The sequence below is a fragment of the Mycoplana ramosa genome (genome assembly GCF_041930185.1).
Classification (GTDB): domain Bacteria; phylum Pseudomonadota; class Alphaproteobacteria; order Rhizobiales; family Rhizobiaceae; genus Mycoplana; species Mycoplana ramosa.
Window position 1 is genome coordinate 1 of record NZ_JBHEEW010000014.1, and the last position, 112,916, is coordinate 112,916.

General features: G+C 64.0%; 104 protein-coding genes, 1 other RNA gene and 1 pseudogene (1 of these 106 running past the window's edge). 55 read left to right on the forward strand and 51 right to left on the reverse strand.

Annotation, left to right across the window (positions count from 1 at the left end):
- Positions 1-29 precede the first annotated feature (29 nt).
- From JNC62_RS17030 to JNC62_RS17050, 5 genes are read right to left on the reverse strand one after another with little or no spacing between them, the layout of a single operon-like run.
- Positions 30-257, reverse strand: coding sequence for a hypothetical protein (locus JNC62_RS17030; RefSeq protein WP_374840205.1), 228 nt, complete (start codon positions 255-257; stop codon positions 30-32).
- A 10-nt stretch (positions 258-267) separates the two neighbouring features.
- A complete protein-coding gene (locus JNC62_RS17035; RefSeq protein ID WP_108002628.1) occupies positions 268-696 on the reverse strand; it encodes a DUF1178 family protein in 429 nt (142 codons plus the stop codon).
- Complete coding sequence (locus tag JNC62_RS17040) at positions 693-1,550, reverse strand: carbon-nitrogen hydrolase family protein (protein WP_374840206.1); 858 nt, start codon at positions 1,548-1,550, stop codon at positions 693-695. Before JNC62_RS17040 ends, JNC62_RS17035 begins: the two co-directional genes overlap by 4 nt.
- Positions 1,551-1,560: 10 nt before the next feature.
- Positions 1,561-1,815, reverse strand: a complete 255-nt coding sequence (gene grxC / locus JNC62_RS17045) for a glutaredoxin 3 (RefSeq protein ID WP_374840207.1) — start codon at positions 1,813-1,815, stop codon at positions 1,561-1,563.
- A gap of 37 nt (positions 1,816-1,852) precedes the next feature.
- Positions 1,853-2,605: a ComF family protein gene (locus tag JNC62_RS17050; protein ID WP_374840208.1), complete on the reverse strand. Its 753-nt coding sequence runs from the start codon at positions 2,603-2,605 to the stop codon at positions 1,853-1,855.
- A gap of 111 nt (positions 2,606-2,716) precedes the next feature.
- Here JNC62_RS17050 and JNC62_RS17055 point away from each other — a divergent pair, with 111 nt between their 5' ends.
- The gene (locus JNC62_RS17055) at positions 2,717-3,586 is read left to right on the forward strand and encodes a methyltransferase domain-containing protein (protein ID WP_374840345.1); all 870 of its coding nucleotides are present in this window, start codon (positions 2,717-2,719) and stop codon (positions 3,584-3,586) included.
- 28 nt (positions 3,587-3,614) lie between these two features.
- Here JNC62_RS17055 and JNC62_RS17060 read toward each other — a convergent pair whose 3' ends face one another.
- The 6 genes from JNC62_RS17060 to JNC62_RS17085 all read right to left on the reverse strand — a co-directional run bounded on the left by JNC62_RS17060 (position 3,615) and on the right by JNC62_RS17085 (position 7,802).
- Positions 3,615-3,785: a Flp family type IVb pilin gene (locus JNC62_RS17060; protein ID WP_374840209.1), complete on the reverse strand. Its 171-nt coding sequence runs from the start codon at positions 3,783-3,785 to the stop codon at positions 3,615-3,617.
- Between the two features lie 60 nt (positions 3,786-3,845).
- Entirely contained in the window at positions 3,846-4,169 is a 324-nt protein-coding gene (locus JNC62_RS17065) for a hypothetical protein (RefSeq protein ID WP_192251198.1), read from the reverse strand.
- Positions 4,170-4,374: 205 nt separating this feature from the next.
- Positions 4,375-4,791, reverse strand: a complete 417-nt coding sequence (gene mutT, locus JNC62_RS17070; protein ID WP_374840210.1) for an 8-oxo-dGTP diphosphatase MutT — start codon at positions 4,789-4,791, stop codon at positions 4,375-4,377.
- Positions 4,788-5,597: a GNAT family N-acetyltransferase gene (locus JNC62_RS17075; protein WP_374840211.1), complete on the reverse strand. Its 810-nt coding sequence runs from the start codon at positions 5,595-5,597 to the stop codon at positions 4,788-4,790. The genes mutT and JNC62_RS17075 overlap by 4 nt, the downstream gene beginning before the upstream one ends.
- Before the next feature lie 17 nt (positions 5,598-5,614).
- Positions 5,615-6,856, reverse strand: coding sequence for a bifunctional glutamate N-acetyltransferase/amino-acid acetyltransferase ArgJ (argJ, locus tag JNC62_RS17080; RefSeq protein ID WP_374840212.1), 1,242 nt, complete (start codon positions 6,854-6,856; stop codon positions 5,615-5,617).
- Between the two features lie 55 nt (positions 6,857-6,911).
- On the reverse strand, positions 6,912-7,802 hold the full coding sequence (locus JNC62_RS17085) for a peptidylprolyl isomerase (protein WP_374840213.1): 891 nt from the start codon (positions 7,800-7,802) through the stop codon (positions 6,912-6,914).
- 231 nt (positions 7,803-8,033) lie between these two features.
- Between JNC62_RS17085 and secA the strand changes: the two genes are divergently transcribed.
- Positions 8,034-10,754, forward strand: coding sequence for a preprotein translocase subunit SecA (gene secA / locus JNC62_RS17090; protein ID WP_374840214.1), 2,721 nt, complete (start codon positions 8,034-8,036; stop codon positions 10,752-10,754).
- Between the two features lie 53 nt (positions 10,755-10,807).
- Here secA and JNC62_RS17095 read toward each other — a convergent pair whose 3' ends face one another.
- Entirely contained in the window at positions 10,808-11,080 is a 273-nt protein-coding gene (locus tag JNC62_RS17095; RefSeq protein ID WP_374840215.1) for a hypothetical protein, read from the reverse strand.
- Positions 11,081-11,176: 96 nt separating this feature from the next.
- On the opposite strand from JNC62_RS17095, the gene JNC62_RS17100 reads away from it, so the two are divergent.
- Both JNC62_RS17100 and JNC62_RS17105 read left to right on the forward strand, forming a co-directional pair.
- Entirely contained in the window at positions 11,177-12,586 is a 1,410-nt protein-coding gene (locus JNC62_RS17100) for a lipopolysaccharide biosynthesis protein (protein ID WP_374840216.1), read from the forward strand.
- Positions 12,587-12,591: 5 nt separating this feature from the next.
- Positions 12,592-13,845 (forward strand): GNAT family N-acetyltransferase, encoded by a 1,254-nt coding sequence (locus JNC62_RS17105; RefSeq protein ID WP_374840217.1) that lies wholly within the window; start codon positions 12,592-12,594, stop codon positions 13,843-13,845.
- A gap of 57 nt (positions 13,846-13,902) precedes the next feature.
- Here JNC62_RS17105 and JNC62_RS17110 read toward each other — a convergent pair whose 3' ends face one another.
- The 6 genes from JNC62_RS17110 to JNC62_RS17135 all read right to left on the reverse strand — a co-directional run bounded on the left by JNC62_RS17110 (position 13,903) and on the right by JNC62_RS17135 (position 19,780).
- On the reverse strand, positions 13,903-14,685 hold the full coding sequence (locus JNC62_RS17110; RefSeq protein ID WP_374840218.1) for an ABC transporter permease: 783 nt from the start codon (positions 14,683-14,685) through the stop codon (positions 13,903-13,905).
- Between the two features lie 3 nt (positions 14,686-14,688).
- Complete coding sequence (locus JNC62_RS17115; RefSeq protein ID WP_374840219.1) at positions 14,689-15,867, reverse strand: ABC transporter permease; 1,179 nt, start codon at positions 15,865-15,867, stop codon at positions 14,689-14,691.
- Positions 15,864-16,943 carry an ABC transporter ATP-binding protein gene (locus JNC62_RS17120; RefSeq protein WP_374840220.1) on the reverse strand — a complete coding sequence of 360 codons (1,080 nt, stop codon included), beginning with the start codon at positions 16,941-16,943 and terminating at the stop codon, positions 15,864-15,866. Before JNC62_RS17120 ends, JNC62_RS17115 begins: the two co-directional genes overlap by 4 nt.
- Before the next feature lie 101 nt (positions 16,944-17,044).
- On the reverse strand, positions 17,045-18,085 hold the full coding sequence (locus JNC62_RS17125; RefSeq protein ID WP_374840346.1) for an ABC transporter substrate-binding protein: 1,041 nt from the start codon (positions 18,083-18,085) through the stop codon (positions 17,045-17,047).
- A 195-nt stretch (positions 18,086-18,280) separates the two neighbouring features.
- Complete coding sequence (locus JNC62_RS17130; RefSeq protein WP_374840221.1) at positions 18,281-19,021, reverse strand: SDR family NAD(P)-dependent oxidoreductase; 741 nt, start codon at positions 19,019-19,021, stop codon at positions 18,281-18,283.
- A 78-nt stretch (positions 19,022-19,099) separates the two neighbouring features.
- Entirely contained in the window at positions 19,100-19,780 is a 681-nt protein-coding gene (locus JNC62_RS17135) for a GntR family transcriptional regulator (protein WP_374840222.1), read from the reverse strand.
- A 207-nt stretch (positions 19,781-19,987) separates the two neighbouring features.
- On the opposite strand from JNC62_RS17135, the gene JNC62_RS17140 reads away from it, so the two are divergent.
- Positions 19,988-21,037, forward strand: coding sequence for a phosphotransferase (locus JNC62_RS17140; protein ID WP_374840223.1), 1,050 nt, complete (start codon positions 19,988-19,990; stop codon positions 21,035-21,037).
- Between the two features lie 3 nt (positions 21,038-21,040).
- Positions 21,041-22,357 carry an aspartate aminotransferase family protein gene (locus JNC62_RS17145; protein ID WP_374840224.1) on the forward strand — a complete coding sequence of 439 codons (1,317 nt, stop codon included), beginning with the start codon at positions 21,041-21,043 and terminating at the stop codon, positions 22,355-22,357.
- Between the two features lie 124 nt (positions 22,358-22,481).
- Here the strand turns inward: JNC62_RS17145 and JNC62_RS17150 are convergent, their stop codons facing one another.
- The 3 genes from JNC62_RS17150 to JNC62_RS17160 all read right to left on the reverse strand — a co-directional run bounded on the left by JNC62_RS17150 (position 22,482) and on the right by JNC62_RS17160 (position 26,442).
- A complete protein-coding gene (locus tag JNC62_RS17150) occupies positions 22,482-24,149 on the reverse strand; it encodes an AMP-binding protein (RefSeq protein ID WP_374840225.1) in 1,668 nt (555 codons plus the stop codon).
- 65 nt (positions 24,150-24,214) lie between these two features.
- Positions 24,215-24,481: a BON domain-containing protein gene (locus tag JNC62_RS17155; protein ID WP_374840226.1), complete on the reverse strand. Its 267-nt coding sequence runs from the start codon at positions 24,479-24,481 to the stop codon at positions 24,215-24,217.
- A 275-nt stretch (positions 24,482-24,756) separates the two neighbouring features.
- A complete protein-coding gene (locus JNC62_RS17160) occupies positions 24,757-26,442 on the reverse strand; it encodes a M10 family metallopeptidase C-terminal domain-containing protein (RefSeq protein ID WP_374840227.1) in 1,686 nt (561 codons plus the stop codon).
- Between the two features lie 326 nt (positions 26,443-26,768).
- Here JNC62_RS17160 and JNC62_RS17165 point away from each other — a divergent pair, with 326 nt between their 5' ends.
- From JNC62_RS17165 to JNC62_RS17215, 11 genes are all read left to right on the forward strand, one after another.
- The gene (locus JNC62_RS17165; RefSeq protein ID WP_374840228.1) at positions 26,769-28,088 is read left to right on the forward strand and encodes a nucleotide sugar dehydrogenase; all 1,320 of its coding nucleotides are present in this window, start codon (positions 26,769-26,771) and stop codon (positions 28,086-28,088) included.
- A 5-nt stretch (positions 28,089-28,093) separates the two neighbouring features.
- The gene (locus tag JNC62_RS17170) at positions 28,094-29,065 is read left to right on the forward strand and encodes an NAD-dependent epimerase/dehydratase family protein (RefSeq protein ID WP_374840347.1); all 972 of its coding nucleotides are present in this window, start codon (positions 28,094-28,096) and stop codon (positions 29,063-29,065) included.
- A gap of 252 nt (positions 29,066-29,317) precedes the next feature.
- Positions 29,318-29,935: a helix-turn-helix domain-containing protein gene (locus JNC62_RS17175; RefSeq protein ID WP_374840229.1), complete on the forward strand. Its 618-nt coding sequence runs from the start codon at positions 29,318-29,320 to the stop codon at positions 29,933-29,935.
- 47 nt (positions 29,936-29,982) lie between these two features.
- On the forward strand, positions 29,983-31,053 hold the full coding sequence (locus JNC62_RS17180; RefSeq protein WP_374840230.1) for an extracellular solute-binding protein: 1,071 nt from the start codon (positions 29,983-29,985) through the stop codon (positions 31,051-31,053).
- 158 nt (positions 31,054-31,211) lie between these two features.
- Positions 31,212-32,015, forward strand: coding sequence for an ABC transporter permease (locus JNC62_RS17185; protein ID WP_374840349.1), 804 nt, complete (start codon positions 31,212-31,214; stop codon positions 32,013-32,015).
- Positions 32,016-32,019: 4 nt separating this feature from the next.
- Complete coding sequence (locus JNC62_RS17190) at positions 32,020-32,805, forward strand: ABC transporter permease (protein WP_374840231.1); 786 nt, start codon at positions 32,020-32,022, stop codon at positions 32,803-32,805.
- Positions 32,806-32,807: 2 nt separating this feature from the next.
- A complete protein-coding gene (locus JNC62_RS17195; RefSeq protein ID WP_374840232.1) occupies positions 32,808-33,923 on the forward strand; it encodes an ABC transporter ATP-binding protein in 1,116 nt (371 codons plus the stop codon).
- A 26-nt stretch (positions 33,924-33,949) separates the two neighbouring features.
- The gene (locus JNC62_RS17200; RefSeq protein WP_374840233.1) at positions 33,950-35,335 is read left to right on the forward strand and encodes an NAD(P)/FAD-dependent oxidoreductase; all 1,386 of its coding nucleotides are present in this window, start codon (positions 33,950-33,952) and stop codon (positions 35,333-35,335) included.
- Between the two features lie 28 nt (positions 35,336-35,363).
- Positions 35,364-35,723 (forward strand): cupin domain-containing protein, encoded by a 360-nt coding sequence (locus tag JNC62_RS17205; protein ID WP_374840234.1) that lies wholly within the window; start codon positions 35,364-35,366, stop codon positions 35,721-35,723.
- Between the two features lie 31 nt (positions 35,724-35,754).
- Positions 35,755-37,752, forward strand: a complete 1,998-nt coding sequence (locus JNC62_RS17210; RefSeq protein ID WP_374840235.1) for an oxidoreductase — start codon at positions 35,755-35,757, stop codon at positions 37,750-37,752.
- Positions 37,753-38,047: 295 nt separating this feature from the next.
- Positions 38,048-38,755, forward strand: a complete 708-nt coding sequence (locus JNC62_RS17215) for a GGDEF domain-containing protein (RefSeq protein WP_374840236.1) — start codon at positions 38,048-38,050, stop codon at positions 38,753-38,755.
- Positions 38,756-38,801: 46 nt separating this feature from the next.
- On the opposite strand, the gene rfbD is transcribed toward JNC62_RS17215, so the two are convergent.
- The 9 genes from rfbD to JNC62_RS17260 form a co-directional block, all read right to left on the reverse strand.
- Positions 38,802-39,725, reverse strand: coding sequence for a dTDP-4-dehydrorhamnose reductase (rfbD, locus tag JNC62_RS17220; protein WP_374840237.1), 924 nt, complete (start codon positions 39,723-39,725; stop codon positions 38,802-38,804).
- Positions 39,722-40,807 carry a dTDP-glucose 4,6-dehydratase gene (rfbB, locus tag JNC62_RS17225; RefSeq protein ID WP_374840238.1) on the reverse strand — a complete coding sequence of 362 codons (1,086 nt, stop codon included), beginning with the start codon at positions 40,805-40,807 and terminating at the stop codon, positions 39,722-39,724. Before rfbB ends, rfbD begins: the two co-directional genes overlap by 4 nt.
- The gene (gene rfbC, locus JNC62_RS17230; protein ID WP_374840239.1) at positions 40,807-41,370 is read right to left on the reverse strand and encodes a dTDP-4-dehydrorhamnose 3,5-epimerase; all 564 of its coding nucleotides are present in this window, start codon (positions 41,368-41,370) and stop codon (positions 40,807-40,809) included. The genes rfbB and rfbC overlap by 1 nt, the downstream gene beginning before the upstream one ends.
- Positions 41,363-42,244, reverse strand: coding sequence for a glucose-1-phosphate thymidylyltransferase RfbA (rfbA, locus tag JNC62_RS17235; protein WP_374840240.1), 882 nt, complete (start codon positions 42,242-42,244; stop codon positions 41,363-41,365). The genes rfbC and rfbA overlap by 8 nt, the downstream gene beginning before the upstream one ends.
- A 79-nt stretch (positions 42,245-42,323) precedes the next feature.
- Entirely contained in the window at positions 42,324-43,478 is a 1,155-nt protein-coding gene (locus JNC62_RS17240) for a glycoside hydrolase (RefSeq protein WP_374840241.1), read from the reverse strand.
- Entirely contained in the window at positions 43,453-44,625 is a 1,173-nt protein-coding gene (locus JNC62_RS17245) for a galactoglucan pyruvyltransferase (protein WP_374840242.1), read from the reverse strand. Before JNC62_RS17245 ends, JNC62_RS17240 begins: the two co-directional genes overlap by 26 nt.
- Positions 44,626-44,670: 45 nt before the next feature.
- Positions 44,671-45,849 carry a polysaccharide pyruvyl transferase family protein gene (locus JNC62_RS17250; RefSeq protein ID WP_374840243.1) on the reverse strand — a complete coding sequence of 393 codons (1,179 nt, stop codon included), beginning with the start codon at positions 45,847-45,849 and terminating at the stop codon, positions 44,671-44,673.
- Positions 45,850-45,887: 38 nt separating this feature from the next.
- Positions 45,888-48,566 (reverse strand): glycosyltransferase, encoded by a 2,679-nt coding sequence (locus tag JNC62_RS17255; protein ID WP_374840244.1) that lies wholly within the window; start codon positions 48,564-48,566, stop codon positions 45,888-45,890.
- On the reverse strand, positions 48,553-49,731 hold the full coding sequence (locus JNC62_RS17260) for a DUF6212 domain-containing protein (protein ID WP_374840245.1): 1,179 nt from the start codon (positions 49,729-49,731) through the stop codon (positions 48,553-48,555). The genes JNC62_RS17255 and JNC62_RS17260 overlap by 14 nt, the downstream gene beginning before the upstream one ends.
- Between JNC62_RS17260 and JNC62_RS17265 the strand changes: the two are divergent.
- From JNC62_RS17265 to JNC62_RS17295, 7 genes and pseudogenes are all read left to right on the forward strand, one after another.
- A pseudogene (locus JNC62_RS17265) lies at positions 49,712-50,738 on the forward strand (glycosyltransferase); the annotation flags it as partial. The gene JNC62_RS17260 and the pseudogene JNC62_RS17265 overlap by 20 nt on opposite strands.
- Positions 50,735-51,574 (forward strand): class I SAM-dependent methyltransferase, encoded by an 840-nt coding sequence (locus tag JNC62_RS17270; protein ID WP_374840246.1) that lies wholly within the window; start codon positions 50,735-50,737, stop codon positions 51,572-51,574. The pseudogene JNC62_RS17265 and the gene JNC62_RS17270, both read left to right, overlap by 4 nt.
- Positions 51,571-52,821 (forward strand): glycosyltransferase family 4 protein, encoded by a 1,251-nt coding sequence (locus tag JNC62_RS17275; protein ID WP_374840247.1) that lies wholly within the window; start codon positions 51,571-51,573, stop codon positions 52,819-52,821. Before JNC62_RS17270 ends, JNC62_RS17275 begins: the two co-directional genes overlap by 4 nt.
- 8 nt (positions 52,822-52,829) lie before the next feature.
- Positions 52,830-53,561, forward strand: coding sequence for a hypothetical protein (locus JNC62_RS17280; protein ID WP_374840248.1), 732 nt, complete (start codon positions 52,830-52,832; stop codon positions 53,559-53,561).
- A gap of 17 nt (positions 53,562-53,578) precedes the next feature.
- Positions 53,579-55,801 carry a hypothetical protein gene (locus tag JNC62_RS17285; protein ID WP_374840249.1) on the forward strand — a complete coding sequence of 741 codons (2,223 nt, stop codon included), beginning with the start codon at positions 53,579-53,581 and terminating at the stop codon, positions 55,799-55,801.
- Positions 55,798-57,117: a glycosyltransferase family 4 protein gene (locus JNC62_RS17290; protein WP_374840250.1), complete on the forward strand. Its 1,320-nt coding sequence runs from the start codon at positions 55,798-55,800 to the stop codon at positions 57,115-57,117. The genes JNC62_RS17285 and JNC62_RS17290 overlap by 4 nt, the downstream gene beginning before the upstream one ends.
- A 108-nt stretch (positions 57,118-57,225) precedes the next feature.
- Complete coding sequence (locus tag JNC62_RS17295) at positions 57,226-58,113, forward strand: UTP--glucose-1-phosphate uridylyltransferase (protein WP_374840251.1); 888 nt, start codon at positions 57,226-57,228, stop codon at positions 58,111-58,113.
- 102 nt (positions 58,114-58,215) lie between these two features.
- On the opposite strand, the gene JNC62_RS17300 is transcribed toward JNC62_RS17295, so the two are convergent.
- From JNC62_RS17300 to JNC62_RS17310, 3 genes are all read right to left on the reverse strand, one after another.
- Positions 58,216-59,187, reverse strand: coding sequence for a hypothetical protein (locus JNC62_RS17300; protein WP_374840252.1), 972 nt, complete (start codon positions 59,185-59,187; stop codon positions 58,216-58,218).
- 345 nt (positions 59,188-59,532) lie between these two features.
- Positions 59,533-60,111: a YceI family protein gene (locus JNC62_RS17305; protein WP_374840253.1), complete on the reverse strand. Its 579-nt coding sequence runs from the start codon at positions 60,109-60,111 to the stop codon at positions 59,533-59,535.
- A gap of 65 nt (positions 60,112-60,176) precedes the next feature.
- A complete protein-coding gene (locus JNC62_RS17310; RefSeq protein ID WP_374840254.1) occupies positions 60,177-61,040 on the reverse strand; it encodes a hypothetical protein in 864 nt (287 codons plus the stop codon).
- 283 nt (positions 61,041-61,323) lie between these two features.
- On the opposite strand from JNC62_RS17310, the gene JNC62_RS17315 reads away from it, so the two are divergent.
- The 3 genes from JNC62_RS17315 (at position 61,324) to JNC62_RS17325 (ending at position 68,366) form a co-directional block, all read left to right on the forward strand.
- The gene (locus tag JNC62_RS17315) at positions 61,324-62,250 is read left to right on the forward strand and encodes a LysR family transcriptional regulator (protein WP_374840255.1); all 927 of its coding nucleotides are present in this window, start codon (positions 61,324-61,326) and stop codon (positions 62,248-62,250) included.
- 573 nt (positions 62,251-62,823) lie between these two features.
- Entirely contained in the window at positions 62,824-64,710 is a 1,887-nt protein-coding gene (locus tag JNC62_RS17320) for a glycosyltransferase (protein ID WP_374840256.1), read from the forward strand.
- 44 nt (positions 64,711-64,754) lie between these two features.
- Complete coding sequence (locus tag JNC62_RS17325; protein ID WP_374840257.1) at positions 64,755-68,366, forward strand: glycosyltransferase; 3,612 nt, start codon at positions 64,755-64,757, stop codon at positions 68,364-68,366.
- 68 nt (positions 68,367-68,434) lie between these two features.
- Here the strand turns inward: JNC62_RS17325 and JNC62_RS17330 are convergent, their stop codons facing one another.
- The 6 genes from JNC62_RS17330 to JNC62_RS17355 all read right to left on the reverse strand — a co-directional run bounded on the left by JNC62_RS17330 (position 68,435) and on the right by JNC62_RS17355 (position 74,647).
- Positions 68,435-68,566 carry a hypothetical protein gene (locus JNC62_RS17330; protein ID WP_374840258.1) on the reverse strand — a complete coding sequence of 44 codons (132 nt, stop codon included), beginning with the start codon at positions 68,564-68,566 and terminating at the stop codon, positions 68,435-68,437.
- Positions 68,560-68,988: a UTRA domain-containing protein gene (locus JNC62_RS17335; RefSeq protein ID WP_374840259.1), complete on the reverse strand. Its 429-nt coding sequence runs from the start codon at positions 68,986-68,988 to the stop codon at positions 68,560-68,562. The genes JNC62_RS17330 and JNC62_RS17335 overlap by 7 nt, the downstream gene beginning before the upstream one ends.
- A gap of 208 nt (positions 68,989-69,196) precedes the next feature.
- Positions 69,197-70,435: an aminotransferase class III-fold pyridoxal phosphate-dependent enzyme gene (locus JNC62_RS17340; RefSeq protein ID WP_374840260.1), complete on the reverse strand. Its 1,239-nt coding sequence runs from the start codon at positions 70,433-70,435 to the stop codon at positions 69,197-69,199.
- On the reverse strand, positions 70,435-72,576 hold the full coding sequence (locus JNC62_RS17345) for an ABC transporter permease (protein ID WP_374840261.1): 2,142 nt from the start codon (positions 72,574-72,576) through the stop codon (positions 70,435-70,437). The genes JNC62_RS17340 and JNC62_RS17345 overlap by 1 nt, the downstream gene beginning before the upstream one ends.
- Positions 72,576-73,682, reverse strand: coding sequence for an ABC transporter ATP-binding protein (locus tag JNC62_RS17350; protein WP_374840262.1), 1,107 nt, complete (start codon positions 73,680-73,682; stop codon positions 72,576-72,578). Before JNC62_RS17350 ends, JNC62_RS17345 begins: the two co-directional genes overlap by 1 nt.
- The gene (locus JNC62_RS17355) at positions 73,679-74,647 is read right to left on the reverse strand and encodes an extracellular solute-binding protein (protein ID WP_374840263.1); all 969 of its coding nucleotides are present in this window, start codon (positions 74,645-74,647) and stop codon (positions 73,679-73,681) included. The genes JNC62_RS17350 and JNC62_RS17355 overlap by 4 nt, the downstream gene beginning before the upstream one ends.
- 105 nt (positions 74,648-74,752) lie before the next feature.
- On the opposite strand from JNC62_RS17355, the gene JNC62_RS17360 reads away from it, so the two are divergent.
- Entirely contained in the window at positions 74,753-75,634 is an 882-nt protein-coding gene (locus JNC62_RS17360) for a LysR substrate-binding domain-containing protein (RefSeq protein ID WP_374840264.1), read from the forward strand.
- Between the two features lie 89 nt (positions 75,635-75,723).
- Here JNC62_RS17360 and JNC62_RS17365 read toward each other — a convergent pair whose 3' ends face one another.
- Positions 75,724-77,502 (reverse strand): hypothetical protein, encoded by a 1,779-nt coding sequence (locus JNC62_RS17365; protein WP_374840265.1) that lies wholly within the window; start codon positions 77,500-77,502, stop codon positions 75,724-75,726.
- 131 nt (positions 77,503-77,633) lie between these two features.
- Here JNC62_RS17365 and JNC62_RS17370 point away from each other — a divergent pair, with 131 nt between their 5' ends.
- Together JNC62_RS17370 and JNC62_RS17375 are read left to right on the forward strand one after the other, a co-directional pair.
- A complete protein-coding gene (locus tag JNC62_RS17370; protein WP_374840266.1) occupies positions 77,634-77,921 on the forward strand; it encodes a hypothetical protein in 288 nt (95 codons plus the stop codon).
- Positions 77,922-77,995: 74 nt separating this feature from the next.
- The gene (locus JNC62_RS17375; protein WP_374840267.1) at positions 77,996-78,349 is read left to right on the forward strand and encodes a hypothetical protein; all 354 of its coding nucleotides are present in this window, start codon (positions 77,996-77,998) and stop codon (positions 78,347-78,349) included.
- A gap of 66 nt (positions 78,350-78,415) precedes the next feature.
- Here the strand turns inward: JNC62_RS17375 and JNC62_RS17380 are convergent, their stop codons facing one another.
- Positions 78,416-79,063: a thermonuclease family protein gene (locus JNC62_RS17380; protein ID WP_374840268.1), complete on the reverse strand. Its 648-nt coding sequence runs from the start codon at positions 79,061-79,063 to the stop codon at positions 78,416-78,418.
- Positions 79,064-79,302: 239 nt separating this feature from the next.
- On the opposite strand from JNC62_RS17380, the gene JNC62_RS17385 reads away from it, so the two are divergent.
- Together JNC62_RS17385 and JNC62_RS17390 are read left to right on the forward strand one after the other, a co-directional pair.
- Positions 79,303-79,437 carry a hypothetical protein gene (locus JNC62_RS17385; protein ID WP_374840269.1) on the forward strand — a complete coding sequence of 45 codons (135 nt, stop codon included), beginning with the start codon at positions 79,303-79,305 and terminating at the stop codon, positions 79,435-79,437.
- Positions 79,438-79,787: 350 nt separating this feature from the next.
- The gene (locus JNC62_RS17390) at positions 79,788-80,120 is read left to right on the forward strand and encodes a hypothetical protein (protein WP_374840270.1); all 333 of its coding nucleotides are present in this window, start codon (positions 79,788-79,790) and stop codon (positions 80,118-80,120) included.
- Between the two features lie 44 nt (positions 80,121-80,164).
- Here the strand turns inward: JNC62_RS17390 and JNC62_RS17395 are convergent, their stop codons facing one another.
- Together JNC62_RS17395 and JNC62_RS17400 are read right to left on the reverse strand one after the other, a co-directional pair.
- Positions 80,165-80,503, reverse strand: a complete 339-nt coding sequence (locus JNC62_RS17395) for a hypothetical protein (protein ID WP_374840271.1) — start codon at positions 80,501-80,503, stop codon at positions 80,165-80,167.
- A gap of 441 nt (positions 80,504-80,944) precedes the next feature.
- On the reverse strand, positions 80,945-81,631 hold the full coding sequence (locus tag JNC62_RS17400) for a c-type cytochrome (protein WP_374840272.1): 687 nt from the start codon (positions 81,629-81,631) through the stop codon (positions 80,945-80,947).
- A 149-nt stretch (positions 81,632-81,780) separates the two neighbouring features.
- Between JNC62_RS17400 and JNC62_RS17405 the strand changes: the two genes are divergently transcribed.
- Both JNC62_RS17405 and JNC62_RS17410 read left to right on the forward strand, forming a co-directional pair.
- Positions 81,781-82,548, forward strand: a complete 768-nt coding sequence (locus JNC62_RS17405; RefSeq protein ID WP_374840273.1) for a 3-deoxy-manno-octulosonate cytidylyltransferase — start codon at positions 81,781-81,783, stop codon at positions 82,546-82,548.
- 11 nt (positions 82,549-82,559) lie between these two features.
- Complete coding sequence (locus JNC62_RS17410) at positions 82,560-83,414, forward strand: prephenate dehydratase (RefSeq protein ID WP_374840274.1); 855 nt, start codon at positions 82,560-82,562, stop codon at positions 83,412-83,414.
- Positions 83,415-83,450: 36 nt separating this feature from the next.
- Here the strand turns inward: JNC62_RS17410 and nudC are convergent, their stop codons facing one another.
- Both nudC and JNC62_RS17420 read right to left on the reverse strand, forming a co-directional pair.
- The gene (gene nudC, locus JNC62_RS17415; protein WP_374840275.1) at positions 83,451-84,425 is read right to left on the reverse strand and encodes an NAD(+) diphosphatase; all 975 of its coding nucleotides are present in this window, start codon (positions 84,423-84,425) and stop codon (positions 83,451-83,453) included.
- Positions 84,422-84,832, reverse strand: a complete 411-nt coding sequence (locus tag JNC62_RS17420; RefSeq protein WP_374840276.1) for an HIT domain-containing protein — start codon at positions 84,830-84,832, stop codon at positions 84,422-84,424. Before JNC62_RS17420 ends, nudC begins: the two co-directional genes overlap by 4 nt.
- Positions 84,833-84,950: 118 nt before the next feature.
- Between JNC62_RS17420 and ffs the strand changes: the two genes are divergently transcribed.
- The 5 genes from ffs to JNC62_RS17445 all read left to right on the forward strand — a co-directional run bounded on the left by ffs (position 84,951) and on the right by JNC62_RS17445 (position 89,439).
- Positions 84,951-85,048: signal recognition particle sRNA small type (gene ffs, locus JNC62_RS17425), an RNA gene on the forward strand.
- Positions 85,049-85,094: 46 nt separating this feature from the next.
- Positions 85,095-86,975 (forward strand): DNA polymerase III subunit gamma/tau, encoded by a 1,881-nt coding sequence (locus tag JNC62_RS17430; protein ID WP_374840277.1) that lies wholly within the window; start codon positions 85,095-85,097, stop codon positions 86,973-86,975.
- 34 nt (positions 86,976-87,009) lie between these two features.
- Positions 87,010-87,333 carry a YbaB/EbfC family nucleoid-associated protein gene (locus JNC62_RS17435; RefSeq protein ID WP_374840278.1) on the forward strand — a complete coding sequence of 108 codons (324 nt, stop codon included), beginning with the start codon at positions 87,010-87,012 and terminating at the stop codon, positions 87,331-87,333.
- A 217-nt stretch (positions 87,334-87,550) separates the two neighbouring features.
- Complete coding sequence (gene recR, locus JNC62_RS17440) at positions 87,551-88,156, forward strand: recombination mediator RecR (protein WP_310412267.1); 606 nt, start codon at positions 87,551-87,553, stop codon at positions 88,154-88,156.
- An 11-nt stretch (positions 88,157-88,167) separates the two neighbouring features.
- Positions 88,168-89,439: a lytic murein transglycosylase gene (locus tag JNC62_RS17445; protein ID WP_374840279.1), complete on the forward strand. Its 1,272-nt coding sequence runs from the start codon at positions 88,168-88,170 to the stop codon at positions 89,437-89,439.
- A 7-nt stretch (positions 89,440-89,446) separates the two neighbouring features.
- Here JNC62_RS17445 and JNC62_RS17450 read toward each other — a convergent pair whose 3' ends face one another.
- The 3 genes from JNC62_RS17450 to JNC62_RS17460 all read right to left on the reverse strand — a co-directional run bounded on the left by JNC62_RS17450 (position 89,447) and on the right by JNC62_RS17460 (position 91,980).
- A complete protein-coding gene (locus tag JNC62_RS17450) occupies positions 89,447-91,075 on the reverse strand; it encodes an MFS transporter (RefSeq protein WP_374840280.1) in 1,629 nt (542 codons plus the stop codon).
- 133 nt (positions 91,076-91,208) lie between these two features.
- A complete protein-coding gene (locus JNC62_RS17455) occupies positions 91,209-91,652 on the reverse strand; it encodes an SRPBCC family protein (protein WP_374840281.1) in 444 nt (147 codons plus the stop codon).
- On the reverse strand, positions 91,585-91,980 hold the full coding sequence (locus tag JNC62_RS17460) for an ArsR/SmtB family transcription factor (RefSeq protein WP_374840282.1): 396 nt from the start codon (positions 91,978-91,980) through the stop codon (positions 91,585-91,587). Before JNC62_RS17460 ends, JNC62_RS17455 begins: the two co-directional genes overlap by 68 nt.
- Before the next feature lie 340 nt (positions 91,981-92,320).
- Between JNC62_RS17460 and rimP the strand changes: the two genes are divergently transcribed.
- From rimP to truB, 6 genes are all read left to right on the forward strand, one after another.
- Complete coding sequence (gene rimP / locus JNC62_RS17465) at positions 92,321-92,905, forward strand: ribosome maturation factor RimP (RefSeq protein WP_374840283.1); 585 nt, start codon at positions 92,321-92,323, stop codon at positions 92,903-92,905.
- A 130-nt stretch (positions 92,906-93,035) separates the two neighbouring features.
- Positions 93,036-94,643 (forward strand): transcription termination factor NusA, encoded by a 1,608-nt coding sequence (gene nusA, locus JNC62_RS17470; protein WP_374840284.1) that lies wholly within the window; start codon positions 93,036-93,038, stop codon positions 94,641-94,643.
- 35 nt (positions 94,644-94,678) lie between these two features.
- A complete protein-coding gene (locus tag JNC62_RS17475; protein ID WP_374840285.1) occupies positions 94,679-95,347 on the forward strand; it encodes an RNA-binding protein in 669 nt (222 codons plus the stop codon).
- A gap of 101 nt (positions 95,348-95,448) precedes the next feature.
- Positions 95,449-98,064 (forward strand): translation initiation factor IF-2, encoded by a 2,616-nt coding sequence (gene infB, locus JNC62_RS17480; protein WP_374840286.1) that lies wholly within the window; start codon positions 95,449-95,451, stop codon positions 98,062-98,064.
- A 71-nt stretch (positions 98,065-98,135) separates the two neighbouring features.
- Positions 98,136-98,537 carry a 30S ribosome-binding factor RbfA gene (gene rbfA, locus JNC62_RS17485; RefSeq protein ID WP_374840287.1) on the forward strand — a complete coding sequence of 134 codons (402 nt, stop codon included), beginning with the start codon at positions 98,136-98,138 and terminating at the stop codon, positions 98,535-98,537.
- Positions 98,538-98,547: 10 nt separating this feature from the next.
- Positions 98,548-99,480, forward strand: coding sequence for a tRNA pseudouridine(55) synthase TruB (gene truB, locus JNC62_RS17490; protein ID WP_374840288.1), 933 nt, complete (start codon positions 98,548-98,550; stop codon positions 99,478-99,480).
- 45 nt (positions 99,481-99,525) lie between these two features.
- Here the strand turns inward: truB and gstA are convergent, their stop codons facing one another.
- Positions 99,526-100,134 carry a glutathione transferase GstA gene (gene gstA / locus JNC62_RS17495; RefSeq protein WP_374840289.1) on the reverse strand — a complete coding sequence of 203 codons (609 nt, stop codon included), beginning with the start codon at positions 100,132-100,134 and terminating at the stop codon, positions 99,526-99,528.
- Between the two features lie 219 nt (positions 100,135-100,353).
- Between gstA and JNC62_RS17500 the strand changes: the two genes are divergently transcribed.
- The 6 genes from JNC62_RS17500 to JNC62_RS17525 all read left to right on the forward strand — a co-directional run bounded on the left by JNC62_RS17500 (position 100,354) and on the right by JNC62_RS17525 (position 108,322).
- Positions 100,354-102,072 (forward strand): sensor histidine kinase, encoded by a 1,719-nt coding sequence (locus JNC62_RS17500; RefSeq protein ID WP_374840351.1) that lies wholly within the window; start codon positions 100,354-100,356, stop codon positions 102,070-102,072.
- Between the two features lie 183 nt (positions 102,073-102,255).
- The gene (gene rpsO / locus JNC62_RS17505) at positions 102,256-102,525 is read left to right on the forward strand and encodes a 30S ribosomal protein S15 (RefSeq protein WP_112600475.1); all 270 of its coding nucleotides are present in this window, start codon (positions 102,256-102,258) and stop codon (positions 102,523-102,525) included.
- 331 nt (positions 102,526-102,856) lie between these two features.
- On the forward strand, positions 102,857-105,001 hold the full coding sequence (gene pnp, locus JNC62_RS17510) for a polyribonucleotide nucleotidyltransferase (protein ID WP_374840290.1): 2,145 nt from the start codon (positions 102,857-102,859) through the stop codon (positions 104,999-105,001).
- A gap of 102 nt (positions 105,002-105,103) precedes the next feature.
- Complete coding sequence (locus JNC62_RS17515) at positions 105,104-106,120, forward strand: class I SAM-dependent methyltransferase (protein WP_374840291.1); 1,017 nt, start codon at positions 105,104-105,106, stop codon at positions 106,118-106,120.
- 123 nt (positions 106,121-106,243) lie between these two features.
- Entirely contained in the window at positions 106,244-107,407 is a 1,164-nt protein-coding gene (locus JNC62_RS17520) for a TMEM43 family protein (protein WP_374840292.1), read from the forward strand.
- 123 nt (positions 107,408-107,530) lie between these two features.
- Entirely contained in the window at positions 107,531-108,322 is a 792-nt protein-coding gene (locus JNC62_RS17525; RefSeq protein ID WP_374840293.1) for a YdcF family protein, read from the forward strand.
- 26 nt (positions 108,323-108,348) lie between these two features.
- On the opposite strand, the gene JNC62_RS17530 is transcribed toward JNC62_RS17525, so the two are convergent.
- A complete protein-coding gene (locus JNC62_RS17530) occupies positions 108,349-108,822 on the reverse strand; it encodes a hypothetical protein (protein WP_374840294.1) in 474 nt (157 codons plus the stop codon).
- Between the two features lie 153 nt (positions 108,823-108,975).
- Between JNC62_RS17530 and JNC62_RS17535 the strand changes: the two genes are divergently transcribed.
- Positions 108,976-109,611: a trimeric intracellular cation channel family protein gene (locus JNC62_RS17535; RefSeq protein WP_374840295.1), complete on the forward strand. Its 636-nt coding sequence runs from the start codon at positions 108,976-108,978 to the stop codon at positions 109,609-109,611.
- Positions 109,612-109,658: 47 nt separating this feature from the next.
- Here JNC62_RS17535 and irrA read toward each other — a convergent pair whose 3' ends face one another.
- Positions 109,659-110,081: an iron response transcriptional regulator IrrA gene (gene irrA / locus JNC62_RS17540; RefSeq protein WP_374840296.1), complete on the reverse strand. Its 423-nt coding sequence runs from the start codon at positions 110,079-110,081 to the stop codon at positions 109,659-109,661.
- A 315-nt stretch (positions 110,082-110,396) separates the two neighbouring features.
- On the opposite strand from irrA, the gene fabA reads away from it, so the two are divergent.
- The 3 genes in view from fabA to fabI are tightly spaced (at most 46 nt apart) and all read left to right on the forward strand, a layout consistent with a single transcriptional unit that may run on beyond the window.
- Positions 110,397-110,912 (forward strand): 3-hydroxyacyl-[acyl-carrier-protein] dehydratase FabA, encoded by a 516-nt coding sequence (gene fabA, locus JNC62_RS17545; RefSeq protein WP_374840297.1) that lies wholly within the window; start codon positions 110,397-110,399, stop codon positions 110,910-110,912.
- 46 nt (positions 110,913-110,958) lie between these two features.
- Positions 110,959-112,182: a beta-ketoacyl-ACP synthase I gene (fabB, locus tag JNC62_RS17550; protein ID WP_374840298.1), complete on the forward strand. Its 1,224-nt coding sequence runs from the start codon at positions 110,959-110,961 to the stop codon at positions 112,180-112,182.
- Positions 112,183-112,190: 8 nt separating this feature from the next.
- Positions 112,191-112,916, forward strand: partial view of an enoyl-ACP reductase FabI gene (gene fabI / locus JNC62_RS17555; RefSeq protein ID WP_374840299.1) — the 5' portion only. The gene runs 81 nt beyond the window's last position; only the first 726 of its 807 coding nucleotides appear in the window; the start codon lies at positions 112,191-112,193; the stop codon falls past the right edge of the window.

Consider the following 112,916-nt stretch of genomic DNA (forward strand, 5'->3'; position numbering starts at 1 on the left):
TTTCCGGGGCTTTAGCGCCAGTTCCCGCCTTATCCCAGATATTCCCGGTAATTCCGGTCCTTCGTGTCAAACAACAGAGGGCAGCCGGCCCTGTCCGACTGCGCTCGTCCGCCTGCCGGAAGTACTGGTGCCAGACTTTCAACGAAAGCACGCGCCAGAGCGACAGTGATGCGCAGGCGGAAGCCTTCGACGGCGGGACTGTCGTAGTCGTCGACGTGCAGGCCGAAATTGTACAGCGCGAGATGATGGCCCGCCATTCGCGGCTGCTCAGTTCTTGTCGTCTGGCAGGACCGGCAGCGGGGCGATCTCGACGCCCTCCTCGATCAGCGCGCGGGCCTCCTCGGCCGTCGCCTTACCGATCAGGCCGCGCTGTTCGGCCTCGCCGTAGTGAACCTTGCGCGCCTCTTCGGGGAAGCGGTCGCCCACGTCCTCGGCGTTCGCCTTGATCGCGGTCACGAGCTCGCGCAACTTGCCGATCATCTCCTGATTGTGGGCGTTCATCACGGCGTGCCGCCGCTCTTCCTTCTTGCGGGCGGTCGAAACCGACGGGGCCATCAGGCGTTTCGTCACCCGCGGCGAGCCGCAGGTGGGGCAGTTGACGAGGGAGCGCTCTTTCTGCCGGTCGAAATCGTCGGCCGAGCCGAACCAGCCCTCGAATTCGTGGGCATTGTCACAGACGAGGTCGTAGCGGATCACGCGGCAACGCCTCCCTTCGCCGGCAGCGCCACCTCTTCCACCGTGAACGTGCGTCCGTTCCTGAGGTTGGGGATCCGGTCATGCGCGGCCCTGACCGCCCCGACGTCGACGTCGGCGACAATCACCGCCTCCCCCGTGCCGCCGGCCATGGCCAGCACCCTGCCCCACGAATCGACGATGATCGAATGGCCGAAGGTCTCGCGCCCGTCTTCATGCACCCCGGCCTGGGCGGCGGCGATGATTAAGACGCCGTTCTCAATCGCGCGGGCCCGGATCAGCGTCTCCCAGTGCGCCTCGCCGGTCTGCCGGGTGAAGGCGGCCGGAACGGAGATGATCTGCGCACCGGCCTGGGCTTCGGCCTTGAAAAGCTCGGGGAAGCGCACGTCGTAGCAGATGGCAAAGCCGAGCTTCGCGAAGGGCAAGTGCGCCACCTTGGCGACGTTCCCGGGCGTGTAGGCCGCGCTCTCGCGCCAGCTCTCGCCGTTGTCGAGGTCGACGTCGAACATGTGGATCTTGTCGTAGCTGCAGACGCGGGCGCCGTTCGGCGCAAACAGGAAACCGCGGTTGGCAAGCTTGCCATCGGCAAGCGCGATCGCCGTCGAGCCGACATGCAGGTAGATGCCGAGCTCAGCCGCAAGGCCGGCCGCCGTGCGGACGATCAGGTCATCGTCCTCGCCCTTGAGGATCGCCTGCAGCCCCGCCCGGTCCTTCTGCACCGCGCCGGTCATCTCGGGGGTCTGCACGTAGACGGCGCCGGCGGCCGCGGCCTGGCGCACCAGCCTGGCCATGGTTTCGGCGTTGGCCTTCGGGTCGATCCCGGAACACATCTGGACGGCGGCGATCTTCACGGTCATCGAGACCTCCTCAGGCAGCCAGCAGCGGATCGAGCTTGCCGGCACGCTCCAACGCGTGCAGATCGTCGCAGCCGCCGACATGGGCCCCATCGATGAAGATCTGCGGGAAGGTCTTGCGGCCGGACCGGTCGATCATCTCCTGCCGGATTTCCGGAGCATTGGTCGCGTCATACTCGCGATAGGCGACCCCCTTCGTTTCGAGCAGTTTCTTGGCCGCGGCGCAGTAGCCGCAAAATTGCCGCGTGTAGATATCGACCGATGCCATGCCTGCAATTTCTCCATACGAACGGTTTTCCGTTCCTTCATATATGGTTGCCGAGGGCCCTTGCAAAGGTCAAAACGCCGACCTCCGCGGCGCCGCCGCGCCTGAGCGCGCGGGTTGCGGCCGATACGGTCGCTCCGGTCGTGTAGACGTCGTCGACGAGAAGGACACGCTTGCCGAACAGCGCTTCCTTGCCGAACGGTGTCACCGCAAACGCACCCTGAACATTGTCCTGCCGCGCCGCCGCACTCAGTCCGATCTGCTGCCTCGTGCGACGCGTCCGCCGCAGCGCGCCAATGACGAGCGGCTTGCCGGTCTGACGGGCGATGGCGCGCGCAAGCTCGCCCGACTGATTGAACTTGCGCATGAAAAGGCGGTAACTATGGAGCGGCACCGGCACGATCAGGTCGCTTGCCTCGATCAGCCCGTCGCCGGCCCGCACCATCCAGGCCGCCATCATCGGCGCAAGCTCCGTGCGGTCGCGATATTTCAAGCCGTGCACCAGCGTGCGCGCCAGTCCGTCATGCACCACCGCCGATCGGAGGCGGGCAAAGGGGGGCGGGTTGGCGATCGCCTCGGCGCTCAAAATTTCCGAACCAAGGTCCTGCGAGAAGGGCATGCCGAGGACCTCGCAATACGGCCGCTCGATGAAGCGCAAGGCGGACCAGCAACGGCCGCAGATGCCGGCATGCCGGCCGACGAGCACCTGGCAGCCGGGGCAGGTCGGCGGGTAGACGAAATCAACCAATGCCAGGGCCGCCCTGCGACCGCCGCTCGCGGCCATCGAGCGCATTTTGGCGAACCCGGTTTGCGTCACGTGATTGACATTCCTATTTCCATGTCGCCTTTGCATGACAAGATGAGCGCCGGCGCGAACGTCGGCCCCGAAGACAGGAATTGTCCATTGGAAGCGATCTTCGATCAAGCCCTGGTTGAGACGAACAGGCTGCGCACGCTTCGGATGCCGCAGGCGGATTTCCTGCTCAAGGTGGCGGCCGACGAGTTGGCCGAGCGGCTCGGCGTCATCGAACGTCGCTTTGACGAAGCGGTGGAAATCCACGGCTACCACGGCATCGTCGCCGACGCTTTGCAGCGAACGGGAAAGATCGGGCATTTCACGCGGATCGAGACCGCCCCTGCTTTCGCTAAAGCCGGCGATGTCTTCATGGCGGCCCCGCTCGAGCACCTGCCGCTGGAGGCTGCATCGATCAATCTTGCCGTCTCACCGTTGTCGCTGCATCTCACAAACGACACGCCCGGGGTCTTCGTGCAGATCCGTCGGGCGCTCAAGCCCGACGGGCTCTTCCTCGCCGCCATCCCCGGCGCCGACACCCTTCAGGAACTGCGCGACGTGCTGTTGCAGGTCGAGATCGAGCGCACCGGCGGCGCCAGCCCGCGCGTGATTCCGTTTGCCGATATTCGCGATGTCGGCGCCCTGCTCCAGCGCGCGGGCTTCGCGTTGCCCGTTACGGACAAGGAGACCTATACCGTCCGCTACGATTCGATTTTTCCGCTGATGCGCGACCTGCGCGCCATGGGGATGGCGAACCCGCTCGTCGCCCGCAGCCGCAAGCCCTTGTCGCAGGCCTTCTTCATGCGGGCGGCCGAACTCTATGCCGAGCGCTATTCGGATCCGGACGGCCGGATTCGCGCGACGTTCACGGTCATCTACGCCTCCGGCTGGGCGCCGCATGAAAGCCAGCAAAAGCCGCTCAAGCCCGGATCGGCAAAAGCAAGGCTGGCCGATGCGCTCAAGGCGAAGCCGCTCGATTAGACAGCGCCAGGAACGGTTGCGGGTTGCCTTAAACCGCGCCCTTCACACTCTCTTCCACCGTCAGGAAGACGTTGGCCAGATTGTCGCTGAGCGCCAGCAATCCGCCGATCAGGCCCAGGGAAACAAGAGCAGCGATGAGGCCGTATTCGATCGCGGTCGTACCGCTTCGATCCAGCATGAGAGATATGAACATGCGCATTGCGACCTCGCCTCCGTTGGCACCATTGAGCTTGGCGGGAATGCGACAGGTCGAACGCGTTCAGCAGCCGCTTGAGACGCCGTTTCCATCGACAATACAGACCGCGCCGGGCATTTCCTGCAACACGCTCCGGCGAACCGTGTAGCGCTTGCCTTCACCGCGTTTCGGCACCGATCCGGTGGAGATCATGTCGAACTCGTCCGGCGTTTGCGCCATGATGCGCGTATTCGTCTTGGACGATAGGACCGGCGTCAGGACCAGCGCAAGCGCGATCGCCGCCGTACCGAACAAGAGCGCAAGGTTGAGCACACCGGTGCGACCGTTTCCGGACACCGTCGTCAGTTCCTTGTCTTGAACTGCTTGCCAGAATTCGTCGTCCCGCATTTCCGTAACTTTCGATGGACCTTCATACTGACGCAAGCTCCGCGGTCGGAAGCCCGGACAACGGACTGCAACCTGCGCCGGTTCAAAAGTGCCACGACGCCCCACGCCCAACGGCACGGCAACGCAACAGCAAGCCCATTATTTGGACGACGGAGATAAACGATGGATTAACGAAGGCAGAGAAAGATCCCGTCGTGACGCGATATCACAACAAATCCATCAGATAGGGGATCAACGGCTCGTCGGCCGGCGGCATCGGATAGTCCCGCAGCATCTTCGGCTTGACCCATTTCAGCGCCTGTCCCTCACGGCCGTGCGCCGTGCCCTCGTAGCGCCGGCAGACATAGAGCGGCATCAGCAGGTGGAAATCGTCATAGGCATGGCTCGCAAACGTCAGGGGCGCCAGGCACGCGACCTTCGTCGTGATCCCGAGCTCCTCATGCAACTCGCGGATCAGCGTCTCCTCCGGCGTTTCGCCCGGCTCGACCTTGCCGCCTGGAAACTCCCACAGGCCGGCGAGCGCCTTTCCCTCCGGCCGCTGCGCCAGGAGAATACGCCCATCCGCGTCGATCAGCGCACAGGCGGCAACGAGGACGACTTTGCGGGGGGCTGATGGCGTCATGGCTTTTCCGGCCCACGGTAGATGTAGCGATAGACTTCGCGGAAGCCTGCCTGGCGATAGAGCGTCAGCGCGCTCGCGTTGTCGACTTCGGCCTGCACCCAGGCCCGCTTGGCGCCGCGCAGCCGGGCCCAGCGCATGGAGGAATGCAAAATGGTCGTGCCGAGGCCGCGTCCGCGAAGTTCCGCTGCAACGGCGAGCTGGAGAATTCCGGCCAGATCGTTGTCCTGAACCGTCAGCGAGACCGCGCACGGGCCGAAACCCGGCTCCTCGAAGATGAACAGCCCCGCCTCCGGCTTGATCGCACTGACGATCTCGGTGAGGCCGGGCTTGAGCGCCGGGTCCTCGCCGGCAACGCGGATGCGGGCATCGACGAAGCGGCCGACGTCGCGGCTCGGTACGTGTTCCACGCCGTCGGCACTCTCAGCCGTTACGGTCTCGGTGAGATCCACCATCATGACCGCCGTCTCGTTCACACGCGTCCACCGGGCCTCATCCATGAAAGCCACCAGCGCAGGCGGTGCAAGCGGGGTCTGGCGAACAAGCAGTGGCCGCCCGTAATCGGAAAAGCGCTTGCCGGCCTTGTCCAGCCGAACGGCGATATCGCGCGTGTCGGACGGATCGAGCGGGTTGACGGAATTCAACCGCTTGGACGGATGGCCGGCGGTCAGGCGGATGAGCCAGCTGCCGTCGTACTGGGTAGACGCGGCCGGCCAGGCACGAAAGCCGACGGCTTCGAGCCGGCGCACGCTTGCCAGGTCAACCATGGCGTTCTGCTCCCTGATGCGAGCGAGGTCAGGATCGGTCATGTTGGCCACCCCGACCATCAGCTGCGATAGTCGCCATTGATCTCGACATATTCCTTGGTGAGATCGCAGGTCCACACGGTCGCCCTGCCGGAACCGAGGCCAATGTCGACACGGACGGCGATGTCCTGTTCCTTCATGACGGCGGATGCCGCCTGTTCCGAATAGTTCGGATCCCGCTCGCCGTCGACGGCCACGCGCACGTCGCCAAACCAGATCGCGAGGCGATCGCGGTCGGCCATCTCCCCGGACTTGCCCACGGCCATCACCACCCGCCCCCAGTTGGCGTCTTCGCCGGCAACGGCCGTCTTGACCAGCGGCGAATTGGCTATAGACAATGCAATGCGCTTGGCCGCGGCGTCGTTCTCGGCGCCCTCGACCGTGACCGCCACCATTTTGCGCGCGCCTTCGCCGTCGCGCACCACCTGCAGGGCGAGATCTTTCAACAGGTCGTTCAACGCCGCCCGGAACTCGGCGAGCGCCGCGTCTGCCGCGCCCGTTATCGCCGGCTGACCGTCGGCTGCGGCCGCCCCGGTGGCAAACAGCATCAGAGTGTCGGAGGTGGACGTGTCGCTGTCGACCGTCACCGAGTTGAAGGTCGGGCCGACGCCTTCGGAAAGAAGCGTCTGCAGCACGGCCGCCGGGATATCAGCATCCGTCACCACAAAGGAGAGCATCGTCGCCATGTCCGGCGCGATCATGCCCGCCCCCTTGGCAATGCCATTGATGCGAACAGGTACGCCGCCAATCCGGGCCGTGCGCGTGGCGACCTTCGGATAGGTATCCGTGGTCATGATCGCCTTTGCCGCCTCGAGCCAGAAATCCTCCTTGGCCGAGACCGCAAGTTCATCCAGCACGCCGGAAAATTTCGTGGCGTCGAGCGGTTCGCCGATCACGCCGGTGGAGGCGAGGAACACCTCGCCCCCGGCGCACCCAACGGCCTTGGCGGCAGCCGCCGCCGTCATCGCCGTGGCTTCACGCCCCTTGCGCCCGGTGAACGCATTTGCGTTGCCGGAATTGACGACCACTGCGCGAGCCTTGCCGCCCGAAAGGTTTTCCTTGCAGAAGTCCACGGGTGCCGATGGACACTTGGACGTCGTGAAAACGCCGGCCGCGGCAGCCGGCGAATCGAACACCATCATCAGCACATCGGTGCGCCCCTTGTACTTGATGCCGGCGGCGGCGGTTGCCATGCGCACGCCACGGACCGGCGGCATATCGGCGTAGGATTTCGGGGCAAGCGGCGAGACGGTAGCGGACATGGCATTTCCCGTAAGCAGTGGAAGGCCCGCCATAGTTGGCGGGCCAGTATAAAGATCAGTTCTTTTTCGGCTCCGCGGCCGGCTCGCTCTCCGCACCGGCCTGCGGCTTGTTGATCTCGTCGTAGGTCTTCTTCAGCTCCGGATCCTCGATTTCGACGGCCGCCGAGGCCTTTGCCGTCTCGATAAGCGCGATGTACTTGTCGCGCATGACCATCTGGCGAACCTGCGGCTCGACCTGCTCCAGCGTCGGCGGGGCCTGCTCGCGCTTGTCCTCGACGAGGATGACGTGGAAGCCGAATTGCGTCTTGACCGGGGTCTTCGTGTAGGCGCCCTTTTCGAGCGCGAAGGCGGCCGCCTCGAATTCGGGCACCATGCGGCCCTTGGTGAAATAGCCGAGGTCACCGCCTTCGGACGCGGCATCGGTCGACTTTTCCTTGGCCAGATCGGCGAAGTTCTTGCCAGCGTCGAGGGCGACGATGATCTCCTTCGCTTCCTCTTCGGTCTTGACCAGGATGTGGCGCGCGCGCACTTCTTCCTGCGGCTCGACCGCGGCGATCTCCTTATCGTAGCGGGCCTTCACCTCTTCCGGTGTTATCGCGTCGACAACGTGCTTCTTGAAATAGGCGTTGTGCAGTTCGCGCTCGGTCAGATAGGCGACACGCTGCTTGAACGTCGTGTCGTTTTCCAGCCCTTCTTTCGCCGCGTCGGCGGCGAGCAGCTTGACGTCGATCAGGGCCGAAAGCGCTGCAACCGTTTTCTGCTCGGGCGGCAGGTTTGCGAGTTGCGGGTCGAGGCCGGCCGTGGCGAGATCGACCTCGGACTGGCGGATTTCGACCCCACCGACCTTGGCGACGACCGGATCGGGCTTGTCCTCGGCAAAGGCCGCGCCGTGGGCAGCGGCGATCGCGATGAGCGCGACGGCTGCAAGCTTGCTGAATTTGAACATCCTCATAAACCTTTCACAGACGGCCGACTTCGATACGAAACGGGCACTCGAACGGTTGAACAGCACCGGAATGTGGCGGTTGTGTAACCGATTGCGCCGTTGACATCATTCGACCCCCCTCTTATCTGTCACGCAATCTCGCGTCCAGAACGTTTCCGGGCGTTTCACGGCTTTGCGCGCATCTCGTAAGCCCAGCGAAACGCCCCCGACACCAAAGAAAGGACCATCCCGATGGTCAGCCTCGGCGGCCTCGCCCGCAAACTGTTCGGCTCGTCCAACGAGCGCCGCGTCCGCTCTTACAAGCCCCGGGTCGACGCGATCAATGCCCTCGAAGCCGAGATGAAGGCGCTTTCAGACGAGCAGCTCGCCCTCAAGACGCTGGAGTTCCGCAAGGAGCTTGCGGACGGAAAATCGCTGGACGACCTGCTCGTCCCGGCCTTCGCCGTGGTCCGCGAGGCCGCGGTGCGGGTGCTCGGCCTGCGCCCGTTCGACGTACAGCTCATCGGCGGCATGATCCTGCATGAAAAATCGATCGCGGAGATGAAGACCGGCGAAGGCAAGACGCTGGTCGCCACGCTGCCGGTCTATCTGAACGCCCTTGCCGGCCGGGGGGTGCACGTCGTCACCGTCAACGACTATCTGGCCCGCCGCGATGCGGCCATGATGGGCAAGATCTACGGTTTTCTCGGCATGACGACCGGCGTGATCGTCCACGGTCTCGACGACGACCAGCGCCGCGAGGCCTATGCCTGCGACATCACCTATGCGACCAACAACGAGCTTGGCTTCGACTATCTGCGCGACAACATGAAGTATGACCGCGCCCAGATGGTGCAACGCGGCCACTACTACGCGATCGTCGACGAAGTGGACTCGATCCTGGTCGACGAGGCGCGCACGCCGCTGATCATCTCCGGCCCCCTCGACGACCGCTCCGATCTTTACATGACGATTGACGCCTTCATCCCGATGCTGTCGGAGGAGGACTACGAGATCGATGAAAAGCAGCGTTCCGCCAACTTCTCCGAAGTCGGCACGGAAAAGCTGGAGAACCTGCTGCGCGATGCGGGCCTTCTGAAGGGCGAGTCGCTCTACGACGTCGAGAACGTAGCCATCGTCCACCACATCAACAATGCTCTGAAGGCCCACAAGCTCTTTACCCGCGACAAGGACTACATCGTCCGCAACGACGAGATCGTCATCATCGATGAGTTCACCGGCCGCATGATGCCGGGCCGTCGTTACTCGGAGGGCCAGCACCAGGCACTGGAGGCCAAGGAGAAGGTACAGATCCAGCCGGAAAACCAGACGCTGGCGTCCGTCACCTTCCAGAACTACTTCCGGATGTACGAAAAGCTCGGCGGCATGACCGGTACGGCTTCGACGGAAGCGGAAGAGTTCGGCAACATCTACGGCCTGGAAGTCGTGGAGGTACCGACCAACCTGCCGATCAAGCGCCTTGACGAGGACGACGAGGTCTACCGGACGGCGGAAGAGAAGTACAAGGCGATCATCGAGGAGATCAAGGACGCGCAGAAGCGCGGCCAACCGATCCTGGTCGGCACGACCTCGATCGAGAAGTCGGAACTCCTGGCCGAACGCTTGAAAATGTCTGGCGTGAAGAACTTCCAGGTGCTGAACGCGCGCTATCACGAGCAGGAAGCCTACATCGTCAGCCAGGCGGGCGTGCCGGGTGCGATCACCATTGCCACCAACATGGCCGGCCGCGGCACCGACATCCAGCTCGGCGGCAACCTCGAAATGCGCCTGGAGCGTGAGTTGGCCGAACTCGAGCCTGGCCCGGAGCGCGACGCCAGGCGCGCGGCGGTCATCGAGGAAGTCAAGAAGCTGAAGGAGCAGGCGCTTGCCGCCGGCGGGCTCTATGTCCTTGCGACCGAACGGCACGAAAGCCGCCGCATCGACAACCAGCTGCGTGGCCGCTCCGGCCGCCAGGGCGACCCCGGCCGCTCGAAGTTCTACCTGTCGCTGCAGGACGACCTGATGCGCATCTTCGGCTCCGACCGCATGGACGGGATGCTGCAGAAACTCGGCCTGAAGGAGGGCGAGGCGATCGTTCATCCCTGGATCAACAAGGCGCTGGAGCGGGCGCAGAAGAAGGTCGAGGCGCGCAACTTCGACATCCGCAAGAACCTGCTGAAGTACGACGACGTGCTGAACGACCAGCGCAAGGTCATCTTCGAGCAGCGGCTCGAGCTGATGGACGCCGAGAGCCTGACAGACATCGTCGAGGACATGCGCCACGAGGTGATCGAGAACCTCGTCAAACTGCACATTCCCGAGCACGCCTATGCCGAGCAGTGGGATGTCGCGGGCCTAAAGGGAGGCGTCGCCCAGCACCTGAACCTGGATCTGCCGATCGAGCAGTGGGCGGCCGAGGAAGGCATCGACGAAGCCGACATCCTGACCCGGGTCAAGACCGCCGCAGACCAGGCCGCCGCCGACCGCGCCGAGCGCTTCGGGCCGCAGATCATGGCCTATGTCGAGAAGTCGGTCGTGCTGCAAACGATCGACCATCTGTGGCGAGAGCACATCGTCAACCTCGATCACCTGCGCTCCGTCATCGGTTTCCGCGGCTACGCCCAGCGCGATCCGCTGCAGGAATACAAGGGTGAGGCCTTCGAGCTGTTCCAGGCGCTGCTGGCCAACCTGCGCCAGACCGTGACCGGGCAACTGATGCGGGTCGAGCTCGTGCGCGAGGCGGCCGAGGCCCCGGCCCCGGCCCTTCCGGTGATGGAGGGGCACCACATCGACGGAACGACCGGCGAGGACGATTTCGGCGAAGGCAGCGGTTTCATGGCCGTCTCGGTCAACCCCGCCGACCGCGATCCGCAGAACCCATCGACCTGGGGCAAGGTCGCGCGCAACGAGCCTTGCCCGTGCGGCTCAGGCAAGAAATACAAGCACTGCCACGGCGCGTTCGAACAGGTCTAGCTTAGGTCCAGACCGCTGGTTGGGTCCAACGATCTGCCAAGGACGTCAAACCATCAGATGCCGCCTACGGGCGGCATCTCTGTTTCTCGGGCATTGCCACACTCCGCCTCCGCCAGCGCGATCAGGTTCGCCAGTGCCGCGACCCCCAACCTGTTCATGTGCTTGCGGCCACACAGAATATCGATACGGAAGGCCAGTTCCTCGGCGTTCGCGCCCACCAGATCCGACAGACGCTCGATCCGGATCTGCTCGAGATAACGAACCATCGTCGGCCCGATGGAATGCGCCCTCAGCATGCGCGCTCTTTCTTGTGGATCGATCGCCATATCCCTCCCCTGCCTGGCCGGTACCCACCCTTTGTTAACCCTGATCTGACAAGACTGCACGCCTGTGTTTTGTGTTGCGTGCGGATTTCTGTGTTCATGGCGGTCATTCAGTCGGCGGAAAAGCTGCTGCCAAGCGGGCTGCGCCGCAGGGTCGCGCCTGCCTTGCGCCACCTGGCCGACATCGTGGCCGCAACCGATCCGCGTATGCGCGCCCAGCGCATGGCCCTGGTCGCTTTCGTCATCCGCATCGTCAGTGCGGCCATCGCCTTCGTCTCCCAGATCGTCATGGCGCGGATGATGGGAGAGTTCGAGTACGGCATTTTTGTCTTCGTCTGGGTGTTGGTGGTCCTGTTCGGCAATCTTTCATGCCTCGGCTTCCACTCGACGGTCGTGCGCTTCCTGCCCGAATACAGCGCCCGCAACGCCTTCGACGAAATTCGCGGCCTGACGGCCACGGCCCGCAGCTTCGCCCTGGTGTCGGCGAGCCTGCTGGCGGCCTCGGGCTTGCTCGGCCTCTGGCTGTTTGCGGATCACCTCGAGCACTATTACGTCATTCCCATCTATCTCGGCCTGTTCTGCCTGCCGATGATCGCACTCGGCGATGTCCTGGAGGGGACGGCCCGCGCCCACAGCTGGGCCATCGTGGCGCTGAGCCCGACCTACATCGTGCGCCCGCTGCTGATCCTGCTGTTTCTGGTCGGCGCGGTCTGGCTGGGGGCGCCTCAATCCGCGAAAACAGCGATGGGCGCCGCGCTGGCTGCAACCTATCTCACCTCGGTCGGGCAATTCTTCAACGTCGCCCTCCGGCTTCGGCGCACCTACCGGCGCGGACAGCACCATATCGAGTTCGGAACCTGGATCCGGATGGCGCTGCCGATTTTCCTGATCGAAGGATTCGGATTCCTGCTGACGAATTCCGACGTCGTGGTTGTCGGCCTCGTACTCGACCCGCAAAGCGTGGCGATCTATTTCGCCGCGGCCAAGACGATGGCGCTCGTCCATTTCGTGCTGTTCTCCGTCAAGGCCGCCGCGGCGCCGCGCTTTTCCTCGCTCTATGGCCAGGGCGATCGCCGGAGCCTGGCCGCCTTCGCCGCCGAGACCGTACGCTGGAGCTTCTGGCCGTCGCTGGTCGTCGGGGGTAGCGTCCTGCTGGTGGGTGACTTCCTGCTGTCGCTGTTCGGACCCGCCTTCACGGCGGGCTACGGCGTCATGGTGATCCTGTTTTTCGGCATTCTGGCAAAAGCCGCCGTGGGACCGGGCGAGGTGCTGCTGACGATGGCCGGCCAGCAGAAGCTCTGCATGGGCCTCTATGCGGTAGCGCTCGCTGCCAACCTCGGCCTCAACATGGCCCTGATTCCGCCTTTTGGCATCACCGGGGCCGCCTTCGCCACAGCCGGCGCGATGGCGATCGAGGCTCTGCTCCTGTTCGCCGCCGTGCGCCGCACCCTGAACATCTCCCTCTTCGCGTTCGCCGCGCCGGCGAAGGCCGCGGCAGGACAGGATTGACTGACATGGCATTCATTTCGGGATCGGGCAACGAGACAGACGGCAGACCGTCCGGCGGGGCGCCGCAGGCGCCTGCTGCCGAGCGCCGCATCCCTGTCGGTCGCCCCGGCCGCTCGCTCTCGCTGTACCCGGCGGTCGCCGGTTATGAACTGCAGCAGGAGCTCGACTTCCTCGCCAACCGCGCGCTGGAGCCCAACGTTTTCTTCACCGGTCGCTTTCTCGCCCCTGCCATGCCGCGCCTCGAGGATCGCACGGTGCGCCTGTCGCTGATCCGTGACGAGGATGGGCGACGCAGCCGCATCCGCCTGCTGATGCCCTTCTCGGTCGAAAAGCCCGGCTTTTCTGTGGGAACGGGTATTATCCGCGCCTGGTCAAACCCTTTTGGCCCGCTGGGCACACCCCTGGTCGACACGGAAGACGCCGCCGAAACGATCGACAATCTCTACGAGGCGCTGGCCGCCCCCGGAAATGGCTTGCCGACCGTTCTGGTGCTGCCAGACTTGCGGCTGGACGGGCCCTTTGCTGCGCTCGCGCGTGCCGTCGCGATCGGTCGAAACCTGCCGCTGACGGTCACGGGCACGTACCGGCGACCGATGCTGGAGAGCCTTCTGGATGGGCCGACCTATCTGAGGCGCGCCATCTCGCCGCAGCATTTCCGCGAACTGCAGCGGCAGTGGCGAAAGCTCGAGGAAATGGGAGAAATCGTCTATAACGTCGCCCGCCAGCCGGCCGAGATCCGACTGCGGATGGAGCAGTTCCTGTTGCTGGAGGCGGCTGGCTGGAAGGGCCGTGGCCGCACGGCGATGATCAACGACCGCTACCGCGCCGCCTTTGCGCGCGAAGCCGTGACCAACCTCGCCGAGACAGACAGCGTTCGCATCCATACGCTCGACCTCGATGGCAAGGCGATCGCCTCCATGATCGTGTTTCTCGGCGGCGGCGAAGCCTATACCTGGAAGACTGCCTATGACGAGGCTTTTGCCCGCTTCTCGCCGGGCAAGCTGCTTGTGGCCCAGCTCACCGAGTGGCACCTCGACGATGCCAACATCGTCCGCTCCGATTCCTGCGCCGTTCCGGATCACCCCGTGATGAGCCGATTCTGGAAGGAGCGCGAGGACATGGGAACGCTGGTCATCGGCCTGCAGCAGAACCGGGACCGCGACGTCCGCCAGGTCGCGACGCAATTGCATCTGTATCGCAACACCCGCAACGTCGCGCGCCTGCTGCGCGACAAGATCCGCGCACTGGCAAAGCGCTGAGCGCGCAGCGCCTGATTGAGAACGCCGCCGGTCTCGCTGGCAGACTGACCGGCGATGCTATCGCCGCTTCGCCAGCAAGGACCGGGACAGCACGACGGCCAGGCCGACCAGGATTGTGGCGGCAATGAAGAGGAAAGCCGCTGCCGCAATCGCCGGACTGATGTTTTCCCGTATGCTGGAGAACATCTGCCGAGCCAGCGTGCGCTGGTTGGGCCCCGCGACGAACAGCGTCAGCACCACCTCGTCGAGCGACGTGGCAAAGGCGAGCACCGCGCCGGAAAGCACGCCAGGCATGGCCAGCGGCAGGGTGACCCGCCGGAACACCGTGGTTGGCGCCGCGCCGAGGCTCTGGGCGGCGAGTTCCACCCGCTCGTCGATGCCGGTCAGAGCACCGGTGACGCTGACCACGACGAAGGGCACCGCGACGACCGTATGGGCGATGATCACGCCGGCATAGCTGTTGATCAATCCGAACCGCGCGAGCAGCACCTGCATGCCGACCCCGAGCACGACGGCCGGAACGACCATCGGCAACAGGAACAGCGTGCGTATCGACCCGCGGAAGAACACCAGCCTATTGCGCAGGCCCAGTGACGCAGCCGTCCCAAGCACCGTGGCGAGCAGCGTCGTGCCGGTGCCGATGATCAGGCTGTTGATGATCGCCCTGCGCCAGGCATCCGCCGTGAACAGTTCCTCGAACCAGCGCAGCGAATAGGACGGGATCGGATAGGTCAGGATGACGCTCGAGGTGAAGGCGAGCGGCAGGATGGCGATGAGCGGCGCGACCAGGAACAGGATCGTCAGCGACGCGAAGGCAAGTTTCGTGAGCTTCATCGGCATCGCTTAGCGCCTCCCCGGCTCTTCGGCGGACAGCCGCGCATAGACACTGTAGAGCACAAGCGTTGCAGCGAGCAGCACGACGCCGAGCGCGCCCGCCATGCCCCAGTTCGCCGAACCCGTTGCGTAGAAGGCGATGATCGAGCTGATCATCTGGTCTCCCGGACCGCCGATCAGCGCTGGCGTGATGTAGTAACCGATCGCCGAGATGAAGACGAGCAAGCTGCCGGAGGCGACGCCGCGAAGGCTGAGCGGCAGGAGCACGCGCAGGAAGGCACGCATCGGATGCGCCCCGAGCGAGGCCGCCGCCGGCATCAGGTTCTTCGGGATGGTGATGAGCACCGAGTAGATCGGCAGGACCATGAAGGGCAGCAGGACATGGGTCATGGCGATGATGACGCCGGTGCGGTTGAAGATCAGCGGCAATGGCCCATCGATGAGGCGCAGCCATTGCAGCAGATCGTTGATCAACCCCTTCTCCTGCAACAGGATGAACCAGGCAGCCGTGCGCACCAGAAGCGAGGTCCAGAGCGGCAGCAGCACGGCGCCCAGCATCAGGTCGCGTTTCCAGCCGGTGAGCGAGGCTGCGATCATCGCATAGGGAAAGCCGATGCAGGCGCAGGCGAAGGTAACAAGCGCGGCGATCCAGAAAGTCCGCACGAGAATGACGCGATTGACCGACTGGTCGGCGGGCAAGGCCACGATTGCGCCGTCCGCATTGCGGCCAAGGTCGATGGCGGCGAGCAGGTTGCGATCGGTCAGCGGCGAGAGCGCGTCGGCGATCGCCAGCCAGAACTCGGGCTTCTCCCAGCGCTTGTCGATGGAGGCCAGATCAGCGGGCGGGTTTTCGGTGTCTGCAAGGGCACTCGTCGTCTTCGACATCAGCGTGCGGAATCCGGAACGGGCGCTGTTGAGGCGGCGCACCATGTCACCGAGGGCCTGGTCGTCGTTGACGGCCTGCAGGTCCTCCATCAGCGCGGTCTGCATCTGCATGGTCGGAGCGGACTTGCGGTCCCAGTCCTGGAGGACCTCGGCGCTGCGCGGCAGAAGGCGCAGCACGGCCGTATCGGAGACCGACTCGGACATCATGCTGGACAGCGGCCAGACGAAAAAGCCGATAAGGAACAGCAAAAGCGGTGCCATGAGGAGAAGCGACCGGCCGGTCCGGGTTTTTCTTGCACTCATGGCGCAATGACCCGGCAATCGCTCGCCGAAAAGGCCGCATAGACCTTGGTCCCGGGCGGGAATTCCCGCGAACGCCGGCCGAGCTTGGCGATCAGCGAATGGGTAGCGTTCTGCAACTGCACGCGCAGGTGATCGCCCTGATAGACGGAATCGGTGACCTCCGTTTCCAGGCAATTGCGCGCATCGCCGCGGGTCTCGCTGAGATCGACCCGCTCCGGCCGGATCGACAGGTAGACCGGCTGGCCGGACGCGACCGTGCCGGAAAGGGCCGAAACGATGTGTGCGCCGGATGGCAGCCGCACGGTCGCTTCCTGCCCCTGGACGGCCTCGACGACGCCCTCGACCAGGTTGGTTTCGCCGATGAACTCGGCCACGAAGCGCGTCGCCGGCTCATCATAGACCTGCCGCGGCGTGCCGATCTGCTCGATCTTGCCCTTGTTGAAGACCGCGACCCGGTCCGACATGGTGAGAGCTTCCGACTGGTCGTGGGTGACGAATACGATCGTCAGGCCGAGCCGCCGATGCAGGTCGCGGATGTCCAGTTGCATCTGTTCGCGCAACTGCTTGTCGAGCGCGCCGAGCGGCTCGTCCATCAGCACGACGCGCGGCTCGAACACCAGTGCGCGGGCGAGCGCCACGCGTTGCTGCTGGCCGCCCGAGAGTTGCGATGGCCGGCGATCGCTGAGGGCCGAGAGCTGCACCATGTCCAGCGCCCGCGCCACGCGCTTGGCAATTTCGGCCTTGCCGATGCCGCGCATCTGCAGCGGAAAGGCGATGTTCTCGCCAACCGACATATGCGGAAACAGGGCGTAGCTCTGGAACACGACGCCCATGTCGCGCTTGTGGGTCGGCACGTCGTTGATCGCCGTTCCATCGAGAAGGATTCCACCCGAGGTCGGCTGCTCGAAGCCCGCGAGCATCATCAGAAGCGTCGTCTTGCCGGAGCCGGACGGCCCCAACAGGCTGACGAATTCGCCCTTTCCAATGCTCAGATCGAGGTTTTCGACCACGCAGAGCGGGCCATAAAATTTGGTGATGCGGTCAAACCGGATGAACTCGGCCACGGAATGCTCCATAGCTAGATGCGGAGGAGGCGCGCCACACAGCCAAAAGCCGGTGCAAAGGCGTCCAGACAGACAGAAGGGCGCCGCCCGGCGGCGCCCTTTCCATGGATACGTTACTGGGCCAACCAGGCGTTGAAACGCGCCGTCAGCGTTTCGGCGTTATCAATCCAGAAGTCCGTGTTGAGCGAGATCGATTCCGCCATGTTCGCCGGATCGGTCGGCAGATCCTTGGCAAGGTCCGCCGGGACCTGCGCGGCAGCGTCCTTGTTCGGCAGACCGTAGGCGACATATTCCGGCAGCTTGGCCTGGTGCTCCGGCAGGCTCGCAAAGGCGATGAAATCCTGCGCCGCGTCCTTGTTTTCCGCGTCCTTGAGCACGACCCAGCTATCGACGGCATAGATGCTGCCCGGCCAGACGACCTTGAAGTTCTTGCCTTCGGACCGGTTGATGCCGGTGATGCGGCCATTGTAGGCCGACGTCATGGCAACTTCGCCGGAAGCCAGGAACTGCAGCGGCTGCGCGCCGGATTCCCACCAGACGATGTTCGGCTTCAGCTCGTCCAGCTTCTTGAAGGCGCGCTCCACACCCTCATCGGTGCCAAGGACGTCGTAGATCTCATCCTTCGACACACCATCGGCCAGCAGCGCGAACTCGAGCGTGTACTTCGGGCCCTTGCGCAATGAACGCTTGCCGGGGAACTTCTCCACGTTCCAGAAGTCCGCCCACGAAGCCGGGCCTTCCTTCAGCTTGTCGCCGTCATAGGCAATTGCCGTCGACCAGACGATGGCGCCGACGCCGCAATCGTTGACTGCAGACGGCAGGAACTTGTCCTTGCCGCCCATCTTGTCCCAGTCGATTTTCTCGTACAGGCCGTCGGCACAGCCGAGCGCCAGTTCTTCTGCTTCGACCTGCACCGCATCCCAGTTCGGAGCGCCGGCCTTGACCTTCGCCTGAATGACGCCGATGCCGCCGTCCCACGCTTCGTCGAGCACCGGCTTGCCGGTCTTAGCGGCGAACGGTTCGAAGTAGATCTTGCGCTGTGCATCCTGGTAGTTGCCGCCCCAAGAGACGACGGTCAGGTCGCGGGCAAAGACCGGCGCGACGAACCCGGCGGAAAGCACGACGGCGGCTGCCGCCAGAACACCCGATTTCATGATTGTTTTCATAGCATTCCCCTTTTCTTCGTAGTTAAGGAACCGACTTTGTTCGCCGACTCCGATGTCGATCTCATGCAGGTTGGTCGCAATCGGCGACTCTCCGGTCGTCGCTCTTTCCTCTGAGCGTTTGCCCGACCGAATGATGCATTCCTTACTGCCGGTCAACGGCAATTTGCCCGCACTTGCGGACTGTCAAGCGTGCTGCCCTCCGTTGATGTGGATTTCGGCACCGTTGATATAGGACGACTGCTCCGAGCAGAGGAAATAGATGGTTTCCGCCACTTCGCGCGGTTCGCCAAGCCTGCGCATCGGCACTTCCGCAGCCACGAGCGCGTCTGTTCCCGGCGACAGGATCGACGTTTCGATCTCCCCCGGCGCAATCGCGTTCGCCCGGATGCCCCGGCAGCCGAATTCATGCGCCATTTCCCGGGTCAGCGCCGCAAGCGCCGCCTTGGAGGCCGCATAGGCAACACCTGCGAACGGGTGGACGCGCGATCCGGCAATCGATGTGACGTTGACGATCGAGCCCTTTGCCGCTTCCAGTTCCGGCAGAAGCGCGCGGGCGATCAGCGCCGTCGAGACGAGATTGACGTTGAGCACCTGCGTCCACACGTCCGCGTCCGAATCGGCAACACCGAGGCGGCTCCGGCCGGGGCCCTTCGGCGAAATGCCGGCATTGTTGACGAGCGCATGCAGCCTTCCATTCGGCAAGCGTTCGCGCACGGTAGCGGCAAGGCGGTCGATCTGGGTCAGGTCGGCAAGGTCGGCCTGAATATGGCTCTCGCGGGCCGATGGCCAGGCGCATTCCTCCGAAAACGGCTGGCGCGATACGGTAAGGATGCGCCAGCCCTTCGACTGGAAGAGCTTGACCGTCGCATGACCGATGCCGCGGCTTGCTCCCGTCAGCAACATGTAGCGGCGTTCTTCGGTCATACCGATATTCTCCATTGATGCTTGATACATCGTAATCAGAGGGACCAGCGAAATGCAAGTGCCGATCTGAACGTTAGGCTAGGCCTGGCGCGCCTCCCGCTCCAGTCCGTGCTCGATCCTGTCGAGCAGCGGCTTGCCGCCGAGCAGGATATCGTCGACGATCGCCATGGAGGCGGCCGCCGAATCGTGCCGTTTCAGCGCATCAACGACGGGATAATGGTGATCGATCATCGCACGGCCGCCGGGAATATAGGCGTCCGAAATAAGCGGCCCCATTTGCAGCCAGAGCCGTCGCAGGATGACGGTAAGCACCGGAAGTTGAGCAATCTGCGGCAACATGAAGTGAAAGGCCTGGTTGAGCTCTGTACCTTTAAGCCGGTCGCCGACTTCGATCGCATGTTCGTTTTCCCGTAGAATCCGTTCCAGCACCTCGATATCGGCGCTGGTCGCGACCTGGGCTGCCGTCTCGGCGGCCAAGCCCTCGAGCTTGATCCGAATGGCGCGGATTTCACGATAGCGGCTCTCGCTCATGGCCGGGATGCGGATATCGCGCGGGGAGCGAAAGATGATCGCCTCGTCGTTTGCAAGCCGCAGGATGGCATCGCGGATCGGCGTGACGCTCGTGCCGAATTGCTCGGCGAGATCGCGGATCTTCAGTCGATCGCCCGGCTGGAACCGACCCTGCATCAGCGCATCGCATAGCGCACCGTAAACAGCGCTGTTCAGGTTTGCGTGATCCAGTGTCGCGAACTCAGGCATTGCAACTCACCCGGCAAAAATCGTAACAAGATACTTGATGCATCTTTTTTTACGTGTTTCAAGTGCAGTCTGACGCCGCGCGGCATTTTCTGCCGATGCGGCGTGCAGCGTATCGCAGCAATAGCGCCAGACCTGCCAATGGGCGAAGCTGTCCAACAGGCCAGGCGGGGTCAAACGATTTGCGGGAAACCGCGCAACGGAGCAAGCATGACGGAGCCATCGCCCGCAACCAAGAAGACGGATGCCATGTCGGCGTCATGGAGCGCAACGTCGCTCGCCGATGCCGAGGCTGCGGTTGCGAGCGTCTACGGTTCCCACGGGAAAGTGAAGCGGCTTTCGAGCGAGCGGGACGAAACCTTCCTGTTCACGCGTGACGACGGGACGGAATTCGTCCTGAAGATCGCAAACCCGGCCGAGGAGCCGGCCGCGCTCGAGTTTCAGGATGGCGCGCTCCTGCACCTGGCCGCAAACGCGCCCGCCGTGCCGGTGCCCCGGCTGGTGCCGACCGCGGCCGGCACGCCGAGCCACACGCTTTCCACCGCGGACGGCCCGCGCATCATGCGCCTGCTGACGTTCCTGCGCGGAGAACTGCAGTACCGCACCCCGTCTTCCGAAGCCCAAAGCCGCGATGTCGGCCGGGCCCTTGCCGCGCTCGGACTGGGCCTTGAGGACTACAGGGGGCGCCCGCCTGCCGGCAAGCTGATGTGGGATATCTCCCACACGCTCGACCTTGCCGCCGTCGTCGACCATGTCGCACCGGAGCGCCGGGCCCTGGTGGAGACAGTCCTGAGTGAGTTCGAACGCTCGCTTCCCGCCATCGCCGGGCTCAGGCGGCGCCAGATCATCCACAACGACTTCAACCCGCACAACATACTGGTCGACCCGGCGGCCCCGAGCGAGGTCGTCGGCATCATCGATTTCGGCGACATGGTGCATGCCCCGCTGATCAACGACGTTGCCGTGGCGCTCGCCTACCATCTGTCGACGGAGAATTGGGCGGCACGCACGGGCGCCTTCCTCGAGGGGTTCCTTTCGGTTCGGGCGTTGGAGCCCGCCGAGATCGAGCTGCTGCCGCTCCTCACGCGGTCGCGCCTGGCCATGTCCATCATCATTGGAGAGTGGCGCTCGGCGCGGTTCCCGGAAAACCGCGACTACATCATGCGCAACCACGCAACCGCCTGGCGGGGACTTCTCAACATATCGGATTTGACAACGGCGGGGCTGAAACGGCTCGCGCCCAACCTTCCAGAGGCCTGAATCATGTCGATGGTGAATGCTTTCTCGCGCGAAAACTTCGAACGGCTTGGCGAGGCCGAAAAAGCCTTGATCGCCCGTCGGGAAAAGGTACTTGGCCCCGCCTATCGGCTTTTCTATGAGAAGCCGCTGCATCTTGTGCGCGGCGAAGGCGTCTACCTTTACGACGCAGCGGGCGAAAAATACCTCGATGCCTACAACAACGTCGCCTCGGTCGGCCATTGCCACCCGCGCGTGGTGGAGGCGATCACGAAGCAGACGGCGGTTCTGAACACCCATACCCGCTACCTGCACGAAGGCATCATCGACTACGCCGAGACGCTAACGGCCACGTTTCCCGACGCCCTCAGCCAGGCCATGTTCACATGCACCGGCAGCGAGGCGAATGACCTTGCCGTGCGGATCGCCCGATACGTGACCGGCGGAACCGGCATCATTGCGACCGAACTCGCCTATCACGGGCTTACCAGCGCGGTGGCAGAATTTTCACCTTCGCTCGGCGAATCCGTAACGCTCGGGCCGCATGTGCGGACCGTCCCCGCCCCAGACAGCTACCGCTCCTCGGCCGACGTGGTGATGGAGAAGTTCGGCCGCGACGTCCGCGCGGCGATCGCCGACCTGAAGCGCCACGGCATCAAGCCGGCGATGCTGATCACCGACACGATCTTTTCGAGCGACGGCATCTTTGCCGGGCCGAAAGGCTTTCTGAAGTCCTCCGTGGACGCAATCCATGAGGCGGGCGGCCTCTTTGTCGCCGACGAGGTGCAGCCCGGATTCGGCCGCACCGGGGAGGCGATGTGGGGCTTCGAACGCCATGGCGTGGCGCCCGACATGGTGACGATCGGCAAGCCGATGGGGAATGGCTATCCGATGGCGGGCATCGTGCTCCGCCCGGAGGTGATCGCCGAGTTCGGCCCGCAGGCGCGCTATTTCAACACGTTCGGCGGCAACCCGGTGGCCGCAGCCGCCGGCAAGGCCGTGCTGGACACGGTCCGCATCGAGGGCCTGCAGCAAAACGCGCTGGAGGTCGGCCGCTACCTGATGGACGGACTGAAGAGCCTTTCGGGAACTTACCCGGTGATTGGCGACGTGCGCGGTTCCGGCCTCTTCATCGGCGTCGAGATTGTCGCCGATCCGGCCGAAAGGCGCCCGGATGCGGCCCTGACGACCCGGATCGTCAACGGCCTGCGCGAACGCCGTGTGCTGATCAGCGCCTCCGGCCCCAACGCCAACGTTCTGAAGATCCGCCCGCCGCTGGTGTTTTCCCGCGAAAACGCCGACCTGCTGGTGGAGGCGCTCGGCACCGTGCTGAAGACGCTCTAGGAAACAGGCGCCGCCATGGCGATCTGGGACGATGCGTGTCTCCCGGAAGCGACAGCCGCTTTCGGGAGACAAGGCAGGGCCGAGCCAAAGACCAGGCGCGGCCGGCAGAACTGAACGACCGCGCTCAGGCTACGGGGAGCATTTCCGCACTGTCCGGCAGCCCGATCTCCTTCTCGGCACGCTCGCGCAGAACCCGCCGGATGATTTTTCCAGAGGTCGTCAGAGGCAGGCTGTCGACGAATTCAACCTCGCGCGGATATTCGTGCATGGAGAGCCGCATCTTGACCCAGTTGCGGATGTCGGCGGCCAGATCCGCGCTCGCCGAATGGCCGGGGCGCAGCATGACATACGCTTTGACGATTTCCGTGCGCACCGCGTCCGGCTTGCCCACCACGGCCGCCAGCTGCACGGCCGGGTGGCCGGCCAGGCAGTCCTCGACCTCACTGGGGCCGATCCTGTAGCCGGCGGAGGTAATGACGTCGTCGTCGCGGCCGACAAAGGCAATGTACCCCTCGTCGTCCATGCGGCCCATGTCGCCGGTCGTCATCCAGTCGCCGACGAACTTCGCCTTGGTCGCAGCCTCGTTGTTCCAGTAGCCGAGAAACATCACCGGGTCCGGCCGGCGCACGGCGATCTGGCCGGTGGCGCCCGGCGGCAGTTCCCGCCCCTCCCCGTCGACGATCGCCACGACGTGGCCGGGCACCGCCCTGCCGATCGGACCGGGGCGCGAGACGCCGAGTTTGCCGATCGAACCGATGACGATGTTGCACTCGGTCTGGCCATAGAACTCGTTGACGGTGACGCCGAGCGTGCGGCGTACCCACTCCCATGTCTCCCGCCCGAGCGATTCCCCCGCCGTGCCGATCGTGCGCAGGTTGAGGCGATAGTGCTTTTGCGGCTCCTCGACACTCTTCATCAGGCGCAAGGCGGTCGGCGGGATGAAGGCGTTGCGCACGTTCATCTCCGCCATGATGCGATAGGCCATGTGCGGATCGAACTTCTGGCCCGGCGAGGAGACGACCGGCACCCCGAGCAAAAGGGCGGGCAGGAGGACATTGAGCAGTCCGCCGGCCCAGGCCCAGTCGGCCGGCGTCCATATCCGGTCGCCGGGCTGGGGCAGGAATTCATGATGCATCTGGAAACCGGGAACGTGTCCAAGCAGCACGCGATGCCCGTGCAGCGCTCCCTTCGGCGGGCCGGTCGTGCCAGATGTATAGATCATCAGCGCCGGATCGTCGGGGCCTGTCTCGGCCGCGACGAAGGGCCCCTCCGCACGCTCCTCGATCGTTGCGAACGGCACCGTCCCGGCCCGCTCGGCGTCGTCCGAAAGCACGACGAGAGCTAGATCCTCGAGCCGCTCGCGCACCATCTCCAGCCGTTCGAGGCCGAAGCCATTGGTCACGATCGCCTTCGCCGCCGCATCGCGCAGGCGATACTCCAGCGCTTCCTCGCCGAAGAGCAGCGCCAACGGCAGGGCGATCGCCCCAAGCTTGTAGATCGCAACGTGGGCGATCACCGTCTCGAACCCCTGCGGCAGCAGGATCGCCACACGATCCCCGGCCTGCACGCCGCGCGCCGCAAGTCCGCGCGCAAACCGCGACGAGCGGTCGGCCAGTTCTGCGTATGTGAGACTCCGGTGATGTCCATTCTCGCAGAAATGCTGGAGACAGACATGGTCCGGCTCACGGGTCGCCCACGCGTCGGAGACAGCGGTTCCGATATTGAACCGCGCCGGAATGTTCCAGCGGAAGTCGCGGTAGAGATCCTCGTAGGTCGTCCGTTCGGCAAGCATTGCAGTGCAGTCCCTTTCGCTGCAATGCACTACCATTTCCTGCCTGGGGGCGGCAACGGTCCCGGTCACGGTCCGGCTGAAAGCCGCGCCTCCACGGCCGAGACGCCGGCGACGGAGCGGGCAATGGCGATCGCCCGGTCAATTTCCGCAAGCGAGCCGAGACGACCGGTCAGAAACACCGTTCCGTTCTCGCATGTCACGGCAACGTCCGAGGCATCGATCGTGCCCGCGGCCGCAAGCGCGTCCGCAACCGCCGTTTCGAGCATTGCCGGGTCGGGACCGTCGAAATGCTCGGGCACCTCACCATGAAACGTACCTTCCTTGAAAACCATCGAACCCTCCCCGGCGGTTTTAAGCGATCAGATACAATCGTGATCTTTCCTGCCATTCCCTTCAGTCAAGACCCGGAGGGATCCAAATATGAAGCACGAGGCGGGAACGGCTGGCTTTGAGTGTCGCTGGCCGGGCGCTCTGGTCCTACATCCGTCCATCGGAGTATCCGGATGACCGTTTGCCCCCCGAAAATGCATCGAAGCCCGCCACCGGGGCGGGCCTCGACAGATTGTTCCTTCCGGCGTGGCACTGGGGCCACGCCGGAAAGTGCGGATCAGAGGATGAAGTCGCTGGCCGTGAGGTTGACGAGACCCGTCAGCTGGATCTCGAAGTCATGGCGGCCGTCGCCATCGAGGTCACCCTGGATCACGGTGCGATCGTTCGCAGTACCGGCCTTGTCTTCCAGGTGCCAGGCCAGTGCACCAGCCTTACGATCGAACAGGGCGTTTTCCTGAGCCTGGAAGTGGAACGTACCGTCGCCACGCGCAGAACCGTTGGCATCGATGCCAGACACGTCGATCTTGTCCTGGCCCTTCTGGAAATCGGTGATGACATCACGGTTCCAGTTGGTCCCGGCTTCCGCCGCCGTCTTGAAGGTAAAGACATCGGCGCCAGAGCCGCCCGTCAGCGTGTCCTGTCCGGTTCCACCACGGATGGTGTCATTGCCGGCACCACCGTTGATGGTGTCATTGCCTGCACCACCGTCGATGACGTTGCGGCCGCCGTTGCCCGTCAGCACGTCGTTGTAGCTCGAGCCCGTCAGGTTCTCGATGCTGACGAACTTGTCGCCCTGGGCGTGACCACCCGTCGCAACACCGGTGGCGAGATTGACGTTGACGGCCGAGGAGCCAGCGTAGGTCGCCGTGTCGGTGCCCTTGCCACCGTCAAGAACGTCGGCGCCGGCGCCACCCTTCAAGACGTCATTGCCGCCGAGGCCCTTGAAGGTGTCGTTGCCACCGTTGGACTGACCGGCGAGCGGCATGTTGTCATTGCCTTCGGTGCCGAGGTGGACCTTGCCCGTGCTGGGGACATCGGTGCCGGTGTCGGGCTGATCCGTGCCGGTGTCCGGCTGGTCCGGGTTGGTCGGCTCGGTCGGCGGAGTGGTCGGCTCGGTGGGCGGAGTCGTCGGCGGCGGCGTCACACCGCCCATATCCGGCATCGTGTCCAGATCAGTGTTGCCGGAGACGACGGGGTTGTCGTTATAGAACGAGAACTTGCCCCACTGGCCGGTGCCGATCTGGTTGTTGATGATCTTGATCGAGGCGTCGTCGACCGTGCCGCCACCCTTGCGGCCGTCGAGGTAGACGGTGTAGCCGCCGCCGACCAGGCGGTTGCCCTCGATGGTGATGTTCGACAGGCCGCCGAACTCGTTGTTCATCATCACCGCCGAGGTCTGGCCGTGGTCGTTGATGACGGTGTTGTGGATGATCTGGATGTCATGCGCACCGCGGGCGTCGGTGCCGCCGCCGTTGATCTCGATGCCGTCATAGTGGGCGTCGCTGCCGCCGCGCAGGCTGTGGATGAAGTTGTCGCGGATCACCGACGGGCCGACGACGTTGATGCCGTTGTCGACGTCATGCAGGTTGTTGCGCAGGAACGTGCCGTTGCCGTAGATGGCGTTGACGGTCTTGCCCTGGCCGTCGATCTCGCTGTCCTGCAGGGTGAAGCCGGTGGCGCCGTCCATGACGCGCAGTGCGTGCCAGGGCGTGTCGGAGACCAGCTTGACGTTCTTCATCGTCACGTTCTTGGCGTCGATGATGATGGTGCCGAAGACCTCCAGGTTGCTGATCACCGCGTTGTCCTGGGTGACCCGGTAGGTGCCGGTGAACTTGGTCAGGTTCGTGCCGGCCGGAATGCCGGTCGTCGTGGCATCCGGGAAGCCGGTGACCGTCGAGGCGGCGGCCGGCGCGGCTGACAGCCACACGATGGCAAACATACTCCGCAAGAGATCAGCGCACATCTTTCACTCCGTCGTGCAGACCCGCATCGGTCATTGCGCGGCCTCATTCCGCGCAACTCCGCCTTGCCGTGCCTCGCCTGCAGCGAGCGGGCCCGACCCCGGTAATCTAGTGTCGTCGGGCTCGATCATCTTCCCCTCGGGGACCGCTCGGTGGCAGACTTTGGGAGGAAGCATGGCCGTCCGTATGTGGGCTTGGCGATGGAGCCCTGGCTGCAACCGTGAGCGACTTACGCCAGATTGCCTACGCCAACATCCGAGATGCTGAATTATCGGGCGGTGAGGCCGATGCGAGGATGGGTGAGATTTCAGTATCCTGCAGGGGTCTCATGTGGAAAGTAGCGGTCGTCGGAACTGGCTTTATCGGCTCGACTATAGCCTTCGTCCTTGCATCCAAGGGATGCTGCGTGGACGCCATTGATATCAATGAGCGACGGATCGCAGCTTTCGAGCGCGGCGACTGTCCGATCAAGGAACCCGGCCTGGCCGAGCTGCTGCGCGAGCAGAAGGCGACCGGGCGTTTGCGTTTCAGCAGCGACTTTTCCCGCGTCGCCACCGCCGACGTCATCCTGGTGACCGTCGGAACACCGCTGGCCGAAGACTTTTCACCCGACATCAGCCACATCCGTTCGGCGACGGATGCCATCGCCCCCCATGTGCATGACGGGCAGTTGGTGATGGTCAAGAGCACCGTGCCGCCGGGCATAACCCGGACGGTCGTGGCCGAGCGGTTGAGGCGGTTCGCCGACGTTCACGTCGCGTTCAGTCCAGAACGGCTTGCCGAGGGCTCGGCAATCCGGGAACTGCAAAGCCTTCCCATCGTCGTCGGCGGTCTCGACCCCCAAAGCAGTGCCGTGGCCGAGGCTTTCTGGCAGCAGACGCTCGGCGTCGACGTCATCGTCGTCAGTTCGCCTGAAGCCGCCGAGATGGTCAAACTGGCCGACAATCTCTGGATCGACCTCAACATCGCTCTGGCGCACGATCTCGCCAAGCTCTGCGACGCGCTGCCCTACGATCTCGACGTGCTCGAGGTGATTGCCGGCGCCAACAGCCTGAAGAAGGGCCAGCATTACGTCAATATCCTGACGCCGTCGAACGGCGTGGGTGGCTATTGTCTGACCAAGGACCCGTGGTTCGTGCACAGCCTTGGCGCGCGCCACGGGGCCGACCTGTTGACGCCGAAAACCTCGCGCACCATCAACGCGGGCATGCCGGCCTATTGCGCCTTGCAGATTGCGCAGTGGGCACGCCGCCACGACCGCGTGCTGGCCAATCTGCAACTGGCCGTCCTCGGCCTCGCGTTCAAGACCAACTCCGGCGACGTCCGCCTGACACCGGTCAAACCGCTGCTGGATGCCTTGCGTTCCGAGGGCTTCGGAACCGTCCGGGTTCACGATCCGATGGTTCTCAAGGAAGATGCCGATGGCTGGGGCGTGGAGCTCAATCCTTCCATCGACGACACGCTGCGCAACGCCGACGGCGTGATTTTCCTCGTCGCGCACGATGAGTTCAGGTCCCTGTCGCCTGCGCACATTGCGAAGCTCGCCGCCCCGGGCGCACTCGTCTTTGATGGTCGCCGCTACTTCGATCGGTCCGAAATCGCCGAGCTTCAGAACCTTGGCCTTGCCTACAAGGGAGTTGGACGTTGAACAGCGTGATGGTAACCGGCGCCGCCGGCATGATAGGCAGCCACCTGATCGACCGCCTGCTGCGGGACGGTCACACCGTCCACGGCCTCGACATCGTCCCGCTCGATCAGGCGAACAACCTTCGCGAGGCGCGCGGCAGTCCCAATTTCCACTACACCCAGGGCGACATCCGCGACAAAGCGACGATCGAACGGTATTTCCGCCCCGAAGCGAGCACCCTCTATCACCTCGCCTCCGTCGTCGGCGTGCGACACTACATGGAGGACCCGCTCAGCCTGATCGATATCGCCATCATCGGCACCCGGAACTTCATCGGCCTGTGTGAAAAGCACAATGTCCGGATCCTCTTTACCAGCACCAGTGAGGTCTATGGCCGCAACCCCGCCGTTCCATGGAAGGAATCCGACGACCGCGTGCTCGGAGCGACCAGCGTCGATCGCTGGAGCTATTCGACGAGCAAGGCCCTGATCGAGCACATGCTGTTCGGCGTCTACCGCAAGAGCGGCATGCCGATGTCGATCGTCCGCTTCTTCAACGTCTACGGCCCGCGGCAAAATCCGATCTATGTCGTGTCGCAGTCCATCTATCGGGCGCTCCGCAACGAGGCGCCGGAACTCTATGACGGCGGCCGGCAGACCCGCTGCTTCACCTATGTTGGCGACGTGATCGACGGTGTCGTGCGCGCCGCCACGGACGCTCGGGCGGTCGGCGAAATCTTCAACCTGGGCAATCCAACCGAAGTGGCAATCGGCGACGTCGTCAGGCTATGCGTCGAACACAGCGCCACCGGGGTCACGCCCATCGCCGTCCGGAGCGAGCAGAAATACGGCGCCGTCTACGAGGACATCGAGCGCCGCGTCCCCGACGTCAGCAAGGCGCACGAGCGCCTCGGGTGGCGGGCGACGACCAGCGTCAGCGACGGCATCGCCCTGACGGTAAAATGGGCGCGCGACAACCCGTGGTACCTGTCTCCATAGGACCAGGGCAGCGGTCAGTCGCCAGATAGGCTCGCGTCGCCGCCCGGTCGAGCATCCGCACCACCATGCCCGTCCCGGTTTGAAGCAGCGCCACCTTCGGTCGCGCGAAGACGCTTCCTTCCCGATAATCAAGCCATCCCCGCGCTCGGTCGACCGGCCCGGTTTCCGGGGTCGGCAAAAAATTGCTCATTCCGCGAATCTGCAGTTGCTAATCTTTCGACCACTTAATATGATGTTAAGTGGGAGTGAGACATGGACGACATTGTAACTGCAGTGGCAAAGCAAGACGCAGTCGGCGAGAAAGTCAAGGCTTTCCGCACGGCCCGACGCATGTCGCTGCGCGCGCTCGGCGATGCCACCGGCACGACCGCGAGCTTCCTCAGTCAGCTCGAGCGGGGCCTGAGCGGCGTCAACATCAGCACGCTGATGCGGATTGCCGGGGCGCTCGGCATAAGCCTCACCGACCTTTTCGACGACGCGGCCCCGCCCGTCGGCCGGGTCTTGCGCAAGGGCGAGCGCCCGGCGCTGCCGCCGGCGGAAGGCTATCGCAAGATGATGCTGTCGCGCCGACCGATCCGCGACATGGAAGTCTACATCGGCGAATTCGACCCCGGCGGCTCGACCGGCGAAAAGCCCTACAGCCACGGCGATTCGCATGAACTTTTCTTCGTCATCCGGGGTGAGGTCGAATTGACCCTCGGCGACGAACGCCATCTGCTGTCGGACGGCGACAGCATCGAATATCCAAGTTCGGTTCCGCACAAGACCGTGAACATCGGCACGGAACCGGCCGAAGTTTTGTGGATGATCGCGCCGCCGACCAGCGTCGCGGACGACCTCGACCAATACCTGCCACGGCCTGGCTCGTAGCCGGGGCAGGAACAACGCAAGCGAGCGCTGCTGGGAGTATCAAAGAGATGAGAACATTTGCGAGGGCTCTTGCCCTGACCATGACGTGCGCCCTGGCGTTGCCGGCGTTCGCACAGGACAAGCCGGTCGCCGGCGAAGTGACGGAAGGGTCGCTGAAGGGCAAGACCCTGACCTTCGTGTCCTACGGCGGCATCTATCAGGACGGCCAGGCCGCGGCACTTCAGGAATTCGTCGAGAAGTCCGGCGTGACGCTGCTCAATGACGGCCCGACCGAAATCGCCAAGCTGAAGGCGCAGGTCGATTCCGGCAATGTCACCTGGGACGTCGTCGACACCGCCGACCTGCCGCCCTACGTCCACTGCGGAACGCTGTTCCAGAAGCTCGACTTCTCCAAGCTCGACGTTTCCAAGATCCCGCCGGGCCAGGTCGGCGAATGCTCTGTTCCGGCGATGAACTACGGCGTCGTGCTGATGTACAAGAACGACACCTACAAGGACAATCCGCCGAAGAACTGGCAGGACTTCTTCGACACCGAGAAGTTCCCCGGCGTGCGCGCCATCGACGGCAGCGGTGATCCGACCGGCAGCCTGCTCGAGCAGGCCTTCAAGGCGGCCGGCGGCGACCCGAAGGCGATGACGGCAGACGACATCGAAAAGGCCATCCAGAAGCTGCGCGATCTCGGTCCCGACACGATCTATTGGAAGACCGGTGCTGAATCCCAGCAGCTCGCCGAGTCCGGCGAAGCCGACATGATCATGATGTGGACCGGTCGCGCCATGACCGCCGTCAAAAACGGCGCCCAGTACACGCCGGTCTGGCAGGACTGGTTGGTCGTCATGGACCAGATCACCATTCCGGTCGGCGTCAAGGACACCGACGCGTCCTACGCGCTGATCAACGCCTACCTCGGCAAGCGCTCGCAGGAGATCCTCACCGAGAAGACCTCCTACACGCCGATCAACACCGACGCCAAGCCGCAGGTTGACGAGGTCACCACCTCCTTCCTGACCAGCACGCCGGAGCGCATTGCCCAGGGCTATCAGCAGAACATTCCGTTCTGGGTGAAGAACTTCGACCTCGCCGCCGAGCAGTGGTCCGCCCTTCTCTCCGGCAACTGAGCCCTTGATCCATGCAAGTCCGGCTCCGGCCGGACTTGCCTCCTGAAGCACTGGAGATCACCTTGACCGCCACGCCCGACCAGGGCTTGCGGACCGGCCTTGCCGGCGCCCGACAACCCGCTTTCCTTTCACGATTTCGCCCGCGCGGCGCGGTATGGCTGGCAGTTCCCGCCGTGCTGGTGCTGCTCGCAGCCCTTGCCTATCCGCTGGCGATCGTGGTGCTGCGCAGCTTCACCGATCCGGCGCCAGGCCTCGACAACTACGTCTGGTTCTTCCAGTCCGCCGTCAACAGGGCGGTGCTGGAGCGCACCTTCGTCGTCGCCGCCTGGGTGACGGTCGTCTCGCTGATCTGCGCCTACCCCTACGCCTATGCCATGACCATCGTCGGCAAGAACCTGCGGCTGGCGCTCATCCTGTGCGTGCTCGTGCCCTTCTGGCTGAGCGGCGTGGTGCGGACGCTCGCCTGGGTGATCCTGCTGCAGGATTCCGGCGTCATCAATTCGTTCCTGCGCGGCGTCGGCCTGCCGCCTGTCAAGCTGATCCGCACGCTGCCCGGCGTCATCATCGGCATGACGCAGGTGCTGCTGCCGTTCATGATCCTGCCGATCTATACGGTGATGAAGGGCATCGATACCCGGCTGCTGCAGGCCGCCCGCAGCCTCGGCGCAAAGCCGTGGCGCGCCTTCGTGCAGATCTACATGCCGCTGTCGCTGCCCGGCGTCTATGCCGGCTGCATCATCGTCTTCATCCTGTCGCTCGGCTTCTACATCACGCCGGCCCTGCTCGGCGGCCCGCGCAGCATCCTGCTGTCGTCACTGGTGCAGAACCAGGTGCTGAGCCTGCTCAACTGGGGCCGCGGCGGCGCCATGGGCGTTGTGCTGCTGGTCGCAACCTTCGTGCTGCTGGCCATCGCCGCCCCGCTGATGCGGCAGAAGCACAGTTCCACGCGCAGGGAGGCCTGAACCGATGCCATCCTTCTCGCGCATTCTCCTCGGCCTCTTCTGCCTGCTCGTCGCGTTGCTGCTGCTCGCGCCGACGCTGGTGGTGATCCCGATGTCGTTCAACGGCAACAAGTCGCTGGCCTTCCCCCCGGTCGGCTTCTCGTGGCAATGGTATGACAACTTCTTCACCAATCCCGATTGGACGACGAGCTTCACCAACTCGCTGATGATCGCCGTCATCGTGGCGGTGGTGGCGACCGTCGTCGGCACGCTCGCCGCCTTCGGCGTCACCCGTGCTGCGGCGCGGACCGGCGGCCTGCTGCGTGCGCTCCTGATCACGCCGATGGTCGTGCCGGGCGTGGTGCTGGCGATCGGCATCTATGCGGTCTATCTCGACGCGCATCTGGTCGGTACGGTCACCGGTTTCGTGCTCGCCCACACGATGCTGGCGATCCCCTTCGTGCTGATCGCGGTGCAGGCGAACCTGGAGGTCTTCGACCGCCGCCTGGAAACCGCCGCCGCCAGCCTTGGCGCGGGTCGGCTGACGGTGTTCCGCACCGTGACGCTGCCGCTGATCCTGCCGGGCGTCCTATCCGGCGCGCTGTTCGCCTTCATCACCTCGTTCGACGAGATCATCGTCGCGCTGTTCATCACCAGCCCATACCTGAAAACCCTGCCGGTGCAGATCTACTCGTCGATCACCCGCGACGCCGACCCGACCGTCGCGGCCGTCGGCACGCTGCTGTTCCTGGCGACGTCGCTCATCATCATTGCCGGCCTGCTTATCGGCATGCGCCGCGGAAGGACATGACCATGAATGCACCCCTACGATCCGCCGGTGCCGCGATCGAAATTCGCAAGGCCTCCAAGCGCTACGGCGCCTTCGTGGCCCTGAACGACATCGACCTGAGCATCCGTCCCGGCGAGTTCATGACGCTGCTCGGCCCCTCCGGCTCCGGCAAGACGACGACGCTGAACCTGATCGCCGGCTTCACCGACATCAGCTCCGGCACGCTCGAGATCGGCGGCAAGAGCGTCACCGGCCTGCCCTCTCACAAGCGCAACATCGGCGTGGTCTTCCAGCACTACGCGCTGTTCCCGCACATGACGGTCGGCAAGAACGTCGCCTATCCGCTGACGCTGCGCGGCATAACCGGCGAGGAACGCGAGCGCCGCGTCAAGCGGGCGCTCGACATGGTGAAGATGGCCGACTTCGCGCACCGCTACCCGAACGAGCTGTCCGGCGGTCAGCAGCAGCGCGTCGCGCTCGCCCGCGCGCTGGTGTTCGACCCGCCGCTGCTTTTGATGGACGAGCCGCTCGGCGCGCTCGACAAGAAGCTGCGCGAATGGCTGCAGCTGGAAATCAAGCGGATCCACCGCGAGCTCGGCACCACCTTCGTCTACGTGACCCATGACCAGGAAGAGGCGCTGGTGCTGTCCGACCGGATCGCCGTCTTCAACGGCGGCCGCATCGAGCAGATCGGCACCGGCCGCGAACTCTACGACAATCCGGCAACGCTGTTCGTCGGCCGCTTCATCGGCGAATCGACGGTGCTGCGCGGAGCGGTCGAGGTTTCCGGCGACGACACGGTGATGACGATCGGCGACGAAAAGGTCGTGGCGCATGGCCGGCTTGCCGGCGGTGCCCGCCCGGTCATCCTGCTGCGGCCCGAGCGGGTGGCGCTGAAGCGTCCCGGCGCCGAGCCCGTCCCCGGCGAAAACCGCCTCTCCGGCACGGTCGCCGAGGCGATCTACCTCGGCTCCGGCTCCAAATACGAGGTGCGGCTTAGGGACGGCACGATCGCCGTCGTGCGCAGCCCGCTCGGCGCGGCCGATTTCGCCATCGGCGACGCCGTCGAGGTCGCCTTCATGCCCGCCGATCTCACCCTTCTTCCCGACGACGCCAGCGCCGACGTGACACTGACGTAAACCGAACCGAACCGAAAGCACCTCCCATGGACGTCAAGACCAACGGCAACATCTCGTTCTGGTATGCCGACATCGGCGGCATCCCGCAAAAACGCCCTGCCCTTCCCGGCGACCGCGACGCCGATGTCTGCATCATCGGCGCCGGCTTCACCGGCCTGTGGACCGCCTACTACCTGAAGAAGGCCGATCCTTCCCTCAACATCGTCATCGTCGAACGCGAGTTCGCCGGCTTCGGCGCCTCCGGGCGCAACGGCGGCTGGCTGTCGGGCGGCTTCGGCTGGTCGCGGGAGAAATACCTCAAGACCTCCAGCCGCGGTGCCGTCATCGACATGCAGCGCGCCATGGCCGGCACGGTGGACGAGGTGATCCGCGTCACCGAGGCCGAAGGCATCGATGCCGACATCCTGCGCGCCGACAACCTCACCGTCGCCACCAACGCGCCGCAGCTCGAGCGCGCCCGCGCGGAATACAAGTTCTACCGCGACTGGCAGATGCCGGAAGAACGGATCGAGCTGCTTTCGGCCGAAGCGGCGGCGAAGCGGATCCGCATCGCCAACATCAAGGGCGCCTTCGTGATCCGCGACATGGCGCGCGTGCAGCCGGCCAAGCTGGTGCGCGGCCTTGCCAAGGTGGTGGAGAGCCTCGGCGTCTCGATCTTCGAGGGCACCTCGGTGACGAGCTTCGAGAAGGGCCGCGTCGTGACCGATCGCGGCACGGTGCGCGCCCCGGCGATCATCCGCGCCACGGAAGGCTTTTCCGCCGGCCTGCCCGGCCATGAGCGCACCTGGCTGCCGCTCAACAGCGCCCAGATCGTCACCGAGCCGGTGCCGGACTCCTTGTGGAAGGAGATCGGCTGGGAGGGTCACGAACTGCTCGGCGACGCGGCGCATGCCTATTGCTACGCCCAGCGCACCCGCGAGGGTCGCATCACCATGGGCGGCCGCGGCGTGCCCTATCGCTTCGGCTCGAAGACCGACGTCAACGGCCAGACGCAGCAGGCGACCATCGACGCGCTGCATGCCATCCTGACCCGCCTGCTGCCGCAGACGAAATCGCTCAAGATCGATCACGCCTGGTGCGGCGTGCTTGGCGTTCCGCGCGACTGGTGCACGACGGCCGGCTTCGATCGCTCGACCGGCATCGGCTGGGCCGGCGGCTATGTCGGGCTCGGCGTCTCCAGCTCCAACCTCGCCGGCCGCACGCTCGCCGACCTGGTCCTCAACCGCAGCACCGAGCTGACCGGCCTGCCCTGGGTCAACCGAACGGTGCGCAAGTGGGAGCCGGAGCCGTTCCGCTGGCTCGGCGTGCATTCCATGTACCAGCTCTACCGCATCGCCGACGAACGCGAGTTTGCCGGCCTGCCACAGACTTCGAAGTTCGCGGCGCTTGCCGACAGCATCACCGGCCACTGAGCCAAACCGTGAATGACAGGATATACCCATGATCAGTTTTGAGAATTTCGGCGACCTCCTCGGCTTGAACCTCGGCGCCGCCGCGCCGAAGCCCACCGCCATCGCCGGTGACCCGCAGGAAGCAGCCGTTGCCTTGTGGAAGAGCCCGGACGGCAAGATGGAGACCGGCGTGTGGGAATGCTCGCCCGGCCGCTTCACCGCCGATCGCAGCCAGCAGTCGGAGATCTGCCACATTCTCACCGGCCGTGTGACGCTGCACAATGGCGACGGCACCAGCCGCGACATCGGCGCCGGCGAGATGTTCGTCCTGCCGCTCGGCTGGCGCGGTGAATGGACCATCCACGAACAGACCCGCAAGATCTACACGATGATCGCTGCCGGCGTCTGACGACGCCCGCACCGTCACCGGAGGCCCACCAATGACAGACGACGTATCGTCCGGCAATTCGACGGCGCGCGCGCCGTCTGCCTTTCCGCACCTGTTCCAGCCGCTGAAAATCCGCGGGGTGGAACTGAAGAACCGGATCATGTCCAGCGGCCATGACACGACGCTGCCGACTGATGGTCTCGTCAACGACGCGCTTCTCGCCTACCATGCCGCCCGCGCCAAGGGCGGCGTCGGGCTGATCGTCAGCCAGGTCGCGGGCGTGCACGAGACGGCGCGCTACACCTCCCACATGCTGATGGCGACCGAGGACGCCTGCATCGACGGATACCGCCGTCTTGCGGAAATCTGTCACGCCGAGGGCTGTGTCCTATTCTCGCAACTCTTCCATCCCGGCCGTGAGATCATGGAGGGCGGCGACGGGCTGCTCACCGTTGCCTATGCCCCCTCCGTCTCGCCGAACGAACGCTTTCGCGTGATGCCGCGGGCGCTCGACCGGCCGATGATTGGGGAGATCATCGCCGGTTACGCCGCCGCCGCGCGGCGCATGCATGCGGCCGGTGTCGATGGCTTGGAGTTCGTGGCAAGCCATGGCTACCTGCCGGCGCAGTTCTTCAATCCGCGCGTCAACCGCCGCTCCGACGACTACGGCGGCTCGCTGGACAACCGCCTGCGCTTCGCCCGGGAGGCGCTCGCGGCCATGCGCGCGGCGACTTCAGCCGATTTCGTCATCGGCATGCGCATCAGCAGCAGCGAACGCGACGAGCAGCAGGGGCTCGCCAGCGACGAGACGCTGGAAATTTGTCGCCGGCTGGAGCCGATGCTGGACTATGTGAGCGTTACCGCCGGTACATCGGCCTCGCTTGGCGGCGCTGTTCATATCGTCCCGCCCATGGCCTACCGCGCCGCCTACCTTTCCGGCGACGTGGCGCGGTTCCGCGAGGCGCTTGGCATCCCCGTCTTCGTGACGGGGCGGATCAACCAGCCGCAGGAGGCCGAAGCGGTGATCGCAAGCGGTGCGGCAGACGTCTGCGGCATGACGCGGGCGATGATCTGCGACCCGGACATGCCGGGCAAAGCGCTCGAAGGCCGGACGGACGACATCCGCGCCTGCATCGCCTGCAACCAGGCCTGCATCGGCCATTTCCATCGGGGCGTGCCGATTTCCTGCATCCAGCATCCCGAAACCGGGCGCGAACTGACATTCGGCACGCTCACGCCAGCGGCCAAGCCGAAATCCGTGATGGTCATTGGCGGCGGCCCGGCGGGCATGAAGGCGGCCGCCATCGCCGCGGCGCGCGGACACAGGGTGTCGCTGTACGAGGCCGCCGCGCAGCTTGGCGGACAGGCGCTGCTGGCGCAGCAGCTTCCGCGACGGGCCGAGTTCGGCGGCATCATCACCAACCTCGCCCATGAGGTCGAGCTTGCCAATGTCCGGGTCTTGCGCGGCACGCGCGTCGACCGGGCCCTGGTGGAGGCCGAGAAACCGGACGCGGTCATCATCGCCACCGGCGCCCGACCCTATCGTCCCGACCTTCCACAGGACGACAGCATCCAGGTGGTCGATGCCTGGCAGGTGTTGCGCAAGGAGGTGAAGACCGGCAGCCGCGTCGTCGTCGCCGACTGGCGCTGCGACTGGATCGGCCCCGGCATCGCCGAGTTGCTGACCAACGAAGGCTGCAGCGTCGACCTCGCCGTCAACGGAACGCATGCCGCCGAACTGCTGCCGCTCTATGTTCGCGACAACCTCGCCGCCGAATTCCATCGCATCGGCGTGCGCGTCACACCCTATGCCCGCCTTTATGGCTGCGACGGCGGAACGGTGTATATGCAGCACACGGTAAGCGAGCAGCCAATCCTGTTCGAGAACGTGGAGACATTGGTGCTTTGTCTGGGTCACGAACCTGTCGACGATCTGGCGGACATGCTGAAGGACCTCGTGCCGGAACTGCACGTCATCGGCGACAGTCAGGCACCGCGCACGGCGGAAGAGGCCGTTTACGACGGACTGAAGGTCGCCTCCATGCTCTAGCCGGATCACGCACTGGGCCCCGTAGGTGCCCGCAAATTCGTTGACGTGAACACCCAAATTGACGCGGGTGGCGAACCTTCGGGGTCGCATCCCGCGCTCCCATGTCGCTTTCGCAAAACCGCTGCACACATTTGCGGGACATGCACTAGGGCAGCCCATTGATAAAATGCCGGCAGTTGTATTCACCTGATCTTTTCTCCGGTCCCCGCAAAGGTAGCGAAACCCGCAAAAACGCCGTCAACCGATGACTCTGCAATTTCGTTCTCGCCAGACCCCAATCGCCCCGCACATCAAGATGGCAACGCTCGCCGCCCTTGCCTGCGCTGTTGGGGCGAGCGCGCTCGTTTGCGTGCTGAGCCTGCTGGTTCCCGATCGTCCGTTTTGGCTGGAACTGACCGCCGTGGCGTCAATATCGGCGGCGGTTACATTTCCGCTTCAATTTGCGCTTTGTCTGCGCAACGAATCGCTTCGCGCGACCAGACAGGAACTCGAGCACGCGCGCCGTCACGATCCCGTCACCGGTACACTGCGCGCCAGCGAATTTGCGACCTCGATCGAGCACGCGATCGACCGCAGGCGCGTGAGCACTGCGGAAAGTGCCGATGGCGTCATGCTCGTTCTCAGGGTCGGCAATCTCGACGAGATCGGTGGTCGCTACGGTCCGCAATGGGCGGACACGCTGCTTCAATCCCTTGTCCGGATCGTGCATTCCTCCGTGCGCTATGGTGACCTTGTCGCCCGGCTTGCCTCCGACGAGCTCGGGATCTACCTGCCAGGCGCAACGCCAGAAAATGCAAGAGACATCTGCGATCGCATCCGCGAACGGGTAAAGGAGACCACCTTCACAGCCGGGCAGGAGCGCCAAATATCGGTGACGGTGCGGCTTGGCGGTACCAGGGTGGGTGACCAGGCCGACTTTCAGGCTCTCCGCGAGGCAGCCAACCGCGCCGCCCTCGCGGAGGAAGAGACTGGTCCGCTCCTGTTCCGGGAGCTGTTTTCGTGACAGGGAGGCTTTCGGGGCCGACCCGATAGCCGCACGCCATTGCCCATCACCTGATTGCGGCGCACGGCAAAGGTGTGGGCGTGTGCCAACCCGCATCGTCCTGGACGATCCGCCCTACCACCTCGTCCAGCGATTGCTGCCAGGGCGGCATGGTCCAGCCGAATGTCGCGGCGAACTTGGTGGTGGACAATTGCGTGTTCAACGGGCGTGCTGCCTGCGCGGCAAATTCGGTGGCCGTTATGTCACGAACCTCCGCCCACGGCCCGCCACGAGCGCGGCTTGAGGAGAACACATGACGGGCGAAGTCGGCCCATGAGGTCGTTCCGGTTCCCGCGAGGTGATAGATCCCGCATGCTGGGCCCTCATCCATCGCAACGGCGGCGCGCAGGATGGCGTCGGCAATGTCGAGCGCCGACGAGGGGTTGCCGCACTGGTCTGCGACGATCGCGATTTCCTTGCGCACGCTTGCCAGCCGCAGCATGGTTTTTACGAAATTCGTCCCGAACGGGCTGTACACCCAGCTCGTCCGCAGGATGAGATGCCGGGGGGCGGCCGCCGCCACGGCGATTTCGCCCGCAAGCTTGGAAGCGCCGTAGACGTTCAGGGGTGCCGGTGCATCGGTTTCGCGGTAGCCGCCCTGCTTCTTTCCGTCAAAGACGTAGTCGGTCGATAGATGGATGATCGGCACTCCGAGACGGAAAGCCGCCTCGGCGACGGCCCCGGCGCCGGTCGCGTTGATCCTGTGGGCCAGTGTCGGCTCGCCCTCGGCCCGATCGACGGCCGTATAGGCAGCGGCTGAAACGACAAGTCGGGGGCGCACGGACGCCAGCGCTGGCCAGATTGTCTCCGGCCGAGCCAGGTCGAGCTCGGGGCGCCCCAGGGCGACTACCTCGACGCCAAGCAGCGCTCCTGCCCGCTCCATCAAGGCCAAGGCGATCTGGCCCTTGGTCCCGGTTACGGCAATTCTCACGCCAGACGTCGCTGACGTTCGCCGAGACGCAGGCCGCAATAGCGCTCGCGGCGGATCGGCTCCCACCACCACCTGTTGGCAAGGTACCAGTCCACGGTTGCCTTCAGCCCTTCGTCGAACCCGATGTTCGGACTCCACCCGAGGTCTCGCTCGATCTTGGTCGGGTCGATGGCGTAGCGCCGATCATGGCCCGGCCGGTCGGTGACGAAGGTGATGAGATCGCTGTGGCGCCGCCCCCGCCCCCGCGGCCGGCAGGCGTCGAGATGATCGCAGATGGCCGTCACGACGGCGAGATTGCTCCGCTCGGCGCGTGCGCCGATGTTGTAGCTCTCCCCCGGCCTGCCGTGGCTCACGATCCGTGCCAATGCCCGCGCATGATCCTCCACATGCAGCCAGTCGCGCACGTTCGCGCCGGTGCCATAGACCGGCAGCGGCTTCTCCTCCAGCGCATTGATGATCGTCAGCGGGATCAGCTTCTCGGGAAAGTGATACGGCCCGTAATTGTTTGAACAATTGGAAAGCAGCACCGGCAGGCCGTAGGTATGGTGCCAGGCGCGCACGAAGTGATCGGCGGCAGCCTTCGAGGCCGCGTAGGGCGACGACGGCGCGTAGGCCGTCCCTTCGGTGAACACGCCTCCGTCGAGGGGAAGGTCGCCGAACACCTCGTCCGTCGAGACGTGGAGAAATCGGAAACGCTCGTGCGCCGGCGCGGCCAATCCGCGCCAATAGGCGAGCGCCGCGTTCAGCAGGCGAACGGTTCCGACGACGTTTGTTTCGATGAAAACGTCCGGCCCGTCGATCGATCGATCGACATGGCTTTCCGCCGCAAGATGCATCACGGCGTCGATGTTCTCGCGCCGCATGATGTCGAGGATGGCCCCCTCGTCGCCGATATCGACGTTATAGTGGACATAGTTCGGCTGGCCCTCGACCGTCCGCAACGAATCGAGATTGCCCGCATAGGTCAGCTTGTCGACATTGACGACGCGCTCGACCCTGCCTGCCACCAGCTGGCGGCACAGCGCGGAGCCGATGAAGCCCGCGCCGCCGGTGACCAGAATTCGCCTCACCCAAGCCCCCATCACTCAATCCCCTTGAAAACGGCCGCATCGGCCAGAAACGGTGCGTCACGATCCTTTGCCGACAGCTGCAAGCCGCCGGCATCCACGGGCCATTCAATACCGATGTCCGGATCATCGAAGCGAATGGCGCGATCGTGATCAGGCGCGTAGAAGTCGCTGACCTTGTAGAGGATGTCCGTATTCGGCTCGAGTGTGACGAAACCATGGGCAAAGCCGACGGGCACCAGAACCTGGTTGCCTTTTGCGGCGGACAGTTCGATGCCGCACCATTTGGCAAAGGTCGGCGAATTCTGGCGAAGATCGACGACGACGTCGAAGACGCTGCCCCGCACGGCCCTGACGAGCTTGGCCTGTGCGCGCGGCGGCAGCTGGTAGTGCAACCCGCGCAGCGTACCCGCCCTGGCGGAACAGGAGTGATTGTCCTGCACGAAGACGATGTCGATGCCCTTGGCGGCCAAGGCGGCCGCGTTGTAGGTCTCGACGAAGAAGCCGCGCTCATCGTGGAGACGACGCGGCGTCAGCTCCAAGACGCCGTCGAGGCCGAGGGGACGAACGTCAAGCATCCGCAAGCTCCCTGATCCGGCGCCGGAGGTAGGCGGCATAGTCGGTCTGGCCGAGACCGGCGGCGCGGGCCAGGACCTCATCGGCCGAAAGGTAACCCAGCTCGTAGGCGATCTCTTCCGGGCACATGATCTTGACCCCTTGCCGGTATTCGATCGTGCGTACGAAGGAAGCCGCGTCGTGCAGGCTCTCGTGTGTTCCCGTATCGAGCCAGGCATAGCCACGGCCAAGCCGGCGGACGTGCAGGTCGTCGCGCTCGAGATAGGTGCGGTTGACGTCGGTGATCTCCAGTTCACCCCGCCCGGATGGCCGGACAGAAGCGGCAATGTCGAGGACGTCGTTGTCGTAGAAATAGAGGCCCGTGACGGCCCAGTTCGACTTTGGCGCGGTCGGCTTTTCTTCGATCGATTCGGCCTTTCCAGTCAGGGAATTGAAACTGACGACGCCGTAGCGGCTCGGTTCGTCGACATGGTAGGCAAAGATGGTGGCGCCGGCTTGCTGGGCGACGGCGTCGCGGCAGATTTCGGCGAGCCCTGCCCCGTAGAAGATGTTGTCGCCGAGAATGAGCGCGACGGGGCTGTTTCCGACAAACTTGCGGCCGATGACGAAGGCTTCCGCCAGTCCGTTCGGCTGCGGCTGCTCGGCGTAGGATATCGACAGGCCGAGCGCGCTGCCATCGCCCAGCAGACCCTCGAACAGTGGCCGATCCCGCGGCAGGGTGATCACCAGGATGTCACGGATGCCCGCCAGCATCAGCGTGCCGAGCGGATAGTAGATCATCGGCTTGTCGTGCACGGGGAGCAGTTGCTTCGACACCGCGAGGGTGACGGGGTAGAGCCGCGTGCCGCTGCCGCCGGCCAGAATGATACCCTTCATGCGGGGCCTCCGGTTGTCCTGTGCAGGCCCTCCGCTATGCCGACGGTCAGCCAATCTCGGAGGGAACGCGTCATGCGGGTCATTTCACCGGCACCTCGTCGATGCGCGGCTCGATCGCCGCCACGCCGGCCGGGCTCAACGCGCCGCAGCGCCAGACGCTGTAGGCGGGCTGCGTGTCCCAGTCGTAGTAGAAGGCAGCGTCCAACCGCTGCTGGTCCACGAGTTGGTCGAAGGCACGGCGGACGGTGCGAATCGCCGCCTCCCGTTCCCGATCGTCCACCGGACAGGCGCGCTCCGTGTTGGCGAGGCCCCATTCGGTCACCCAGCAGGGCTTGCCCGTGTCCCTCGGTTGGCAGAAATCGAGAAGGGCCGTCACACCCTGCATGAGCGCCGCATGGCGCTTGCGGCCGGGATAGAGATGGATGCCGTAGGCATCGACCACGCCGTCAAGGCCCCTTTCACGGAGCAACGTGACGAACTCGCCGGGATCGAGCCGTTCCATGCCGCGCCTGTCCGCCTCGCCGACACCGACGTCGGAAAGGCCGGCGGAGACGATCGCGGCGTCGCGGCTGTGTGTCGTTGCCCGAACTTCGTCGCGGGTGATGCTGACGGCGCCGACATAGGCGTCGAGCCCGCGCTCCAAGGCCGCCCGGTTTGCGACCTCGGCCAGGCTGCGCGGCGTGCGCCGGCCGGGCGTGGCGTAGACGACGAGATCCCCGTTGTAGGCGCTGTAGTTGATCTCGTTGCCGGGCTCGACGGCGTCGAGCCGGATGCCAATCGCATCGATATGCCGGAGCGCCGCCCGGAGGTGCTCGCGATAGCGGTCCAGGTCCAGATCGGAAAGCCTGTGGACGTCCCAGATACGGCCGAAGCCGGTGCGGGGCTGGGTTCGGTCCGGGTAATAGTCCTTGTTGCCCAACTGGATCTCGAGCAGGATTCGAAGGCCCAGCCGATCGGCGATCTCCAACGCCTCGATGCTCCTGTCGACCGGCCTGGACAGGGACAGCCGGACATGGGTGACGCCAGTCGCGGCCATCGCCGCCAGCACGCGCTCCTGCTCAGGGCGCGACAGCCAGCCGAGATTGACGCGGTTGATCCCCATGCGGGGGCCCGCGTCCGCATGCGCGGACGGCGTTTGGGCGAGGAGGCCGAGCGCGACCAGCGCGCCGCATAGCGCCGCCCGAACTCGCGCCCGGCCGCCCACCGGCCTATAGACCGATCTGGCCAAGCGCATTGCGGAAATTCGCCTCGCAGGCGGAGTAGCGGTCGATGACGGCCTGCGTGTCGATCTTGCCCAGGAAATTGGTCAGATAGGCGCGCTTGTCGGCTTCGCGGTTCCAGGTGGCCGCCTCGATATAGGGGAAGCCGATGAATTCCAGCATCTCCCGCATGCGATCGTCAACGGCGATCATCAGGGCCGGCGTGCCGGCCTGCATGCCGATGATGCAGCCGTGGAAGCGACGGCCGAAGCAAAGGTCGCGCGACGACATCGCGCCCCGCCACTGGTTCGTGTCGAAATAGACCAGCAGTTCGTGCTGGCGCTGCCATTTTTCCGAATGCTTGTACTGGGTCGCCCCGGTGATGCGCCCGCTTGCCCGGTCATAGACAATGGCGTTGTCGTCGCCGGTCAGCGAGAGGTTGTAGGCCACCAGTTCATCCTGCACGACATAGCTTGCCACGCTGTCCGGCTTCAGCAGGGCATGCGCATCGACGATGGTATCGGCGACGCTGCCGAGATAGCCGCCAAAGGCGATCTTCTGGGTTTCCGCCAGCCCCGGATTGGCGAGACCGGCGAGCGAACGCTTCATGTCGTCGGGCGAGAAATACAGCGACGGGCAGCCGGTCGGCTTGACGAATTTCATCCCCTGCTCCCGGAGAAACTCGGCGGTGAAATAGCCGCGGGTGAGGAAGAAGCTTTCCTTGCTCTTGAGCACGTCGAGGAACTTGAGCGTGCCCGCCGGCAGTTGCTCCTTCAGGCCGTCCTTCTTCTGGATACCGATGCCCATCACCACGACCGGCATCTTCAGCTTGGCGAAGATTTCGGCCTCCAGGTCGGCGGAGTAACCCGGCCGCAGCAGATTGGCGGAGGCGAAAACGCACAGATCGAACTCGCTGTTGACGCGCGCGAACAGGTCATCCGAATCCCGGTTGTTGGCAAGATGCCAGAACGGCAGGTAGATGACGTCGTGGCCACGCAGGCTTTCGGCGGCGCCCTCGCCGATCAGGTAATTGCCGGTGTTGGCGATCCGCCGCACCTGGGCGATCAGGTCCTTCTTGGTCCTGGTCTCGTCGAAGTAGGGCCGATGAATTACCGTCGTCCCGGAAACGCCTGCGATCGTCCGCTGCAGATACGACGGAATTCCTGTAAGTAAGATGCGCATCACTGTCCTTTGAACCGAACGCGGGAAAAGAATGGCAACGGGCCGTCAGAGCCCGATACCGATTTCGCGAAGCGTCGTGCGGAAGGCACGCTCGCGATCGGAGTATCGGTCGACCAGTTCGGTGGTGTTGAGCTTTGCCAGATGGTCGGCGACGAAATCGGCCCGGTTGTCCGCCTTGTCGATGTCGGTGACGTCGACGGCCGGCAGGCCGGTGAAGCCGAGCATCTCGCGCATGCGGTCGTCCACCGCCACCATCAGGCTCGGCACCGCTGCCTGCATGGCAATGATCGATCCATGGAAGCGGCGGCCGAAATTGAAGTCCATCGACGAGGCCCAGGCGCGCCACTGGTTGGTGTCGAAAAAGGTGCGCAGCTCGAAGGGCTGCTTCTGCCGCTCCGTGCCGGGATAGGCGAGGTCTCCGATCATCAGGCCGGAGGCGGAATCGTAGACGCGACCTTCGCTGTTCGGCTCAACGCTCATGTCGAAATGGAGGAACTCGTCCTGCACCACATACTGCGGCACGGAGCCTTCGGGCGCCATGGCGTTGGCATCGAGGATCGCCTCCTGATCGCCGCCGAGATAGCCGGAAAAGATCGTCCGCGCCTTGCCGACCTGCACGCTCGGCAGCTTTTTCAGCGCGCGGCGCATGTTGTCCGGCATTAAGTAGACCGAAGGGCAGCCCGTCGGGCGCACAAAGGAAAAACCCTGGTCCTTCAGGAAGCCGGCCGTCTCGTAACCGCGCGTCAGGAAATAGTGTTCGCGCTCCTTCAGCACGGCCAGCAGCCGCTTGGTGCCCTCCGGCAGCTGGTTTTCGAGATCCTTCCGGTTCTGCAGACCGATGCCGAGCATGACGATCGGCATGTTGAGCCGGCTTAGGACGTCCGCCTCGGCGTCCGCCGACAGCCCCTTGCGCAGCAGGTTCGCGCAGGTGAAGACGCAAATGTCGAAGTTGGCGTTGAACTCGTCCAGCCCGGTGCCGTTCTTGCTCAGATTGTAGAGGTGCCAGAACGGAACCTGCTTGGCATGCGGCGCAAGCGCCCGCAGCGCACCCTCGCCGATCAGATAGTTGCCGGTGTTGCTGATGTTGCGCAGTTCCTGCAGGAACTCATCCTTCGTCTCCGGCTGCTTCTGCCGTTCCGCGTAGGAGACCGACAAGCCGTTGGCACCGTTGGCAAGGCGCGTATAGTGACCAGGAATACCCGTCACGAGAATTCGTGGGCGCATTCGACTTGACCTTTCTGTTTCAAGAACCGGCGCGGCAATCAGCCGATTGCCGCGACCACTGGATTTGCCACCGGCTGCTCGCGAAAGACCGCGGCGCGCGACAGCGACGAATTGTTTACGGATTGATCGCACCACGACAGGAACTCCGAGAAAGAGGAGGTCCAGGAGCGTCGGGCGGCTGTCCTGATGCACCCTTCCATGAGCGGCGCCAGCCGGTCGCGATTGTGGGCGATCTCCTCGATGATCCGCGCCATCTCCCGCACCACCTGGGGGTCGGAAGCGGCGTTGATGAGGATGCCATCCTCGCCGTCTTCGATGAGCTCGTCGACGGCGCCGACTGCGGTCGCGACGGGCACGCAGCCGAGTTGCTGGGCTTCCGCGATCATCAGCGGCGCGCCTTCCCAACGGGAAGGCATGACGAGGATGTCCGCCCAGCCGAGCGCCTTGATCAGATCCTTGCTGGCGAAAACGGGCGGGCGCACGTCGACCTCGAAGTCCTTCAATCGCCCGGTCCAGGAGACGGAGGAGTCGGCAAGAATCTCCCCGCCGATGGCGCGGGCGTCGAAGGGCGCGTTGGAGGCGCGCAGTTCGGCGAGGACCGCGGCCAGGCGGTCGATGCCCTTTTGCTGGTCGAACCGGCCCATGTAGAGAAGCCGCAGCCGGTCGTCCTTGCGCTCGATCCGACGCACCGCCAGCACGTCTGACAGCGTCTTGGGCGGCACCGAGAAGCTCGCGCCGTTGGCAACGGCGAAAACCTTCTCATGCGGGACACCGTAGCTGTGCAGGTAGATCTTGAGCTGTTCGGAGCAGGTCAGGAACGCGTCGTAGCAATGCTCGTGGGCGATCGCGGCGAAGGGCTGGCCGGCCGGGCGCTTGAAGGCGGTGTTGTCGACGACGTGAAGGTAGCAAGCCGTGCGGGTGCCTTCGGATCGCAGTCGCGCGATCAACGGGTGGACGGCCATGACGTGGTTGTTGATCACCAGGTCGAAACCGGAGAGCTGTCCCTTCAGCGCCTCCCAGTCGACCGCATGCCCCTCGGTGATGAAGTCCTGCCCCAGGAAGGAGCCCGACGCCCCCCAGGCCGGAATGCCCGCGTCCCAGAAGTGGATGTAGTCGAAGCTCGCATCGAATTCGTCGATCACGTCCATGCGCGAGGTGCCGAGAACGAAGAGGTGCGTCTCGTAGCCCACAGCCTTCAGCTCCCGTGCTGCCGCATAGACGACCTTCTCCGCCCCGCCGAACGAGGCGTTCGGCACGAGCAGCGCGACGGTGCGCTTGCCCTCGCTGTGTCCGAGCGGCAGCACGGGCGCGCCACCGATCTCCTTGCGCAGCGCCTTGTGCAGCTCCGCGTAAGGCACCAGACGGGCCGGACGCCAGGTCCAGCGCCGGCCGGCGGTCCGACTCAGCGGGCTCGTCGCGATCGCATTGATGCAGCTGATCATCATCTGCTGCGGCGTGATGAGCGATCTGCGCGGAAGGCTTCTCGGAAAGGGAAAACGCACCTTGAGCACCGTCGAGGTCGGCCAGACCTGCTGGCCACCGATGGATGCGAACCAGTCGAGCGCGTTGTTCTGGATCACATCCCGAACGAGCGTGCTCGACAGGAAGATCAGGTCCGCCGGCCCGATGTCCTGCGCTCCTGGCCCATGGACCATCGGCTCGATCTTGCGCTGGGCGGCATCGTTGGCGAGCTGGACAAAGACGACGTTGGCGGTCTCGCTCAGGCGCTCCAGATGGGAAAGCACGTTCGGCAGCATCCGCGAGCGCCGGAGCAGATCGAGGGCGGCACCGCTCCCCGCAATCAGGAACGGTGGAAAGTGCACGTTGTCCGGCTCGCCGATGTTGGCCCAGAAGGCCGGAATGATGTCGTCGAGACGAAGCATCTGCGGCGGCCTGGTGGGATCGGTGAAGAAGGAGATTGCCGTATCTTCCGTCCGCGCAAACAGATAGCGCGGGCACTCCTCATGCTCGAAGTCCACCAGCATAGGACGCTGGAACAAGGCCTTATGGCGCTTCCTGAGGAAGCTCACCGAGGTGGAGCGGTCGCGATTGGCCTCCTTGAAGCGGCTTTCCGCCCGAAGGCGATATTCGAATACGGTGTCGTGGCAGGGGGTGCCGACGAAGCCATGCTCGATGCAGGACAGCCAGAATTCCCAGTCCTCGAAGCCGTTCTGCCGGTCCTCATTGAAACGGACCCCGGCGCGGAACACGTCGATCGAGATCATCGATCCGGTATCGCAGATATTGTCGGTGATGCAGTGGACCAGCCGCGAATAGTGGTTTCCGTAGTGGGCGCGCCAGCTCACCGAGAACGTGTCGATATTCGTGTAGACCCATCCGCAGCCGGAGGAACGGAGATGCTCGTAGAGGGTCGCGATCGTGCCGGGCAGGACGCGGTTGTCGGCGTCGAGGAAGTAGACGGCCTGCGCCTCGGGCAGGTGCTCAAGCACGAACTCGATGGCGCGATTGCGCGCCCCGCCGGGACCGGCATTCTGGCCGAACACGACATGGATCGAGGGGTGGGTCGCCGCATAGAGCAGGAGCAGATCGAACGTCTCGTGGCGCGGATCACCATCGACCGAGACAACCAGGGCAATCCGGCAGTTGCGCGCCGTCGAGGCCAGCACGGACTCGACGGCCTCCAACGCCAGCGCCGCATGGCCGTAGAGCGGCATGGCGACGGCAATCAGGTCCCGATGCTCGCTAGTGCCCGACATCGGCGCCCTCCGACGACTGCTTGACCAACCGGAAGCCCGACACCTTGAGCCAGGAGAAATCGACCGATTCCGTCACCGCCCGGCTGAGGATCACCAGGTCCATCGGGCCGCGCACCGGCTCCTCGAGTTGGATGTTGATGCTGACGGCCTGCTGGGCGCTGACTTCACGCCAGCCGCTGAAGAAGGCCGAGGGTTTGGCCGCGCCCTTGCGGGCGAGCTCGGCCACCTCGGAGCGGGCATTGGAGTTGGCGGGCGCGAGCAGAAAGCTGACCGCCGCAGGCTGACCTTCGGGATGGTCGATGACGGCGCTGGCCGAGAAGGAAATCGTTCCAGGTTCGACCACGCGGCTGATCGCGCCGGCCGAAATGCCGGCCGGGAGCGGATGGCAGACGACGGCATGCTCGTGCTCGAGGAAGCGCACGGTCTGGAATTCCGGCACGATCGGCGTGACGGAAACGTCCGCGATCTGGCTCATTGCCTCCGCCGCGAGACGGTAGTCGACGATGTACTGCCCCTCCAGCAGGTTGCTCGGGGCAATCATGTTCGGCGCGCTGACAGGCTTAACCCCGGGCAGCCCGGTGAACACACGGAACGCGAGCGGACGGAGGTCGAGATCGGGATGCGGAATTTCCGAGCGCGCCGAATAGCGCTCGCCCGCTATGGGGTAGCCAAGCGACAGACCGACGGTTTCGGGCCCGGCCGCGGATATGCGCAGCCGAAGCGTTCGCGCCGCCCCTCCGCAGGCCCGCGGCAGCGAGAAGAAATTCCAGTTCGCGACGAGTTGCGCATAGGGCACCACCCATTCGGCCACACCCTCGCCGCTTTCGAGATAGCTCAGGGCGACGGTGAGTTCGCCGCTGACCTTCGGCACCGAATGGAGGTGAAGCGCAAACCCGGCCACGCCAAGGCTGGAGACCGGCAACAATTGCTCGACAAAGGCGGTGGCCAGCAGTTGCCCGATCCCTTCATCCTTTGGATCGGCATAGGGATCGTGGGAGAAAATCTCGGAAACCGGCTCCCAGTTTCGCGCCTGGAACGCATCTTCCAGGGCCCGATAGCTTTCCAGCAGCGTTTCGCGCTCCCGGCGCAGGATCGCAAGCTCCGAAGTGATCGAGGCGCTGTATCGGGCGAGACGGCCAACGCCGCCCTCCCTTCCCTTTCTCATCGTCCTCCTCAGCAAGAATGGCGTGGCCGTGCGCCAGATCGTCGACCGCAAGCCTCGCCATCCCAGCCTGCAGAGTTGGTGGGACAAAAACCGTGAGGCGGTGGAACTGCGCGAAATGATTGTCCGTCGACTGGCCACGCTGCCGGAAAGTGGCGCCGCCACGGCCATCGACCTTCAACTTCGTACACCACTGGCAACAAGTCGGATCGACAAGACGTTGATGCACCCGTCCGGCGAGGTCGATCTTGCTCTGGTGCTCCAGGACGGTCTGTTGGCCGGCGGCTGATTCAGAGCACCTGCTCGGCGGCCTGCACCTGCTGCACGGGCTGCCGATGAAGTTCGTGGTGATGAACCGCAATGGCGGCTATGCCCGTGCCTGCAATGCGGGCGCACGCTTTGCCCGCGGCGATGTGCTGGTGATGCTCAATTCGGATGTCGTGCCATGCGCCGCAGGCTGGCTCCAGGTGTTGTCGCTCCAGTTGCTGCAAAGGCCGGAACTGGGGGCCATCGGCCCGAAACTGATTTTCGAAGACGGATCGCTGCAGCATGCCGGGCTCTATTTCGCTCGCGACCAGCGGGGGATCTGGCTGAACCACCATTTCTATAAGGGCATGCCTGGCGGCTACCCTCCGGCGCAACATGCCCGTACCGTTCCCGGCGTCACCGGCGCTTGCCTCGTGACCCGCAGGGACACCTTCGAGCGTGTGGGCGGCTACACCGAGGACTACGTGATCGGCGACTACGAGGACAGCGACCTCTGCCTGAAGATCCGTCGCCTCGGGCTGCAGATCGCCTATGAGCCGGCAGCGTGCCTGTATCATTTCGAGCGTCGCTCGATCCGCCACAGCCAGGACTACATTCGCGGCGTGGCAAGCCAATACAATTCATGGCTGCACACGCAACGTTGGGAAGACGACATCACCGAGCTGATGGCGAACCAATTGGGTCATGACCCGGATCGGGCTGCTGCCGCGGGAGGGAGTATCCGGGAAAGGAACGTAGCATGACGCAAGCGGCACTCGCGCACCCCCCCGCGGCGGCCCGGCCGATCGGTGACGGGCGGGTTCGCTGGCTGATCGAATCCATTCGGGGCAATCGTTTCCTGCCGCAGCCGGATTCATCCAGCGTGTTCGTGGGAGACGGAGACTTTCGCGCCATAGGAGCCGAGTTTCTCGGTTACTTTATTCGCATCGGCGGCCTGCGCGAAGACAGCCGCGTGCTCGACATTGGCTGCGGCATCGGCCGCATGGCCGTGCCGCTCACCCAGTATCTCGATCCGCAAGCGAGCCACTACGATGGCATCGATCCCGTCGAGAGCGGCATTAGCTGGTGCCAGCGTACGATCACACCGGCCTATCCCAATTTTACCTTCCAGCGGCTGGACATCGCGCACGAGCTTTACAATCCGAACGGCAAGATCAGTGGGAAGACCTTGGCTTTGCCCTTTCCCGATCATCATTTCGACTTCGTCATCATGACGTCCGTGGTCACTCATCTGCCGCCCGTCGAGGTCCTGGCCTACTTCGCCGAGGTCCGCAGAATCCTGTCGCCCGGCGGCAAGCTGTTCATCACCGCGTTCGTGGTCGACAGGATCGCCGCCGCAAATGAGAACGGGCGGCGCGATCCGCGTCTGGCTTTTCGGCGCTATGGCGAAAGCCCATGCTGGTTCGTCCCCAACCAGCCGCCGCTTGCCGCGATCGGCTTCGAAGACGGCTTCCTGGACAAGGCGCTCGGACGGGCCGGCCTTACCGTCGCGCTGAAATCACTGGGCCATTGGCGTGGCACCAACGCGGGCCATCATCAGGATTTCATCGTGGCGAAGCGCCGGGGAAGCGGGCGATGAGCAAGCGCATCCTGGTGGCCGCCCACAACCATCCGTCCCTTCACCCGGGTGGAACGGAGATCTTCGCTCACGACCTGTTTCGTGCCTATCAGCGCGCGGGCCACGAGGCCCTGTTTCTCGGCGCCACGAACCAGATCCATCGCGAGGCCAGGCCAGGCACGAGCTTTCAGGGCATCGGCCCGACGGGAGACGAAGTCCTGCTGTGGTCCGGACACTTCGACCGCTTTTTCATGAGCCAGATCGACCTCTATGGCGTGGTGCCGGACATTGCGGAGTTGCTGCGCGATTTCCAGCCAGATGTGGTCCACCTCCATCACCTGCTGCTGCTTGGCACCGAGTTCCCTCACATTGTCCGCCGCACCCTGCCTCACTGCCAGATCGTCATGACGCTTCATGACTACTACCCCATTTGCCATCATGACGGCCTGATGGTGCGCACCGGCAGCAAGGAACTTTGCCACCAAGCCAGCCCGGATCGCTGCCATGGCTGCTTCAAGGACATACCGCTCGATCGCTTTGCCCTGCGCGAACGACACCTGAAGGCGCTGCTGAGCACGGTCGACCACTTCGTCTCACCAAGCGCTTTTCTACGGGAGCGCTTCGTGCAGTGGGGGCTGGCCGAAGAGGCGATCAGCGTTATTCCCAATGGCATCCCCAGCCAAAAGGCCGGCGCGCGAAGAGAGATCCTCGCCGGTGGACGGCCGGTCTTCGGCTATTTCGGAAACCTCAACCCCTGGAAGGGGGTGACCATCTTGCTCGACGCTGCACGCCAGCTTCTGACGGAGGGGTTCGAGTTCGAGCTCCGCGTCCATGGCGGCGCCCCCTTCCAGAGCAAGGGCTTCGTCGACGAGATCGATCGCCGCTTCGCCGAAACGGCACCATTCGTGCAGCCCCGAGGCCCCTATCGACGCGAAGATATCGGCGATCTGGTGGAAGCGGTCGATTGCACCATCGTTCCGTCCACCTGGTGGGAGAATGCGCCTTTGGTCATTCAGGAAGCCCAGGCGCACGGCCGTCCGGTCATCGCCAGCAACATCGGCGGAATGGCTGAAATGATCGAGCACGGCGTCAACGGTCTGACGGTTCCACCCAACGATGCCCGAGCGCTCGCTGCGGCGATGCGTCAGATTCTGGAAGAGCCGAACCTGCTGCGCCGGTTCTCCGCAAATGCGCGAAAACCCGACGACATCGACACGACGGCCCGCCGCTACCTCAAGCGGATCGAGCCGGCACAGGTTCAGGCATAGGAGAACGCATGGCCAATCCCGCTGAACGACCGGATGCCGCCCCCGAACAGGACAACGCCAAGCCGATGAACGGCCGGGTGGATGCGATCGACATGGGGCGGATCTTCGGCTGGGCCTTCGACCCGATGGCGCCAGACCAACGTCTGACCATCCGTGTCCTTCTCGATGGCAAGGTGATTGCCGAGGCGGTTGCCGATCGCAATCGTCCCGACCTGCGGCGTAACGGTATCGGCGACGGCAAGCACGCATTTGAAATCGCGCTGCCTGATCCCGTCCAGGCGCGCGCGAGCGATCTCGTCGTCGTGGCGCTGAACGGAAGCGGTTCCGAGCAGGCCTTGCGCGTTCCCCAACCAGACGAGCAGGCGGCCGAAGCTCTGATCGCCGCACCGCTGGCGAAAGTGCTCGACAAGCTCGACGTCCTGATGGCGGCGCAGCGGCAGTTGCAGGTCTCACAGCGCTCCCTGCAGCGCACCCCACAAATCGATGCCGACCAGGCCGAAACCGTCCGCCTGACCGATGTCAGCAACGCCGTCGACAACCTCGGAGTGGATATCAGCCAACGGCTGAATGATCTCGATGTCCACCTGATGCGACTGGATGGGGTGGTAGCGGGCATGGAGAGCAACCTGAAGGCATTGCAGAAGCGAGCGAACGGCGAGTTGAAGCCCCTGCTGCTGCTGCTGTTCGTTCTTGTTGGATTTGCCGCCGGCGCTGGCCTTGCGCTGGTTGCCAGGATCTGATCCAAGGAGGGTAAGGCGTGCTGGTTACAGAACAGTCCCCCGCAGTTACAAGCCCCACGACAGGCAAGCCTGGGGCGAACAGGGCGATGCGCTCGGGCCGGGTCCTCGGCTGCCGCGTGGACGAGACGACCCTGCTGATTATCGGTCTCGGCCGTGTCATGGCCGGCGAAGTGGTGGTCGACCTCGACGGGGATCAAGCGGGCACTCGAAGCGCGTTTGTCTCGGAATGGCGATTGGCCGCACCCTCGCCAGGGGCAAAGCACGGCTTCGCGGCGCTCCTGCCGACAGGCAACATGGACCGGGCCATGACCACGATACGGTTCGGCGAGGATGGGACGGGGCCCCGCTACATCGTTGCGCCCCGACTTGCCTCCGCGGCGGAAGCGGCCGCGCTCTTGGCCGAGTCCGCAGGATCGCAGTCGGCCGCCGTCATTGACCGGCTCGTGGACGTTCTGATGGATCGCAATGTTAACCGCCGCAGCCTTCTGACCATCACAGCGCTTCTGCAAGCAGCCCACGCAGACGATGGTTTCGTCGAGCTCATTGGTGAAAGCCATGACGGCGCGACGTTCCTGCAGGGCTGGAGCCGCAGCATGGCGCCCGGGCGTTGCCGGGTGTCCGTGGTCGGCAACGTGACGCCAATCGTCGCAGAATGCGGCATCGCCGTCTTTCCCCGCCCGGATGTTCCCGACGGCGCCGCTGGATTTGTTGGTCTTGTCGATGACATCAAGGCGGCCCTTGACATCGAAGGGCTGGTTTTTCGCGGGCGCGCCGGTTGGCGGTACACTGCCGTCCACCCCCGAAAGCGCATCGTCGGCCCGCTGGAAACACCCGAGAACATCCGGTCGATCCTGCTTCGCACACACAGCGCGCCGGACGTGCTCCTGTCCCTGCGAGCGGCAGCGAACAGCTTTGACGGCAAGGAAACTGTCTCCAGCCTGCCGTTTTCCGTCCGGATGGGAATAGACGCCGCGTTCGAAGCCGATGGCGGAAACCTCCTCATCTCCGGCTGGCTCTATGATCCCGACGACCACGTCACGGCGGTCAGACTGCGGCGCCGCAACGCCGCGGCTCGCCTCGACGAACGCTGGACGCGCCTCGACCGCCCCGACGTCACGGACAGTTGCAGCGACAGGCAGCCCATCGAGCCAGGCCTTCGCGGCGAACAGCATGCACATGGCTTCATCGCCCACGCCCAGTTGTCGAGTGAAGATCCTGAAGCGCGCCCATACATCGAACTGACGCTGCGCGACTCGCGCCGTGCTTTCCTGCCGGTTAAGCCAACGCGGGTCTCGGCGCGCTTGGCGACGTTGCGCCAGATCGGCGCCATCGATCGGGCGAACGGTGCGTTGCCGGCGATCGTCGATACACAGATTGTGCCGTTCCTCAGCCAATCCGGCAGATCGGCGCCGGTCATTGACGCAATCCAGGATGCTGGATCCTTCGATCAGGACAGCAGCCCGCCGATCGTCATCGGCGCCGGCGAGAGCGAAGAGCAGATTTTCCCGCTGCTGGCATTGCTTGCGCTCGACCCGGAGACCCGCCACGCGCCGATCGTGATCGCCATGCCCGCCGAGCGTTTCCGCCGGCAGGCTGCACGCATCGGGGAACTCGTGCGGTTCTATCGCCTTTCGGCCAGGCTGGTATCGGCGACGGGAACAGGCGACTTTTATGACTTGCTTGACGTCGGCACGCAAGCACTCTCCTGCGAAACGGTCGTGTCGCTTTCCGCCTCACTGATCCCGCACGGGACAGGTTGGTACGGCAAGCTCGTGGCAGCGGCCGCGCCCCTGAAAGGCAGCCTTGTCTCCCCCGTTCTGGCCTACGAGGACCATTCCATTCGCTGGGCGGGAAGCTGGCTCGATGACGACGGCGCGCTTATCGGTCGCTGTACCGGATATCCGCTCAAAGCAGTCACCGGGATGACGCTGACCCGGATTGCGGCGGCCTCGCTCGAGTGCTGCATCATGCCCCGCGACGCCCTGTTGCACGCGGGCGGCTTTTCCGGCGGCTATCTGGGCACACAGGAAAAGGGTCTGGACCTCGGCCTCCATCTCAGCCGGTCCGGTTTCGACGCCTATCTGCTGCCATCGGTGCTGATGTGGGGCTGCGACGACGCACGCGGCGGGGACAGCCCGGCCATGGCGGCGCTGGTGGAAGAGATCGATCGGAAGATCTTCACCAGCCATTGGTCGCCGGTCTTCGCCGGTGACAAGCACTCCGAAAAGAGACCGGCATGAGCGAGCAGCTTCGCGTCCTCGTCGTTTCGCACGCGCATCCGACCGTCTCGCTCGGCGGGGCGGAAATCGCATCTCACAACCTGCATCGCGGCCTGAACGCCTTGCCGCAGGTGGAATCGGTCTATCTGGCCCGGGTCGGCCATCCGGTACCGCGGCATGCCGCATCCGCGCTGATGAGCCTTGGCCTTGCCGAAGACGAGGTCCTGTTCCACACGGACGACTACGACCACTTCTTTATGTCCAACGGCGATACGCAGGCGATCAGCCGGGACCTGTTGCGTCTTGCACGCGATCTCAGGCCGCATGTCGTGCATTTCCATCATGTCCTCGGTATCGGCTTCGAGGCCCTCTACGCCCTTAGGGAAGCATTTCCGCACGCAGCCATACTCGTCACGTTCCACGAATACCTGTCGATCTGCCACAATCACGGGCAGATGGTGAAACGGCCATCCGGCCAGCTCTGCGAAACAGCCTCACCCATCGCCTGCCACGATTGTTTTCCCGACATCCCCCTCTCACGCTTCCTGAAGCGGGAGGCGTTTGCGCGCGGGATGCTTGGCCTTGCCGACGCTTTCGTCTCGCCCAGCCGGTTTTTGGCCGAGCGCTACATCAAATGGGGCCTCGACGAGGACAAGCTCTGCGTGATCGAAAACGGGATCACCGTCGAAACAGCCGCACCCATACGGCCGCTGCAAGGTCCCGGCGCGCGCCGCAATCGCTTTGCCTATTTCGGCCAGATGACGCCGTTCAAGGGGGTCGACGTCCTGATCGACGCTGTTTCGCGCATCCCGAGGAAGATATGGGGCGAAGACTCCTGCTTGATGATCTTCGGCGGCAACCTCGAGCGACAGCCGCTCGAGTTCCAGGAACGGATGCAGAAGCTCATCGCAGACGCCGGCCCCCGCGTCCGCTTCTATGGCGCTTACCAGAATGCGGACATGCCGCGCCTGATGCGCTCTGTCGACTGGGTGGTTCTGCCGTCCGTCTGGTGGGAAAACTCGCCCGTCGTGATCCAGGAGGCCCTGCTCCATGGCAGGCCGATGATCTGCTCCAACATCGGCGGCATGGCCGAGAAGGTCCGTGATGGCAAGGACGGCCTGCACTTCCGTGCGGGCAGCAGCCAGGATCTCGCGGACCGTATCGTCGAGGTCCTGGCGGACACCCAGGCCTGGGATCGGCTGCGCGGTTCGATGCGACAACCCGCCGACCACCTCGGCTGTGCGCGCGAACACGTCAAACTCTATCGCGCGCTGCTGCGGCGAAAGCTCGATGCCGCCATGGCCGACAGCCCTGTGCCTCTCTCACACTCGCTCTAACGACGCTCGTCCCGACGAACGCTGAAACGGCTTCGACCAGGAGACGATCGATGCAACCAAACCCTTGAGAAACCCCTCGCAAGGTCGCATGAACTGGAGGCTACCGACATGCACACGAAAGTCCGTAAGGCCATCATCCCCGCCGCCGGTTTTGGAACGAGGATGCTGCCGGCAACCAAGAGCGTTCCCAAGGAGTTGCTGCCGATCGTCGACCGGCCAATCCTCGATTACATCGTCGCGGAAGCCTTCGCCTCTGGCATAGAGCATGCCGTCATCGTCACCGGACGCATGAAGGGTGCGATCGAAGACTATTTCGACCACGCGTTCGAAATCGACGTCTGCCTGCGCAACGCTGGTAAGCATGGCCTGGCCGACCGGATGGCGCAGCACACGCCGGGTACGGGAAGTATCTCCTTCGTCCGCCAGCAGCAGGCGCGCGGCCTGGGGCACGCGGTGTGGACGGCGCGCCAGATTGTCGGTGACGAGCCCTTTGCCGTCCTGCTCCCCGACATGCTGATGGTCGACGAGGTACCCTGCCTCAAGTCGATGATGGATCTCCATGACCGTCACGGCGGCAACATCGTCGCTGTGGAAAGATGCGCGCCGGAGGAGGCCCACAAATTCGGCATCGTCTCCTTGAAGGCGACGGATGACGGTCCGCTCGTGGCAGGTCTCGTCGAGAAGCCGGCGCCGGGCACCGCGCCGAGCAACCTGTTCATTTCCGGGCGGTACATCCTGCAGCCTGAGATATTCAATCTGCTGGAGAACCAGTCTCCCGGCGCCGGCGGCGAGATTCAGCTGACCGACGCCATGATTGCTCTTATGGGCGAGCAGAAGATCAGGCCATTCGAGTTCTGCGGCCGTACCTTCGATTGCGGCTCGCCTGCCGGCTTCGTGAGTGCCAACTTGCACATGGCACTTGGCCGCGCCGACCTCGGCGCCTGTGTCAATATGGAGATCGAAAACCTCGCCGCGGCACGGCGCGCGGTCGCCTGAGCCCGGCATCCGAAGCAGATCGCGTGAGAAGCATCACGGGATCTGCTTCGGGCATCTGCATTGCTTAAAAAATCATGCTCGATCTATGGAGACCAGCATCGGTCAGGAGCACCCTGCGGATGGACCAGAGTGGGCGGCCGCCCCGCAGTTGCGCGCAATACGGCTGTCCAGTTCCGCCAGTCGGCGGGCGAAGCCGGGATTCTCCGGCTGATACGTCAGGGCGTCCGCAAGCATGATCCGCGCCGTCGTCAGCTCACCGTCGCGAATGTAGCGATTGGCCCGATGGTAGAGGAAATTTGCGCGCTCGATTGGAGAGAACGCCGGGCCGAAGCGTGCATGAAGCCGGTCGGCCCAGACAGGATGGCGGGCGATCGCCGTCACCGCAATCTGGTAGGGCCGCATCGGCGCCATCACCCGGGCCGCGCGGGCCAGAGCGCGCAGACCAGGTAGATCATCGCTGCGGCAAGCCTCGATCAGCGACAGTGCGCGCGCCGTGCCGGTGAACGCCCGGACAGTGCCATGGCCGGTCATGTGAACCGGTACGAGATGCGTCCTTTGCTGCAGCGTCGCGATCCGCACCGCGTGCCGATGATCGACGACGTGGAACGGATCGAAGAAGAGATAGGCGCGGCCAGCTGCGTGTTCGGGCGCGATCGCCATATTGGCGTGGAGGTCGGGCGAGAAATGACGTGTGAACCTTCCGTCGAACGAGGCCGCCTTCGGATCGATGGAAACCTGCGGACAGAAGGCGATGGCAACGTCAGCGTTGAAGCGCCTGCGGTAGCGCAACGCCGCGTAGCCGCCCTGCGAGTGCCCGTAGAGGATCCGCTCCGGTGCTGTGCGCAGGATCGGCGCGGCGGCTTCGACAGCCTTGATGACGCTCGCCGCCGGAAACCAGTTTGGCCGTCGGCTGATGAAGCCAAGCGTCGAAATGTCCGCTTTCTCGCAGAACCGCTGCCCCCAGAATCGGCTGCCGTTCGCCTTCATTTCCATCTCATTGAACGTCACGAGAAGATAGGAAGATGACCCTGGACGATGTATCACCTCCAGGTTCTCATCCGAGAATATGCGCATGCATCCCATCCACTAAACAATAATCGAGTTAGTATAGTTCAAAATTTGAAATATACTTCTATAATATAACTACACAGGACATTCTTCTCAAAATCAACCCGTGACCACTTTTCGGTCTCAGGGAAATATTGCTTTATCGCGTCGCTTCGCGACATCTAATAGAAAGCGTGACCCTCTTGCCGCGCGCATCACAGACACGGCTGCAGCTGCAGCTGAACGGCAAGAAGCGGTCGGTGTCGCCGATGTGTACCGATGTCAGACATAGGGCAATGATCGCGGGTGCAGTTGGCACCAGCTGAAGCACGGCCAAGTGATCAAGCTCGGCCGTGCTTCTGCTTTCGTCGCTTACTTCTTGACGGCTTCGACGTCGATGTCGAGCGTGATATCGGGACCGAGGCCGAAATCGGTCATCTTGGTGATGCCGAACTCGGGACCGCTGAAGGTACCGGTTGCGGAGAAGCCGGTCTTGATCGTGTTGGCGTCCCACGGAAGCGGGGATTCTGCGTTCCAGGTGACGTCGAGAACCACCGGCTTGGCCGTGCCGAGCAGGGTCAGATCGCCGGTGACCTTGGCCGTCTTGTCGCCGGTCTTCTCGATGGCCGTGCTCTTGAACGTGATCTGCGGGAATTCCTCGGCGTTCAGGAAGTCCGGGCTTTTCAGGTGCGTGTCGCGCTTCTCGTCGTTCGTGTCGATGCTGGCAGCCTCGAGAACGATCTCGACCGAGCTCTTGGTCACGTCTTCCTTGTCGAAGGCAATGGTGCCGGACACGGCCTTGAACGCGCCCTGCGCCTGGGACCAGCCGGCATGGTTGGTCTCGAAACGGACCCAGGCATGCGTCGGGTCGATGTCGTAGCTGTCCGCAGCAAATGCTACGCCCGTCATGAGAAGGCCGGCGATGGCGGTGGCGAAGCTCAAGCGTTTCATAATTTCTCCTTTTCAGATCGCCCGACATGGGCGGAGGTTCCCGGAAGCCCGGATGGATGGCGGTCTCAACCTGCGTTCAGGACCGCGATGAGGATGGCGATAATGGCGGGCAGCGCCGTCAGTCCGGCGGATATCAGCGGTCGCAAGGCGCGCGGCTGCTGCGCGAAATCGGCGCGACGCCAGCGGAGGGCGACGAATACGGCGGCCGGCAGCACGCAGAGCACGAGGGCAGCAGGTATCGCGCTCGGCGCAAACAACACCGTCATTGCAACCCCGGCAGCCGCCGTCCAGGCAAAGGAGAAGGCGGCCATGCCCTGCAGGACGAAGGCATCATCGTTGCCCCGCAGGTAGGCGATGTAGCGGACGAGCAGCCATCCGCCGAACAGCGCGGCCAGCGCCCCGTTCATCTGCGCCATCCCGATGTAGCCGCCCAGGATCGCCGTCAGCGCCGTGCCGATTGCCGTGGCAACCAGCGCAGCAGGAAGCGCCGCCGCGGCCGGCTTGCTCGAGCGACTGCTCGCCACGACGAACAGTTCCAGGGCGACGATGACGAGCACGACGGCAAGGGTGGCGGCCTTCGTCGGATTGGCGAGAAGAACATTGCGTCCCAGCCACCAGGCTGGAACAGCCAGGGACAGGACGCTGACGAGTGCGGCGACGCCGCGCTGAAGCGGCGCCTTCAACACGAGGGCGAGAACCGCAAAGATGATGCCGCCGCCAAGCAGGAGCACCGGCAGTTTGTCCTTTGCGGCAACGGGCGGAAACGCCGGAAGCCCTTCTATGGCGACACTGGCGATCGCGGCGCCAAGCGGGATCAGAAGTGCTGTCAAAGCAACGCTCTTCCTGGACCCGCCCTTGCCCGGCAGGGCGATTACCACGCCGAGAGCCAAAGGTAGCAGGACGGTGGTCATAAGAATTTGGGTCAGCATGCTCGGTCGATCCTGGATGTCCGTCGGGTGATGAAGGCGCCTGATGGGCCGGTTGCCTTGAGGCAGTTATCCCGCAGCGGCCAGTGTCGGCGCCGATGGCACGAGCAGGCTTTCGAACTCGAGAGCGGGGCCAACCGGCACGATGCCCGACGGGTTCAGGCTCTGGATCGAATTGCGCAGACGCGCACGGGCGCCCCGTCATAGGCCACATATGCACCTTCACATCTGATGTGATAATCAGGGCTCGAAGCATTACAGCTCACACCAGGAGAAGGAGATCGACGTGCTGGATCGGGTGACGGGGATGGAGGTTTTCGCCAAGGTCGCGACCTTGGGCAGCCTGTCCGGCGCTGCCCGCGCCCTGGGCATGTCGCAGACGATGGCGACCAAGCACGTCGGTGCACTGGAGGAGCGGCTGGGCGTCAAGCTTCTTCACCGGACGACCCGCAAGATCACCTTGAGCGAGGCCGGCAGACGCTACCTGGAAAGCGTCGAGCGTGTCCTCTCCGAACTCGCCGAGGCCGACGCGATCGCAACGGCCGAGCGCGTGGAAGTCACCGGCACGCTGCGCGTCAACGCGCCGGTCTCGTTCGGCCTGCGCGAAATCGTGCCGCGGCTGACGGAATTTTCTAGGCAGCATCCTGGCTTGACGGTCGATCTCGGCTTGAGCGATCGCGCCGTCGACCTCGTCGAGGAAGGATGGGACGTGGCGGTTCGCATCGGCAAGATCGAGGACGAGAGCCTGATCGCCCGAAAGCTCGCTCCCTGTCGCCTGCTTGTGGCCGCTTCACCTGCCTACCTGAAAAAACGGGGAACGCCGGTGAAGGTCACCGACCTGGCTGCCCACGACTGCCTCGGCTATACCCTTTCGACGTCCATCGGCGCGAACCGGTGGCAGTTCGGTGCGGACGGTTCCATCAGCGTGCCGGTCACCGGCAGCCTGCACGCCAACAACGGCGATGCGCTCGTTGCCGCGGCGCTCGCCGGTCATGGCATCGTCTATCAGCCGACTTTTCTCGTCGGGGACGACGTCCGCGCCGGGCGCCTGATAACGTTGACGCTCGACCATCCGCCGATCGAACTGCCCGGCGTGTTCGCCATCTATGCCAGCAATCGCCGGCCGCCGGCCAAGGTGCGCGCCTTCATCGACTTTCTGGTCGGTACCCTTGGACCCGAGCCGCACTGGGACCGCGATCTGTTTCGGCAGTGAAGTCGGGACCTTCTGCCCGATGCGTAGATCAGGTCGCCGGCTCGATGCTGGCTGCGCTGGGAGCGCGGCTTGGATGCTCCATACCATCACCATGTGTCGTTCTGCTAAGACCTTCGGGTCAACGCCAATGCTGGCAATAGTTCGCCAGAATCGATGTTGCCCGGGGGGAGCGCTGACTGCAGCTGTTCGTCAGAAAGCCCCCGCGTCCAAAGGATTGACAACATTAGAGCGGTGTCCTCAGACTAGGGCCATGAGGATCGGTTTCTCGGCATAGGCCCGGGCAGCAACTCGTTGATCGGCCCTGGGATGGCCGTTGACGATCTGCACCGCGGTGAGATGGGGCAGCGGCTCGGCGCCTTGAGCTTTGCCGTTTCAAAAGTCGTTTCTGAACCCCGTGCTTGCGGCAGAGGTGGGGTGCCTTGGCGTCCGCCCCCCCACATCGTATTTTTTGCCAATGTGCCAAAAATACCTCAAAATTGGGCTAGGCGTTTCCCGCACCCTGCTATACGTGAAGGTTGATCTGCGGCCAGACCACCATGGAGCGGAATAACCGGATTTGGCAGGCATACAAGCATGACGCGACCAACCGTTACAACCTCGATCCCCGGGCAAATTGACCTGATCAAGGAGGTCATCGTTTCCTTCCCAAGGGGAAGGATCCTCGATCTCGGCACTGGGTCCGGTCTGGCTGCACGCCAATTTCACCAATCGGGTTGGGACGTGACGGCCACCGGCTTCGATTTGGATGCCTATCTCGACGCCCCCCTGCCCGAAGGGATTTGCGTCCTGCCAGATGTTGATATTTGCGACCTCCACCAGTTCGGTGATGCAGAGTTCGACGCCATATGGTGCGCCCACGTTCTGGAGCATGTGTCGAACACGGGGCTGGCACTGGACGAACTTCGTCGGGTGTTAAGGTCCGATGGCTGGCTGTTCATCGCGGTGCCGCCCTACAAGGACAGAATTGTCGGCGGCCATGTGAACAGTGGCTGGAACCTGGGATCGCTGATGTATGTGCTGGCCGACGCCGGTTTCGGGCTGGCTCAGGGTCGCTTCATCCATCACGGCTACAATGTTTTTGCGATGGTGCAGCGCGGACCGGGTCGGTTGCCCGCCGGGGTCCTTCGCCGCGCCAACGGCGATATTGAGGTCTTGGCCGAAGCCGGTCGCTTCCCGGAAGGATTTTCGCCGCGTCAGGGGTTCAACGGACGGCGGCATTCGGTCAACTGGCTCTGGAACCATCCGCCCGAAGCCATTCCTGCGCGGCGCAGCCAATTGGCTTCACCCCCGCCCATTGCCCCGATGAGAATCGGATTCTTCGTCCCCTGGATCACCAAGGGCAAGGGCGGCACCGAAAACGTCGGCCAGATGATGGCCAACGCCATGGCGAAGCGCGGGCATGAGGTGACGATATTCACCTTCGACGACAAGCGCGCGCCCTCGCGCTGGCCGCTGGATGACCGAATTGCGCTTGTGCATTTGCCCGAGGCCGAGGACGAGCGCGCTGACCAACAAATGGCCGTCGACGTTTCCAGTCGCAATTTTGACATCCTGGTAGGGTTGCACATGGATCGCGCGATGCTGCGCTATGTCCGCTGCGCCCACAAAGTCGGCCTGCCGTTGGTCCTGTCCGAACCATGTGTCGATCCGCGCTTTTCCCGATGGATAGGCAACTTCTCGCTTGATGAACGCGACATCGCGATGGCGGGTGCAACCCTGATCCATTTGCCGCTTGATGAATTCGTCGAGACGCTGGCCCCCTCGGTTCGCGGCAGGACGCGTATTATTCCAAACACAATCCGCGAACCTGAAGCACTGGCCAATCCAGGCGTCGAGAAGTCGCGGTATACACTCTTGACGACATCGGAGCTGGCTCCGCACAGGAATCCGTCGCTGGTGATCGAAGCCTTTGCCCGGCTGACCCATGAGTTCCCGGAATGGCGATTACAGATCGTGGGTGACGGGCCGCTTCGGCGACAATTGGAGGTTCGGGCGCAGACATTGGGCATCAACGACCGGGTCGACTTCGCGGGTGAAGGGGACGACGTCTATCCATACTATGCCGATGCCGATCTCTTCGCTATCCCGACGAGTTTCGAGGATATTCCGCTCACTCTGTGCGAGGCGATGGCGCATGGGTTGCCTGCCGTCGGCTTTGATAATTGCGTGGGCGCGAGCACTCAGATTATCTCCGGTAGAACCGGCCTACTTTGCAACGGCGACGATCAGGTCAGGTCGCTGGTGCGGGCACTGCGCCGTCTGATGGCGGATGCCGCGCTGCGTGACAGAATGGGGCGCGCAGCCCGGAGCGCATTTGAAAAGCGCTTTAGGAACGATGTCGTGCACCATGCATGGGAAGAAATGTTCGCCGAGGCGCGAGAGCTACTTGCCAACCGGAAAAAACCTGACCTTGCCACGATCACAGCCGTCCGCCTTTGGGAGCGGGTCTGGGGCCTGTAAACGGCAGTAGCGCAATTTGAACGGCTTTAACGGGAATTCGAGCGATGAGCAATGAACAGGCCTTTATCCGTTTTCAGAAATTCCTTGAAGCGCGTCGGGCAGCGCATGATCCTGACCGTGACATTCGTAACCATGTCTTGGCGAAGGCAAGCAAGCGGGTTGGTTTTAGCTACTTGAGAGAGAATCTGAAGAGTCGCTTTGGTGCCAACCTTCCCAATGTCTACAGCAAGATGGTCGCTTCCGATGATCCCGGCATCGAAACGTGTGGGACTTATTTCTTGCAGGGCACGGTTCAACTGGACGAGATGAGCTCTAACCAATCAGCCGTGAAGCTCATCAATGCGATTCCCGATGGCCGGGAAATAATCTTGATGGAGACGGGGTTTCTAGCGACCACACACAGTTGGATACACTGCCTTAAGGAAAGTAATCCCGCCTATGCCTGTTTGGGCTATGTCTATGACGATATCGCCCATTATTTCATGGCCGACTATCCGAACCGGCTGATCCAGAAGCTAAATAGTACCGAGACACCCTCGGACGAAGAACTGGCCCGGGCGGGCCGGTTGCTTGAGCGGATCGTCACGCAGCGGATCAGCAAATACAACGCCCAGCCCATGCGGGCGCCTGCCATCACCCAGGGCTACGCGCGCCGGGTGCTGGTCTGCGACCAGGCTTATGCCGACGCCTCGACCGTCTATGGCAAGGTGGGAGACGCCGAATTCGAGCGTATGCTGCTCGCCGCCATTGCGGAAAACCCGGATGCGGAAATCCTAGTCAAGACCCATCCGGATTCGGTCTGGGAAAAAGAGAGGCGCAGCGGTTACTATACGCATCTGCAATCGACCGGTCGTGTCCGCATGCTGCGCGACCCGGTCAATCCCTACATGCTGTTCGATTTGGTCGATACCGTCTATGTTGGCACGAGCCAGATGGGTCTCGAGGCGCTGTTCGCTGGTAAGAAGGTGGTGACCTTCGGCGCACCCTTTTACGCCGGTTGGGGTCTGACCGATGACCGCCAAACCATACCGCATCGCCACCGCCGCCGCAGTCTGGCCGAGATCTTTCACTACTTCTACATTTGGTACACGATCTATCATCTGCCCGACAGCAAGGGACCGGCGGAGATCGAGGATGTGCTCTCTTATATAGAGAACAACCGCCCCTATCCCCTTTCGCTGACCGAGACCGAGCCTTCCACACCACCTCGGGTTTCAGTCATCTTGCCCGTGCACGGGGTCGAAAAGTATATCGAGGAATGCATAACCTCGATCCAGCGCCAAACCCTGCGCGAGATCGAGATCATTCCGGTGAACGACGCGTCCCCTGACGGCTCCCAGCAAATTATTGATCGCCTGGCTGCAGACGATCCTCGCATAAAACCGATCATCTTGTCCGAGAATATCGGTCAAGGCTTTGCCCGCAACCGGGGCCTCGACGCGGCGCGAGGTCAATATATTTGGTTCCTGGATTCCGACGATTGGTTGGTTGACCCTGAATTTTTGGAAAAGACCGTCAAGGCGGCAGACGCGAATCTTGCAGACATGACTCGCGCCAAAAAGGCTGGCGAAGCCATTTTCGATGACGAGGATCGTCTTGTACGAATCAGAGACGATAAATCAGAAAATTATTTCCTGAGGGACGTCACCAATACGAACTATATGGATAATAGTGAGATACTGCATAGTCGACATTTTTGCTTGTGGCTCTACAATCGAAATTTTTTAGAAAGCAATGAGATCCGTTTCGTTACCACTCAATGGGAGGAGCGCGCGTTCCTTCTCAAAGCATTACTGCGCGCAAAGAATATTACACTGACAACCAATAAGAGCTTCATGTATAGGATACGTGGCGATTCCACCGCACGCCGGAAGAAGGGGATGCACGACGTTGAGCGCATGCTCCAAAATTTTGAGCAAATCTGCGACCTTCTTAAGCATCATGGCGCCGAAAAGCGCGACAGTCCGCTGCGCCCGCATCTGAACTTTCAGATCTCGCAATTTCTGCACTTGCTGTTTTTCGGCTTCTGGTACTCAACGCTGACACGCACATGCGCCAAAAACGACCATGATCAGTATCTGAAAAGAGTTTGTGAAGCTCTACAGACAGTCGATTTCCGAAGCTCGGATCTGTCGGACGCACCGCTAGTAATCAAGAAGGATTACTTTGTTGCGCACGTGTATCGACTGATTACCGCGTCCCTGCGCGCAAGGAAATTCGAATGGATACCGACCGCCGTGGCCTGTCGTCCGGTGGCGCAAATCAGGCTCTATCAGGAATTACTGAACGCGCCCTCAACTCCTGCTCAAGAGGAGTTTCAATCAGCGCTTAACCTTTATGCCCGCAACGAAATGGTCGAGAGTTCCGGACCGGCCCCGGAGAATCCAAAGCCACGAATAGTCATCCATATCGGCGCAACCAAGACGGGCAGCACCTTCATCCAGCACATGCTGGAGAAGAACCGCCCGGCCCTCTTGCGCCAAGGTATCTGGTTCCCGGAAGTAGGTCTTTTTTGGCAACCCACCCGCCCCCACAAGCAGGCTGGGCATTCCGCGTTCACACGCTCGGCCGTCCGCAACGAGCCGGCGCTCCGCGATCACATCCGCCGCGGTCTGAAACTGATGGACGGGCGAATTCACACCATCGTCCTGTCCAGCGAGGCCTATTTCCTGCATCAGAATGCCCATCAGATAGCCAAGTACTTTGCCGACCATCCCGTCGAAATGGTCGTGTACCTGCGCCGTCAGGATGAATGGGCGAATTCGCAGTATTGCGAATTCGTTGCAGGAGGGGCCGTCGGACGCGTGGACGTTCCGATGGCGGAATGGCTGGACTTGCCCGAGACGCGTCGCCGGCTGGACTACATGGTGCCGCTGAAAGCCTGGACCGACACGATTGGTATCGAGAATGTCCACGTGCGCATCTTTGATCGAAAGGAATTCGAGGGGGGCGATCTGATCTCGGACTTCGCCGCGGCGGCGAAACTGCCGCAATTGCTGGATTTGACGCGCCCGGACGAGCGCGAACAGAATGACGCGCGACTGGCGAGCGGCCACGTCGAGTTGTTGCGCTTATTCAACCAACGTCCCTTTGCGTCTCAGGACGAGTATTTCACATTTATCGAAGAGGTGGGCAGCGCGCTTACGGCATGGCGTCGCGAACGGGGTTTGCCGCAGCCCAAACCGTGGATGCTGTCCGAACAGCAGGCGGATGAGCTCATGACCGACTATGCCACGAGCAATGCCGTCATCGCCCGCGACTATCTCAATCGTCCGGACAAACCGCTGTTTGGCCCGCGTGGCCCGGTTCCCGAACAGGTTCCGGTCTTCGCAGAAGAAATGGCCCTGGTCGAACAAATCTACCAGCAGCACGCTCCGCGACAGTTCAATGAGACGCTGGCATCCGAACTCGAAAGCGACGTAACGATCGTCAAATCGACCTGGCCCATTGCCAAACGCCTCCGCGTTGCCTTCAAGAAGGTGAGCGCCGGAAAGCCAGTAATCTTTGAGAAGCCGCTGCTTGGGGGAACGCCGTTTACTCTGAGCCCTGGAAATATCAGGAAGTACGGCGTGATTAAAAAACAGTGGCCAAAACGCAAGAGGGCGAGAGTGATATTGAAAAATATCTACCTTGGTAGGCCGATTTTCTTCCGGTGAACGGAGGACGGCTCTCAAACGAGCTAGTCCAAGTTGCCCAGGAAATCACTCGCCGAGAGGTGCCAACTTCAATCCGGATCAAGGGGCAAGGCCACCGGGAAACTGAATAGGAGGTCGAGGTCGGCGGCTCGGAAAACCGATTCGGAGATTTCGAGCGGTTCGCCGTCCGGCGTCATGTTCTGGCCGATGACCGTCAGCACCGGTTCGCTGCGCCGCACCTTAGCTGCACGGCTTCGGTCTCGCCGGGAAATCGCGCACTGACATAGGTATCGTGGCGGATGAAGTCGAGGATGCCCACGGACCTGAACAGCTGCGTGATGCTCGGATTGTCCGCGGGGATTGCGGGAAGCTCGGATACGACCGTCGGCGAGAAATGGTGATAGGACAGCGAGACGGGCCTCTCAGCGACGCTGCGCAGGATGACCGCCACCGGGACCGGCGCCATGCGCGAAAGGCCGGGCAAGCGGGCGATCCGGGGGTTGGGAAGCCTGCGGCGGGCAACGCCTTTCCCGGCTGGCCCAGGCCTTTCCACGGCCATCGAGAAGCGCGTGCGGATCGATACGGGCAATTGCAGTCGGCTGCGGATCACCCGGCTTCGCGCGCCCTGGCCGCCTTCGATCATTCCGTCCTGCTTGAGCGCCCTGAGCGCCCGGCGCAGCGTGCGGCGGCGGTGCCAAACCCGGCAACCTGGCGGCCCCACCACCATGCGCTTGACACACTCGGTATCGCGGCAGACCTCCTGGTCTGCCAGCCAAAGCCAGTGATTTCGGCCGCCGACCAAATGCGATATGTCGCCCGCTCCCGGACGGCCGAAGAACCCGTTGCGGGGCCTAGGAAACGGCCTGGACTGCCCTGCCGATCAGCTCGAGCGTATCGATGATTTCCGCCGCGGAAATGACCAGCGGCGGCGAGAACGAGATGCTCGATCCGCCCTTGAAGACGGTCGACACGCCTTCCTTCCGCAGCGCCGCCAGCATGTCGCGCTCGAACTCTGGCCCCGGCTCCCGGCCCATGGCCGGCAGGTCGAGCTCGATGGCCAGCAACAGGCCCTTGCCGCGCGCGCCCTTGATCGCCGGTATTTTCCGTGACAGGGCCGCCACCGCTTCGAAGAAGACTTGCTCCCCGGCGGCAGCGGCCGCCACCAGTCCTTCGTTCTCGATGATCTCGATCGCGGTCAGCGCGGCACGGGTGGTGAGCGGGTTCTTCTCGTGGGTGTAGTGGCCGAGATCGAGCTCGGGTGCGATGTTGAGGCGGGCGTCGGCGATCACCGCCGAAATCGGCAGCATGCCGCCGCCGAGCGACTTGCCCAGCACCACCGCATCGGGCACCGCCCCGACGTGTTCGAACGCGAAGAACTTGCCGGTCTTGCCGAGCCCGGTGGGGATCTCGTCGAAGATCAGCAGCGCGCCGTGGCGGTCGCACAGGCGGCGGACTTCCGCCCAGAGCCCGTCCGGCGGAACGTGGCAGTTGGTTCTAATGGGCTCGGCAACGAGGCAGGCAATGCCGGTTTCGGAGGCAGCGAAGGCGGCCTCGATCTCAGACAGCATCCGCTCCGCGCCACCCGGCCCCCAATAGGGCGCGACGTGGTGTCGCCCGGGCAGGAACGGTCCGAGGCGCGGGTCGGTCTCGGAACGCGACAGGCCGAAGGCGCCGAATCCGTGGCCATGGTAGGAGCCCTGCAGCGAGATCGTTTCGTGCCGGCCGGTTGCGACCCGGGCGAGTTTCATGGCGATCTCGATCCCGTCCGAGCCGCTGTTGGCGAACAGCACCTTTGCCGGCGCGCCGGGCCAGTGGGAAAGCAGCTTCTCGGCGAGGCCGACCGCGGCCGCGTTGGTGAAGCGGCGCGGCGAGAAGGGCAGTTCGTCGATCTGCGCCTTTAGCGCCGCGACGAGGGCCGGATGGCTGTAGCCGACGTGATGGGCGGTGTTGCCGTGCAGGTCGATCAGCCGATGGCCGTCGGTTTCCTCCAGCCAGATCCCGCGCACCGCGCGCAGCGTCGACTGGCAGGGCGAGGAGCCGTGCTGGTGGAAGAACGCAAGCCCGTCGCGCTCGGTGAGATTGTCGGTCATCATGCTTTCTCCGGTCGGGCGACAACGGCGCGCAGCCGCTCCGCCCATGTTTGAAGTCTGCGCCCGCGGTTGCGGGCGCGGGTGTTTGCAGGGGCATCCAGCAGCCAGATCAGCGCCATGGCCATCAGGGCCAGGACCAGCAGCAGCAGGCTCTTGGCGCCGGCGTAGCCGAACTCTCCGGACGTGGCGTGGTTGAAGATCGCCACCGACGCGAGCTTGTGATTGCCCGAGACAAGGAAGATCACCGAGGAGAGCGTCGTCAGGCCGTCGATGAAGACGTAGAGCGTTCCAAGCAGCAGTGCCGGCCTCAGCATCGGCAGGGTCACCCGCACGAAGCGTGTCACCAGCCCGGCGCCAAGGCCTTCGGCGGCCTCTTCGATCGCCGGATCGAGCCCCTGCAGGGCCGCCCGCGCCGCGAGCACGCCGACGAACAGGTTGGAGAACAGGATGTTGAGCACGAGGATCGCCGAGGTGCCGGTCAGGGCCAGCGCCTTGATGCCGAAGGGCAGGTTGAAGGCGATGATATAGCCGATGCCGAAGATGATCCCCGGCACGATCGCCGGCGCCAGCGCGATGAAGAAGATGATGCTGGCGCCGGGCGGGCGCAGCCTTTCGATGACGTAGCCGACCACGATCCCGAGCAGGCCGCCGATCGGCGCGGCAAAGAGGGCCAGCGAGACGCTGCTCCACACCAGTCCCAGCCCGCGGTCCGAGCTGCCGTAGCCGGTTCCGGCGAGGCCGACATCGACGCCGGCGGCGGTGAAGTAGCCGAGCGTAAAGCTCCAGTCGACGCCCCACACGCGCACGACCGCACCGAGCGCCATCGTCACATAGATGGCCAGGATGATGAGCGCGACGGTGGTGGTCAGGCCAGAAAGGGCGGCACGCCAACCGAGCGGAAGCGCCAGTTCGGACCGGCGGCCGCCTGCGCCGGCGCTCGAATAGCGCTTCCGCCGCCCGACGCTCTCGAGCATCAGGTAGATGATCAGTGAGGGCACCAGCAGCCACACGCAGATGGCGGCGGCCAAGGGCGTGTTCTGGAAGGCGGTGATCTGGTCATAGATCAGTTCGGCCAGCACCGGCATGTCGTGCCCGAGCAGCATTGGATTGCCGAAATCCGTCAGGCTGAGGATGAACACCAGGACCACGGCCCGCTTGATCGCCGGCCAGGCCATCGGCACGGTGACCCGCGAGAAGGTCTGGGCATGCCGCGCACCGAGGTTGGCCGATGCCTCGTCGAGATTGCCGTTATGCTTGCGCATGACGTTGTCGAAGACGATGAAGGTGGCCGGCATGAAGGCGAGCGTCTGGGCGATCAGTACGCCGGCGAAGCCATAGATGTTGGTCTTCTCGGCATCGATCAGGCCGAGCCACTGGTCGAGAAACGTATAGGTGGCAAGCCCGCGGCGCCCGAACAGCATGACCGTGGCGGTGGCGATGAGGACCGGAGGCGCGACCAGCGGAGTGAGCAGCACGGCGCGCGTCACGCCCGGCCAGCGAACGCCGCCGAAGTTGACGCCGTAGGCCAGCGCGAAGGCGAGCGATACCGTGGTGAGCGTCGCGCAGAAGCCGAGCTTGAGGCTGTTGAACGCCCCGGTGCGAAGCTGGCCGTCCCGCATCACTTCGAGATAGTTGTCGAGGCCGAAGCGCGTCTCGGAGCCAAGGCGCAACTCGTCGAAGCCGTCCGGGCCGAGCGCGTCCTTGACCTTGAAGGCCAGTGCAACCCGCTTGTGCAAGGCGATGTGGGCGATGGGGTAGGCTTCATCGAAACCGGCGCGCTCATCCGGCGACAATGCCGCCACGGCAGCCGCCGCCCTGATGCTCTGATCGCTGTAGGGTGCCTTGCGGTCCCAGGTCACGGGGATGCCGGCCAGTTCGAAGGCGGCTGCGGTCGCATCGACGGTTTCCGCCTCTGTGGCCGTCGCGGCCCAGCGGTCCATGGCCTGGCTCCGTTCTCCCGGCGGCATCGCATCGAGTGCGCCCCGGGTGACGGCGCTCACGCGTTCCAGCGTCATCGGCCCGCGGATCACGAAGCTTTCGACCAGGACGGTGCCGAGCGGATAGGCGATGAACAGGACCAGCACCGCCGCGATGATGGCGGAGAGCACGATGCCGGGGATATTTCGCGCCGATGCAGTCATCAACGATTTCCATCCGGAAGAATGCAACAATGGACGGCGCTCGGCTGCACGCGCACGGGCATGCCCGGCCGCAGGGCCAGGTCGCTTTCCGCCGAAGGCCGGTCGGCAACGATCGTGCGGCCGGATTCCAGCTTCACCTGCAGCCGCAGATGCGCGCCGCAGAAGGTCGTCGTCACGATCCGGCCGGCGAAGCCGGACTGATCAGGCGCGGCGATCGTGAGATGCTCGGGTCGGTAGATGGCCGTCGCCCGGCTGTTCAGCGGGGTGGTCGAGGGCAGGTTTGCCGGCCAGACCTCGCCATCGGCCTCGATGCCCGACCGGACTGCGACCCCTTCGATGACGTTGGAGACGCCGACGAACTCGGCGACGAAGCGCGTCTTGGGTCGATGGTAGATCTCCCACGGCGTGCCGACCTGTTCGATCCGGCCATTGGCCATCACGGCGATCCGGTCGGAAAGCGCGAAGGCCTCCTCCTGGTCGTGCGTGACATAGAGGGTCGTCAGACCGAGCCGGTTGACCAGGACGCGCAGGTCGGTTCGCAGCTTGGCACGGATCCGGGCATCGAGCGCCGACATCGGCTCATCGAGCAGCAGCACTTCGGGCCGCGAGGCGAGTGCGCGCGCCAGGGCGACGCGCTGCTGCTGGCCGCCGGAGAGTTCGTGGGGGTAGCGGTCCAGCAGGTGGTCCAGCTCCACCAGGGTCGCAAGCTCGCGAACGCGGGCGCGCGTTTCCAGGCGCGGCGTCGACTTGATGGCGTCCGAGAAGCCGATGTTGTCGGCGACGGTCTTGGTCGGAAAAAGGGCGTAGGACTGAAAGACGAAGCCCATCTGGCGCTTCGACGGCGGTTGCCGGGTGACGTCCTCCCCCGCCCGCAGGACCCGCCCGGAATCGGCGGTCACGAAGCCGGCAATGATGCGCAACAAAGTGGTCTTGCCGCAGCCCGACGCACCGAGCAGGCTGACGAACTCGCCTTGGCCGAGGTCGAGGCTGACGTCGTCGACGGCCGCCGAGCCGCCAAAGGCCTTGCGGATGTTGCTGACGCGGATATGCGGCTGGCCCCCATGGGGGACCAGCCGTTCGGCCGCGATCGGTGCCGAAATGTTCATGACTTGTTGAGAATGCGGTTGTTGAACTCGGTCCGGAACTCATCGATGGCGACCGGGCGACGCATGTTCCAGAGCGTGACCTTCGACAGGTCGACGAGGCCGTAACCGGGCACGGCCGTGGCGCCGACGACCTTGCCGAGCACTTCGGCGGCATCCTTGCTGGCCATGAAGTCGAGGAACAGCTTGGCTTCTTCCGGGTTCGGCGCACCGGCGACCAGTCCACCGCCTTCGGTGACGTTGGGGGTGATGCCGCTGTAGACGACTTCCACCGGCTTGCCGGAGGATTTCAGCTGGTAGCAGGTCGTGTCGAAGCTGATGCCGATTGCCACTTCGCCGGTGGCTGCGAGTTCAGCGCCGCCCGAGCCGCCGTCGGAATACTTGAAGACGTTTTCGTTCAGGTTCTCGACGAATGGCCAGCCGAACGCGTCGACGAAGGTCGTGTGGATCGCGCCGCCGGTTCCCGACTTCATCGGCGAGGGAAGCGAGATCTCGTTGTCGTAGACCGGCTTCAGAAGGTCTTCCCAGCTGTTGGGCATCGGCAGCTTCTTGCTCGCCAGCCGCTCGGTGTTGACGACCATGCACATCGTCGTGGCGAAGTGCTTGTTGTAGAAGCCGTCCGGATGACGGAACTGCTCGCTGATCTGCGAGTCCTTCGGCTCATAGGGCTCGAAGACGCCGGCGGCGGTCAGTTGCTCGAGCGCCGTGTTGTTGACCAGGTAGATGACGTCGGCCTGCGGATTCGCCTTTTCGGCAATGGCGCGCTCGGCAATCGGGCCCGTCGAGCCGGAGACGAACTTAACCTCGATATCGGGATACTTGGCGCGGAAGGCCTCGACGAGCGCCGTATTGACGCTGTCCGATGCGTTGTAGAGGACGAGTTCCTTCGCCATGGCGGCCGTGGAGGTGAGCGCAAGGCACGCGAGCGTCGTCGTCAGATGTTTCAGATTGGATTTGATGATTGCCATTGTGGATCTCCGTAACGCCCAGTGCATCAGATTGAGTGGCGTGTTATAATTCTTACTTAGTTTCGTGACAGGCATATGAAGAGAAACTTATAGCGAGGGGTAATCATGAATTTTGCGCAGCTGCGGGCATTCCATGCGGTCGCCGTGACCGGCACATTCTCGGCGGCGGCCCAGGCGCTGGGGGTCAGCCAGCCGGCCGTTACCCAGCATGTGAAATCCCTGGAGGACAGCTGCGGCGCGCGCCTGTTCGTGCGAAGCGGCGGGACCATCGAACTGACGCCAGTCGCCCTGGATCTGTTGCCGAAGGCCCGCGAGGTCATGCTGACGATCGACGACATCGCCGCGCAGCTGGAGGACGGGCGATCGCTTCGGTCCGGCTACCTGTCTCTCGGTGTCTGCTCGCCGTGCCTTGTGATGCCGGTTCTTGAGCGCTTCGCGGCGACCTTCCCCGGCGTCCGCGTCGATGTGCGCATGGAGAACTCGAGCCAGCTGCTGGATCTGGTGGCCAGCCATCGGATCGACCTGGCCCTGGCGACCCTGCCTGCGCCTGCGCCGGAGTTCCTGTGCCGCCACCTCGTCGACCAGAATGTGCTCGTCGTCGTCAACCAGGGACATCCCTGGTGGGATCGCGACAGCGTATCCGTCGGCGAACTCGAGGGGCAGACGTTCGTGTTGCGCGAGGAGCGATCGATGACCCGGCAGCTGTTCGAGCGCGGCCTGGCGCTGGCTTCGGTCGACATCGTCCCGCGGTTCGTGCTGGGCAGCCGCGAAGCGGTCAAGGAGGCGGCCGCCGCGGGTCTGGGGGCTGGGATCGTCCTGAGCCATGAACTCGGATTTGACCGGCGCCTGCGCGGCATTCCGGTTATCGACGCCAACATGTCGGCCGGCGAATACATCGTCACCCTGCCGAAGCCTGCCGGAAAAGGCGCAATCCGCGAGTTCATGGAGATCGCGGACAACGTCTTTCGCACCCCAAGTGTTGCATGAATGGGGCGGCCGCGAATTGCGCGGCCGCGTCGAGAAAAGTCACGCCGCCGAAGGACAGGCGGGCATCTCATTGAGGGCAGACGAAGGGATCAATGTGTCTGCGGGATCGCCATGCCGGCCTTTCGCAGCCCGTCGTAAAACCGCTCCTGATCCTGGGGCCGGTTGATGCGCATTGCCACTTCCGTTCGCAGGTCGTCTAGAAACGCAGGTGCATGCGCCTGCAGCCAGTTGCGCTCCTCTTGCGCCTGCGCAAGCTTGCCCTGCTGGCCGAGAATGGCGATCAGGATGATGTGGTAGACCGGGTTCTCGCGCAGGTCCGCCAGGTGGGCCCATCGTTCGGCGCCGCTGTAATCCCCGTCCATGTAGGAGCAGATTGCCAGCGCTGCCTGGAAATATCCCATCGGTCCCGGATTGCGCCCGACCGTTTCGGCCACGAGCCCGCAGCCACGATGCCACTGTCCGGACAATGCCAGGCGAAAGCCGTACTCGCCGCTCAGTTCCGTATCGTTCGGGTTGAGCTGGAAAGCCCGCTCGCCCACGGCAAGGGCCGTCTCGACGTCGCCTTGAAAGAACCGGGCGAGCATCTCGGCCTGCAGCGCGCGAACATTCTGCGGGTCGAGTTCCACCGCGCGTTCGGCCGCCTGGATCGCCAGATCGATCGGCGCCGGCGCCGGCGCCTTCAGACGGTAGCGGAAGCGAAGTTCGTCGATGTAGGTGAGCGACAGCAGCGCCCACGCCGTCGCATAGTTCGGAAAGCGCTCGACCGCGTCCTTCAGGCAGCTCTGCACCGAGGCGTGCGTTTGCGGACTCAGGTCCGCCCGATAGCCATAATAGGACAGCGTGCAGGCATAGGCTTTCCAGTCGCTCGGAGGGGCCTGGAGCATTTGGGCCGCATCGGCCTGGAATATGATGCCGTAGGGTTGGGCCAGCGCGGTTGCGACCGCGCGCGCCACGTCCGCTTCCAGATCCAGCAGCTGACGCACGCCAAGGTCGGCATCGAAGCTTCGGGTCCAGACGACGGCGCTGTCGGCCCGACTGACGAGGCGAGCCGTCAGCCGGAGCTTCTTGTCGTCGGCGCGAACGCGGCCTTCAAGCGCGTAGAGCGGCAGGGCGCTTCCCGACGCCTGATGTTCGACGCCGGCATCGTCCGGGCGGCCAGCAATGACTGCAATCTCCTTGAACCGGGCCATCTGCCCGATAACCTCGTCGGTCAGGCCCCGGGCCAGCATCGCAGACTCCTGCGTGCCGGTGAGGTCTTCGAACGGCTTGACGACCACCTGCGGCATGTCCGGCACGGCACTCTCAAGGGGCGTCTGATCCGGGCCCTGGAAATCCCATCGCACCAGGTTGGCCAGCAGGGCCATGCCGGCAATCGCAAGGGCGACGACACCAACGATCGACCATGGGATCTGAGGCGTCCGTTCGCCAAGCCAGGCCCGTTTGGGTTGCAGGCCCGACGCCGCGACTGGCTCTGCGCCGTGGAAGCGGGTGAAGACGGGAACGTAGCCTCCCTTGGGCATCGTGATGAGGATCGGGTCCTTCTGCCCCGCCAGGAGATAGTACCGTTCCAGCGCCCGTCGCACGCGGCCGGCCTCGATCCGCACGACCGGATCGTTCTGCGCGTCGAAGCTGGCGTCGCGGCCGAAAACCTCGATGGCGATGGAGTAGGCCTTGATCCTGTCGGCCCGCCCGTTCAGCGCCTCCTCGATCACATAGGTCAGGAACTTGTGTGCGCGGTCGGGCGCGTCGAACGCCGAGCTTGACCGGATTCGCGCGAGTTGGTTCTGAATTTCACTGTTCGTGGGCGGGCACGAAACGTCCGCCGGCGCGCTGTGCGGAAATGCCAGACTCACTTCCCTTCCTCTCATCGCGACGCATGATAAGGACTGCGAGGATCACGCCTGTATGTACAAGTATATTACGTCAATCGCTCATGATGGCGCAATATCATCGATCCTGCCTCTGCATTGTGGGGGCCAAGTCCGGCCGGAGAACCGCCATGACAGGATTGGGACAAGACGAGGGGTTGGCTTCTGCCCTTCGACGGTTTCCGACCCATTCAGCTCAGATACGTCATCTGATCGAGCGCAACGAAAGCTTTCGCGCGATGTGCGATGATCTTGCAATCGCAGAGCGCGCGCTGCTTTCGGTTGATCAGTTGCCGAACACCATCCGCGACGAACGGCGCATCGAGTTTACCCAGATGGTGGACAGCCTCGCGGTCGAAATCGAACGTTGTTTGAGCCGGATCAAGGTCATTTCCATCGGGGAGCGTTTCAATCGCTAGCGTATTGGCGTGGCATCGATGGCGGGACTGCCAACCTGCCGTAACCGCGAATGGGCGCCCCAGGAGGATCTGCGATGTTGAACCGTCGGGACAAAGACAAAGGCCACGCCAGCTTCTGGTCGCCCGCCTTGCCCGTCGCCGTTTCCGAACTGTGCGACACATTGCAATGCGCGTTGGCGGAGCGCGAAAGCGACGCCGAATTCAAAGGCTATGTCGCATCGATCATCGATGAGCCGAGGGGGGCGCCCGATGGCTGGTTCGAGCTTGCCTTCAATGACAGGGACGGGAGAGCCTGCGTCGTCTATGCCGACGAGATCCGCGACAAAGCGGGGGATCTCCGCGTGGCGACCACCCCGCCGGTCTGGGTTACGGCCGGCGATCCGCTGCATGCCGCCGAGGTGATGTTTCGCAAGTTGCTCGAAGACTGACGGCCAACCAAACCGCTCCGCGTCAACGGTGGGATGCGCCTCTTCGTCACGGAAGGCTAGCCGGCCTCACGGACACCACGATTGGCGTTGTCCGCTCCAGGGGCGCGCGAGCCCCCGTTCGATGAGGGCGTCGCCGATCGACTTTCCGTCCCGACGAACGATGCGCAGTTGGCGGCCGTGCTGGTCCTCGCCGATCGGCTTCCACGGTTCCAGCTCGAACTTGCCCGCGTTGAGGAGCACCCGCAGCGCCTCCTTGGCGTCACCGCCGAGGAGACGCTCGCGGTCGCATTTCGCTTCCCTGGTGGCTGGCACATAGATGTCCGCCATGCGGATTCGTGCGCCGCGATAGATGAAGTTGCCGCCATCCACGATGCAGTTGTCCTGTTTGATCCCGCAATAGAAGAAGGTGACCTCGCCCGCCCCGGCGCGGTTTTCGGTCGTCACCGCGGGCTGTCGCGCCGGCTTCTGATCCGGCGCCGGCACCGGCGATCGCGGCGGTGCGGGCGCTGTCCTGGCGGTTACGGTCGTCGCCGCGCCGTTGCGAACGGGAGCCGCAGAGTTGAGCCGCTCGGCAAGGGTGGGCAGGTTCTCCCGCACGACTATGGCGCCCACCATCAGCAGACCGAGGAGATACCATGGCCACATCCGGCCACGCGCGGATGTGGGCCGGCGGGCTCCGTTGCTTTTGCGTTTACGCGGCTTTTTCGGGGGCATTCTCAGGGGTCCGGAATCGGGGTGGTGCGGTTGCGGAAGCTAGCCTTGCCTCCATGGGCATGTCAAAGTCCTGGAGCAAGCGGCAGGCTCGGCTGAGCGTTGAGTGTTGCGGTGCGATGACAGGCGTAAAGAAATTGTTACTTCCGCGGGTCACGGTTTTTTGTTCATCTGGCGTTCATAAAAACGCCAGCGCGCAGTCGGGCGGTGGTATAGCCTGACCCTGCAGAAGGAGCGCCGAGATGATTCGTACCACCCTGTCCCTGGCGGTGTTTGTCACATTTGTCGCTGTCATGTTCGGATTGGCGTTTGTTCCCGAGCTTGTCGATACCCATTTCACCGGGAGCGAGGTCGAGCAGGTGGCCGTCGTCGAATAAGCTGGCCGCTTCCGTGATTTGCCTCGTTGTGCCCGCGCCAACGGAGCCGCCGGGGCGCTCGCATTGGAGCGATCGCGGCCGTAGCGCCAGGTCAACAATTCGATCTAGACTGCCGAAATCCGCTTGGAACGAGCGGCGATTGTAACTAAGCTCGCATTGGTGGTGCTAGCTCCACCCCGACAGATAGTCCCAACCTGTGCCTCCCGGCGCCCGCGCGCAGCGCCGGGTTCTTCCTGCGGCTTTCGAACTTCTCGCAGGGTATGCAGGAACTTCCCGGCCGGTTTCCCGTTTGAGTGTGGAAGACGCTGAACCTCAGCGACCTGTCCGCGACCGTTGGAATGGAGACGAGCATGGCGACTTTCGATCCTCAGGCCCAGATTACTGCTCTTCGGGAAGAGATGAACAAGCTCCGCGATGAGCTCGCGACACAATCCGCTGAAGCCTACGAGGGGGTTCGGAACCGGGCCGGCAGTGCGGGGCGGTCCATGCGTGCTGCGGTGAAATCCGGCGCCGGCTATGTCCAGTCGGAAGGCAGGGCGGCGGCCGATGCGGCGCGCGCCCATCCCGCTGCCGTTTCGACGGTGGTCTTGATGGCCGGTCTCGCCGGCTTGCTGCTCGGCTACCTCCTTGCGTCTGCGTCCGAACCGCCTGCGCGCAGCCGTGTCAGCCGCTATTGGCGCTGATGGCGCCAAGAAAATGCGCATGACGTTCGCGGCCCCCGCCGCCGTCAGCGTCGGCGAAGGCCGAGCAGATATCCGACAAGAGCGGCGCAGAACAGTGCCGATATCGGGTTGGCGGCAACGCCCGCGCGCAGTTCCCCTCGCAGCGAGTTGACCTGCGAAACCGCATAGTGGCCGCTGCGTGTGGCGAGAACGCCGAGCGTTTCCCGCAGCACGATCATCTCTTCCTTCAGACGCGCGATCTGCTCGGCGATATCGGCCTTGGCCGCTTCGGCGTCGGCTGCCTCTTCCGTGAGTGGGGTCGTCCCGGTGTCTGGCGTATTCTCGTCGGCGCCATGCACGACGCCGAGCGGTGCGCGGGGGCTGGTCTCTTTCTCGTCCATCATGGCCGGTCTCCTGGTACGGCTGGCTCCGTGTTGGGAAACTCGAAAGACCGGCATCGGGTTCCCGAGTGCCGTCAACCCATCGCAAGCGGCGGGTTAACTGTTTATTAACCAAAGCAGCCGATGCTGTGGCAATCACAACGGCGGTCCCGTCATATGGTTGTTACCGGGGCGAATTAACAAAGACCGTATCAGGCGCTCGCCGTCGAAGGCGACGAATCGTTTTGTTCCTGACGCTGACCACGGATGTACTGGCAGCGTACGGACAATGTCCCGGCGAGACCGGGAATGGGGAAGCGGGGTGATATGACCCCGCTTTTTTCATGCCGGAAGTTCACCTTCTCCCGTCCGCATCCGCGCCTGTCTGTCCCACGGGGCAACGGTAAGGCACAAAAAAACCCGGCCGATGGCGGCCGGGTCTGATGAACTGGACGATCGTTCAGCTTACTGAGCAGCCGGAGCCGTCTCGGTCGCCGCGGGAGCAGCGCTCTCAGCCGGAGCGGCTTCGGTTGCCGCGGGAGCGGCTTCGGCGGCCGGAGCGGCTTCTGCAGCCGGAGCGGCTGCGGCACCGTCTGCCGATGCATCCGGAAGCGGTGCGGGATTGTCAGAAAGGGTACGCAGGTAGGCGATCAGGTTTGCGCGCTCGTCGTCCTTCTTCAGGCCGGCGAAGCCCATGGCGGTACCGGCGACGTACTTCTTCGGTGCGGCCAGGAAGTGGTTGAGGTGCTCAAAATCCCAGACCTTGCCGCCCTCGGCAAACGCCTTCATGCCGGCTGAATAGCTGAAGCCTTCATGCGCGCCGACCGGATGGTTCACGATGTTCCAGAGACCGGGGCCGACCTTGTTCGGTCCGCCCTTTTCGCCGCTATGACAGGCGGCACACTTCTTGAACACGGCTTCCCCGGCTGCCGGATCGGCGCTTGCCAGCAGCGTGGCGATCGGCGTAGCGGCTGCTTCGGCTGCGCCGCCCTCGTCTGCCGCTTCCGCTCCGCCTTCCGCAGCCGCGATCACAAAGCCTTCCTTCTCCGGGGGCGCCGAGTGGAAGATGCCTTCCGATGCGATGGATACCGACATCAGCACGAAGACGGTGCCGAGAAGGGCACCTACGCCCATGTTCACATAAGAGTTCATCCGCAGCTCCCCTGGGAGCCGGCGCGTCGCAGCCGGCCAGTCTTGAAATCGCGCGGAACCTATGTCTTTTGCTGCGTCGTTGCAACAGTGATTGTGCAGCTGTAGATGAGACGAATTGACACTTTTGCGCGCTTTTTGAAGGTCATGGCATGAAACTTCCGAATTCTGACGAAACGCTCGTGCTGATCCCGGCCCGGATGGCCTCGACACGCCTGCCCGGCAAACCGCTTGCCGATATCTGTGGCTTGCCGATGATCGTGCAGGTCGCCAATCGGGCGGCCGAGTCCGGCGCCGGCCGCGTGGTCGTGGCGGTCGACCACCAGGAGACGTTCGATGCGGTCGCCTCCGCCGGCTTCGAAGTCGTCATGACGAGGGTCGACCACCAGTCGGGCTCCGACCGTATCTATGAGGCGCTGTTGAAATGCGATCCGGAGCGGCGGGCACGGTTTATCATCAATGTCCAGGGCGATCTGCCGACGATCGACCCGGCGACGATCCGGGCCGCATTGAACCCGCTCGCCGATCCTTCGACCGACATCGCCACGCTGACCACCGAGATCGCGGACCCGGAGGAGAAGACAAACCCGAACGTCGTCAAGGTCGTGGGCTCGCCCATCGGCGGCAGCCGGTTGCGGGCGCTCTATTTCACCCGCGCCACCGCGCCCTATGGCGACGGGCCGCTGTATCACCACATCGGTCTCTACGCCTATCGCCGAAAGGCGCTGGAAACCTTCGTCTCGCTTCCGCCCTCGACGCTGGAAAGGCGTGAATCGCTCGAGCAGCTTCGCGCCCTGGAGGCGGGGCTTCGCATCGATGCCGAGATCGTTGACACCGTTCCGCTTGGTGTCGATACTCCGGCCGACCTCGAGAAGGCGCGCAAGCTGCTCGCGGCCGCGAGCGCGCTGATGGCCCGCTGATGGATTGACCCATGATACAGAAGAACAACAGGATCGCCTTCCAGGGGGATTTCGGCGCCAATTCCGACATGGCCTGCCGGGACATGTTTCCGCAGATGGAACCCCTGCCCTGCCAGACCTTCGAGGAAGCTTTTCTCGCCGTCGAGAACGGCGACGCCGATCTGGCGATGATCCCGATCGAGAACACGCTGGCCGGGCGCGTTGCCGACATCCATCACCTGCTGCCGGAGTCACGCCTTCATATCGTCGGCGAGTATTTCATGCCGATCCGCTTCCAGCTGATGGTCCTGCCGGGGGTCGTGAAGGACGAAATTCGCACAGTCCACAGCCACATCCACGCCCTCGGCCAGTGCCGCAGGATCGTGCGGCTGAACGGCTGGAAGCCGGTCATCGCGGGAGACACCGCCGGGGCGGCAAAGCTCGTCGCCGAAACGGGGGATCGCAGCATGGCGGCACTCGCCCCGCGCCTGGCCTCCGAGCTCTACGGGCTGGAGATCATCGCCGAGAACGTCGAGGATTCGGAGAGCAACGTCACCCGCTTCGTCGTGCTTGCCCGCGAGCCGAGCGTCCCTTCACGCGCTGCACCCGACGAGGTGATCGTCACCACCTTCGTCTTCAATGTCCGCAACATTCCGGCGGCGCTCTACAAGGCGCTCGGCGGCTTTGCCACCAATGGCATCAACATGACCAAGCTGGAGAGCTATCAGATCGCCGGCAAGTTCTACGCCACGCAGTTTTACGCCGACATCGAGGGCCACCCGGACGATGCGAACGTGCGCCGGGCCCTGGAAGAGCTGCGCTTCTTCTCCGAAAAGGTGCGCATTCTCGGCAGCTATCGCGCGCATCCGATGCGCCTCAGCCTGTAGTTACGCGAGGCGAAGTCAGCCCAGAATCGCCTCGGATCAGGCCGGCCAGTCGAGCCAGTCGCGCATCAGGCGGTGGGCGATGGCGCCTTTCGGCGGCGAGATCGTGGCGCCGGTGGCCGGATCGACGCTTGCGGTGCGGGCGAGCAGGTCCACGGTTTCGGCCCGCGTGAACCAGCGGCAGTCCTCCAGTTCCTGCTCGTCGCGATAGATCTCGAAGGATTTTGCCTCGGCATAGCATCCGATCATCAGCGAATGCGGCATCGGCCAGGGCTGCGAGGCGTGATAGCGCACCCGCCCGATCCGGATCCCCGACTCTTCCAGCGTCTCCCGGCGCACCGCGTGCTCGATCGTCTCGCCGGGCTCGACGAAGCCGGCCAGGCACGAGTACATGCCTTCAGGGAAATGGTGGGACCGGCCGAGCAGGCAGCGATCGCGTTCGAGATCGATCGCGAGCATGATGGCGACGGGGTCGGTGCGCGGAAAGGTCTGGTGGCCGCAGGCGGTGCAGACGCGGCGGTATCCGCCGATCTCCATGCGGCTGGCCGCGCCGCACCGGCCGCAAAAGCGATTGTTGCCGTTCCAGGTGAGCAGGCTGGAGGCCTGCGCGAACTGGCCGAGCAGGTCGTCATCCAGCATCTGCTGGCGATAGAGGGTGCGCCCGTCGGCCGCCTTCAACGGTTCGTGGAGCGCGTCGGCGTCGGCGCGGACGGGCACGGCGAGCCGCGGCTCCCCATTCTTGAGGTAGCCCAGCAAGACCGTCTCCTCGACGATCGGGTCCAACCCCGAAAGCTCGTACGGGGCGAAAAGCGGATCGATGATCTTTTCGTCGTGCTTGACGACCAGTTTGCCGCCGGCCAGCGCGAAGGCGTGCACGCCATCGGTCTCGAAGGCGCGGTCGACGCAATCCTCAGCCCGGTATTCCGAGCGCCGGTCCAGGCTGTTCTCGGCGAAGGCGACCATGGTGCTGGGTTCGGCGAACGGAATGTTTCGGTCGAAGATCGATGATCTCATGAGCCCAGGTGTTCCAGCAGCTTGGCGGTGAAGGCAGCCTTGTTGTCCGCGTCCCAGGCCTCTGCCGAGCCAAAGCCCCAGACGGGACCGGGCCAATTGGGGTCCCCCTCGTTGCGGGCGATGATATGAACGTGGAGCTGTCTGACGATATTGCCGAGCGCGCCGACATTGATCTTGGTCGCGCCGGTGGCGCGCTTCAGCGCATCGGCGACGAGATTGATTTCGAACGTCAGCATCGTCTGATCGAGCGGGGTGAGCTCGAAGATCTCGCAGACATCCACCCGCTGCGGCACCAGCACGAGCCAGGGCCAGCGCGCGTCATTCATCAGGCGCAGTTCGCAAAGCCCGATCTTCGTCAGCATCTCGCTGTCGCGCGCCAGCCGATCGTCCGCCTCGAATGCGTTCAATTTTCCGCTCCCGTCGTTCCGCCCCACTGCGAGTCATGACACGGGTTCGCCGTCCGCTCCAACAGTTTTTTGACGTCCCGGCTTGCATTCTGCTGCATTATTGCCGATATGGAAACCGGGAGGTTGGTGGTGGACGAGCCACTCGCCAACCGGGTCAGGTCCGGAAGGAAGCAGCCCTAACGAGCCCCGGCACGGGTCATCGTGCCAGCCTCCCACCTAACGTCCTGTCGGGACGCGATTTTCAAGCGATGCGGCAGGGGCGATGAGCGAAGACACTCCACTTCCGTCAGGTGAAAAGCCCGCCGCATACCGGGTTCTGGCGCGAAAGTATCGTCCCAAGGATTTTACGGACCTGATGGTCGGCCAGGAGCCGATGGTCCGCACGCTCACCAATGCCTTCGAGACCGGTCGCATTGCGCAGGCCTACATGCTGACGGGCGTGCGCGGGGTCGGCAAGACGACGACGGCGCGCATTCTCGCGCGCGCCCTCAACTACAAGACGGCCGAGATCGACCGCCCGACGATTGACCTGAAGGTTCTCGGCGAACACTGCCAGGCGATCATGGAGGGTCGGCACGTCGACGTGATCGAGATGGACGCCGCCTCTCACACCGGCATCGACGACATCCGCGAGATCATCGAGCAGGTGCGCTACCGCCCGGTTTCCGCCCGCTACAAGGTCTACATCATCGACGAAGTGCACATGCTCTCGACGCAGGCCTTCAACGGGCTTCTGAAGACGCTCGAAGAGCCGCCGGAGCATGTGAAGTTCATCTTCGCCACCACCGAGATCCGTAAAGTTCCGATTACGGTGCTGTCGCGCTGCCAGCGGTTCGACCTGCGCCGCATCGCAGCCACCGACCTCGTCGGGCTGTTTTCAACCATCCTTGAGAAGGAAGGCGTGCAGGCGGAGCCGGATGCGCTCGCCATGATCGCCCGTGCCGCCGAGGGCTCGGCCCGCGACGGGCTGTCGCTGCTCGACCAGGCGATCGCCCATGGTGCCGGCGTGGTGGAGGCAGCGGCCGTACGTTCGATGCTCGGCCTTGCCGATCGCGCCCGCATCGTCGACCTGTTCAGCCACATCGTGCGCGGCGACGTGGCCGCGGCCCTTGCCGAATTCGCCGCCCAGTACGAGGCGGGCGCCAGCCCGCCGGTGGTCCTGACCGACCTGGCGGATTTCACCCACCTGGTCACCCGTATGAAATACGTGCCCGACGCGGCGAACGACCAGTCGCTGAGCGAGATCGAGCGCGTGCGCGGTGCGGAACTGGCCCAGAGCGTCGCCGTCAGCGCCCTGTCGCGCATCTGGCAGATGCTGCTGAAGGGCATTCCGGAGACGGAAGCCTCGAGCCGGCCGGCCGGCGCTGCCGAGATGGTGCTGATCCGCCTCGCCCACGCCGCCCACTTGCCGTCACCGGAGGATGCCGCCCGCCGTCTTGCCGAGCTCGCGAACGGAGGTGGCGGTGGAAACGGGCAACGCGCACCCTCGGGTAACGGCTATACCGCTGCGCCGCAGGCATCGACGCAGCCGCTCGTTTCTGCTGTTGCGCGCCCCCCGGACCAGCCGGCCATGCGTGCCGGCAACGGGGGGGCGACCATGCTGCGGGCCGTGCCAGCCGGTGATCCGGTGCAGCAGATGGCGCCGGCGACCGAACAGCGTCCGGAACCCATTGAGGCCGCGCCTGCAGCGAAGGTCCCGGTCCGATCCCTCGAGGACATCGCCGAGCTTTGTACGAAAAATCGCGACATCCGCCTGCGGGCGCTGCTTCGCAACTTCGTCCGTCCAGTGAAATTCGATTCCGGCCGTGCGGAAATTGGCCTTGCCGACGACGCGCCGAAAGCGTTGGTCGGAGACCTGCAGCGGCGCCTGGAAGAATGGACCGGCATCCGCTGGATGGTGATCGTCTCCCGCGAAGCCGGTGGCCCGACGCTCGCCGAGGCCGAGGCCAGGGCGCAGGAGGAGCGGGTCGCCGATGCCCGCCAGGACCCGGATGTGGCCGCCATCCTGCAACGCTTCCCGGGCGCCAGGATCACCGACGTGCGCATCAAGGCGCCGCAGGGCGAAAGCGAGACGATCGAGGTGGCGGCTGCCGCCGAATCCGCCGAGGGCGATATCCTGCCCGGTGACGACATAGAGTTCTGACGGTCTTGAATTGGAAATACGGAAGGAGCGACCGATGCGCGACATCATGGGCATGATGGGCAAGGTCAAGGAAATGCAGGCCAAGATGGAGAAGATGCAGGAGGAGATCGCTGCGCTCTCCGTCGACGGCACCTCCGGTGGCGGTCTCGTCAAGGTCACGCTTGACGGCAAGGGCAACATGAAGGGGCTGAAGATCGACCCTTCCCTTTTCAAGGAGGACGATGTCGAGATTCTCGAGGATCTCATCGTTGCCGCCCACAAGGATGCCAAGGACAAGGCCGAGGCGCTGGCGGCCGAGAAGACCAAGGCGCTGACGGCCGGCCTGCCGATCCCGCCCGGCTTCAAGATGCCGTTCTGAGGCTCTTGGCGTGCCTCTTTGGAGGCGCGCCCCTCAAAGGCGCGCTGCCCTGTTGACGGTCGCTTCAGCACCAGCCTCGATATCTGCGCCCTCGGTGAACGATGCGAGGCCGAATGGCGCCGCGCCATCGCGCCTTTGGTCCACTGCTGCCAACTTTCATGAAAAAGACCAGCTTTCACGATTTCAGTTCCGCACTGATTTGCGATAGAAGCAGCCCATGGCAAAACGTGTCACCGGTCCGGAAATCGAAAAACTCATCCAGCTGCTCGCCAAGGTGCCGGGGCTCGGGCCGCGTTCGGCGCGGCGCGCGGCGCTTCACCTCGTCAAGAAGAAGGACCAACTGCTCGGGCCGCTCGCCGAGGCGATGGGTGAGGCGCATCGCAAGGTGCGCATCTGTTCCTGCTGCGGCAATGTCGACACGATCGATCCTTGCACGGTCTGCATCGATGAGCGCCGGGATCGGTCGGTGATCATCGTCGTCGAGGACGTCTCCGACCTTTGGGCGCTGGAGCGGGCCGGCGCGATGAACGCCGCCTACCACGTGCTCGGCGGCACGCTGTCGCCGCTCGACGGCGTCGGCCCCGACGATCTCAACATCCGCGGCCTGATCGACCGCGTCACCGCCGGCGGCATTCGCGAACTGATCATCGCGGTGAATGCGACCGTCGAGGGCCAGACGACCGCGCACTACATCACCGATCATCTGCAGGGGCTCGACGTGAAGATTACCCGGCTGGCGCATGGCGTGCCGGTTGGCGGCGAGCTCGACTATCTCGACGAGGGCACGCTGACTGCGGCCCTGCGCGCGCGGACGACGATTTGAGAGGGAACCGGATGAGAGCTGCGGACGTCAAGCCAGGAACCCTTGCGCGCATCGCCCGAGGGGCGCTTGCCCTTTGCGTGCTGCTGGCGCCGGTGACGGCCCATGCCGTCTCGAAGACCGATGTCGAAACGCAGTTCCAAGCCTGGCTGCAGACCGATCTTTGGCCCGAAGCCGCAAAGGCCGGCGTCTCGCAGAAGGCCTTCAAGGCGGCCTTCGACGGCGTGCAGCTGAACTGGCACCTCCCAGACCTCGTGCCGCCCGGCACCGCGCCGAAGAAGGCGCAGAAGCAGAGCCAGGCCGAGTTCTCCTCGCCAGGTGCCTATTTCTCCGAAAAGCGTTTGCAGGGGCTGGCGGCGAGCGGGCGTACGCTGGCGTCGACCCATGCGGCGACGTTGCGCAAGGTCGAGCGAGCCTATGGCGTGCCGGGCGAAATCATCCTGGCCATCTGGGGACGCGAATCCGGCTTCGGGCGCGCCGATATTCCGCATCCGGCGATCGAAGTGCTGGCGACCAAGGCCTTCATGTCGACGCGCAAGGACATGTTCCGCCGCGAACTGATTGCGGCGCTGCATATCATCGATGGCGGCGACCGCGCCCCGAACCAGCTCAAGGGCTCATGGGCCGGCGCCATGGGCCAGCCACAGTTCATGCCGACCAGCTATCTGAAATACGCTGTCGACTTCGACGGCGACGGCGTGCGCGACATCTGGAACTCGGTGCCCGACAGCCTCGCCTCGATTGCCAATTACTTGCGCCAGAAGGGCTGGGAGCCGGGCCGCGGCTGGGGCTACGAGGTGCGCATTCCCGAGCAGGTCTCCTGTGCGCAGGAGGGACCAGACCTTGCAAGGCCCATCGGAGAATGGGCATCCGCCGGCATAGAACGCATCTCGGGCAAGGGTTTTCCGAAGACGGAGGGCCGGGCTTCCGGCATGATGCTGGTGCCGGCCGGCCGGCACGGTCCGGAATTCATCGTCACGCCGAATTTCTATGTGATCAAGGAGTACAACAACTCCGATCTCTACGCGCTCTTCATCGGCAACCTTGCGGACCGCATCGCCTATGGCAACGGCCCGTTCCAGGAGGGCTGGGGCGACGTCGGCAAGATGATGCGCTCCGACGTGCTGGCCATGCAGAAGGCGCTGGTCGCCAAGGGCTACGACGTCGGCAAGGTCGATGGATTACCCGGCTACAAGACACGCCGGTCGCTTGGCGAGTGGCAGTCGAAATCCGGCCTGACGCCCACCTGCTATCCCGATGCCGGCCTGAAGGCCAGGCTGCGCTGACCTTCCGTCAGTGCATGTCGACCTGCTGCTTGTAGCGCTCGTATTCGGTCGGCAGAATCGTCTGCCGCTCGATCATCCGGTGCACGCGGGGCGGTTCCTTGCCGCGATGGAGCGCCCGCAGCCGGTCGCCGTTCTCCGCATCCGCCTGGGTGCGGCGCTGGTTGTGGCGGACATACTCGATCCAGGTCGGCACGTGGTAGGTCTCGGTCCAGATCGCCGGATTTTCGAGGTCGTGCATCAGCGCCCAGTGGCCTGCGCCGTCGCGGATGCGGATGCGCCGGCGCTCCGTCATCGCCGTCAGGAAGGCCGAAACGTCCTCTTGCGCAATCTCGTAGTCGATGAGAACCACGATGGGGCCGCTGCGGGGCTTGAGGTCGAGCGGCAGTTGCGGCTCGCTGAAGCGGTTCAGCGGGTCGAGGTTGAGGGACTCGAACTGCGGCAGGCCGTAACGCAACCCCAGCGCGGCGCCGGCCACCATTGCGACGGCCGCCCAGAGCAGCGCGTTCGATGCCCCCCGGCCGTCGGCGATCACACCCCAGAGCCAGCTCCCTCCGGCTATGCCGCCGAAGGTCATCGTCTGATAGAGGGACAGCGCCCGCGCGACCACCCAGCGCGGCGTCGAAAGCTGGACCGTCGTGTTGAACAGCGAAAGCGCCAGCACCCAGCAGGCGCCGGCGACGAAGAGCGCGGGGCCGGTTACCATGGAATTGTTGCTGAAGGCCGTGACGACGGCGCTGAGCGCAAATCCGCTGAAAGCCATACGCACGATCGCCTCGCTGGAGAGCGTTTCGCGCATGCGCGCGCTCGCCAGCGCTCCGCCGATGGCGCCGACGCCGAAGCAGCCGAGCAGGATGCCGTAGGTCAGCGGGCCGCCCATCACCAGGTCGCGCGCGACGAGCGGCAGCAGCGCAAGGATGGCGCTGGTGGAAAGGCCGAAGGCGAAGCTGCGCAACAGCACCTTGCCGATGTTCGGAGACATCGACACGTAGCGCAAACCGGCGGAAATCGCCCGGCCGAACGGCTCGCGGGGCAGCGGGCTCTCCGGCAGCGCCGGCTTCCAGCGCAGTAGCGCGAAGATCAGCGCGAAATAGCTGAACGCATTGGCGGCGAACGCGCCTGCGGCGCCTGCCGCGGCCACGATCGCACCACCGACGGCGGGGCCGACGCTGCGGGTGATGTTGAATCCCATCGAGTTCAACGCCACCGCGGCCGGCAGATCCTCGCGCGGCACCATGTCGCCGACCGAGGCCTGCCAGGCCGGATTGTTCAATGCCGTGCCGCAGCCGATCAGGAAGGTGAACCCGAGAAGCATCCAGGGTGTGATCAGCCCGTACCAAGCCACCAGGGTCAGCGTGATCGACACCGCAAGCATGAAGACCTGGGCGGTGAGCATGATGCGGCGGCGATCGAAGCTGTCGGCCAGTGCGCCGGATGCGAGCGAAAACAGCATGATCGGCAGCGCGGTCGAGGCCTGCACCAGTGCGACCATGTTCGCCGAACTGGAAATCGACGCCATCATCCAGGCGGCGCCCACCGATTGGACCAGGCCACCGAAATTGGAAATGAGGCTTGCCGCCCAGATGCGGCGGAAGGTGTCGTGCCTGAAGGGTGCAAGGGGGGAAATGCGATCGGGCACCGTTCAGTCTCACCTCTCATGAATTTTGGCTCGCCGATCAAGATAGCGACGTGGAGCGTGGCCGCAAGGAAAACCCGTCGTCGAGATCCAAAGGAACGGCCGGGCGGCGAACCGCCCGGCTCGCTTCACGCGATCAGGTGAGAGCCGCTGAAAGTTCGGCCAGAATGCGGGTCCAGCCGCTCTCGTGGGCGCTGCGTGCGTCTTCGCTGGCAAATTTGACCTGACGGAGCGTGATCTCCGTTGCGCCGCCGTCTATTGCCCTCAGATCGATCGTCACAACGCTGTCATCGAGCGAATGCGGGGATTCCCAGGTGAAGGCGAGGCGTGAATACGGATCGATCTCGAGATAGGTTCCGGCGTGCGGGATCTCTTTTCCGTCGACCGCCATCAGGATGGAGAACCGGCCGCCCTTGACCGGATCGGTGTGGACCTTCGGGACCTCCATTCCATCACAGCCGCGCATGAACTTCGCCAGCATTTGCGGCGACAGCCATGCATTGAACACCTTTTCACGCGGGGCGGCGATCGTGCGGTTTACGGTCAGTTCGAGGTCCCTGGTCATTTCGAGTTGGCTCATGGTCCTTCTCCTCGGAAGCGAGCAGTTGATCGAGCGCCGACAGGCGCAGTTCCCATATCGACTTCAGTTGCCCGAACCATCGTTGCGTATGTTTCAATGGATCGAGTTCCGCTGCAATGAAATGCTCGCGGCCCAAAGTCCGGCGAGTGACCAGTCCCGCCTCCTCGAGCACCTTGATGTGCTTCGACACCGAGTTCAGGGACATGTCGAAATGGGCGGCAAGGCCTGTCACTCTCAGGGGCCCCTCCTGCACGAGAAGCGTGAGAATCCGCCGCCGGGTGGTGTCACCCGCGGCCTTCAAAATGCGTGACAGGATCTCATCTTCCATTTGTTCACCCATAGGGTTGAATATTCTCTTTCGCTGCATTAGTCAACCATATGGGTGAACAAAATGCCAGGAGCACCCTTGCGCGCCCCGCCTTTCGACCAGCAATCCGACGAAAGCTTGCAATTCACCGCCGGGCAGCGTATATAGCCGTCAAATTCTTGATCGGTTTGATGAGGAGTGGGCCCGCGAGGACCCGCTCTTTTTTATTGGCCCGGTCGAGCGCATGATGAACGATGCTCCGGAGCGTTGCTCGCCCGTCGAACGGCGATGGCGCAGCCCGAGGCCTCAGAGCCGGATCGCGGACCTCGAGGGAGGGACGCGAGCGGCAAGGGACGCGACAATGACGGAACAACAGAACGAACCGCGGCTGATCGTCGAGACAGGCCTCGACCGGCGCGTGGCCGACATCATCGAGCCGACGATCGAGCAACTCGGCTACCGGCTGGTGCGGGTCCGCCTGTCGGCGCAGCACGGCCTGACGTTGCAGATCATGTGCGAGCGCGGCGACGGGACCATGACGGTCGAGGATTGCGAAGCCGTCTCCATGGCCGTCTCGCCGCTGCTCGACGTTGAGGATCCGATCGACAAGGCGTATCATCTGGAAGTGTCGTCGCCGGGTATCGATCGCCCGATGGTCCGAAAGTCGGACTTTTCCCGCTGGCTTGGGCATCTCGTCAAATGCGAGACGTCGATTCTGATCGACAGCCGCAAGCGCTTCCGAGGCAAGATCGTCGCCGCCGATGCCGAGGGGTTCACGATCGAGCGCGATCAGCCGGCCTACGGCGAAGAGCCGAGCGTCACGATCCCGTTTTCGGCGCTGGCGGAGGCGAAGCTGATCCTGACCGACGACCTGATCCGCGACGCCTTGCGCGCCGACAAGCTGGCCAAGGCGGAAGCTGCAAACCAGAACGACGCGGACGAATAGTTTTTGAGTGCGTTGCGTCCGCCGGGCGTGGCCCCGGGCGGGGCGCGATGGAGAAGACGGAACCCGGGGGCGGCAGGCCGCTCCCCACCGCCGGAGGCAGGGCCCCGGCAGCAAACGGAGACTTGAGACAATGGCAGTCAGTGCTAACCGGCTCGAACTTCTGCAGATCGCGGATGCCGTGGCCCGCGAAAAGGTCATCGATCGCGAAATCGTTCTGGCGGCGATGGCCGACGCGATCCAGAAGGCGGCACGCTCGCGCTACGGCTCGGAATCCAATATCCGTGCCGACATCAACTCCAAGACCGGCGAGATCCGCCTCCAGCGTCTTCTCGAAGTCGTCGAGCACGCCGAGGACTACTCTACGCAGATCCCGCTGGAACTGGCCCGCGACCGCAATCCGGACGCCAAGATCGGCGACTTCATCGCCGATCCGCTGCCGCCGATGGATTTCGGCCGCATCGCCGCCCAGTCGGCCAAGCAGGTGATCGTGCAGAAGGTGCGCGAGGCCGAGCGCGACCGCCAGTACGACGAGTACAAGGATCGCGTCGGCGAAATCGTCAACGGCACCGTCAAGCGCGTCGAATACGGCAACGTCATCGTCGACCTCGGTCGTGGCGAAGGCATCATCCGCCGCGACGAGATGATCCCGCGCGAGAACATGCGCTATGGCGACCGCGTGCGCGCCTTCGTCTACGACGTGCGCCGCGAGCAGCGCGGCCCGCAGATCTTCCTGTCGCGCACCCATCCGCAGTTCATGGTCAAGCTCTTCACGATGGAAGTGCCAGAAATCTACGACGGCATCATCCAGATCAAGTCGGTCGCCCGCGATCCCGGCTCGCGCGCCAAGATCGCCGTGATCTCGAACGACAGCTCGATCGATCCGGTCGGCGCCTGCGTCGGTATGCGCGGCTCGCGCGTCCAGGCCGTCGTCGGCGAGCTCCAGGGCGAAAAGATCGACATCATTCCATGGTCGCAGGACCCGGCCTCGTTCATCGTCAACGCGCTGCAGCCGGCGGAAGTCGCCAAGGTCGTTCTCGACGAGGACGCCGAGCGCATCGAAGTGGTCGTTCCCGACGAGCAGCTCTCGCTGGCGATCGGCCGCCGCGGCCAGAACGTCCGCCTCGCCTCGCAGTTGACCGGCTGGGATATCGATATCCTGACGGAGGCCGAAGAATCCGAACGCCGCCAGAAGGAATTCAACGAACGCACCAACCTGTTCATGGATGCCCTCGACGTCGACGAAATGGTCGGTCAGGTGCTCGCCTCCGAAGGCTTCGCTGCCGTCGACGAGCTTGCCTATGTCGACCTCGACGAGATCGCTTCCATCGACGGCTTCGACGAGGACACGGCGACGGAAATCCAGACGCGCGCTCGTGAATATCTCGACCGCATCGAGGCCGAGGCCGACGCCAAGCGCACGGAACTCGGTGTTTCCGACGAACTGCGCCAGATCGACGGCATGACCTCGCAGATGATGGTCGCGCTCGGCGAGGACGGCATCAAGACGATCGAGGACTTTGCCGGCTGCGCCGCCGACGATCTCGTCGGCTGGTCGGAGCGCAAGGACGGGGAAACCAAGAAGTACGAGGGCCTGTTCTCGAAGTTCGAGATTTCGCGCGCCGAGGCTGAGGCCATGATCGTACAGGCGCGCCTTGCGGCCGGCTGGATCACCCAGGAAGAGCTCGCCAGCGAGGACGCCCCCGTTGAGGTGGTGGAAGGTGCGGAGCAGGACGCCTGACCGGCGTCCCCTCCCGACGGAAGCAGCAGCTGGAGATGCCGTTGCCCGAGAAAAGAAGGAAGGACGACGGCGAGAACGGCCGGATGTGCATCGTGACCCGCGAGAGCGGCGATCCCGACATGCTGATCCGCTTCGTCGCCGGTCCGGACGGCAATGTGGTTGCCGATCTGAAGCGGCAGCTTCCGGGACGCGGGTGCTGGGTGAAGGCTGAACGGGCGCTGATCGACAAGGCAGTGGCCAAAAAGCTCTTCGGCCGCGCGCTCAAGGCGGACGTCAAGGCCTCTGCCGATCTCGGCGCCGAGGTTGAACGCCTCCTTCTGGGCCAGCTTGCGGGCATGATGAACATGGCTCGCAAGGCCGGACAGTTCATCACCGGCGGAATGAACGTCGACAAGGCGGTGCGCGCCGGCGCGGCGCTGGCGGTGTTCCACGCCGCCGATGCGGCCGCCGATGGCGTCCGCAAGATCGACCAGGCGCGGCGGGCCTACATGTTCGCTGCGGACGAGGAAACGGAAGTCCCTTCGTTCCGCTTCGTCACCGAGGTCGAAATGGAGGCGCTTTTGGGCCAGAATGCTTTTATCCATGCCGCGGCGCTTGCAGGGCAGGCGGGTGAGGGTGTAGTGAAGCGCGCAATCATGCTCGAAAGGTACCGTGGCAATGGCTCGGTTCGAGCGCAAGGCGACGCTCGCCAGCCACAGCAATGACGCGGGTGACCGGCCGAAACCGGCATCTATCGCGTGACACGAATTGAACGACAGGGTCTGGTGATACGCATCCGCCCCTGATCTAACGGAACGGAAACGGAATGACGGACAACAAAGACGACAAGACGATCAGCGTAGCGGGCAAGAAGACGCTGACCCTGAAGCCCTCGGGGGTTCAGCAGGGTACCGTGCGTCAGGACATGGGCCGTGGCCGCACGAAGGCCGTCGTGGTCGAGACCCGCAAGCGGCGTCCGTCGCGGCCGGAGGACGAGCGCCCGCCTGTCCATACGCCGGCGCCGTCGCCGCGTGTCGCCGAGCAGCCCGTTCGCCACCAGCCGGCTCCGCCGCCGCGCCAGGAACAGCAGCGCCCGCGCGTGGGCGTCGTGCTGAACCAGCTTTCGCCGGAAGAGATCGAGGCCCGCCGCAAGGCGCTTGCCGAAGCCCAGGTGCGCGAGGTTGAAGACGCACGCCGCCGCGCCGAGGAAGAGGCGCGCCGCAAGGTCTTGGAGGAGGCCGCCCGTATCGAGCGCGAGAAGGAAGAGGCCGAGCGCCGTGCCGCCGCCGAAGCCGCTGCTGCCGAAGAGCCGGCTGCCGTGGAACCGGCTGCGACCCCGGCCGCCGCTGCCCCGCGTCCGGCGGCTGGTCGTCCGGCCATGCCGGTACCGGCGTCTCCGTCCCCTGCTGTTGTCACTCGCGGTCGCAAGGCCGAGGCGGATGAGGAAGAAGCGCGCGTTTCCCGCGGTCCAAGCGGTCCCGCACGCGGCAAAGTCACCCGTCCCGAGCCGGCCAAGGTTCCAGCCCGTCCGAAGGGCGACGAAGGTCGCCGCCAGGGCAAGCTGACGTTGACGGCGGTATCGACCGACGAGGACGGCACGCCGCGCGGCCGTTCGCTTGCCGCGATCCGCCGCCGCCAGGAGAAGTTCAAGCGCTCCATGATGCAGGAGACCCGCGAGAAGATCTCGCGCGAAGTCGTCCTGCCGGAAACCATCACGATTCAGGAGCTGTCGCAGCGCATGTCCGAACGCGCCGTCGACGTCATCAAGTACCTGATGAAGGAAGGCCAGATGATGAAGCCGGGCGACCTGATCGACGCCGACCTGGCCGAACTCATCGCCGGCGAATTCGGCCACACCGTCAAGCGCGTATCGGAGTCGGACGTCGAAGAGGGCATCTTCAACGTTTCCGACGACGAGGCGGAACTGGTGTCGCGCCCGCCGATCGTCACCATCATGGGACACGTCGACCACGGCAAGACCTCGCTGCTCGACGCCATTCGCCATGCGAACGTGGTGGCCGGCGAAGCGGGGGGCATCACCCAGCACATCGGCGCCTACCAGGTCGAACAGGACGGCAACAAGATCACCTTCATCGACACCCCGGGCCACGCCGCGTTCACGGCGATGCGCGCCCGCGGTGCGCAGGCGACCGACATCGCCATCCTCGTCGTCGCAGCCGACGATAGCGTCATGCCGCAGACGGTCGAGTCCATCAACCACGCCAAGGCAGCCGGCGTGCCGATCATCGTGGCGATCAACAAGATCGACAAGCCGACGGCCGACCCGCAGAAGGTGCGCACGCAACTCCTGCAGCACGAGGTCTTCGTCGAGACCATGGGCGGTGAAGTGCTCGACGTCGAGGTGTCGGCGAAGAACGGCACCAATCTGGACAAGCTCCTCGAGGCGGTTCTGCTGCAAGCCGAGATCCTCGATCTCAAGGCCAATCCGAACCGGACCGCCGAAGGTGTGGTCGTCGAGGCCGAACTGGACCGCGGCCGCGGCGCCGTCGCAACCGTGCTCGTCCAGAAGGGCACGCTGACGCCGGGCCAGATCATCGTCGCCGGCGACCAGTGGGGTCGCGTTCGCGCCCTCGTCAACGACAAGGGCGAGCATGTGAAGTCTGCCGGTCCCTCGACGCCGGTCGAAATTCTCGGCCTTTCTGGGACGCCGGCCGCCGGCGACAAGTTCGCCGTCGTCGAGAGCGAAAGCCGTGCCCGCGAAATCTCCGAATACCGCCAGCGTCTCGCCCGCGAGAAGCAGGTCGCGCGCCAGTCGGGTTCGCGCGGCTCGCTGGAGCAGATGATGAGCCAATTGCAATCATCCGGCCTGAAGGAGTTCCCGCTCGTCATCAAGGGTGACGTGCAGGGCTCGATCGAAGCCATCGCCGGCTCCCTCGAAAAGCTCGGCACCGACGAGGTGCGCGCCCGTATCGTTCATTCGGGCGCGGGCGGCATCACCGAGTCGGACATTTCGCTCGCCGAAGCGTCGAACGCCGCCATCATCGGCTTCAACGTCCGCGCCAACGCGCAGGCGCGCAGCCTTGCCGAGCGTCAGGGCATCGAGATCCGCTACTATAACATCATCTACGACCTGATGGATGACGTGAAGGCGGCGATGTCGGGCCTGCTGTCGCCGGAGCGCCGCGAGACCTTCCTTGGCAATGCCGAGATCCTGGAGGTGTTCAACATCACCAAGGTCGGCAAGGTCGCCGGCTGCCGCGTCACCGAAGGCAAGGTCGAGCGCGGTGCGGGCGTCCGCCTGGTGCGCGACAACGTCGTCATCCACGAGGGCAAGCTGAAGACGCTCAAGCGCTTCAAGGACGAGGTGTCGGAAGTGCAGTCCGGTCAGGAGTGCGGCATGGCCTTCGAGAACTACGAGGACATCCGCCCCGGCGACACGATCGAGTGCTTCCGCGTGGAGCACATCACGCGCACGCTGTAAGGGCTCGTCCACTCAGCTATCATGCGAGCGCCGGAGATTTCGGCGCTCGCATTTTTTTGAAGGTAACGACAATGACCAGAGCAACTTCCTCCGCCCCCTCGCAGCGCATGCTGCGCGTCGGCGAACAGGTGCGGGCCGCGATCACGCAGGTCCTGCAGCGCGGCGAAGTGCGCGATCCGCTGATCGAGAAGACGGTGATCTCCATATCCGAGGTGCGCATGTCGCCCGACCTGAAGCACGCGACGGCGTATGTCACCCCGCTGGGCGTGCCGGACCATGCGGCCATCATCGAGGCGCTGAACAGGCACGCAAAATTCATCCGCGGCAGGCTCGGGCCGCAGCTCAGGCAGATGAAGTACATGCCGGACGTGCGCTTTCGCGACGATACGAGCTTCGACAACTACCAGAAGATCGACGAGCTGCTGCGCTCGCCCGAGGTCGCGCGCGATCTCGACGACACCGACGAACAATAACGAAGAAGCAATGTCCAAACCACGTAAACCCAAGGGCCGCCCGATCTCGGGCTGGCTGATCCTCGACAAGCCGTTCGACTTCGGCTCGACCGAAGCCGTCTCCAAGATCAAGTGGCTGTTCAAGGCGCAGAAGGCCGGCCACGCCGGGACACTCGATCCGCTGGCCTCCGGCATGCTGCCGATAGCGCTCGGAGATGCCACGAAGACCGTCCCCTATGTCATGGACGGCCGCAAGATCTACGAGTTTACCGTGACCTGGGGCGAGGAGCGCGCGACGGACGATCTCGAAGGCGAGGTGACGCACTCTTCGGGCGTGCGCCCTGCCGAAGAGGCCATCAAGGCGCTCCTGCCGCGCTATACCGGCGTCATCCAGCAGGTCCCGCCGCAATTCTCGGCGATCAAGATCGACGGTGCGCGCGCTTATGACATCGCCCGCGATGGCGAAACCGTCGAGATCCCCTCGCGGGAGGTAGAGATCCACCGCCTGACGCTTCTCGGCTGTCCGGACGCAAACACGGCGCGGTTTGAGGTCGAGTGCGGCAAGGGCACCTATGTGCGCGCGCTTGCCCGCGATTTCGGCCGCGATCTGGGCTGCTACGGGCATATCTCCGAGCTGCGCCGCACCTATGTCGCGCCGTTTGGCGAGGAGGACATGGTGCCGCTGGCCGAGTTGACCGCGCTTGAAGCGATCGAGGACGAGGCCGAGCGGCTTGCCGCGCTGGACGAATTCCTGATCGATACCAGCGAGGCGCTGTCGAACCTGCCGCAGATCGTCGTCAATGACGACCAGGCGCATCGGTTGCGCATGGGCAATCCGATCATCCTGCGGGGCCGCGACGCACCGGTTTCCGCCGACGAGGCCTATGCGACCGCCCGCGGCAAACTGGTTGCGATCGGCGAGGTCGGCGGCGGCGAGTTCCGCCCGAAGCGGGTGTTCAGCTAGACCAAGACGATGCGCGCGGCCGGGCCGCGCGCAGGCCGTGGCGGATCAGGCCAGTCCTTCGGCCTTCAAGGTCGCCTGAACCGACGGGCGTGCCGCAATCCGCTCGACGTAAGCCGTGAGATTAGGCCAGGCGGCAAGCGAGATGCCGGTGACGTTTGCCCAGTTGGTTACGACGAACGCATAGGCATCGGCGACGGTGAAGGCCGAGCCCGTCAAATAGGCCCGGCCGTCCGCCAGGCACGATTCCAGCCAGGCGAATTTCTTGCCGACCATTTCGCGTGCGGCGTCCTTTTCCGCATCCGTCTTGCCAGGGTGAAAGAGGGGGCTGAACGCCTTGTGCAGCTCCGATCCGACAAAGCTCAGCATTTCGTTTACGCGCGCGCGGGCCAACGTCCCGGCCGGCGGCGCAAGGTCCGTCGCGCCATTGGAATCCGCAATGTACTGAAGGATTGCCGGACCTTCGGTGAGGATTTCGCCATCTCCGAGCTCAAGGGCGGGCACCGCCCCCTTGGGATTGATCGCCCAGTAGTTCCGGCCGCTTTCCATGACCTTGGTCTTGGTGCTGACCTTTTCGACCTCGAAAGGCTTTCCAACCTCGTGCAGGATCACATGGGAGGCCATCGAGCAGGCGCCGGGCGAATAGTAGAGCTTCACGTGGATTTCCTTTCTGGAAAGTTATCTGCAACGACGCCGGAAATACTCTGCTGGCGCTCACTTGCAAACACGACATTTGATCGCTGGGTCCGCCCGCGTGTTCCTGACCAAATGTGGCGGCTTGATTTTCGTCAATCCGGAAGGCTGAATGGCGCAGCAGGCACCTCGATGCCAGTCAAGCAGTTGCGACGAGCACACGTGGAGCAGGCCCCTGTGACGATGAGCAAAGGCGGAAGACCGACAGCACCAAGCCACCCCATCGGCCGGGACTGGCGCGAACGGATGCGCCGCCCGGTTGCCTTCTATCTGGTCTGCCTCATTCTCGTGGTCGTCCTGCCCTCGTTTATGTACGCCACGATCGTCCTCAATAGGACGAACGAGGCCCAGGAGCGCGCGGTTGAATTGCTTTTGGAAGCCTCGACCGAGTCGGTGAACAGGGTGCTCGATCGGGAGGTGTCGGCAATGCTGTCGATGCTGTCCTTTTTCGCGACCTCGGTTCATCTGCAAAATCACGACTACCGCAGCCTGCAGGTGCAGGCGGACAAGGCGCTGGCGGGCATCAATGCCCATCTGCTCGTGATCGGTCCGGACTATCGGCTGCGACTGAACTCGCGAGTGCCCTATGGCACAGACCTGGGTGAGACAGCGGATCGGACGACGGCGGAAAAGGCGTTTGAGACCGGCAGGCCCGCCGTATCCGGGCTGTTCTTTGGACGAACCGCACAAAAATGGGTCTTCAATGTCCATTTTCCCGTCCGCCTCAATTCCGGCGAGCGGATGTTGCTGACGCTGACGCAAGATGCAGAGAATCTCATCAAGGTCGTGAACCCGGACATTCTTTCTCCTGAGTGGAATGCAGCCGTGCTGGATGATGCGGGCAAGGTCATCGTGTCGACCGACCCAATGATCAAGACCGGCGATCGCTTCTTCCTTCAGGTTGTCCCCGCCTTGCGGATCGGTCTTGGCAGTGCGCGCCATCAGGACGTCGACTATCAGGTCGTGACGGACTTTTCGCCCCTGACCGGCTGGAAAATCGTGGCCTGGGCGAAGGCGTCGGACGTTCGGGCGACGTCGATGTCGTCGCTCCTGTGGTTGACTGCCGGCGGGGCGGTCATCGCCATTCTGGCAACGGCGGGCGCCGTTTTGATCGCACGCGTCCTTTCGCGGGACGTTCGCATGCTTGCGCATGACGCCGAGCGGCTCGGGCTGGGCGAAAGCGTGCCGCCGCGGCGCCACGTTATCGCGGAGCTGGACACGGTATCCAAGGCACTGTCGGAGGCAGCGGAGGCGCGCACACGGGCCGAGAGCGAGATACGGTTTCTCATGCGCGAGGTGGCACACCGCTCGAAGAACCAGCTGACCGTCATCCAGGCAATGTTGAACCAGTCCGTGAGCGCGCGCGGATCGGCCACGGATTTCGTCGACGCCTTCCGCAAGCGGCTCGCCGGGCTTGCACGATCGACCGAACTGATGATCACAAACGCCACGCTTGGCGTCGATCTCGCCGAGCTTGCCGATAACCAGCTGAAACCCTTTCTGCCCATCGAGCCCGGACGGGTGCGGGTGTCCGGACCGCCGGTGCGGCTTGACAGCCAGGCTTCGCAGACCCTTGGCATGGCCCTTCATGAACTTGCGACCAACGCGGCCAAGCACGGCGCATTCGCCAATGACCGCGGCATCGTCGCATTGTCCTGGGCACTGGAGGGGGACCGGCTGAGCCTTGTCTGGCGCGAAAGCTGTGCGGATTTCGAACCGGACCTGGCCGAGACGCAGCCGAAGGGATTCGGAAGCGTCGTCCTGGAACGCATGCTCGGCATTGCCATGGGTGCGGAGATGGAACGGCGAATGCACGCGGACGGCATAGAATGGCGGTTCTCGATCCCGTTGTCGAAGCTCAAGGAGGAGCAAGGCGAGGCGGCGGCTGAGGGGGGCGGCTGAAGGCGGCATGCGGCGAAAGCCGGCGCGCTGGCAGCCTGCTCGACGCCCCTTCCATTTCGGTGTCGAATGGTTTATAGGCAGCGCCAGCATGCGGGCACGTTTCCGCCTGCCTTAATGGCCGTCGCTGGACGACATCCCGGCGATTGGCGACCCAAAGTCCTCCATTTCAAGAAAGGATCACCGATGTCGATCACTGCTGAGCGCAAGGCTGCGCTGATCAAGGAATACGCAACCGTCGAAGGCGACACCGGTTCCCCGGAAGTTCAGGTTGCCATCCTGACCGAGCGCATCAACAACCTGACGGAACACTTCAAGGGCCACAAGAAGGACAACCACTCCCGTCGTGGCCTCTTGACGATGGTTTCGAGCCGCCGCTCGCTTCTTGACTACCTCAAGAAGAAGGATGAAGCCCGCTACAGCAAGCTGATTGCTGCTTTGGGCATCCGCCGCTAAAGGTTTTCTGGCGGGCGTTCCGCAAGGGGCGCCCGCCAGTCGTATTTGCGGAAGGTTTCCGCTGCTGTTCCGCTGGTCGGAACGAGACACCTCCAGCAGGCCGGATGGGCCGACCTGCGGAACCAACCGATGACCTGTCATGGGGCAGGATTGCAGGATGCTTCAGGCGCTCGCCTGGGTCCGGCGGCGACACGCGGCCGAACCGGACGGTGGGCAAGCCATAGACAGGAAGCCTCCCGTTGTCTTGCCCATGATGCGTCACGAATGCGGATAGAACCACCTGCGCCGGCAAGGCGGCGGTGCGTATCTCCGCAACACGTAAGGACAAGACATGTTCGATACCCACACGGTCGAAATCGAATGGGCGGGCCGTCCGCTCAAACTCGAAACCGGCAAGATCGCCCGTCAGGCTGACGGCGCCGTTCTCGCCACCTATGGCGAGACCGTCGTTCTCGCCACCGTCGTCTCGGCCAAGGCGCCCAAGCCCGGCCAGGACTTCTTCCCGCTCACCGTCAACTACCAGGAAAAGACCTATGCCGCCGGCAAGATCCCGGGCGGCTATTTCAAGCGCGAAGGCCGTCCGAGCGAGAACGAAACCCTCGTCTCCCGCCTGATCGACCGCCCGATTCGCCCGCTTTTCCCGGAAGGCTACAAGAACGACACCCAGGTGATCGTCACGGTCATGCAGCATGACCTGGAAAACAACCCGGACGTCGTTTCGATGGTTGCCGCTTCCGCCGCACTGACCCTGTCCGGCATCCCGTTCATGGGCCCGATCGGCGGCGCACGCGTCGGCTATATCAACGGCGAGTACGTTCTCAACCCGCATCTCGACGAGATGGACGAGTCGACGCTCGACCTCGTCGTTGCCGGCACGCAGGACGCGGTCCTGATGGTCGAATCCGAAGCCAAGGAGCTTCCGGAAGACATCATGCTCGGCGCCGTCATCTTCGGCCAGAAGGGCTTTCAGCCGGTCATCGACGCCATCATCAAGCTCGCCGAAGTGGCCGCCAAGGAGCCGCGTGAGTTCGAGCCGGAAGACTATTCCGCGCTCGAGACCGCCATGCTCGCGATCGCGGAGACCGAGCTGCGCGACGCCTACAAGATCACCGAGAAGGCCGCCCGCTACGCCGCCGTCGACGCGGTCAAGGCAAAGGTGAAGGCGCATTTCCTTCCCGAGGGCGTCGAGAACCCGGAATACACCGCCGAAGAAATCGGCGCGGTGTTCAAGCACCTGCAGGCCAAAATCGTTCGCTGGAACATCCTTGACACCAAGAGCCGCATTGACGGTCGTGATCTCGTCACCGTCCGTCCGATCGTCGCCGAAGTCGGCCTGCTGCCACGCACGCACGGCTCGGCCCTCTTCACCCGGGGCGAAACCCAGGCGATCGTCGTTGCCACGCTCGGCACCGGTGAAGACGAGCAGTACGTCGATTCCTTGACCGGCATGTACAAGGAAAACTTCATGCTGCACTACAACTTCCCGCCCTTCTCGGTCGGCGAGACGGGCCGCATGGGTTCTCCGGGCCGCCGCGAGATCGGCCACGGCAAGCTCGCCTGGCGCGCCGTCCATCCGATGCTGCCGACCGCCGAGCAGTTCCCCTACACGCTGCGCGTCGTCTCCGAGATCACCGAATCGAACGGCTCGTCGTCGATGGCGACCGTCTGCGGCACCTCGCTGGCGCTGATGGATGCCGGCGTGCCCCTGGCGAAGCCGGTCGCGGGCATCGCCATGGGCCTGATCAAGGAAGACGAGCGCTTCGCCGTGTTGTCCGACATCCTGGGCGACGAGGACCACCTCGGCGACATGGACTTCAAGGTGGCGGGCACCGACGCCGGCATCACCTCGCTGCAGATGGACATCAAGATCGCCGGCATCACCGAAGAGATCATGAACGTCGCGCTGAACCAGGCCAAGGAAGGTCGCCTGCACATCCTCGGCGAAATGTCCAAGGCGATCACCGAGAGCCGCTCGGAACTCGGAGAGTTCGCCCCGCGCATCGAGGTGATGAACATCCCGGTCGACAAGATCCGCGAAGTCATCGGCTCGGGCGGCAAGGTCATCCGCGAGATCGTCGAGAAGACCGGCGCCAAGGTCAACATCGAGGACGACGGCACCGTCAAGATCGCCTCGGCCTCGGCCAAGGAGATCGAAGCCGCCCGCAAGTGGATCCACTCGATCGTCGCCGAACCGGAAGTTGGCCAGGTCTACGAAGGCACGGTCGTCAAGACCGCCGATTTCGGCGCCTTCGTCAACTTCTTCGGCCCGCGTGATGGGCTCGTTCACATCTCGCAGCTCTCCTCCGAGCGCGTCGCCAAGACCACCGATGTCGTCAAGGAAGGCGACAAGGTCTATGTCAAGCTCATGGGCTTCGACGAGCGCGGCAAGGTTCGCCTCTCCATGAAGGTCGTCGACCAGGCGACCGGCAAGGAAACTGCCGAGAAGAAGAACGACGGCGGCGAGGCTGCCGAGTAAAATCGTCAAGATTGACTGCGGGGGCGCGGAGCGGCATGTTCCGCGCCCCTTTTTCATTGAAGAAGCGGGCGATCCGCACATTCCGTCCTGAAAGCCTAATCCATGAGCCGCGACGCGCTTAAAACCCTGTTCCATCCCTTTGCCGCAGGCCTGGTCGACATGCCGGCCGAGGGCCAGCGCTATCTCTTCCTTGGCGCCGAGGCCGGCCAGCGCCCGCCGGAGGGGTTTGCGGCGGAGATCGACGCTGTGCAGCCCCTGCGGCCGCTGTTTCGCGCCCTCGAGGCGGCGCGCGCGAAGGTGACGCCGACTGCCGAGGGCGAGGACTATGACGGCGCGCTCGTGCTCTGCGGCAAGCACAAGGGCGAAAACGAGAACCGCATCGCCGACGCCTTGCGGCGCGTGCGCGTCGGTGGGCTGATCGTCATCGCCGGCGGCAAGGAAGACGGCATCCAGTCGCTGCGCAAGCGCCTGGATCGCTTTGCATTCGGCGGCGATCACGCCCCGAAGTATCACGGCGTCGCGTTCTGGTTTACCCGTCCCGCCGATGTCAGCGAGGCAGAAACGGCGCTGACTGCGCGGTCCGTCCGCGTAGAAGACCGCTTCACCGCCGCGCCCGGCATGTTCTCCCACGATCGCGTCGACGAAGGCTCCGAACTGCTGGCAAGCCGCATTCCGGCCGACTTTCGCGGCCATGCCGCCGATTTCGGCGCTGGCTGGGGCTACCTCTCCGTGCTGCTTTCCGAGCAGGCGCCCGGCCTGAAAGGCGTCGACCTGTTCGAGGCCGACTACAACGCGCTGGAAGCGGCCCGGGCGAACATGGCCGAGAACTGCCCCGACATGCCGGCACGCTGCTACTGGCAGGACCTGACGGCCGAAGCGCCGCGCGACCACTACGACCTGATTGTCATGAACCCGCCCTTCCACGAGGGCCACGCCGCCGATCACGGCCTCGGTGCGGCGATGATCCGCATGGCGGCCAAGTCGTTGAAGTCCGGCGGCCGTCTGCTGATGGTGGCCAACCGCGGCCTGCCCTATGAGCCGGTGCTGAAGGAAGCCTTCAAGGACAGCGGCGAGGTCTGCCGCAACGCCCGCTTCAAGGTCCTGTGGGGCAAGCGCTAGATTCCATTTTTGATGGACGCGGCAGCCGACGCCAGCCGTCGGCTGCCGCGTAATCCCTTTCTTAATTCGGATGCGTTTTAAGGAGCCGGCTACTGTTGAAGGCTATGGCGGGGGGATTAGCCGATGAGCTTTACCGAAACGACCACGACGTCCTGGCTTGCCCGGCTCAAGAACGCGCTCGTCATGATCCTGGTCGGCATCGCTCTGGTGTGCGGCTGCATATGGCTGCTCGCCTGGAACGAAGGCCGTTCGGTGACGACCTATCGGGCGCTGGTCGAAGGCGCAGGGCTGGTTGTTTCCGTCGACAGCGCGTCGGTCGATCCTGCAAACGAAGGCAGGCTCGTGCATGTCGCCGGTTCCATACAGCCCGATGGCGTGCCGGCGGACGAAGAACTTGTTGTTTCGGCCGAAGGTGCCCTCGCCGTCCGGCGCATCGTTGAAATGTACCAGTGGGTCCAGCAGGAAAAGTCCGAGACCCAAAAGCAGCTCGGCGGCAGTGAGGAAACGGTCACGACCTATACCTACGCCAAGGAATGGCGAAGCGACGCCGTCGATTCCGGCAGCTTTCGCCAATCCGGGCACGACAATCCGGACATGCCGATCGAGGGGGCTTTCTTTACCGTCGAGAGTGCCAGCCTCGGAGCCTTCCGGGTCGATGGCGACGCAGCCGCCGCTCTCGGCCGGAGCAGCGCGATCAAACTGACGTCCGATGATGCGATGCAAATGGGCGCCATAATCGACCTGGACAGGCCAGCATCGATGCAAAACGGCTGGGCGGTCTTTTCCGAAGACCCCCGCAAGCCGGCGATCGGCGATCTGCGCATCCGCTTGGAGCGAGTCGATCTCGGCGAGGCGAGCTTCGTCGGCGCGCAACGGGGCGACGAGCTCGTCCGCTATCGGGCCAGCAACGGACGCACCCTGTTCCTGAGCGATGCGGGAATCGTCGATGCGGCACGGATGTTCGACGCTGCACAAAGCGAAAACACGCTCATCACCTGGCTGGTTCGCGCCGGCGGTCTGCTGGGAATATTCGTCGGCTTTGCGATGATGCTGTCGATCCTCGGTGTGATCGCCGATGTCGTGCCGTTCATCGGTTCGATCGTCCGCTTCGGCACCGGCGCCGTGGCGCTGGTCCTGACGGTGCTGATCGGTCCGCTCGTGATTGCGATCGCCTGGATCGCCTACCGGCCGCTGGTCGCGACAGGTGTCCTCGTCGCCGGCGTTCTGTTGGCGGCCGGGATCGTCTATCTTCGTCGCGGCGGGCGCGTGACGCCGGCGACAGCGTAACATCACGGCCGTGCCTGCGGGACGGCCGTGCGGGCATAGCCTTTCCTTTCTCCTCTTTGCGTGATTCCTTCCGGCCTAGCGATTCGGCCGCTGCCGAATGGGATGCCAACGGACGGAGTGGGCTTGAGCTATCTCGCATCGAAAATATTCTGGCTGGCCGCGCAGCCGCTGTCGCTGGCCTTCTTCGCCATCGTTCTCGCCCTTGTCGTCGGCTGGACCGGCCGACGACGCCTGCAGGCGCTGCTGACGGCAGTGTCCGCACTGATCCTCTTCATCACCCTCTACACCAGCACCGGTACCGTCATGCTGCAGGCTCTGGAGGACCACATTCCAAGAGCCGCAATGCCGAGCGCCGGTCCCGGCTGCATCATCGTGCTCGGCGGCAGTTTCGAGGCAGAGGTGATCGCTGCGCGGGGCGGGCTGGAGATGAACCAGGCAGGCGACCGCTTCGTCGAAACGCTGCGGCTGGCGCGGACCTATCCGGATGCTCGCATTCTGGTCTCCGGCGGGGATGGCTCGTTCAGCGGTCGCTATGCGGGCGATGCGGCCGTTGCGGCCCAGTTCTTCGGAAGTTTCGGGATTGCGGCCGAGCGCCTGATTCAGGAAACGCACTCGCGGACAACCTTCGAGAATGTCGAGAATACGAAGAGCCTGCTTGCTGAAAACGGCTTGGACAATTGCCTGCTGGTGACCTCGGCGTTCCACATGCCGCGCGCGATCGGGCTGTTTCGCAAGGCTGGCCTGAGCGCCCTGCCCTGGCCGACGGATTACCGCACGAGTGGCGCAGCACGGCTGGCGCTGGACTTCACCCAGCCTTCGGCCAATGCCCAGCTGACCACGACGGCGCTGCGCGAATGGGTCGGCCTCCTTGCCTACTATCTGGCGGGCCGCACGCAGACGCTGCTGCCGGGTTGATTCGACGGGGCTGGCGTCGACGGCGCCTATCTCTTGGAGATCGTGTCGAAGCGCAGGCCCCGGACGCGGCTGGTTATGATGCAATACTCGTCGTCGTCGCGACCGCAGGAGGCGGCGTTGGCCTTCATCTCGAACACGAGATTGCCGTAACGCTTCTTCAGTTCGTATCCGTACAGGTCGGCGTTGGCGATGAAGACATAGCCACCTTCCGCCACGCCCACGTAAAAATTGTGGGGGCATCCGACATTGCCGCAGAGCTTGCCGTCAGTTCCGTCGCAATTCACCGCCCCGAGATTGGTAATGACGTCTTCCAGGCCGTCATTGTTGAAGTCGATGATGGCGGCGAAGTCGTCCCCATAGACCGCGGTCTTGCACTGGGCGGCCACCTGGGCCTTCTCGTAGGCGAGGGCATCGTCGATGATTTCCGCCGCCTCGCCCGATGCCGGCTGGATCAAGGCAAAGGATAGAAGGGCTATGCAAAGGGCAAAGCGGGAAAACATCGTGCAAGGCCTTTCCATGGTCGCGGGATCAGTCAAGATAGGGTGCCGCACGCCCTTTTGGGCGAGGCAGGGGGCATTTGGACCGCATCATTGCCTGATCAATCTGTCGCGAGGCTGGCTGTCCTCGCGGCGATCGCTGCGAGAGGGAACCGCGTGACGATACTCGAACTGCTCGACTATGCCGGCGTCGCTGTCTTTGCCGCAACCGGTGCGCTTTCGGCTTCCCGCAAACAGCTCGACGTGATCGGCTTTCTCTTCCTGGCGGCGGCGACGGGAATTGGCGGTGGCACCTTTCGCGATCTCGTCCTGGGTGCCGGGCCGGTCTTCTGGGTGGCCAAACCGACCTATCTGATCGTGTGCGTCGCCGTGGGGCTGGTGGTTTTCTTCACCGCGCACCTGTTCGAGTCGCGCTACCGCCTGCTTTTGTGGTTCGACGCGCTCGGCATGGCGGCGTACAGCGTGATGGGGGCGGCCAAGGGACTGGCGGCGACGGGCTCGCCCGCCGTGGCGATCACGACCGGTGTCATGACTGCAAGCGTCGGCGGCATTTTGCGGGATGTGCTTGCGGGCGAGCCGACCATTCTGCTGCGGCCGGAGATCTATGTGACCGCAGCCCTCACCGGGGCCTCGGTGTTCACGGTGGCTGGCCTCGCCGGCGTGCCACTTGCGGCCGCCTCGGCGGCCGGCTTCGTCGCCGCCTTTCTCGTCCGCGGTGGCGCCCTGCGGTTCGGCTGGCGCATTCCCGTCTACAGGCCGCGCCCCGGTCGACATCCAGACGATGTGATGTAGGCCGGCAATGAGGAGGAAGGGAAGCTGTCGAAAGGCCAGCCGGTCCGTCAGCGAGACTTTTTGGGGCGCAGCCGGATGATCACGTCGACGTGGGCGATTTCCATGCCCTCGGGCGGTTCGGGCAGGTTGCCGATCTCGATGCTGCTCAACGGAATATCGAGCACTTCGTTCTCGCCCTCGACGAAGAAATGATGGTGGTCGGAAATATTGGTGTCGAAATAGGTCCGCGAGCCTTCCATGGCCAGCACGCGCAGCAGCCCGGCTTCCGTGAACTGGTGCAGGGTGTTGTAGACCGTTGCGAGCGACACGGGGACACCCGCATTCACTGCCTCTTCGTGCAGTTCCTCCACGGTGAGGTGGCGATCACCCTTGGCGAAGAGAAGATCGGCCAGCGCGATGCGTTGCCGCGTGGGCCGCAGGCCGCAGTCGCGCAACCGCGCTTCGATGGTGACTTCTCTTGCATGCGCCATGGGAGAATCCACTTGCCGGACCTTGCAGAACAATCTTGACGTTTCGATATAACTTTTGGAACCGGTGGATTCAATAGTTTTGAAATATGCGACGATGCGCCCGAATGCGGAAAACCAGCCCTTTGACGCGCCGGTGGGCACTTTGGACTAGCTGTAGACCCGGTCATCATGTATGCGGAACGCGAAAATGACGCCGCATTTCGACCGGGATGCGGCAATCATCAGCGGCGCGGGATCGAGCCGGCGCTTCAATTTGGTGCCATCCTGCTCTAATGCTGGATGATAAGAACGTTAGGACCGGGGAAGATAAAGTCCATGACCACCAGGCAGTCCAGCTTCACCTATGAAGAAATCCTCTCCTGCGGGCGCGGTGAGCTTTTCGGCCCGGGCAACGCCCAGCTGCCGCTTCCGCCGATGCTGATGGTCCATCGCATCACCGACATTTCCGAAACGGGCGGCGCCTTCGACAAGGGCTATATCCGCGCCGAATACGACGTGCGTCCCGACGATTGGTATTTTCCCTGCCACTTCCAGGGCAACCCGATCATGCCGGGCTGCCTCGGCCTCGACGGCATGTGGCAGCTCACCGGCTTCTTCCTCGGCTGGCTCGGCGAGCCCGGCCGCGGCATGGCGCTGTCCACCGGCGAAGTGAAGTTCAAGGGCATGGTCCGGCCGACGACGAAGCTGCTCGAATACGGCATCGACTTCAAGCGCGTCATGCGCGGACGCCTGGTGCTCGGCACGGCGGACGGCTGGCTGAAGGCCGACGGCGAGACGATCTACCAGGCGAGCGACCTGCGCGTCGGCCTGTCGAAAGACAAGGTCGAGTGAGGCGGCTGCGCGTATCGAGCGACAAAAATAGAAAAGGTCTGTTGAAATGAGACGGGTTGTTGTTACGGGTTTGGGGGTCGTTTCCTCCATCGGGAACAATGCGGACGAGGTGACGTCTTCGCTGCGCGACGCCAGATCTGGCATCAGCTTTTCCAAGGACTTTGCCGACCACGGCTTCAAGTGCCAGGTTTGGGGGGCGCCCAATCTCGACACCACCGATCTGGTCGATCGCCGTGCCATGCGTTTTCTGTCGCAGGGCGGCGCCTGGAACCACGTCGCGATGAAGCAGGCGATCGCCGATGCCGGCCTCGAGGAAAAGGACTACGCAGGCAACGAGCGTACCGGCATCATCATGGGCTCCGGCGGCCCGTCCACCCGCACGATCGTCGAGGCCGCCGACATCACGCTGAAGAACGGCAGCCCGAAGCGCATCGGTCCGTTCGCGGTGCCGAAGGCGATGTCATCAACCGCGTCGGCCACGCTCGCCACCTGGTTCAAGATCCACGGCGTCAACTATTCGATTTCCTCGGCGTGCTCGACCTCCGCCCATTGCATCGGCAACGCTGCCGAAATGATCCAGTGGGGCAAGCAGGACATGATGTTCGCCGGCGGCCACGAGGATCTCGACTGGTCGATGTCCAACCTGTTCGACGCCATGGGCGCGATGTCGTCGAAGTACAATGAAACGCCGGCCACCGCCTCGCGTGCCTATGATGTCAACCGCGACGGCTTCGTCATCGCGGGCGGCGCAGGCGTGCTGGTGCTTGAGGAGCTGGAGCACGCCAAGGCACGCGGCGCGAAGATCTATGCCGAGATCGCCGGTTACGGCGCGACGTCGGACGGCTACGACATGGTCGCCCCGTCGGGCGAGGGGGCGGTGCGTTGCATGCGCCAGGCGCTTTCGACGGTGAAGGGTGACGTCGACTACATCAACACGCACGGCACGTCGACGCCGGTCGGCGACTCCAAGGAGATCGCTGCCATCCGCGAGGTCTTTGGCGAAAAGATGCCGCACATCCAGTCGACGAAGTCACTCACCGGCCATTCGCTTGGCGCCGCCGGCGTGCAGGAATCGATCTACAGCCTTTTGATGATGCAGGCGGGCTTCATCGGCGAGAGTGCACACATCGCCGAACTCGACCCCGAATTCGACGGCGTGCCGATCGTGCGCAAGCGCATCGACAACGCAAAGATCGACATTGCTTTGTCCAATTCCTTCGGCTTTGGCGGCACCAACGCGACGCTGGTCTTCCAGCGCTACAACGGATGAGAGACCAGATGACGGGGATCATGAAGGGAAAACGCGGCCTGATCATGGGGGTCGCGAACAATCACTCCATCGCCTGGGGCATTTCCAAGGCGCTTGCCGGCCAGGGCGCAGAGCTCGCCTTCACCTATCAGGGCGAGGCGCTGGGCAAGCGGGTCAAGCCGCTGGCAGCCGAACTCGGCTCCGATTTCCTGCTGCCCTGCGACGTCGAGGACATTGGCTCGGTCGATGCCGTCATTGCGTCGATCAAGGAGCGTTGGGGCAAGCTCGATTTCGTCGTCCACGCGATCGGTTTCTCCGACAAGAACGAGCTGAAGGGGCTCTATGCAGACACCTCTCGGGAGAATTTCACCCGCACCATGGTGATCTCCTGCTTCTCCTTCACCGAAATCGCCCGCCGCGCGGCCGAACTGATGGAAGCGGGCGGCACCATGCTGACGCTGACCTACGGCGGCTCGGTCCGCGTCATGCCGAACTACAACGTCATGGGCGTCGCCAAGGCGGGGCTGGAGGCTTCCGTGCGCTATCTCGCCGGCGACTATGGCCCACGCGGCATCCGTGTGAACGCGATCTCGGCAGGCCCGATCCGCACGCTGGCCGGCGCCGGCATCTCCGACGCGCGCGCCATGCTCTCCTGGCAGCAGAAGAATTCGCCGCTGCGTCGTACCGTCACCATCGACGATGTCGGCAGTTCCGCGCTTTATCTGCTTTCGGATCTCTCAAGCGGCGTCACCGGC

Excerpts from the sequence above, each read along its gene's own strand:
- JNC62_RS17340 (WP_374840260.1), bottom strand. The coding sequence starts at position 70,435 with ATGACCGACAATCTCACCGAGCGCGACGGGCTTGCGTTCTTCCACCAG.
- JNC62_RS17155 (WP_374840226.1), bottom strand. The coding sequence starts at position 24,481 with ATGGTTTTCAAGGAAGGTACGTTTCATGGTGAGGTGCCCGAGCATTTC.
- JNC62_RS17405 (WP_374840273.1), top strand. The coding sequence starts at position 81,781 with ATGAAACTTCCGAATTCTGACGAAACGCTCGTGCTGATCCCGGCCCGG.
- JNC62_RS17410 (WP_374840274.1), top strand. The coding sequence starts at position 82,560 with ATGATACAGAAGAACAACAGGATCGCCTTCCAGGGGGATTTCGGCGCC.
- JNC62_RS17530 (WP_374840294.1), bottom strand. The coding sequence starts at position 108,822 with ATGTTTTCCCGCTTTGCCCTTTGCATAGCCCTTCTATCCTTTGCCTTG.
- JNC62_RS17305 (WP_374840253.1), bottom strand. The coding sequence starts at position 60,111 with ATGAAACGCTTGAGCTTCGCCACCGCCATCGCCGGCCTTCTCATGACG.
- nusA (WP_374840284.1), top strand. The coding sequence starts at position 93,036 with ATGGCAGTCAGTGCTAACCGGCTCGAACTTCTGCAGATCGCGGATGCC.
- JNC62_RS17245 (WP_374840242.1), bottom strand. The coding sequence starts at position 44,625 with ATGCGCATCTTACTTACAGGAATTCCGTCGTATCTGCAGCGGACGATC.
- JNC62_RS17520 (WP_374840292.1), top strand. The coding sequence starts at position 106,244 with ATGAGCTTTACCGAAACGACCACGACGTCCTGGCTTGCCCGGCTCAAG.
- JNC62_RS17240 (WP_374840241.1), bottom strand. The coding sequence starts at position 43,478 with ATGCGCTTGGCCAGATCGGTCTATAGGCCGGTGGGCGGCCGGGCGCGA.
- JNC62_RS17395 (WP_374840271.1), bottom strand. The coding sequence starts at position 80,503 with ATGATGGACGAGAAAGAGACCAGCCCCCGCGCACCGCTCGGCGTCGTG.
- recR (WP_310412267.1), top strand. The coding sequence starts at position 87,551 with ATGGCAAAACGTGTCACCGGTCCGGAAATCGAAAAACTCATCCAGCTG.
- JNC62_RS17385 (WP_374840269.1), top strand. The coding sequence starts at position 79,303 with ATGATTCGTACCACCCTGTCCCTGGCGGTGTTTGTCACATTTGTCGCT.
- JNC62_RS17125 (WP_374840346.1), bottom strand. The coding sequence starts at position 18,085 with ATGAAATCGGGTGTTCTGGCGGCAGCCGCCGTCGTGCTTTCCGCCGGG.
- JNC62_RS17165 (WP_374840228.1), top strand. The coding sequence starts at position 26,769 with ATGTGGAAAGTAGCGGTCGTCGGAACTGGCTTTATCGGCTCGACTATA.
- JNC62_RS17335 (WP_374840259.1), bottom strand. The coding sequence starts at position 68,988 with ATGATCGAAGGCGGCCAGGGCGCGCGAAGCCGGGTGATCCGCAGCCGA.
- JNC62_RS17515 (WP_374840291.1), top strand. The coding sequence starts at position 105,104 with ATGAGCCGCGACGCGCTTAAAACCCTGTTCCATCCCTTTGCCGCAGGC.
- JNC62_RS17150 (WP_374840225.1), bottom strand. The coding sequence starts at position 24,149 with ATGCTTGCCGAACGGACGACCTACGAGGATCTCTACCGCGACTTCCGC.
- fabB (WP_374840298.1), top strand. The coding sequence starts at position 110,959 with ATGAGACGGGTTGTTGTTACGGGTTTGGGGGTCGTTTCCTCCATCGGG.
- rfbC (WP_374840239.1), bottom strand. The coding sequence starts at position 41,370 with ATGCTTGACGTTCGTCCCCTCGGCCTCGACGGCGTCTTGGAGCTGACG.
- rbfA (WP_374840287.1), top strand. The coding sequence starts at position 98,136 with ATGACCAGAGCAACTTCCTCCGCCCCCTCGCAGCGCATGCTGCGCGTC.
- JNC62_RS17380 (WP_374840268.1), bottom strand. The coding sequence starts at position 79,063 with ATGCCCCCGAAAAAGCCGCGTAAACGCAAAAGCAACGGAGCCCGCCGG.
- JNC62_RS17145 (WP_374840224.1), top strand. The coding sequence starts at position 21,041 with ATGTCGATGGTGAATGCTTTCTCGCGCGAAAACTTCGAACGGCTTGGC.
- JNC62_RS17060 (WP_374840209.1), bottom strand. The coding sequence starts at position 3,785 with ATGCGCATGTTCATATCTCTCATGCTGGATCGAAGCGGTACGACCGCG.
- argJ (WP_374840212.1), bottom strand. The coding sequence starts at position 6,856 with ATGTCCGCTACCGTCTCGCCGCTTGCCCCGAAATCCTACGCCGATATG.
- JNC62_RS17130 (WP_374840221.1), bottom strand. The coding sequence starts at position 19,021 with ATGACCGAAGAACGCCGCTACATGTTGCTGACGGGAGCAAGCCGCGGC.
- JNC62_RS17290 (WP_374840250.1), top strand. The coding sequence starts at position 55,798 with ATGAGCGAGCAGCTTCGCGTCCTCGTCGTTTCGCACGCGCATCCGACC.
- JNC62_RS17250 (WP_374840243.1), bottom strand. The coding sequence starts at position 45,849 with ATGCGCCCACGAATTCTCGTGACGGGTATTCCTGGTCACTATACGCGC.
- JNC62_RS17065 (WP_192251198.1), bottom strand. The coding sequence starts at position 4,169 with ATGCGGGACGACGAATTCTGGCAAGCAGTTCAAGACAAGGAACTGACG.
- rimP (WP_374840283.1), top strand. The coding sequence starts at position 92,321 with ATGACGGAACAACAGAACGAACCGCGGCTGATCGTCGAGACAGGCCTC.
- rfbA (WP_374840240.1), bottom strand. The coding sequence starts at position 42,244 with ATGAAGGGTATCATTCTGGCCGGCGGCAGCGGCACGCGGCTCTACCCC.
- JNC62_RS17190 (WP_374840231.1), top strand. The coding sequence starts at position 32,020 with ATGCCATCCTTCTCGCGCATTCTCCTCGGCCTCTTCTGCCTGCTCGTC.
- JNC62_RS17075 (WP_374840211.1), bottom strand. The coding sequence starts at position 5,597 with ATGACCGATCCTGACCTCGCTCGCATCAGGGAGCAGAACGCCATGGTT.
- JNC62_RS17320 (WP_374840256.1), top strand. The coding sequence starts at position 62,824 with ATGACGCGACCAACCGTTACAACCTCGATCCCCGGGCAAATTGACCTG.
- pnp (WP_374840290.1), top strand. The coding sequence starts at position 102,857 with ATGTTCGATACCCACACGGTCGAAATCGAATGGGCGGGCCGTCCGCTC.
- rpsO (WP_112600475.1), top strand. The coding sequence starts at position 102,256 with ATGTCGATCACTGCTGAGCGCAAGGCTGCGCTGATCAAGGAATACGCA.
- JNC62_RS17095 (WP_374840215.1), bottom strand. The coding sequence starts at position 11,080 with ATGGCGATCGATCCACAAGAAAGAGCGCGCATGCTGAGGGCGCATTCC.
- rfbB (WP_374840238.1), bottom strand. The coding sequence starts at position 40,807 with ATGGGGGCTTGGGTGAGGCGAATTCTGGTCACCGGCGGCGCGGGCTTC.
- JNC62_RS17270 (WP_374840246.1), top strand. The coding sequence starts at position 50,735 with ATGACGCAAGCGGCACTCGCGCACCCCCCCGCGGCGGCCCGGCCGATC.
- JNC62_RS17200 (WP_374840233.1), top strand. The coding sequence starts at position 33,950 with ATGGACGTCAAGACCAACGGCAACATCTCGTTCTGGTATGCCGACATC.
- JNC62_RS17050 (WP_374840208.1), bottom strand. The coding sequence starts at position 2,605 with ATGCGCTCGATGGCCGCGAGCGGCGGTCGCAGGGCGGCCCTGGCATTG.
- JNC62_RS17040 (WP_374840206.1), bottom strand. The coding sequence starts at position 1,550 with ATGACCGTGAAGATCGCCGCCGTCCAGATGTGTTCCGGGATCGACCCG.
- JNC62_RS17355 (WP_374840263.1), bottom strand. The coding sequence starts at position 74,647 with ATGGCAATCATCAAATCCAATCTGAAACATCTGACGACGACGCTCGCG.
- JNC62_RS17430 (WP_374840277.1), top strand. The coding sequence starts at position 85,095 with ATGAGCGAAGACACTCCACTTCCGTCAGGTGAAAAGCCCGCCGCATAC.
- JNC62_RS17310 (WP_374840254.1), bottom strand. The coding sequence starts at position 61,040 with ATGCTGACCCAAATTCTTATGACCACCGTCCTGCTACCTTTGGCTCTC.
- fabA (WP_374840297.1), top strand. The coding sequence starts at position 110,397 with ATGACCACCAGGCAGTCCAGCTTCACCTATGAAGAAATCCTCTCCTGC.
- JNC62_RS17160 (WP_374840227.1), bottom strand. The coding sequence starts at position 26,442 with ATGTGCGCTGATCTCTTGCGGAGTATGTTTGCCATCGTGTGGCTGTCA.
- JNC62_RS17345 (WP_374840261.1), bottom strand. The coding sequence starts at position 72,576 with ATGACTGCATCGGCGCGAAATATCCCCGGCATCGTGCTCTCCGCCATC.
- JNC62_RS17110 (WP_374840218.1), bottom strand. The coding sequence starts at position 14,685 with ATGCCGATGAAGCTCACGAAACTTGCCTTCGCGTCGCTGACGATCCTG.
- JNC62_RS17435 (WP_374840278.1), top strand. The coding sequence starts at position 87,010 with ATGCGCGACATCATGGGCATGATGGGCAAGGTCAAGGAAATGCAGGCC.
- infB (WP_374840286.1), top strand. The coding sequence starts at position 95,449 with ATGACGGACAACAAAGACGACAAGACGATCAGCGTAGCGGGCAAGAAG.
- JNC62_RS17120 (WP_374840220.1), bottom strand. The coding sequence starts at position 16,943 with ATGGAGCATTCCGTGGCCGAGTTCATCCGGTTTGACCGCATCACCAAA.
- JNC62_RS17455 (WP_374840281.1), bottom strand. The coding sequence starts at position 91,652 with ATGAGCCAACTCGAAATGACCAGGGACCTCGAACTGACCGTAAACCGC.
- JNC62_RS17135 (WP_374840222.1), bottom strand. The coding sequence starts at position 19,780 with ATGCCTGAGTTCGCGACACTGGATCACGCAAACCTGAACAGCGCTGTT.
- secA (WP_374840214.1), top strand. The coding sequence starts at position 8,034 with ATGGTCAGCCTCGGCGGCCTCGCCCGCAAACTGTTCGGCTCGTCCAAC.
- JNC62_RS17085 (WP_374840213.1), bottom strand. The coding sequence starts at position 7,802 with ATGTTCAAATTCAGCAAGCTTGCAGCCGTCGCGCTCATCGCGATCGCC.
- JNC62_RS17370 (WP_374840266.1), top strand. The coding sequence starts at position 77,634 with ATGACAGGATTGGGACAAGACGAGGGGTTGGCTTCTGCCCTTCGACGG.
- JNC62_RS17280 (WP_374840248.1), top strand. The coding sequence starts at position 52,830 with ATGGCCAATCCCGCTGAACGACCGGATGCCGCCCCCGAACAGGACAAC.
- JNC62_RS17275 (WP_374840247.1), top strand. The coding sequence starts at position 51,571 with ATGAGCAAGCGCATCCTGGTGGCCGCCCACAACCATCCGTCCCTTCAC.
- JNC62_RS17325 (WP_374840257.1), top strand. The coding sequence starts at position 64,755 with ATGAGCAATGAACAGGCCTTTATCCGTTTTCAGAAATTCCTTGAAGCG.
- JNC62_RS17300 (WP_374840252.1), bottom strand. The coding sequence starts at position 59,187 with ATGCGCATATTCTCGGATGAGAACCTGGAGGTGATACATCGTCCAGGG.
- mutT (WP_374840210.1), bottom strand. The coding sequence starts at position 4,791 with ATGACGCCATCAGCCCCCCGCAAAGTCGTCCTCGTTGCCGCCTGTGCG.
- JNC62_RS17030 (WP_374840205.1), bottom strand. The coding sequence starts at position 257 with ATGGCGGGCCATCATCTCGCGCTGTACAATTTCGGCCTGCACGTCGAC.
- JNC62_RS17255 (WP_374840244.1), bottom strand. The coding sequence starts at position 48,566 with ATGTCGGGCACTAGCGAGCATCGGGACCTGATTGCCGTCGCCATGCCG.
- JNC62_RS17365 (WP_374840265.1), bottom strand. The coding sequence starts at position 77,502 with ATGAGAGGAAGGGAAGTGAGTCTGGCATTTCCGCACAGCGCGCCGGCG.
- JNC62_RS17175 (WP_374840229.1), top strand. The coding sequence starts at position 29,318 with ATGGACGACATTGTAACTGCAGTGGCAAAGCAAGACGCAGTCGGCGAG.
- JNC62_RS17390 (WP_374840270.1), top strand. The coding sequence starts at position 79,788 with ATGGCGACTTTCGATCCTCAGGCCCAGATTACTGCTCTTCGGGAAGAG.
- JNC62_RS17445 (WP_374840279.1), top strand. The coding sequence starts at position 88,168 with ATGAGAGCTGCGGACGTCAAGCCAGGAACCCTTGCGCGCATCGCCCGA.
- JNC62_RS17180 (WP_374840230.1), top strand. The coding sequence starts at position 29,983 with ATGAGAACATTTGCGAGGGCTCTTGCCCTGACCATGACGTGCGCCCTG.
- JNC62_RS17140 (WP_374840223.1), top strand. The coding sequence starts at position 19,988 with ATGACGGAGCCATCGCCCGCAACCAAGAAGACGGATGCCATGTCGGCG.
- JNC62_RS17350 (WP_374840262.1), bottom strand. The coding sequence starts at position 73,682 with ATGAACATTTCGGCACCGATCGCGGCCGAACGGCTGGTCCCCCATGGG.
- truB (WP_374840288.1), top strand. The coding sequence starts at position 98,548 with ATGTCCAAACCACGTAAACCCAAGGGCCGCCCGATCTCGGGCTGGCTG.
- JNC62_RS17295 (WP_374840251.1), top strand. The coding sequence starts at position 57,226 with ATGCACACGAAAGTCCGTAAGGCCATCATCCCCGCCGCCGGTTTTGGA.
- JNC62_RS17115 (WP_374840219.1), bottom strand. The coding sequence starts at position 15,867 with ATGAGTGCAAGAAAAACCCGGACCGGCCGGTCGCTTCTCCTCATGGCA.
- JNC62_RS17260 (WP_374840245.1), bottom strand. The coding sequence starts at position 49,731 with ATGAGAAAGGGAAGGGAGGGCGGCGTTGGCCGTCTCGCCCGATACAGC.
- JNC62_RS17195 (WP_374840232.1), top strand. The coding sequence starts at position 32,808 with ATGAATGCACCCCTACGATCCGCCGGTGCCGCGATCGAAATTCGCAAG.
- JNC62_RS17400 (WP_374840272.1), bottom strand. The coding sequence starts at position 81,631 with ATGAACTCTTATGTGAACATGGGCGTAGGTGCCCTTCTCGGCACCGTC.
- JNC62_RS17375 (WP_374840267.1), top strand. The coding sequence starts at position 77,996 with ATGTTGAACCGTCGGGACAAAGACAAAGGCCACGCCAGCTTCTGGTCG.
- JNC62_RS17215 (WP_374840236.1), top strand. The coding sequence starts at position 38,048 with ATGGCAACGCTCGCCGCCCTTGCCTGCGCTGTTGGGGCGAGCGCGCTC.
- JNC62_RS17205 (WP_374840234.1), top strand. The coding sequence starts at position 35,364 with ATGATCAGTTTTGAGAATTTCGGCGACCTCCTCGGCTTGAACCTCGGC.
- JNC62_RS17210 (WP_374840235.1), top strand. The coding sequence starts at position 35,755 with ATGACAGACGACGTATCGTCCGGCAATTCGACGGCGCGCGCGCCGTCT.
- JNC62_RS17475 (WP_374840285.1), top strand. The coding sequence starts at position 94,679 with ATGCCGTTGCCCGAGAAAAGAAGGAAGGACGACGGCGAGAACGGCCGG.
- grxC (WP_374840207.1), bottom strand. The coding sequence starts at position 1,815 with ATGGCATCGGTCGATATCTACACGCGGCAATTTTGCGGCTACTGCGCC.
- JNC62_RS17500 (WP_374840351.1), top strand. The coding sequence starts at position 100,354 with ATGAGCAAAGGCGGAAGACCGACAGCACCAAGCCACCCCATCGGCCGG.
- JNC62_RS17105 (WP_374840217.1), top strand. The coding sequence starts at position 12,592 with ATGGCATTCATTTCGGGATCGGGCAACGAGACAGACGGCAGACCGTCC.
- JNC62_RS17460 (WP_374840282.1), bottom strand. The coding sequence starts at position 91,980 with ATGGAAGATGAGATCCTGTCACGCATTTTGAAGGCCGCGGGTGACACC.
- nudC (WP_374840275.1), bottom strand. The coding sequence starts at position 84,425 with ATGAGATCATCGATCTTCGACCGAAACATTCCGTTCGCCGAACCCAGC.
- irrA (WP_374840296.1), bottom strand. The coding sequence starts at position 110,081 with ATGGCGCATGCAAGAGAAGTCACCATCGAAGCGCGGTTGCGCGACTGC.
- JNC62_RS17360 (WP_374840264.1), top strand. The coding sequence starts at position 74,753 with ATGAATTTTGCGCAGCTGCGGGCATTCCATGCGGTCGCCGTGACCGGC.
- JNC62_RS17100 (WP_374840216.1), top strand. The coding sequence starts at position 11,177 with ATGGCGGTCATTCAGTCGGCGGAAAAGCTGCTGCCAAGCGGGCTGCGC.